The sequence below is a fragment of the Saccharopolyspora elongata genome, assembly GCF_004348985.1.
Classification (GTDB): Bacteria; Actinomycetota; Actinomycetes; order Mycobacteriales; family Pseudonocardiaceae; genus Saccharopolyspora; species Saccharopolyspora elongata.
Genome location: NZ_SMKW01000002.1, coordinates 56,403 through 170,033 on the forward strand (window position 1 = coordinate 56,403; position 113,631 = coordinate 170,033).

General features: G+C 70.4%; 104 protein-coding genes (2 of these 104 running past the window's edge). 51 read left to right on the plus strand and 53 right to left on the minus strand.

The window, feature by feature from the left end:
* Positions 1-479, plus strand: partial view of an SUKH-4 family immunity protein gene (locus E1288_RS01965; RefSeq protein WP_268951785.1) — the 3' end only. 868 nt of this gene lie to the left of the window's left edge; the window shows 479 of its 1,347 coding nt (coding positions 869-1,347); its start codon lies off the left edge, out of view; the stop codon is at positions 477-479.
* Between the two features lie 124 nt (positions 480-603).
* Here the strand turns inward: E1288_RS01965 and E1288_RS46700 are convergent, their stop codons facing one another.
* A complete protein-coding gene (locus E1288_RS46700) occupies positions 604-759 on the minus strand; it encodes a hypothetical protein (protein WP_165967941.1) in 156 nt (51 codons plus the stop codon).
* A gap of 67 nt (positions 760-826) precedes the next feature.
* Between E1288_RS46700 and E1288_RS01970 the strand changes: the two genes are divergently transcribed.
* On the plus strand, positions 827-3,082 hold the full coding sequence (locus tag E1288_RS01970; RefSeq protein ID WP_165967942.1) for an ATP-binding protein: 2,256 nt from the start codon (positions 827-829) through the stop codon (positions 3,080-3,082).
* Here the strand turns inward: E1288_RS01970 and E1288_RS01975 are convergent.
* The 4 genes from E1288_RS01975 to E1288_RS01990 all read right to left on the minus strand — a co-directional run bounded on the left by E1288_RS01975 (position 3,071) and on the right by E1288_RS01990 (position 7,191).
* On the minus strand, positions 3,071-3,976 hold the full coding sequence (locus tag E1288_RS01975) for a pentapeptide repeat-containing protein (protein WP_132479752.1): 906 nt from the start codon (positions 3,974-3,976) through the stop codon (positions 3,071-3,073). The genes E1288_RS01970 and E1288_RS01975 overlap by 12 nt on opposite strands.
* 65 nt (positions 3,977-4,041) lie before the next feature.
* The gene (locus tag E1288_RS01980; protein WP_132479755.1) at positions 4,042-5,634 is read right to left on the minus strand and encodes an ABC transporter permease; all 1,593 of its coding nucleotides are present in this window, start codon (positions 5,632-5,634) and stop codon (positions 4,042-4,044) included.
* Positions 5,631-6,536, minus strand: a complete 906-nt coding sequence (locus tag E1288_RS01985; RefSeq protein WP_132479758.1) for an ABC transporter ATP-binding protein — start codon at positions 6,534-6,536, stop codon at positions 5,631-5,633. The genes E1288_RS01980 and E1288_RS01985 overlap by 4 nt, the downstream gene beginning before the upstream one ends.
* The gene (locus E1288_RS01990; RefSeq protein WP_132479761.1) at positions 6,529-7,191 is read right to left on the minus strand and encodes a TetR/AcrR family transcriptional regulator; all 663 of its coding nucleotides are present in this window, start codon (positions 7,189-7,191) and stop codon (positions 6,529-6,531) included. Before E1288_RS01990 ends, E1288_RS01985 begins: the two co-directional genes overlap by 8 nt.
* A gap of 151 nt (positions 7,192-7,342) precedes the next feature.
* On the opposite strand from E1288_RS01990, the gene E1288_RS01995 reads away from it, so the two are divergent.
* Positions 7,343-7,879 (plus strand): TIGR03086 family metal-binding protein, encoded by a 537-nt coding sequence (locus E1288_RS01995; protein WP_132479764.1) that lies wholly within the window; start codon positions 7,343-7,345, stop codon positions 7,877-7,879.
* A gap of 27 nt (positions 7,880-7,906) precedes the next feature.
* Here E1288_RS01995 and E1288_RS02000 read toward each other — a convergent pair whose 3' ends face one another.
* Positions 7,907-10,009 carry a sensor domain-containing protein gene (locus E1288_RS02000; protein WP_235883276.1) on the minus strand — a complete coding sequence of 701 codons (2,103 nt, stop codon included), beginning with the start codon at positions 10,007-10,009 and terminating at the stop codon, positions 7,907-7,909.
* A 377-nt stretch (positions 10,010-10,386) separates the two neighbouring features.
* Between E1288_RS02000 and E1288_RS02005 the strand changes: the two genes are divergently transcribed.
* The gene (locus E1288_RS02005; RefSeq protein ID WP_132479770.1) at positions 10,387-10,788 is read left to right on the plus strand and encodes an FHA domain-containing protein; all 402 of its coding nucleotides are present in this window, start codon (positions 10,387-10,389) and stop codon (positions 10,786-10,788) included.
* Positions 10,789-10,846: 58 nt separating this feature from the next.
* Here the strand turns inward: E1288_RS02005 and E1288_RS02010 are convergent, their stop codons facing one another.
* The gene (locus E1288_RS02010) at positions 10,847-11,737 is read right to left on the minus strand and encodes a prolyl oligopeptidase family serine peptidase (protein WP_235883277.1); all 891 of its coding nucleotides are present in this window, start codon (positions 11,735-11,737) and stop codon (positions 10,847-10,849) included.
* A 212-nt stretch (positions 11,738-11,949) separates the two neighbouring features.
* Between E1288_RS02010 and E1288_RS02015 the strand changes: the two genes are divergently transcribed.
* A complete protein-coding gene (locus E1288_RS02015; RefSeq protein ID WP_132479773.1) occupies positions 11,950-12,717 on the plus strand; it encodes an SDR family NAD(P)-dependent oxidoreductase in 768 nt (255 codons plus the stop codon).
* Here E1288_RS02015 and E1288_RS02020 read toward each other — a convergent pair.
* Genes E1288_RS02020 through E1288_RS02030 form a run of 3 tightly spaced genes read right to left on the minus strand, consistent with a single transcriptional unit; the run spans position 12,699 to position 14,963 of the window.
* Positions 12,699-13,304, minus strand: coding sequence for a thiamine pyrophosphate-dependent enzyme (locus E1288_RS02020; protein ID WP_132479776.1), 606 nt, complete (start codon positions 13,302-13,304; stop codon positions 12,699-12,701). The genes E1288_RS02015 and E1288_RS02020 overlap by 19 nt on opposite strands.
* A complete protein-coding gene (locus E1288_RS02025) occupies positions 13,301-13,843 on the minus strand; it encodes a thiamine pyrophosphate-binding protein (RefSeq protein ID WP_132479779.1) in 543 nt (180 codons plus the stop codon). Before E1288_RS02025 ends, E1288_RS02020 begins: the two co-directional genes overlap by 4 nt.
* A gap of 19 nt (positions 13,844-13,862) precedes the next feature.
* A complete protein-coding gene (locus E1288_RS02030; protein WP_165967943.1) occupies positions 13,863-14,963 on the minus strand; it encodes an aminotransferase class V-fold PLP-dependent enzyme in 1,101 nt (366 codons plus the stop codon).
* Positions 14,964-15,055: 92 nt separating this feature from the next.
* Here E1288_RS02030 and E1288_RS02035 point away from each other — a divergent pair, with 92 nt between their 5' ends.
* Positions 15,056-15,943 (plus strand): LysR family transcriptional regulator, encoded by an 888-nt coding sequence (locus tag E1288_RS02035; RefSeq protein WP_132479784.1) that lies wholly within the window; start codon positions 15,056-15,058, stop codon positions 15,941-15,943.
* A 3-nt stretch (positions 15,944-15,946) separates the two neighbouring features.
* Here the strand turns inward: E1288_RS02035 and E1288_RS02040 are convergent, their stop codons facing one another.
* Entirely contained in the window at positions 15,947-17,269 is a 1,323-nt protein-coding gene (locus E1288_RS02040) for an MFS transporter (RefSeq protein WP_132479787.1), read from the minus strand.
* 122 nt (positions 17,270-17,391) lie between these two features.
* Entirely contained in the window at positions 17,392-20,142 is a 2,751-nt protein-coding gene (locus E1288_RS02045) for a sensor domain-containing protein (RefSeq protein ID WP_132479790.1), read from the minus strand.
* Positions 20,143-20,395: 253 nt separating this feature from the next.
* Here E1288_RS02045 and E1288_RS02050 point away from each other — a divergent pair, with 253 nt between their 5' ends.
* The gene (locus tag E1288_RS02050; RefSeq protein ID WP_132479793.1) at positions 20,396-20,800 is read left to right on the plus strand and encodes a DUF6292 family protein; all 405 of its coding nucleotides are present in this window, start codon (positions 20,396-20,398) and stop codon (positions 20,798-20,800) included.
* 16 nt (positions 20,801-20,816) lie between these two features.
* Here the strand turns inward: E1288_RS02050 and E1288_RS02055 are convergent, their stop codons facing one another.
* Entirely contained in the window at positions 20,817-21,080 is a 264-nt protein-coding gene (locus E1288_RS02055) for a GlsB/YeaQ/YmgE family stress response membrane protein (protein ID WP_132479796.1), read from the minus strand.
* Positions 21,081-21,303: 223 nt separating this feature from the next.
* Here E1288_RS02055 and E1288_RS02060 point away from each other — a divergent pair, with 223 nt between their 5' ends.
* The 3 genes from E1288_RS02060 (at position 21,304) to E1288_RS02075 (ending at position 25,629) form a co-directional block, all read left to right on the plus strand.
* A complete protein-coding gene (locus tag E1288_RS02060; protein ID WP_235883304.1) occupies positions 21,304-22,554 on the plus strand; it encodes an MFS transporter in 1,251 nt (416 codons plus the stop codon).
* Positions 22,555-23,122: 568 nt separating this feature from the next.
* Complete coding sequence (locus E1288_RS02070; protein WP_132479802.1) at positions 23,123-24,409, plus strand: GH1 family beta-glucosidase; 1,287 nt, start codon at positions 23,123-23,125, stop codon at positions 24,407-24,409.
* Positions 24,406-25,629, plus strand: coding sequence for an MFS transporter (locus E1288_RS02075; protein WP_132479805.1), 1,224 nt, complete (start codon positions 24,406-24,408; stop codon positions 25,627-25,629). The genes E1288_RS02070 and E1288_RS02075 overlap by 4 nt, the downstream gene beginning before the upstream one ends.
* A gap of 160 nt (positions 25,630-25,789) precedes the next feature.
* Here the strand turns inward: E1288_RS02075 and metH are convergent, their stop codons facing one another.
* A complete protein-coding gene (gene metH / locus E1288_RS02080) occupies positions 25,790-29,536 on the minus strand; it encodes a methionine synthase (RefSeq protein ID WP_207954147.1) in 3,747 nt (1,248 codons plus the stop codon).
* 617 nt (positions 29,537-30,153) lie between these two features.
* Here metH and E1288_RS02090 point away from each other — a divergent pair.
* Entirely contained in the window at positions 30,154-31,275 is a 1,122-nt protein-coding gene (locus tag E1288_RS02090; RefSeq protein WP_132479811.1) for an SDR family oxidoreductase, read from the plus strand.
* 280 nt (positions 31,276-31,555) lie between these two features.
* Here the strand turns inward: E1288_RS02090 and E1288_RS02095 are convergent, their stop codons facing one another.
* Both E1288_RS02095 and E1288_RS02100 read right to left on the minus strand, forming a co-directional pair.
* Entirely contained in the window at positions 31,556-32,458 is a 903-nt protein-coding gene (locus E1288_RS02095; protein ID WP_235883278.1) for an endonuclease/exonuclease/phosphatase family protein, read from the minus strand.
* A 12-nt stretch (positions 32,459-32,470) separates the two neighbouring features.
* Positions 32,471-34,432: a glycoside hydrolase gene (locus E1288_RS02100; RefSeq protein WP_235883279.1), complete on the minus strand. Its 1,962-nt coding sequence runs from the start codon at positions 34,430-34,432 to the stop codon at positions 32,471-32,473.
* Between the two features lie 72 nt (positions 34,433-34,504).
* Here E1288_RS02100 and E1288_RS02105 point away from each other — a divergent pair, with 72 nt between their 5' ends.
* Together E1288_RS02105 and E1288_RS02110 are read left to right on the plus strand one after the other, a co-directional pair.
* Positions 34,505-35,176 carry a response regulator transcription factor gene (locus E1288_RS02105; RefSeq protein WP_132479814.1) on the plus strand — a complete coding sequence of 224 codons (672 nt, stop codon included), beginning with the start codon at positions 34,505-34,507 and terminating at the stop codon, positions 35,174-35,176.
* Between the two features lie 32 nt (positions 35,177-35,208).
* Positions 35,209-36,516: a sensor histidine kinase gene (locus E1288_RS02110; protein ID WP_235883280.1), complete on the plus strand. Its 1,308-nt coding sequence runs from the start codon at positions 35,209-35,211 to the stop codon at positions 36,514-36,516.
* 168 nt (positions 36,517-36,684) lie between these two features.
* On the opposite strand, the gene E1288_RS02115 is transcribed toward E1288_RS02110, so the two are convergent.
* Positions 36,685-36,924: a hypothetical protein gene (locus tag E1288_RS02115; protein ID WP_132479817.1), complete on the minus strand. Its 240-nt coding sequence runs from the start codon at positions 36,922-36,924 to the stop codon at positions 36,685-36,687.
* Between the two features lie 220 nt (positions 36,925-37,144).
* On the opposite strand from E1288_RS02115, the gene E1288_RS02120 reads away from it, so the two are divergent.
* Positions 37,145-37,609: a VOC family protein gene (locus E1288_RS02120; RefSeq protein ID WP_132479820.1), complete on the plus strand. Its 465-nt coding sequence runs from the start codon at positions 37,145-37,147 to the stop codon at positions 37,607-37,609.
* Between the two features lie 114 nt (positions 37,610-37,723).
* Here the strand turns inward: E1288_RS02120 and E1288_RS02125 are convergent, their stop codons facing one another.
* The gene (locus tag E1288_RS02125; protein ID WP_132479823.1) at positions 37,724-38,101 is read right to left on the minus strand and encodes a hypothetical protein; all 378 of its coding nucleotides are present in this window, start codon (positions 38,099-38,101) and stop codon (positions 37,724-37,726) included.
* Between the two features lie 272 nt (positions 38,102-38,373).
* Here E1288_RS02125 and E1288_RS50260 point away from each other — a divergent pair, with 272 nt between their 5' ends.
* Entirely contained in the window at positions 38,374-38,808 is a 435-nt protein-coding gene (locus E1288_RS50260) for an HNH endonuclease signature motif containing protein (RefSeq protein WP_207954127.1), read from the plus strand.
* 153 nt (positions 38,809-38,961) lie between these two features.
* Here the strand turns inward: E1288_RS50260 and E1288_RS02135 are convergent, their stop codons facing one another.
* The 5 genes from E1288_RS02135 to E1288_RS02155 all read right to left on the minus strand — a co-directional run bounded on the left by E1288_RS02135 (position 38,962) and on the right by E1288_RS02155 (position 42,649).
* A complete protein-coding gene (locus tag E1288_RS02135; RefSeq protein WP_132479826.1) occupies positions 38,962-39,519 on the minus strand; it encodes a hypothetical protein in 558 nt (185 codons plus the stop codon).
* The gene (locus E1288_RS02140; protein WP_132479829.1) at positions 39,509-40,174 is read right to left on the minus strand and encodes a phosphoribosyltransferase; all 666 of its coding nucleotides are present in this window, start codon (positions 40,172-40,174) and stop codon (positions 39,509-39,511) included. The genes E1288_RS02135 and E1288_RS02140 overlap by 11 nt, the downstream gene beginning before the upstream one ends.
* Before the next feature lie 126 nt (positions 40,175-40,300).
* Positions 40,301-40,897, minus strand: coding sequence for a class F sortase (locus tag E1288_RS02145; RefSeq protein ID WP_235883281.1), 597 nt, complete (start codon positions 40,895-40,897; stop codon positions 40,301-40,303).
* A 102-nt stretch (positions 40,898-40,999) separates the two neighbouring features.
* On the minus strand, positions 41,000-41,191 hold the full coding sequence (locus E1288_RS46705) for a hypothetical protein (RefSeq protein WP_165967944.1): 192 nt from the start codon (positions 41,189-41,191) through the stop codon (positions 41,000-41,002).
* 873 nt (positions 41,192-42,064) lie between these two features.
* Positions 42,065-42,649 carry a GNAT family N-acetyltransferase gene (locus E1288_RS02155; RefSeq protein ID WP_207954128.1) on the minus strand — a complete coding sequence of 195 codons (585 nt, stop codon included), beginning with the start codon at positions 42,647-42,649 and terminating at the stop codon, positions 42,065-42,067.
* 112 nt (positions 42,650-42,761) lie between these two features.
* Between E1288_RS02155 and E1288_RS02160 the strand changes: the two genes are divergently transcribed.
* Both E1288_RS02160 and E1288_RS02165 read left to right on the plus strand, forming a co-directional pair.
* Entirely contained in the window at positions 42,762-43,439 is a 678-nt protein-coding gene (locus E1288_RS02160; RefSeq protein WP_132479832.1) for a TetR/AcrR family transcriptional regulator, read from the plus strand.
* Positions 43,436-44,311, plus strand: coding sequence for an alpha/beta fold hydrolase (locus tag E1288_RS02165; RefSeq protein WP_132479835.1), 876 nt, complete (start codon positions 43,436-43,438; stop codon positions 44,309-44,311). Before E1288_RS02160 ends, E1288_RS02165 begins: the two co-directional genes overlap by 4 nt.
* Positions 44,312-44,323: 12 nt before the next feature.
* Here the strand turns inward: E1288_RS02165 and E1288_RS02170 are convergent, their stop codons facing one another.
* Together E1288_RS02170 and E1288_RS02175 are read right to left on the minus strand one after the other, a co-directional pair.
* Positions 44,324-45,628, minus strand: a complete 1,305-nt coding sequence (locus E1288_RS02170) for an MFS transporter (protein ID WP_132479838.1) — start codon at positions 45,626-45,628, stop codon at positions 44,324-44,326.
* Positions 45,629-45,747: 119 nt separating this feature from the next.
* Positions 45,748-46,938, minus strand: coding sequence for an RtcB family protein (locus E1288_RS02175; RefSeq protein WP_132479841.1), 1,191 nt, complete (start codon positions 46,936-46,938; stop codon positions 45,748-45,750).
* A gap of 226 nt (positions 46,939-47,164) precedes the next feature.
* Here E1288_RS02175 and E1288_RS02180 point away from each other — a divergent pair, with 226 nt between their 5' ends.
* On the plus strand, positions 47,165-47,671 hold the full coding sequence (locus E1288_RS02180) for a DUF2505 domain-containing protein (RefSeq protein WP_132479844.1): 507 nt from the start codon (positions 47,165-47,167) through the stop codon (positions 47,669-47,671).
* Positions 47,672-47,907: 236 nt separating this feature from the next.
* Positions 47,908-49,551, plus strand: coding sequence for a ribosomal protection-like ABC-F family protein (abc-f, locus tag E1288_RS02185; protein WP_132479847.1), 1,644 nt, complete (start codon positions 47,908-47,910; stop codon positions 49,549-49,551).
* Between the two features lie 11 nt (positions 49,552-49,562).
* Here abc-f and E1288_RS02190 read toward each other — a convergent pair whose 3' ends face one another.
* From E1288_RS02190 to E1288_RS02205, 4 genes are all read right to left on the minus strand, one after another.
* The gene (locus E1288_RS02190; protein WP_132479850.1) at positions 49,563-50,087 is read right to left on the minus strand and encodes an AAA family ATPase; all 525 of its coding nucleotides are present in this window, start codon (positions 50,085-50,087) and stop codon (positions 49,563-49,565) included.
* Between the two features lie 21 nt (positions 50,088-50,108).
* Positions 50,109-50,771, minus strand: a complete 663-nt coding sequence (locus tag E1288_RS02195) for an enoyl-CoA hydratase/isomerase family protein (RefSeq protein WP_132479853.1) — start codon at positions 50,769-50,771, stop codon at positions 50,109-50,111.
* Positions 50,746-51,447 (minus strand): helix-turn-helix domain-containing protein, encoded by a 702-nt coding sequence (locus E1288_RS02200; RefSeq protein ID WP_132479856.1) that lies wholly within the window; start codon positions 51,445-51,447, stop codon positions 50,746-50,748. Before E1288_RS02200 ends, E1288_RS02195 begins: the two co-directional genes overlap by 26 nt.
* Positions 51,448-51,774: 327 nt before the next feature.
* Complete coding sequence (locus E1288_RS02205) at positions 51,775-52,623, minus strand: SAM-dependent methyltransferase (protein ID WP_235883283.1); 849 nt, start codon at positions 52,621-52,623, stop codon at positions 51,775-51,777.
* Positions 52,624-52,874: 251 nt separating this feature from the next.
* Here E1288_RS02205 and E1288_RS02210 point away from each other — a divergent pair, with 251 nt between their 5' ends.
* Positions 52,875-53,060, plus strand: a complete 186-nt coding sequence (locus E1288_RS02210) for a hypothetical protein (RefSeq protein ID WP_132479859.1) — start codon at positions 52,875-52,877, stop codon at positions 53,058-53,060.
* A 94-nt stretch (positions 53,061-53,154) separates the two neighbouring features.
* Here E1288_RS02210 and E1288_RS02215 read toward each other — a convergent pair whose 3' ends face one another.
* Positions 53,155-54,006: an NAD(P)H-binding protein gene (locus E1288_RS02215; protein ID WP_132479862.1), complete on the minus strand. Its 852-nt coding sequence runs from the start codon at positions 54,004-54,006 to the stop codon at positions 53,155-53,157.
* A gap of 82 nt (positions 54,007-54,088) precedes the next feature.
* Between E1288_RS02215 and E1288_RS02220 the strand changes: the two genes are divergently transcribed.
* A complete protein-coding gene (locus tag E1288_RS02220) occupies positions 54,089-55,051 on the plus strand; it encodes an AraC family transcriptional regulator (protein WP_132479865.1) in 963 nt (320 codons plus the stop codon).
* Here E1288_RS02220 and E1288_RS02225 read toward each other — a convergent pair.
* On the minus strand, positions 55,041-55,910 hold the full coding sequence (locus E1288_RS02225) for a LysR family transcriptional regulator (RefSeq protein WP_132479868.1): 870 nt from the start codon (positions 55,908-55,910) through the stop codon (positions 55,041-55,043). The genes E1288_RS02220 and E1288_RS02225 overlap by 11 nt on opposite strands.
* 99 nt (positions 55,911-56,009) lie before the next feature.
* On the opposite strand from E1288_RS02225, the gene surE reads away from it, so the two are divergent.
* Positions 56,010-56,912 carry a 5'/3'-nucleotidase SurE gene (gene surE / locus E1288_RS02230; RefSeq protein ID WP_165967945.1) on the plus strand — a complete coding sequence of 301 codons (903 nt, stop codon included), beginning with the start codon at positions 56,010-56,012 and terminating at the stop codon, positions 56,910-56,912.
* 4 nt (positions 56,913-56,916) lie between these two features.
* Here surE and E1288_RS02235 read toward each other — a convergent pair whose 3' ends face one another.
* Entirely contained in the window at positions 56,917-57,936 is a 1,020-nt protein-coding gene (locus tag E1288_RS02235; protein ID WP_132479874.1) for an Lrp/AsnC family transcriptional regulator, read from the minus strand.
* 101 nt (positions 57,937-58,037) lie between these two features.
* Between E1288_RS02235 and E1288_RS02240 the strand changes: the two genes are divergently transcribed.
* The 4 genes from E1288_RS02240 to E1288_RS50265 all read left to right on the plus strand — a co-directional run bounded on the left by E1288_RS02240 (position 58,038) and on the right by E1288_RS50265 (position 62,931).
* A complete protein-coding gene (locus E1288_RS02240) occupies positions 58,038-59,252 on the plus strand; it encodes an amidohydrolase (RefSeq protein ID WP_235883284.1) in 1,215 nt (404 codons plus the stop codon).
* Positions 59,253-59,298: 46 nt separating this feature from the next.
* Complete coding sequence (locus tag E1288_RS02245; RefSeq protein WP_207954129.1) at positions 59,299-60,600, plus strand: DUF3100 domain-containing protein; 1,302 nt, start codon at positions 59,299-59,301, stop codon at positions 60,598-60,600.
* A gap of 66 nt (positions 60,601-60,666) precedes the next feature.
* Positions 60,667-62,193 carry an amidase family protein gene (locus E1288_RS02250; protein ID WP_132479881.1) on the plus strand — a complete coding sequence of 509 codons (1,527 nt, stop codon included), beginning with the start codon at positions 60,667-60,669 and terminating at the stop codon, positions 62,191-62,193.
* Positions 62,194-62,520: 327 nt separating this feature from the next.
* A complete protein-coding gene (locus tag E1288_RS50265; protein ID WP_207954130.1) occupies positions 62,521-62,931 on the plus strand; it encodes a cupin domain-containing protein in 411 nt (136 codons plus the stop codon).
* Positions 62,932-62,940: 9 nt separating this feature from the next.
* Here the strand turns inward: E1288_RS50265 and E1288_RS02260 are convergent, their stop codons facing one another.
* The 3 genes from E1288_RS02260 to E1288_RS02270 are packed head-to-tail and all read right to left on the minus strand — an operon-like array spanning position 62,941 to position 65,701.
* Entirely contained in the window at positions 62,941-63,843 is a 903-nt protein-coding gene (locus E1288_RS02260) for a phosphotransferase enzyme family protein (RefSeq protein ID WP_132479887.1), read from the minus strand.
* A gap of 14 nt (positions 63,844-63,857) precedes the next feature.
* Positions 63,858-64,517, minus strand: a complete 660-nt coding sequence (locus E1288_RS02265) for a response regulator (RefSeq protein WP_132479890.1) — start codon at positions 64,515-64,517, stop codon at positions 63,858-63,860.
* Entirely contained in the window at positions 64,514-65,701 is a 1,188-nt protein-coding gene (locus E1288_RS02270; protein WP_235883285.1) for a sensor histidine kinase, read from the minus strand. The genes E1288_RS02265 and E1288_RS02270 overlap by 4 nt, the downstream gene beginning before the upstream one ends.
* Positions 65,702-65,911: 210 nt before the next feature.
* Here E1288_RS02270 and E1288_RS02275 point away from each other — a divergent pair, with 210 nt between their 5' ends.
* Positions 65,912-67,123, plus strand: a complete 1,212-nt coding sequence (locus tag E1288_RS02275) for a DUF418 domain-containing protein (RefSeq protein WP_165967946.1) — start codon at positions 65,912-65,914, stop codon at positions 67,121-67,123.
* Positions 67,124-67,136: 13 nt separating this feature from the next.
* On the opposite strand, the gene E1288_RS02280 is transcribed toward E1288_RS02275, so the two are convergent.
* Positions 67,137-68,321: a fumarylacetoacetate hydrolase family protein gene (locus tag E1288_RS02280; protein WP_132479899.1), complete on the minus strand. Its 1,185-nt coding sequence runs from the start codon at positions 68,319-68,321 to the stop codon at positions 67,137-67,139.
* Between the two features lie 304 nt (positions 68,322-68,625).
* Between E1288_RS02280 and E1288_RS02285 the strand changes: the two genes are divergently transcribed.
* On the plus strand, positions 68,626-69,378 hold the full coding sequence (locus E1288_RS02285) for an SDR family NAD(P)-dependent oxidoreductase (RefSeq protein WP_235883286.1): 753 nt from the start codon (positions 68,626-68,628) through the stop codon (positions 69,376-69,378).
* Between the two features lie 54 nt (positions 69,379-69,432).
* Here E1288_RS02285 and E1288_RS02290 read toward each other — a convergent pair whose 3' ends face one another.
* On the minus strand, positions 69,433-70,509 hold the full coding sequence (locus E1288_RS02290) for a MerR family transcriptional regulator (RefSeq protein WP_132479905.1): 1,077 nt from the start codon (positions 70,507-70,509) through the stop codon (positions 69,433-69,435).
* A gap of 91 nt (positions 70,510-70,600) precedes the next feature.
* On the minus strand, positions 70,601-70,945 hold the full coding sequence (locus E1288_RS02295; RefSeq protein ID WP_235883287.1) for an NUDIX domain-containing protein: 345 nt from the start codon (positions 70,943-70,945) through the stop codon (positions 70,601-70,603).
* Between the two features lie 495 nt (positions 70,946-71,440).
* Between E1288_RS02295 and E1288_RS02300 the strand changes: the two genes are divergently transcribed.
* Positions 71,441-72,439: a DUF418 domain-containing protein gene (locus E1288_RS02300; RefSeq protein ID WP_132479908.1), complete on the plus strand. Its 999-nt coding sequence runs from the start codon at positions 71,441-71,443 to the stop codon at positions 72,437-72,439.
* 62 nt (positions 72,440-72,501) lie between these two features.
* On the opposite strand, the gene E1288_RS02305 is transcribed toward E1288_RS02300, so the two are convergent.
* The gene (locus tag E1288_RS02305) at positions 72,502-73,728 is read right to left on the minus strand and encodes a phosphodiester glycosidase family protein (protein ID WP_132479911.1); all 1,227 of its coding nucleotides are present in this window, start codon (positions 73,726-73,728) and stop codon (positions 72,502-72,504) included.
* Between the two features lie 296 nt (positions 73,729-74,024).
* On the opposite strand from E1288_RS02305, the gene E1288_RS02310 reads away from it, so the two are divergent.
* The 8 genes from E1288_RS02310 to E1288_RS02345 all read left to right on the plus strand — a co-directional run bounded on the left by E1288_RS02310 (position 74,025) and on the right by E1288_RS02345 (position 80,450).
* Positions 74,025-74,252, plus strand: a complete 228-nt coding sequence (locus E1288_RS02310) for an NACHT N-terminal Helical domain 1-containing protein (RefSeq protein ID WP_132479914.1) — start codon at positions 74,025-74,027, stop codon at positions 74,250-74,252.
* On the plus strand, positions 74,236-74,535 hold the full coding sequence (locus E1288_RS02315) for a hypothetical protein (RefSeq protein ID WP_132479917.1): 300 nt from the start codon (positions 74,236-74,238) through the stop codon (positions 74,533-74,535). Before E1288_RS02310 ends, E1288_RS02315 begins: the two co-directional genes overlap by 17 nt.
* Before the next feature lie 109 nt (positions 74,536-74,644).
* Positions 74,645-75,367 carry a TIGR04222 domain-containing membrane protein gene (locus tag E1288_RS02320; RefSeq protein ID WP_165967947.1) on the plus strand — a complete coding sequence of 241 codons (723 nt, stop codon included), beginning with the start codon at positions 74,645-74,647 and terminating at the stop codon, positions 75,365-75,367.
* Positions 75,368-75,921: 554 nt separating this feature from the next.
* Positions 75,922-76,704, plus strand: coding sequence for an MHYT domain-containing protein (locus tag E1288_RS02325; RefSeq protein WP_132479923.1), 783 nt, complete (start codon positions 75,922-75,924; stop codon positions 76,702-76,704).
* A 94-nt stretch (positions 76,705-76,798) separates the two neighbouring features.
* Positions 76,799-79,051 (plus strand): sensor histidine kinase, encoded by a 2,253-nt coding sequence (locus E1288_RS02330; RefSeq protein ID WP_132479926.1) that lies wholly within the window; start codon positions 76,799-76,801, stop codon positions 79,049-79,051.
* Between the two features lie 14 nt (positions 79,052-79,065).
* Complete coding sequence (locus E1288_RS02335; protein ID WP_132479929.1) at positions 79,066-79,488, plus strand: roadblock/LC7 domain-containing protein; 423 nt, start codon at positions 79,066-79,068, stop codon at positions 79,486-79,488.
* A 19-nt stretch (positions 79,489-79,507) separates the two neighbouring features.
* Positions 79,508-79,882 carry a DUF742 domain-containing protein gene (locus E1288_RS02340; protein WP_235883288.1) on the plus strand — a complete coding sequence of 125 codons (375 nt, stop codon included), beginning with the start codon at positions 79,508-79,510 and terminating at the stop codon, positions 79,880-79,882.
* The gene (locus E1288_RS02345; RefSeq protein ID WP_132479932.1) at positions 79,863-80,450 is read left to right on the plus strand and encodes a GTP-binding protein; all 588 of its coding nucleotides are present in this window, start codon (positions 79,863-79,865) and stop codon (positions 80,448-80,450) included. Before E1288_RS02340 ends, E1288_RS02345 begins: the two co-directional genes overlap by 20 nt.
* A 72-nt stretch (positions 80,451-80,522) precedes the next feature.
* Here the strand turns inward: E1288_RS02345 and E1288_RS02350 are convergent, their stop codons facing one another.
* From E1288_RS02350 to E1288_RS02370, 5 genes are all read right to left on the minus strand, one after another.
* Positions 80,523-81,473 carry an asparaginase gene (locus tag E1288_RS02350; RefSeq protein ID WP_132479935.1) on the minus strand — a complete coding sequence of 317 codons (951 nt, stop codon included), beginning with the start codon at positions 81,471-81,473 and terminating at the stop codon, positions 80,523-80,525.
* Positions 81,470-82,906: an amino acid permease gene (locus E1288_RS02355; protein WP_132479938.1), complete on the minus strand. Its 1,437-nt coding sequence runs from the start codon at positions 82,904-82,906 to the stop codon at positions 81,470-81,472. Before E1288_RS02355 ends, E1288_RS02350 begins: the two co-directional genes overlap by 4 nt.
* Positions 82,907-82,911: 5 nt before the next feature.
* On the minus strand, positions 82,912-83,595 hold the full coding sequence (locus E1288_RS02360; protein ID WP_165967958.1) for a FadR/GntR family transcriptional regulator: 684 nt from the start codon (positions 83,593-83,595) through the stop codon (positions 82,912-82,914).
* A gap of 324 nt (positions 83,596-83,919) precedes the next feature.
* Complete coding sequence (locus tag E1288_RS02365; protein ID WP_132479944.1) at positions 83,920-84,765, minus strand: polysaccharide lyase family protein; 846 nt, start codon at positions 84,763-84,765, stop codon at positions 83,920-83,922.
* 5 nt (positions 84,766-84,770) lie between these two features.
* On the minus strand, positions 84,771-86,309 hold the full coding sequence (locus E1288_RS02370; protein ID WP_132479947.1) for an alkaline phosphatase D family protein: 1,539 nt from the start codon (positions 86,307-86,309) through the stop codon (positions 84,771-84,773).
* 401 nt (positions 86,310-86,710) lie between these two features.
* Between E1288_RS02370 and E1288_RS02375 the strand changes: the two genes are divergently transcribed.
* Positions 86,711-87,172, plus strand: a complete 462-nt coding sequence (locus E1288_RS02375) for a YcxB family protein (RefSeq protein ID WP_235883307.1) — start codon at positions 86,711-86,713, stop codon at positions 87,170-87,172.
* A gap of 102 nt (positions 87,173-87,274) precedes the next feature.
* Positions 87,275-88,990: an NB-ARC domain-containing protein gene (locus tag E1288_RS02380; protein ID WP_165967948.1), complete on the plus strand. Its 1,716-nt coding sequence runs from the start codon at positions 87,275-87,277 to the stop codon at positions 88,988-88,990.
* Between the two features lie 322 nt (positions 88,991-89,312).
* On the opposite strand, the gene E1288_RS02385 is transcribed toward E1288_RS02380, so the two are convergent.
* Positions 89,313-90,152: a helix-turn-helix domain-containing protein gene (locus E1288_RS02385; RefSeq protein ID WP_132479956.1), complete on the minus strand. Its 840-nt coding sequence runs from the start codon at positions 90,150-90,152 to the stop codon at positions 89,313-89,315.
* A 188-nt stretch (positions 90,153-90,340) separates the two neighbouring features.
* On the opposite strand from E1288_RS02385, the gene E1288_RS02390 reads away from it, so the two are divergent.
* From E1288_RS02390 to E1288_RS02400, 3 genes are all read left to right on the plus strand, one after another.
* Positions 90,341-91,315 carry an aldo/keto reductase gene (locus tag E1288_RS02390; protein WP_132479959.1) on the plus strand — a complete coding sequence of 325 codons (975 nt, stop codon included), beginning with the start codon at positions 90,341-90,343 and terminating at the stop codon, positions 91,313-91,315.
* A 101-nt stretch (positions 91,316-91,416) separates the two neighbouring features.
* Positions 91,417-94,077 carry a sugar-binding protein gene (locus tag E1288_RS02395; protein ID WP_132479962.1) on the plus strand — a complete coding sequence of 887 codons (2,661 nt, stop codon included), beginning with the start codon at positions 91,417-91,419 and terminating at the stop codon, positions 94,075-94,077.
* A gap of 229 nt (positions 94,078-94,306) precedes the next feature.
* A complete protein-coding gene (locus E1288_RS02400; protein ID WP_132479965.1) occupies positions 94,307-94,897 on the plus strand; it encodes a hypothetical protein in 591 nt (196 codons plus the stop codon).
* Positions 94,898-94,934: 37 nt separating this feature from the next.
* Here the strand turns inward: E1288_RS02400 and E1288_RS02405 are convergent, their stop codons facing one another.
* Entirely contained in the window at positions 94,935-95,249 is a 315-nt protein-coding gene (locus E1288_RS02405) for a hypothetical protein (RefSeq protein WP_132479968.1), read from the minus strand.
* 16 nt (positions 95,250-95,265) lie between these two features.
* On the opposite strand from E1288_RS02405, the gene E1288_RS02410 reads away from it, so the two are divergent.
* Positions 95,266-96,468, plus strand: coding sequence for a damage-control phosphatase ARMT1 family protein (locus tag E1288_RS02410; RefSeq protein WP_207954131.1), 1,203 nt, complete (start codon positions 95,266-95,268; stop codon positions 96,466-96,468).
* Positions 96,469-96,499: 31 nt separating this feature from the next.
* Here E1288_RS02410 and lhgO read toward each other — a convergent pair whose 3' ends face one another.
* Complete coding sequence (gene lhgO, locus E1288_RS02415; RefSeq protein ID WP_132479974.1) at positions 96,500-97,747, minus strand: L-2-hydroxyglutarate oxidase; 1,248 nt, start codon at positions 97,745-97,747, stop codon at positions 96,500-96,502.
* 78 nt (positions 97,748-97,825) lie between these two features.
* Between lhgO and E1288_RS02420 the strand changes: the two genes are divergently transcribed.
* From E1288_RS02420 to E1288_RS02430, 3 genes are all read left to right on the plus strand, one after another.
* A complete protein-coding gene (locus tag E1288_RS02420) occupies positions 97,826-98,470 on the plus strand; it encodes a GntR family transcriptional regulator (protein ID WP_132479977.1) in 645 nt (214 codons plus the stop codon).
* A 150-nt stretch (positions 98,471-98,620) separates the two neighbouring features.
* Positions 98,621-99,775: a PucR family transcriptional regulator gene (locus E1288_RS02425; RefSeq protein ID WP_132479980.1), complete on the plus strand. Its 1,155-nt coding sequence runs from the start codon at positions 98,621-98,623 to the stop codon at positions 99,773-99,775.
* 113 nt (positions 99,776-99,888) lie between these two features.
* Positions 99,889-100,500: a hypothetical protein gene (locus E1288_RS02430; RefSeq protein WP_132479983.1), complete on the plus strand. Its 612-nt coding sequence runs from the start codon at positions 99,889-99,891 to the stop codon at positions 100,498-100,500.
* A gap of 11 nt (positions 100,501-100,511) precedes the next feature.
* On the opposite strand, the gene E1288_RS02435 is transcribed toward E1288_RS02430, so the two are convergent.
* Complete coding sequence (locus E1288_RS02435; protein ID WP_132479986.1) at positions 100,512-101,714, minus strand: metal-dependent hydrolase family protein; 1,203 nt, start codon at positions 101,712-101,714, stop codon at positions 100,512-100,514.
* Complete coding sequence (locus E1288_RS02440) at positions 101,711-102,673, minus strand: adenosine deaminase (protein ID WP_132479989.1); 963 nt, start codon at positions 102,671-102,673, stop codon at positions 101,711-101,713. Before E1288_RS02440 ends, E1288_RS02435 begins: the two co-directional genes overlap by 4 nt.
* Positions 102,674-102,901: 228 nt before the next feature.
* On the opposite strand from E1288_RS02440, the gene E1288_RS02445 reads away from it, so the two are divergent.
* From E1288_RS02445 to E1288_RS02460, 4 genes are read left to right on the plus strand one after another with little or no spacing between them, the layout of a single operon-like run.
* Positions 102,902-103,957, plus strand: a complete 1,056-nt coding sequence (locus E1288_RS02445; protein WP_132479992.1) for an ABC transporter substrate-binding protein — start codon at positions 102,902-102,904, stop codon at positions 103,955-103,957.
* Complete coding sequence (locus tag E1288_RS02450) at positions 103,954-104,724, plus strand: ABC transporter ATP-binding protein (protein ID WP_132479995.1); 771 nt, start codon at positions 103,954-103,956, stop codon at positions 104,722-104,724. The genes E1288_RS02445 and E1288_RS02450 overlap by 4 nt, the downstream gene beginning before the upstream one ends.
* Positions 104,721-105,473, plus strand: a complete 753-nt coding sequence (locus E1288_RS02455; protein WP_132479998.1) for an ABC transporter permease — start codon at positions 104,721-104,723, stop codon at positions 105,471-105,473. The genes E1288_RS02450 and E1288_RS02455 overlap by 4 nt, the downstream gene beginning before the upstream one ends.
* The gene (locus tag E1288_RS02460; RefSeq protein WP_132480001.1) at positions 105,470-106,267 is read left to right on the plus strand and encodes an ABC transporter permease; all 798 of its coding nucleotides are present in this window, start codon (positions 105,470-105,472) and stop codon (positions 106,265-106,267) included. The genes E1288_RS02455 and E1288_RS02460 overlap by 4 nt, the downstream gene beginning before the upstream one ends.
* Positions 106,268-106,336: 69 nt before the next feature.
* Here E1288_RS02460 and E1288_RS02465 read toward each other — a convergent pair whose 3' ends face one another.
* Both E1288_RS02465 and E1288_RS02470 read right to left on the minus strand, forming a co-directional pair.
* Positions 106,337-106,702 carry an RNA-binding S4 domain-containing protein gene (locus E1288_RS02465; protein ID WP_165967949.1) on the minus strand — a complete coding sequence of 122 codons (366 nt, stop codon included), beginning with the start codon at positions 106,700-106,702 and terminating at the stop codon, positions 106,337-106,339.
* Between the two features lie 53 nt (positions 106,703-106,755).
* Positions 106,756-107,220: a hypothetical protein gene (locus E1288_RS02470; RefSeq protein WP_132480004.1), complete on the minus strand. Its 465-nt coding sequence runs from the start codon at positions 107,218-107,220 to the stop codon at positions 106,756-106,758.
* 194 nt (positions 107,221-107,414) lie between these two features.
* Between E1288_RS02470 and E1288_RS02475 the strand changes: the two genes are divergently transcribed.
* Positions 107,415-108,299 (plus strand): DUF5996 family protein, encoded by an 885-nt coding sequence (locus E1288_RS02475; RefSeq protein ID WP_408012820.1) that lies wholly within the window; start codon positions 107,415-107,417, stop codon positions 108,297-108,299.
* A 3-nt stretch (positions 108,300-108,302) separates the two neighbouring features.
* Here E1288_RS02475 and E1288_RS48540 read toward each other — a convergent pair whose 3' ends face one another.
* Together E1288_RS48540 and E1288_RS02485 are read right to left on the minus strand one after the other, a co-directional pair.
* Positions 108,303-111,719, minus strand: coding sequence for an EAL domain-containing protein (locus tag E1288_RS48540; RefSeq protein ID WP_328592435.1), 3,417 nt, complete (start codon positions 111,717-111,719; stop codon positions 108,303-108,305).
* Positions 111,720-111,834: 115 nt separating this feature from the next.
* On the minus strand, positions 111,835-113,631 hold the 3' portion of the coding sequence (locus E1288_RS02485) for a glycoside hydrolase family 15 protein (RefSeq protein WP_132480010.1). 21 nt of this gene lie beyond the right edge of the window; only the last 1,797 of its 1,818 coding nucleotides appear in the window; its start codon lies off the right edge, out of view; it ends in the stop codon at positions 111,835-111,837.

The following is a 113,631-nucleotide window of genomic DNA, read 5'->3' on the forward strand; positions in this document are numbered from 1 at the left end:
AACAAGACGAAGACGAGGACGAAGACCTCCTGGACCTGGACGCCGACGAACTGCGCAAGCGATCCGATGCCGCCATGAAGGCGCTCTTCGATTCGGTCCACGGCCTGAACGAGCCGAAGGACGGGGTCGTGACCTGCCTGGCCACCGACCGGCCGTCCGACCTCTGCCGGATCGCGCGGGCCTTCGGTCGCCTCGCCGAGCACGGCTACATCGCCGAGCCCGACCTCTGGCCGACGCCGTCCGGAGGCTGGCGGCAGGTCCAGGAGCGGACCCGGCCGGGGCAAGAGCCGAAGGCGGTCTTCTGGGTCACCCAGCGGCACACCGAATGCTTCGACGCCCGCGGCAACCTCACCGACGAGCTCCCGCTGCAGTGGGCCGGCGACCGGGAGCTCATCGCGGAGGCGCTGGCCGAAACCGGGCTCGCGGTAGCGGTTCCCGAAGACGACGGGAGCACCTTCATCCTCGCCCCGGCATCCTGACCGACCAGGCGATGTGCAGCGGGGTGGCGATCACCGAGCGCAGCGATGACTTAGGACCGCGTCGAGGGGCTCAAGGCCTTCGCGGGGAAGCGCAAACCGGTCTGGAAAGGCCGCTGAACACCCCTTATCCGAAGTCCCGGCGGCGGAGGGCCAGCAGTCCGCCGCCGAGCAGGGCGGCGGACTGCGTGATCATCACCAGCGCCGGGCCCGGGTCGAACGGGTTTCCGGCGATGGTGTTCGGGATGTAGTGGAACGGCTCGAACGGCGTCCCGCCCCACACCCCGTACGAAATTGTGGAGTTCCGTCATTCTCGGCCTATCCCGGTTGCCTGTTGCTTATTGTGGGCGTTGGCCTTGCACGATGTCGAATCCGCAGGGACACGGCTGGAGGCATTGTTGGAAATCTCCGCATTGCGCAACCCCTTCGACTACGCCAATCCAGTGCGCAGCGGCGACCTCTTCGCGGGTCGGCACGTGGAGCTATCGCGGATCAGCTACGTCCTGGACCAGGCTGGACCCGATCATCCGGCCGGGTACATCGCCCTGCACGGCCAACGTGCGGCAGGCAAGACGAGCCTGCTCAACATGACGCAGACTCTTGCCCGCCAACGCGGATATGTCACGGCACGGTTGGACCTGGTCCCCGCGGACGCGGATCCCGTCGCGTTCTTCGCCAAGGCGTACGAGGCAATCATCGGCGCGGTCGGTGAAGCCGTAGGTCTGACTGCGTCGGATGGCCGGAAGATCACGTCCAGACTCGTGCGCCGGGTCATGCACGGTGGGACGCAGGACGACTTTCCCCTGGAATTTCCGGAGAACGTCGCGCAAGCCTGGGCCGGTGGTCGCCTGTCGGAGATGGCGCTACGTGCAGATCTCGAGTACTTGGCCGAGCAAGCGGGGCAGCCGATCGTGCTCCTCGTGGACGAGGCGCAGCTGGTGGCTGACCGCAAGGACGTGTTGTCCATGCTGCGAACGCTGGGAACGCAGTTGTGCGGCTACGTCTTCGTCCTGGCCGGTACCACGGATCTACTGGTGCGGATCAGCGAAGTCTTCGATGCGCTGCTGCGGCAGTTCGAACCGATCAAGGTCGAGCAGTTCAATGAAGTTGCCGACGTGCACAACTGCGTGATGCGCCCGCTGCGCTCATTGGGACTGGATTCGCACGATTGCTTCGAGGACTTCCACGGCGTCGTCCAGGACTTGATGTCGCTCACCGACGGGAACCCCTACGAGATCCAGTTCTTCTGCCACGTGATGTTCCACCGATGGCAGTCCGGAGAGACATCGAAGATGGTGCTGTCCCCGGGAACTCTCGACAGCGTCCGCGAGGTCATGGAGGTCGGCGGGCAGGTGCAGGACCGGCCCTTGATCTCGGCCGTGCGGAAGATGTCCGTCGACGAGCTCGTGGCGCTCAACCTGCTGTGTTCGTCCCTTGAAAGCAGCACCGTTGATGAGCTCTGGTTCTCCCACTGCATCACGGGTGCACCGTCGATCAGTCGGGAGGCGTTCGATGGCTTCCGGGACGGCTTCGTCGCGAAGCGGATCGTCGAGATCGACGACGGAGCCGTCCGACTGCCAGGCGATCTGTTCGACCACATCTACGTCCGGCTCTGGACGCTCAACAAGATCGGCCAGCCGCGACATCCGCAACTCGTCAGCCGGTACAGGTTCCGGGCGCTGCTGACCCGTCGACTGGAATACGCGCTCGAGGACGTGGTCACCGGCCGGCCGGTTCGGTTGCTTTCGACGTGCTGCTACGGGATGACCCAAGGCAACCTGGAGTCCTGCCTGGAACTCCTGGACTCGTTGCCGGATAGCCCGGCGACGAGTGCCAGGATTCAGTATCTGCACGAAGCGATCGTGCGGTGCAGGTTCCCGGCGGCACTGGACGTCACCGTGGTGCAATGCACCTACGCCGGAACGACCGCCGTTCGCTGGCTGTATGCGCGGGATGTCGACGACATCGAACTGACTGAACTCCCGGCGTTCCGCGCAGCTCGTGAGCGAGCGAGCGCACTGGGCGGGGAGTTGCGTGCCGAACGTATGCGGTTGCCGCTGAAGCCATGGCCCGACGTGCGGGATTGGCTCGTGGAGCATGCAGGGCCGGCCGAAAGGAGCGCGATGGCCGGGTGCCATATCACCGAGTCCTTCGATGCTTACGCCGATGGCGACGTCTCGGGAACGGTCGAGCACCTCAGCACCGCGTTCAGGTTCGAGCCGTCGTGGATGGCCGCCAACAACCTCGCCTATCTCGCGCTCGTGCGAGGCGAGCCGATGAGTGCATTGGACTGGGCGGAAAAGGCCATTCCGCTGACGGATGAGCCAAAAGCCCGGGCCCTCAGCCGCTACAACGCCGCTATGGCTTTGGTGAAGCTCGGGGAGCTCGCGAAGGCGCGGCAGGGCTTGGACGAGGCGGCAGGCGACCTGGCTCCGCTGCCGGTTCCCGATTACATCTGCCGGTTTCTGCTGGTCCCACAGTGGGCGGATGGTGGCATCGGGTTCGAGGAGAAGCCTCGTGTCAATCTTCCCAGAGCGATCGACACGGCATTGGACATGGTCGGATTGACCGAGAGGCACGCGGGCCTGCGGCAATCAACGGAGTAGGACACCATGCTTTTCCGGGACGAAGTCAACGGGCCACCGCGTGGCCCGGTCGGTGACCGCACCGGAAAGCTTCGCACCGGCCAACCGCGCGGCTTGGAGATCAGCGCCGGACAGATCGGCATTGCGGAGATCCGCATCGCCCAGGTCGGCTGACCGAAGCACCGCCCCGGTCAGATCTGTTCCGCTGAGATCAGCTCCTTTGAGCCGAGCCCGTTCCAGCCGGGCGCCGGGCAGGTGCGCTCCGGCGATGCAGGTTCCCACCAGGTCGACTTCGCACGGCCAATCCCGCCGCGAAAGCACTGTCAGGGCGGCCGCTACGTCCTGATGCGGTGGCTGCTGGCGGGCATGGTCGCGCACGAATGCCGACAGGATTTCGGCCACTCGCGGCTGCTCGGCCGGATCGTCGTCGGCGACCCGGTCCAGCGAGTAGATTCCGCCCAGCCGCAGAGCCACGGACTCGCGGTTGCTGAGCTGTTCCACCGCCTTGCTGAATGCGTCGGTGACGGCGATCCGGCGGGCCACCAGTTGCTGGCCGCGCGCGACGAGCATTTGCCGCCACGCGGTAACAGCGCCGATCACGAGCAGCACACCGCCAACGGCCTGGAGAAGGGCCGTGCGGACGTCGGTTTCCGCCTTCACCCGGTCGTTCCCGTTCAACGCGGTTGCGGCCGGGGAAGACTCGAGCACGTAGCCGGGAAGCGGCCCGAATGCCGCGACAACCACGACCATCAGCATCGAGGAGACTACTGCGATGCACGTCCAACCGACAAGCTTGATCACCTTTTCCGTCACGATCTCCATGCTGCCTTCGAAACCGGTTGGACGGGCGGGGTTGGCGCCGAAACCGGTGGTGGCTTCTCCTGTTCCTTCCCGGCAGGTCGGTGTGAGGTCCACGCATGTTCCGCTTCGGAGCTGACTGTGACTTCACGACCGGCTGGCCCCATCCCCGGAATGTGCCCTTATCCGAAGTCCCGGTGGCGGAGGGCCAGCAGTCCGCCGCTGAGCAGGGCGGCCGACAGCGTGATCATCGCCAGCGCCGGGCCCGGGTCGAACGGGTTTCCGGCGATGGTGTTCGGGATGTAGTGGAACGGCTCGAACGGCGTCCCGCCCCACACGCCGTACAGCGGGCCGGCGATCTGCCCCAGCGCCGCCGTTGCCACCCACACCGCCCAGCAGATCGCCCCGCTCGCCTTCGGCAGGAGCCCGTAGGCGAACGCGCAGACCGCGCCCACCAGCCACGCGGCCGGGACGGTTCCCATCGCCTGGAGGAGGATGCGCGGCACGTCCGTCGCGAAATCGCCCACGAGCCAAGCGAAGAACACCCCGAAGACGAGCCCGGTGACGGCCAGCAGCGCCGCCGTGCCGAGGCCGGTCACCAGCAGGTGCCCGGCCGCCCAGCGCAGCCGCGTCATCGGCGTGGCCTGCGCTGCTTCGGCCCGGCCGCTGCTCTCCTCGGCGCGCAGCCGCTGGACCATCAGCACCGGGTACAGGGCGATGACGTGCGCGAAGATCAGGATGATCGGCCACAGGAAGTAGTGGAGCTCCGGACCCACCCGGCCGCCGAAGTTCTCCAGCAGCCGGGCCGCGCCGGGCGCGTTGAGCAGCTGGTGCGCCAGGGTGCTCAGCGCGCCGGCGGCGGCCGCGAACACCGCGAGCCCGACGGCCCACTTCACCAGCAGGCCGCGGTTCAGGCGCCAGGACAGGCTGATCGGGCCGCGCAGGCGCGGCGCGCACGCGGGCCCGGTGCGCTCGGGGATCAGCCCGGCTCCGAGGTCGCGGCGATCCACCAGGCGGTAGGCGATGGCCGACAGCGCCGCGGCCGTGGCGATCGACACCGCGAGCATCCACAACCGCTCGTCGCGGTACGGCGCCACCAGGTGGCTCCAGCCGATCGGCGACACGTACGTCATCCAATACTGCCCGCTCGCGTCGCCGGCGTAGCGCAGGACGTAGGCGGCGCCGAGGGCGGAAAGCGCGAAAGCCCTTGCGGTGCGGGCGTTCTGCGCGAGCTGGGCGGCGACCGCGGCGACTCCGCCGAACACCCAACCGGCGGCGGTGATGCCCGCCGCGTAGGCGATCGACCCCACCGGGTCCAGCCCGGTCGCGATCAGCACGACGGCGGTCAGCGCGCCACCGGCCAGGCTCACCCCGCCCGCCACCGCCAGGGCGGCGGTCAGCGCGGCGTAGCGGCTGACCGCACCCGCGCGCAGCAGCTCGGTCCGGCCGGCGTCCTCGTCGGCGCGGGTGTACCGGACGACGGCCATCAGGGCGGCGAGACCGTTCATCACGTACAGGAATCCGCCGCTGCGCCAAGAGGAGAGGACGCCGAGGTCCGGTTCGACGGTTCCGCCGCCGAGTGCCCGGAAGAAGGCGTTCTGGTTGATCATCGCGGTGTAGGTCGCCTTCAGCTCCGGCGTGCCCATGTTCCGGTTGATGTAGGCGACCATGATCAACGACATGGTGACGAGCAGGAGTACCCACCACGGCGCGATGTTCCGCTCGCGGCGCAGCGCCAGCCGCACCAGGCGGGAGGTTCCGGCGAGGCTGCTCATCGGGTGGCCTCCGCAGGGGTTTTGCCGTAGTGCCGCATGAAGAGCTCTTCGAGCGTGGGCGGCCGGCTGACGAGGCTGCGAACGCCGATCGAGCCGAGCCGGCTCAGCGCCGGACCGAGGGCGTCGGCGTCGGCTTCGAAGCACACCTGGCCGTCCTCCGTCCAGAGGTCGTGCACTCCCGGGAGCTCGGCGAGCCCGTCCGCGGGGCCGGCGAGTTCGGCGCGCACGGAGGTGCGGGCCAGGTGGCGGAGTTCGGCGAGGGAACCGGAATCGACGGCCCGGCCGTCGCGGATGATGGTGACGCGATCGCACAACTCCTCGACCTCGCCGAGGATGTGGCTGGACAGCAGCACGGTCCGGCCGCCGCGCCGTACCTCCTCCCGGACGACGTCGCGGAACACCACCTCCATCAGCGGGTCCAGGCCCGAGGTGGGTTCGTCGAGGATGAGGAGCTCGGCATCGGAGGCGAGCGCGGCGATCAGCGCCACCTTCTGCCGGTTCCCCTTGGAGTAGACGCGGGACTTGGTGCGGGGATCCAGGTCGAAGCGGTCGATCAGCTCCGCGCGCCTGGCGTGGTCGGCGCCGCCGCGCAGCTGCGTGAGGAGGTCGATGACCTCGCCGCCGGAAAGTCCGGGCCAGAGCGTGACGTCGCCCGGCACGTAGGCGAGCCTGCGGTGCAGGCTCGTCGCGTCCCGCCACGGATCGCCGCCGAGCAGCCGAGTGGTGCCCGCGTCGGCGCGCAACAGCCCGAGCAGGATCCTGATCGTCGCGCTCTTCCCGGCGCCGTTCGGGCCGAGGAAGCCGTGCACCTCACCGGTGCGCACCGCGAGGTCGAGGCCGTCCAGCGCCGTGGTCCGGCCGAACTCCTTGACCAGACCGGTGATCGATATCGCGTCAGTCATCGAGGCCTTCTTCGGGAACGGGGTTTCCACCGGCGGGCAGCCGCGACCGGATGGCGGCGGCTTCCTCCGGGCTGAGGAGCGGATGGGAGTAGAGGTCGAGCAGGACGCGGGCCAGCACGTCCTCGCCCTGCGGGGTGAACACGTCGACGCCGAGGCCGCGGGACACGTGCTCGTGCATGACGGAGATGGACAGCGCCATCGCCGCGCTGACGGTCGCGCGCTGCTCCGGGGACACCTCCGGCGGATCGGAACGCTTCCGGTCGGCTTCCGCCAGCCACTGCGCGCCCAGCTCGGCGAGCTTGTCGAACAGCGGCGCGGCCCGCCCCTCGACCAGCGCTCGTGCGACGTACCGCTGGTACGGGCCGAAGGCGGCGCCCGCGACGCCGACGTAGTTCACGCCGCCCGGCGCGCTGTCGGCCCTGACGTCGTCGTTGATCCCGTTCAGGACCTTGGCGAGGTAGGCGTCGCAGGCGTCGCGCAGCGCTTCCTTGGAGCCGAAGTGGTGGCGCACCAGCCCCGACGACACGCCCGCCGTCTCGGCGATCCCGCGGATCGTCGCCCGGTCGAAGCCGTGCTCGCCGAAGTGCCGCAGCGCCGCGTCCCGGATCCGCGCTCGAGCGGTCAGGTCCTCCGGATCCAGTCCCGGCAGGCTCATGTCCCGTCACCTACCCACACGTGCATCTGACTATTCACACGAGAAGGATACTACACACGCGTGTAGCGCGGGAGTGATGGTTTCGGCGCGCGGCGACGATTCCCGGCTCCGCGAGCCGTCTACATCGGGGAACGGAACCCGAGGAGGATCAGTGATCGACCTGAAGCCGGCCTGCCGCCGGATGAACGACCTGCTGGCAGGCATCGCGGACGACCAGCTCGCCGCCCCCACACCCTGCGCCGAGTACACCGTCGGCGACCTGATCGACCACGTCGACGAGGCCGCTCACGGCTTCGCCGCGCTCGCCGGCCGCGACGTCGGCGAGCGAGCCGCCGACCTCGGCGACGACTGGCGGCACGAGGTCGCCGAGCACGTCCGGGCGCTCGGCGAGGCGTGGGACGACCCGGCGGCCTGGCGGGGCAACTCCGGCGGCGCGGGAGTGGAGCTGCCGAACGAGGTGTGGGGCAAGATCGCGCTCACCGAGGTGGTCGTGCACGGCTGGGACCTCGCGAAGGCGACCGCTCAGCCCTTCGAGCTGCCCGAGGAGACTCTGCGGGCCTGCCTCGACCACGTGGCGGAGTTCGTCCCGAACGCCCCCATCAAGAGCCTGTGGGGGAGTCCCGTCGAGACCCCGGCCGACGCCCCGCTGCTCGATCGCATCGTCGCCATCACCGGCCGCACTCCGTGAATTCCGTTGCCCGGCAACGGGATCGGGTCACGGCAGCGGCAGGCCCTGCTCCAGGAGGGCGGTGAACCGGTCCTCCTGGACCGGGCGGGCGAACAGGAAGCCCTGGTACACGTCGATCCCGACGCTGGCGAGCAGGTTGAACTGCTCCACCGTCTCGACGCCTTCGGCCACGGTCTGGCAGTTCAGCGCGCGGGCGAACTCCGCGACCGCGCGGGCGACCGCCAGATCGCGGGAGCCGACGCCGAGGTCGGAGACGAAGCTGCGGTCCGCCTTGATGATCTGCGCCGGCAGGTCCTTGATCCGGGCCAGCGAGGAGTAGCCGGTGCCGAAGTCGTCGACGGCGAACCGCACGCCGCGGGCGACGAGTTCGAGCATCGCGCGGCGCGGCCCGCTCGGCAGGTCGACCAGCACCGTCTCGACCAGCTCGAGGACGACGCGGTTCGGCTCGATGCCGGATTCGGCGATGGCCCCGGTCACCTCGGCGGTGAACTCCGGGCCGTCGGGCAGCAACCCGGCGAGGTTCACCGCGATGCCGACCGGGCGCCCGCCGACGGTCGGCCACCGGGCGGCTCGGCGCAGGGCGGTGCGCAGCACCCACCGGTCCAGGTCGCGCAGCAGGTCGCCCTGCTCGGCGACGGGCAGGAAGACGTCCGGGTAGAGCAGGCCGTGCTCGGGGTGCTGCCACCGGACCAGCGCCTCGGCCGAGACCACGTTGCCCGCGACGTCCACCACGGGCTGGTAGTGGAGCACGAGGTCGTCGTCGTCGATGGCCTCGCGCAGCTCCGCCTCCAGCCGCAGCTGCTGGCTGATGGCCTGGGCCTGCCCCGGATCGGCCAGCGCCACCCGCCCCGGGCCGCGCCGCTTCGCCCGGTACATGGCGGCGTCGGCGAAGCGGAGCAGGTCGTCGCCGCAGGTCGCGGTGCCGTCGGGCATCGCGCAGCCGACCGCGGCCGACACCTGCACCGGCTGGCCCTGCAGGCGCACCACGGTGCGGAGCAGGCCGGACACCGTCGCGCCCAGCGCCTCCAGGCCGCCCACGGCGTCGACGTCGCGGCAGACCACCACGAACTCGTCACCGGAGAGCCGGGCCGGGACGCATCCCGGCGGCATGCCGCTGCGCAGCCTGCGGGCCAGGGTCGCGACCAGCTCGTCCCCGGCGTCGTGGCCCAGGGAGTCGTTCACCCGCTTGAAGTTGTCGATGTCGCAGAACAGCACGCCGACCCGCTCGGCGTCGGGCCCGCTCACCAGTTCGTCGAGGAGTTCCTTGACCGCGCGGCGGTTGAACAGCCCGGTCAGCGAGTCGTGGGTGGCCTGGTAGCGGAGCTCCTCGGCCCGCTGGTGCCGTTCGGTGATGTCCTGGAACGCCACCAGCCAGAACAGCCGCCCGTCGTCCTGCACCGCGGCGGCGCAGCGGAGGTCGCAGTGCACCGGCCTGCCGTCGGCCCGCTTGAGCACCCGGTGGGTCGGCGCATCCGAGATCATGACGAGCGGGCCCGACCGGTCCTGGGGGTGCCGCAGGTCGTCGGCACGCGTGCCGTGCAGCTCGGAAATCTCCGAATCCAGCAGGTCGCACAACGCGTCGTTGGCCCGGGCCAGCCGGTGCGACTCGTCGAACAGGGCGATGCCCACCGGGGCCAGGCCCATCAGGTTGGTGAATCGCTCGCTGGAGCGCTCCAGCCGGGTGTGGGACTCGGTGTCGTCCCTGGTGACCTTGGCGAAGCCGCGCAGGCTGCCGTCGGAGGACCGCAGCGCGGCGGTGACGACGTGGGCCCAGAAGCGGGTGCCGTCCTTGCGGACGCGCCACCCCTCGGCCTGGTGGTAGCCGGTGCGCGCGGCGTGTTCGAGCTCCCGCTCCGGCCGGCGTTCGGCCGCGGCCTCGGGCGGGTAGAACACGGAGAAGTGCCGCCCGACGATTTCGTCGCTGCGGTAGCCCTTCATGCGTTCGGCGCCCGGGTTCCAGCTCGTCACTGTCCCGTTCGCGTCGAGCATGAAGATCGCGTACTCGTTGATGGCGGTGGCCAGCAGGTCGAGTCCGACCTCTTGCGCCTGCGGGAACCCGAGTTGTTCCGAATGGGTCAGCCCGTTCTTCGTTTGCAGAATTATCGCCCCCGAATGCACCCGGACTTGCACGGTTGCCGCCGTAGAGCGTAGCGACGGCGCGGACCGAACAACAGTTCCCGGTCGGCTCCCGCTCGGGAGAACGTGTGCAAGGCCACTGCGCTGGGACTTCGGCATCGGCGCACCGGGCGAAACATTGAACTGATTTCGTATTCGTGTTCCACCGTGATCCACTGTGGACCAGTTCGATGGGTGGATCCCGCATTGCTCGGCACGGGTGAATTCCTGGTGTCCTCTCAGCCAATTCTCAAGGATTGCCATGGTTTCGTCGGTAACTTGGATTGCACGGGCCCGGCCGCAACGGTGCCGGGCCTGGCGGGTTCCCCCGACGACCTGCACCGGCAGCCGCCGCGTGCGCGACGGCGACTCGAATCCGTCAGGAGGACGCCATGAACCAGAGTCGATGCGGTGCGGCCGCCATGCCCGTCGGAACCTTCGGCGACGAGCCGCCCGCGATCCCGGCGCAGGCCGGGCCCGCCACGCCCGCACCACGCGTCGCAGGCGGGGGCGCGGCGTTGGTGGTCCGTCGTGGTCCCCACGAGGGCACCGTCATCCCGGTCGCCGACGCGGTGACCGTGGGACGCGGCCGGGATTGCGACATCACGCTCGACGCGCCCACGGTCTCGCTCCGGCACGCCCGGATCCACCGCGTCGGCGACCGGTACGCGATCACCGATTCGGGCTCGCTGAACGGCACCTACCTCAACCGCAGCCCGGTCGACCGGGCGGAGCTGTCCGACGGCGACGAGCTCTGGATCGGCACCTACCGGTTCACCTTCCGCGCGGCCTGACGCCCGCGGTCCCGCGGCGATCGTCCACACCGGATGATCGCCGCAGGCGTGGTGGCCGTTATGCCGGGGCCGAGGTGTCGCGGCGGCCGCCGAGGTGCTCGGCGAAGTGCCGCTCGATGGCGCGGTACAGCCGGAACTGGTTCTCGGGGTTCTCGAAGCCGTGGCCTTCGTCCTCGGCGACGATGTACTCGACGGGGACGCCGCGGTCGCGCAGGGACGCGACGATGTTGTCGGATTCGGCCTGGACGACGCGGACGCGTTGGCGCCCTGGGCGACCAGCAGCGGGGTGCGGATCCGGTCGGTCATGGTGATGGGCGAGCGGGCCAGCATGTCGGCCTCCTGGGCGGGGTCGTCGGGATCGCCGACGTAGCGGTACCAGCTTCTCCTCGCCGGTCTCCCGGTCGATGCGGACCAGTCGCAGGTCGTCGGAGTCCTGGTAGGTGCCGACCAGCAGTCCCTTCCCGTCGGGCGTCACCAGCTGCGGCTGCACCCCCACCGGGTGCTCCGCGCCGCCGATGCGGCGCAGGAGCCGCTTCTGCCCGGTCCCGGGGTCGATCGCGGAGAACTCGTGGGCGCCGTCCTCGGCCAGCAGCGAGTGGAACGCCGGCTCGCCGTTGCGGTCGAGCAGGACGTGGCCCCTCGGGTCGGCCTGCTCCAGGTGCAGTGTCGTCTCGCCGGTGGCGACGTCGATCCGGAACAGGTCGATGGACATCGGCCGCCGGTTCATCGCGACCAGCACGCTCCCGGGGACCGAGGGCAACGGCTCGGCGCCGAACACGCGCGATCCCTGCTCCATCGGTGTCAGGACGACCGCGGGCACGTCCGGCGAGTCCAGGTCCACCCGGTAGAGGTGCCAGTCCTCGTTGCCGTCGGTGTCCTGCAGGTACAGCAGCCAGCGCGGGTCGTCGGTCCACAGGTAGGTCGTTGATACCGCGGCGGGCGTCGTCAAGTGCGGCGGCACCTCTCCGAAGGCGGAAGTAGAAAGTGGACACTCCGGCACTGGAGCGGTTGAGCGGCAACCAGATCAGCGTCCATTCGCTGGTCTGCAAGACCGCTTCCGCGCCCTCCGGCCCCGGGGTCCCCTGGTTTTCCGCCCGCGGGCCCTGGTGGATCGGCCGAGCCGGGGGCAGCATGGACCGGAATCCCGAGGGACGGAGGAACATGGCTGCTGTGGCATCGGACCGGTTGTCGGGCCGGACGGCCGTCGTGACCGGCGCGGCATCGGGCATCGGAGCGGCCACCGCGCGCAGGCTCGCGGCCGAGGGCGCCGGTGTGCTGGTTGCCGACGTGGACGCCGAAGGCGGCAGCGCGGTGGCCGCCGAAATCAACTCGGCCGGCGGGCGGGCGCTTTTCCAGCGCTGCGACGTTGCCGACCAGGCCGACTGGATTGCGGCGGTGCACGCCGCGCGCGAAGCGTTCGGGCCGGTCTCGGCGCTGGTCGGCAACGCCTACGCGGTCCAGGTGGCGCCCGCCGACGCGACCACCCGCGAGTCGTGGGACCACCAGCTGGCGGTCAGCCTCACGGGAGCGTTCCTCGGGTTCAAGGCGTGCCTGGAAGACCTGGCCGAGACGGCGGGAGCCGCGGTGCTGACCTCGTCGGTGCACGCCCTGGTCGGCTTGCCCGGCCGCCCCGCCTACGCGGCGGCGAAAGCGGGGCTGACGGGCCTGACCCGGCAACTGGCGGTCGAGTACGGCCCGCGCATCAGGGTCAACAGCGTCCTCCCGGGACCGATCCTGACCCGAGCCTGGGACGAGGTCCCGGAAGCGGACCGCAAGCGGACGGCGGAGCAGACCGCGGCGGGAAGGATCGGAGATCCCGAAGAGATCGCGGCGCCGATTGGCTTCCTCCTCAGCGAAGAGGCGTCCTTCATAACGGGAGCAAGCCTCGTCGTCGACGGGGGCTGGAGCGTCTACAAAACCTCCGCATGACCATCGCGGCCGGTGGCCGAATCATGTTGCTGGAGAAGGAGGTTCTGGCGGAAGCGGGTGGCGATCGTTGCCGGGTCGTCGAGGAGCCAGGGGGTGTTCGGCGCGTTTCCGCCCGCTATTCGCGCCACCACCGCTGTCGGGCCGGCGGAGGCCCGGGCGTTCAGCAGCGCTTCGCGGAGTCCGTCGGGGTCCATCGCCGCCGCGGTCTTCAGCCCCGCCGCGGCCGTGAGATGCGCGAGCCGGACGTGTTCGGCTTGCGTCGGCATCTTGTCCGCCGATGCGTGCTGGTGGTTGTCGAGCACGATCAGCGTGTACGTGGCGGGTGCGTTGGCCCCGAGCGTCGGGAGCGCGTTCAGGCCCATGAGCAGCGATCCGTCGCCTTCGATCGCCCATACCCGGTGATCGCCTGCCAGGGCGATGCCCAGGCCGACCGCCGCGGACAGGCCCATCGAATCGAGCAGGTACAGGTGGCTGTCGCGGCCGTGGTGGTGGGCGAGTTCCCGCGCCGTGGCACCGCAGGTGACGACCAGCGGGTCGGTTCCGACGACGTCGTCGACGACCGCGAGGGCGGTGAGGCGGTCCATCATCGGGCGGCCTCCTCGGGGCGCAGTTCGACGGCGGGGTGCAGCAGGTCCAGCAGCGCGACCATGGGGCGGCGGGTCATCACCGCGGTGCGGCACAGGTCCCGCGTGGTGACCCGCCAGGCCTCCGGCGAGACGTGCGGGCCCAGCGGCGTGTGGTGGATGCCCGCCGTGGTCAGCAGCGCCGGGACCGCGGCGGAGAACTCGTGGATCATCGCGTTGTACTCGCCGAGCCCGCCGCGGGTGTTCGCCAGGATCGGCAGGCCGACGTGGTAGGCCTTGGCGAAGGTGGTGAGCGCGGTCAGGGCGTTGCCGAAACCGTTGTCCTGCATGACGATGAGCGCTCGCTTGCCCGCCAGGGCTGCGCCGCCCGCGATGCCGACGGCCTCCTCTTCGCGGTTCGCCAGCACCGACGGCGTGCCGGCCTGCTCGAAGGCGCGGATCAGCGGGGCCGCGTGCGAGGACGGGACGTGGACGAGGAGTTCGGGTTCCCAGTCGAGGACGCCGGCGACCGCGGCGTCGGTGTACGCATTGGATCCGGCCATGGATCAGCTCCGTTGGGCGTCAGGCGGTGGATTCGAGGGCGGACAAGGTGCGCGAGACGTCGTCGGCCGTGTTGAAGCCGTGCAGGCCGAACCTTAGGGCACCGGCCCGCGCCGTCGCACGCACATCGCGGGCCGCCAGCCGGTGCACCGCGACGTCGGCGTCTGGGACCGCGATGGTGACGATGTGGCTCGGCCGTTCGGTGGGGGAGCAGCGGAATCCCCGCTCCTGGGCGCCTTCCCGGAGCAGCCCGGCCAGTTCCAGGCAGTGCCGTTCGAGCTCAGCTGAGTCGAGCGCCATCAGCAGGTCGAGCGCGGCGGCAGCGCCGGCCCAGGAAGGCCAGCACGGCGACATGTCGAGCCTGCGTGCGCCGGGCGCGTAGGACAGCGGACCGCCGTAGTAGTCCTGTGGTTCGGGCGAGGTCTTGACGTTGGGCGCCAGCGGCGTGAGCGCGGCAAGCCGGTCGGGGCGCACGTAGAACCATGCGGCGCCGCGCGGGCACAACAACCACTTGTAGCCGTGGATCGCGATGAAGTCGGGTTCCACGTCTTCGGGCAGCGCCAGCACGCCGGCGCTTTGCGTCGCGTCGACGAACAACTGCGCACCCACTTCCCGGCACCGCGCCGAAACGGCCGCCAGATCGGTGCGCCAACCGGTCGCGGACTGCACGTCGCTCAGCGCCACCAGAGTCGTGTCCTCGGCTATCGCCGCCACCAGCGATTCGCTGCGCAGGCAACCGCCCGGCATCGGCACCTGCTCCACGTGCACGCCGCGTTGTTCCGCAGCGAGCAGCGGAAAGATGTTGCTGCGGAACTCCTCGGCGCCGACGACGACCCTGCTGCCGGCAGGCAGCGCCGCGGCCACCGTCGCGACCGCCTCCGCCACCGACTGGACGAGCGCGACGTGCTCGGGATCGACGCCGAGCAGCCCGGCGACCTGGCGCCGGCTGTGCTGGGCCGCCTGATCGCGCTGCGGCCAGGAGAAGTCGCCGAGATCCCAGTTCGCGAGCTCCGCGTGGAGCGCACGCAGCACCGGCTCGGCGGCGGGCGCGCAGCTCGGGGTGGACAGCCACGCGATGCGGTCCAGGACGGCGAACTGCTCTCGGAACCTCGCCAGATCCACGGTGCCTCCTCGATCAGGGGTTGTACCGAGGATCGGGAAGCTGGGACCATGAGTCAACGGAATGGTTCTCATGCCTTCCATGAAGGCGGTTGATGGTGGAGCTGCAACAGCTGAGATGCCTCGTCGCGGTGCTCGACACCGGTTCGTTCACGAAGGCCGCCACCACCCTGCACGTCACGCAGGGCGCGGTCAGCCACGCGGTGAACGGGCTGGAGCGCGAACTCGGCGTGGGGCTCGTGCGCCGTGGCCGTGGCGGGGCGAGCGCAACCGACGCGGGGGCGCGGGTCGCGGAGCACGCGCGGGCGGTCCTCGCGCGCCTGCGGGTGGCCGAGGAGGAAGTCCTCGCGATGCGCGGACTGCGAGCGGGACGCCTGCGCGTCGGGAGCTTCACCAGCGCGTCGACGCGCCTGCTGCCCGGGCTCCTCGCCGCCTACCGGCGGGAGCACCCCGACGTCGAGGTCACCCTGCGGGAAGGCAACGACCTGCAGACCAGGGACCTGCTCGCCGACGGCGAAGTCGACGTCGCGTTCGTCGTGCTGCCGGCGGACGGCCACGACGTCATCGCCTTGTCCGAGGACGAGCTGGTCCTGGTCGTCCCCGAGACCCACCGCCTCGCGCGGCACCGCGTCGTCCCGCTGGCCGAGCTCGTGCCGGAGCCGTTGATCCTGTCGTCGGGGGGCTGCGCGACGCTGGTCCGGAGCACGTTCCGCGAACACGGGCTGGAACCGCTGGAATCCGGTGCCGTGCAGGAAGGTTCCACGGCGCTGGCCATGGTCGAGGGCGGACTCGGCGCGACGCTCATGCCGGAACTGGCGGTGCCGGCGCTTCCCGGAACGCTCGTGACCCGCCCGGTGCGGCCGACCGGCCACCGGCGCCTCGGACTCGCCGCGCGGAGCCAGGAAGCGCACAGCCCGGCGCTGCAAGCCTTCCTCGCGCTCGCGAAGCGGCAGGCGCCCGCGTTGGCCCGCCGGACGGCCTGACGGTCACGGGGCGTCGGTGGTCGCCAGGTCGTCGGAGTTGCCGGAGCGGTCGGGGGCCGCCACAGGCAGCATCGCCAGCAGCCCGATCAGCAGGATCACGACGATGCCGCCCATGCCCGCGCGCTGAGTGCCGAAGAAGGCGATGAAGCCGCTGAACGCCAGCGGTCCGAGGAAGCTCACGGCCCGGCCGGTGGTGGCGTAGAGGCCGAACACCTCGCCCTCCCGGCCGGGGGTGGCGATGCGCGCGAGGAAGGTCCGGCTGGCCGACTGGGTCGGCCCCAGGAAGATCGCCAGCAGCAGCCCGCCCACCCAGAAGGCCGGTTTGCCGGGCACCGCGACCAGCGCTCCGCCCACCACGACCAGCCCGATCAGCGACGCCATGATGACGGTCTTCGGGCCGAACCGGTCGTCCGCGCGACCGCCCAGGAACGCGCCGAGCCCGGCGACGAGGTTCGCCGTGATCGCGAAGACCACCACCTCGGTGGCGGTGAAGCCGAAGGTGCCCGCGGCGATCACGCCGCCGAAGGTGAAGATCGCGGCCAGGCCGTCCCGGTAGAGCGCGCTGGCCACCAGGAAACCCAGCGTCCGCCGCTCGGTGCGCCACATCCGGGCCAGTCGCTTCCCGAGCACGACGTAGCTGCTGAAGATCGCGCGGCGCAGCGGCTCGCCGGAGGACTCCGCCTCGGGCACGAAGAAGAACAGCGGCAGCGCGAACACCGCGAACCACGCGGCCGCGAACAGCGCCACGACGCGGATGTTCAGCCCGTCCTGCGAGGTCACGCCGAACAGGCCGACCTCGGGCTGCACGAAGCCGATCAGCACGATCACCAGCGCGATCAGCCCGCCGAAATAGCCCAGGCCCCAGCCGAAACCGGAGATGCGGCCGATCGTCGCCGGAGTCGAGACCTGGAGCAGCATCGCGTTGTAGTTCACCGTGGCGAACTCGGAGAACACGCTGCCCACCGAGATCAGCACGAGGCCCAGCAGCAGGTAGGCCGGATCGTCCCGGACGAAGAACAGCCCGGCCGTGCTGGCCACCACGAGCGCGGTGTGCACCGCCAGCCACAGCTTGCGGCGTCCGCCCGCGTCGCTGCGCTGACCGGTCACCGGCGCGACCAGCGCGATGCACACGCCCGAGATCGTGAGCGCGAGGCCCAGGGACTCCGAGCCGCTCTTCGGGTCGGCGGCCACGCTCTCGGTCAAGTACACCGTGAACACGAACGTCAAGATCACGGTGTTGAACGCTGCGGAACCCCAGTCCCACAGCGCCCAGCTGATCACCCCGCGCACGTCCCGTTGAGGTGCGGGCGGGGTATTCGCGGTCATGCCCACGGCACGATTCGACCAGCAGGCCCCGGCCGCAGCCAGTCGAAACCCACTGGTCGCCCGGTCCGCGCGACAACCGCGCCGAAAAGCATCCGGATGGTCGACCCCGGACCGGCCGGTGCTCACCGCCGACCGGCCGTCGGCGGGAACAGCCAGTCCATCGGGGCGGGTTTGCCCAGGTAGTAGCCCTGCCCCTGGTCGCAGCCGAGGTCGCGGATGATGGCGAGCTGGGCGGCCGTCTCGATGCCCTCCGCCACCACGCCGAGGCCGATCGCGTGGGCCATGGCGACGATGCCGGCGACGATGACCTCCAGCTCGTCGGAGGAACCGAGGTCGGTGATGAACGTCCGGTCGATCTTGACGATGTCCAGCGGCAGCCGGCGCAGCTGCGCCAGCGAGGAGTAGCCGGTGCCGAAGTCGTCGATCGCCAGGCCGATGCCCAGTTCGCGCAGCGCCGTCAGGACGCGCGTCGCGGCTTCGGGGTCCTGCATGATCGCGTTCTCGGTGATCTCCAGGCACAGCGCGTGGGACGGCAGCCCGGATTCCGCGAGCGCCTGCTGCACGTGGTCCTGCAGCCGGGGATCTTCCAGCTGGCGCGGCGAAAGGTTCGCGTTGAGGTGCAGATCGAGGTCGTGGCGCTCGCGCGCCGCGGCGACCCGGCTGGTCGCCTCGCGCAGCATGTGCGCGCCGATGGGGTTGATCAGGTCGCTCTCCTCGGCCAGCGGGATGAACTCGCCCGGCGACACCGCCCCGTGCAGAGGATGCCACCACCGGAGCAGGCCTTCCACCGCGACCGTGCTTTCGGTGCGCAGGTCCACGACCGGTTGGAAGGCCACCCAGAGCTGCTCGCGCCGCACGGCGTGGCGCAGGTCCTGCTCCAGGACCATGTGCCGCTGCACGCGTTTTCGAAGGTCGACGTCGAAGAACGCGCAGCGCCCGCCGCCGTGCGCCTTGGCCTTGTACATCGCGACGTCGGCGTCGCGCAGGAGGTCCTGGGCGGACCGGGTGTCGTCCGGCCCGGCCAGCACCACGCCGATGCTGCCGTTGACGTGCAGCTGCCGGCCCTGCACGTGGATGGGCTCGGTGAGGGCGGCGAGCAGCCGCTCGCTGAGCCTGCGGAGCATGGCGTGGCTGCCGTCGCAGTGCACCAGGATCACGAACTCGTCGCCGCCGAGCCGGCCGACCAGCGCCTCCCCGGGCGTCGCGCGCACCAACCGGTTCCCGGCGATGCGCAGCACCTCGTCGCCGACGCCGTGGCCGAGGGAATCGTTGATCCGTTTGAAGTTGTCCAGGTCGATGAACAGCACGGCCATCGGGAGCGTTCGCCGCCGCGCGGCCCCGAGGTGGCGCAGCACCAGCGTCCGGTTGGCCAGACCGGTCAGCGGATCGTGGGTGGCCTCGTACTCCAGGCGCTCCCTGGCGGCCCGGCTCTCGGTGATGTCGCTGAAGGAGATGACGACCTTGTGCGGCGGGCTGTCCTGCGGGTTCAGCGACCGCGCGGTGACCGCCAACCACGTGGTGCGCCCGTCGGCGCGGGTGAAGCCGATCACCCGCGAGTTCTGCTGCTTGCCGGTCCGCCGGGTCACCACCGCCGGGTGCTCATCGGGCCGCATCGAGGTCCCGGCGTCGTTGAAGAACGGCCAGGACGTGGGCGTGGTGCCGATGATCTCGGCCGCGGTCGAGCCGGCGATGCGCTCGGCGGCCGGGTTCACCGCCTCGATGATGCCCGTCGAGCCCACCACGATGACGCCCTCGTCCAGCGCCGCGACGACGGTTGCGAAGTCCTGCTCGGCCTGCCGGTGCGCGGTCTCGTCGGCGCACACCAGCACGTAGCCGGAGTCCATTTCAGAGGCCGAGATCCGGACGACGAGGGAGGTGCCGTCCCGGTGCCGGTGCACGGCCTCGGTGACCCCGCCCTCGGCGACCAGGGCCTCGGGCCGCAGCGGCGCGCCGACGAGCGCCTCGACGTGCCGTCCCAACGCCTGTTCGGCGGGCACGCCGTACACGGTTTCGGCGGCCGGGTTCCAGCTGGTGACCACGCCCTCGCGGCTGGTCGCGATGATGGCGTTGTTGACGTGCTGCACCAGGGCCGCCTGGTAGCGCAGCGCGGCTTCGGCGGTCTTCTGCGTGGTGATGTCCCGCCCGATGACCTGCACCGCCGGACGCCCCTCCCAGGTGGTGTGCACCGCCATTATCTCCACCGGGACCGCGGTGCCGTCCACGCGCTGCAGGTGGGCGTGCGACCGCGGCGTCGCCGTGCCCGCCGCCGTCAGCAGCTTCAGCCGCTTGCGCATCTCGACGACCGACTGCGGGGTCACGAAGTCCGTGACCCGCCGCCCGAGGAGCCACTCGCAGGATTCGGCGCCGAGGATGGAGCTCATCGCCGGGTTGGCGTACTTGATGATGCCGTCCTGGTGCACGCAGATCGCATCGGGGCTGAGCTCGGCGAGCAGCCGGTAGCGGTCGGCGAGGTCCTCCATGGCCTGCCGGTCCCGGTGCAGGCCGGTCACCTCGCGGATCAGGCCGATGAGGCCGCCGGTGCGCCGGTCGCCGAACGCGCGGGCCCGCAGGTGCAGCAGTCGGGTCTCGCCCTGCGCGGTGATGATCGGCTGTTCCAGATCGACGTCCCGCAGCCAGGCCGGCGGGTCGGCCGTCGCCGCCCACGGCTCGATGAGCTCGGTCAGCCGGTCGCGGACGGCCTCGTCGGTCGCGCCCGGCATGTCCAGGAGCACGTCCATGCCGGGCATCCAGGTGATCTTGCGATCGGCGAAGTCGAACCGCCAGCCGATCGCGCCGTGCGCGGACAGCGCGAGGTCCAGCAACTCGCCGCCAAGGCCCGCACTGCTCGGCCCGCCCCCAGGATCGATCGTCATGATCCGTCCAAAGAAGAGACCCGCCCACCCGCGCACGCGGCGTGGGCTGCGCCCGTCGTGGCCGCACCCGACCTAGCAGTTCCCGGAACCGCAGACCACCAACCATCGGCGCGGCGGGCGTAATGGACCGCTGCGCCGAGCGTCGGGAGATCGACGCGGGTGGAATTCATGCCATCGGGCGGTCTGCGGCGTCGGCGGCCCGGTTACCCCAGGACAACAGCAGCGGAGCGCTGTTCTGGTTCAGGGGGAAACCATGGACATGACGAGTCCGGCGGCAGGTGGACTGATCAACTACGTCCGCACGGTGGCGGGCGACCTCGGCGACGACGTCTACGAGGTCGACGTGGACCTCGAGAGCGGGTTGGCCACGGCGATCATCCTCGTGCACTCCAAGGTGCCCACCCTCGTGGACTGCCCACTCCTGCTGACCTGGGACGAGGTCAGCGGCTGGGCCCTGCGGGTGGAGACCGACGGCTGGGGGGACACCACGGCCATCGAGTTCATGGGCGAGGACATCCTGCCCGAACCGGGGCTGGTGCGGGACTTCCTGCAGGAGGCGGTCGACGGCCGCAACCCCGGCATGCTCCAGCCCCCGTCGTTCCGCCTGCCCAATGCGGGCGATGACCTCGAAGACCGCCTGGCCCGGTTCGCCGCCTGACCTCGGCCGGGCGCGGTCATGCTCGCGTGCGGTGGAAGATCAGCCGGTAGATCAGCAGCAGGATCACCGAGCCGACGACGGCCCAGACGAAGCTCATCAGGTTGAAACCGGTGACTCCCGCACCACCGGCAACACTGGTCGCGATCCAGCCGCCGAGCAACCCGCCGACGATGCCGATCACGATGGTCACGATGATCCCGCCGGGATCGCGGCCGGGGAGGATGAACTTGGCGATCGCCCCGGCGATCAGCCCGAACAGGATCCAGCTGAGAATACCCATGACGGCGTCCTCCTGAGCTCGATCGACCATCCGGCACAGGGGTTCCCCGAACGAGGGCATCGCATGCACCGGTCGTGCCCGGGCACGCCACCGAGCTCCGCCAGATCGTCCTATGAGGACGCCGGACCACGCGTCGTGGCACTCCGGGGTACCGGTTGCACCGCGGCCGCTGCCGAGCGGTTTGATCTCTGCGGTCGGCACGCGGTTTTCGGAGGCGGCGGTGTTGCAGCGCGGTGCATCTTTGGGGCGGGATTTCGGCTGGTTGTGGGCGGCGTACGCGGTCAGCACGGCGGGCACGTGGCTCGCGCTCGACGCGTTCCCGCTCATCGCCGTCCTGGTGCTGCACAGCAGCACGACGCAGGTTTCCGCGCTCGCCGCCGCGGGCCTGGCGGTCGGTGCGGTCCTCGCGGTGCCGCTCGGCCCGTGGGTGGAGTTCCACCCGAAGCGGCCGGTCATGATCGCGATGGATCTGGTCCGGTTCGCGGTGCTGATGTCCGTGCCGGCGGCCTACGCGTTCGGCGTGCTGACCTTCGCCCAGCTGGTCGTCGTGTCCGTGCTCGTGGCGGCCGCCAACATCCTGTTCACCGCGGCGAGCGGTGCGTGCCTCAAGGCGCTGGTGCGGCCCGACGACCTGCTGGCGGCCAACGGCAGGTTCGAATCCACGACGTGGACGGCGACCGCGATCGGTCCGCCGCTGGGCGGGTTCGCCGTCGGTGCGTTGGGCCCCGTGACGACCGTCGTGCTCAACGCCGCCAGCTACCTGCTCTCCGCGCTCGGGATCCGCGCGATCAGCGGCCGGGAGCGACCGCCGGAGCGGCGCGGATCGCGGTTCCGCGCCGGCGACGTCGGCGAGGGCTGGCGCTGCATCTTCCGGCATCCCCTGCTGCGGCGGCTGTTCCTCAACAACAGCCTGGTGAAGGGGCTGATCATGGCGCCAGTCCCGCTGCTCACGGTCCTGCTCCTCCGCGACCTGGGCTACGCGCCGTGGCAGTACGGCCTGGCCTTCGGCGTGCCGTGCATCGGCGGCCTGGTCGGGTCGCGGCTGGCGAGGCCCCTGGTCGCGAGGTTCGGGCAGCACCGGGTCATGCTCGCCGCGGGCACGGTGGCCGTGTGCTGGCCGGTGGGCCTGGCGTTCGTGCCGCCCGGCCCGCCGGGCCTGCTGCTCATCATCGGGATCGAGTTCGGCTTGATCACGAGCATGGGCGTCTTCAACCCGGTGTTCGCCACCTACCGCCTCGAGAACATCGATTCCGGCAGCGTCGCCCGGACCTTGGCGGCGTGGTCGATCGGCAGCGGCGCCACCGTTTCGGCGCTGACGTTCCTCTGGGGACTGCTCGCCGCCGTCACCGGCCCCCGCGTCGCCATCGCGATCGCCGGGGTGCTCATCCTCGGCACGCCGCTCCTGCTGCCGCGCCGGAACAGCGATTCGTCCGATGAGCACAGGATTCCGCGTCCGGCGGAGACTGCCCCGTAGCAAGCGAACACGCCTCCCGGCGCGCCCCCTCCGAGGACTGCCTCGTAGGCGTCGGAATCCCACGGCGTTCCAGAACCAGGTTCCATTGTCAACCTGAGCGTTCAAGGCATCCAGCAGGTCCAAGCGAGCCGCTTGCACGGTCACGCCTGCGGGCATCTCCTTGGGGACCACGTCGCTGCGGCGTACCCGCGCATCGACTTCCGCGGTCGCGGTGGCCTTCTCGACGGGCCCGATCCGATTCACCATGGCGACCACGTTCTTGGGCAGTTTGACCGGATTGCCGTCCAAGTCCTTGTCCGCTTCGGCGGTGAGCAGGTTGGTGCCCAGCCGATCCAGTTGCGACATGAGATCTGCCCGGCTGCCCCAGTTCCTCACCCGTTGAACCCACATGCCTCCCGCCTGGGAGACACCCATCGGCAGGATGCGCACGCAGCCCAGTGAACCCCACAGCAACCTTGCCGCTTCGCGGCGCCTGAACAAGGGACTCCGGATCACCCCCTTCCGCGAGTGCTGGATCAGCGCTATGTTCCCGAATAGTTTTCATGTTTTCTTTAGGGGAGTGATCGAGATGAAGGTCCCGCACTTGCCCTCCGATTTCGTCTGGGGCGTGGCTACCGCGGCGTTCCAGATCGAAGGCGCCACCGCGGAAGGCGGCCGGGGACGTTCCATCTGGGACACCTTCACCGCTACTCCCGGCAAGATCGCGCGCGGCGAGCACGCCGACGTCAGTACCGACCACTACCACCGCTACCTCGAGGACGTCGCGCTGATGTCCGATCTGGGTGTGGACGCCTACCGGTTCTCGCTGGCCTGGCCCCGCATCCAGCCCGACGGTCGCGGTCCGGTGAACCCCGAGGGAATCGCGTTCTACGACCGCCTGCTCGACTCGCTCTGCGAAGCAGGTATCGACCCGGTCGCCACGGTCTACCACTGGGACACCCCGCAGGCGCTGGAGGACCGGGGCGGATGGCTCAGCCGCGAGACCGCCGAACGGTTCGCCGAGTACGCCGCGATCGTCGGCGAGCGCTTCGCGGACCGGGTGAAGATGTGGATCCCGCTCAACGAGCCGATGGTCATGTCGATCTTCGGCTACGGCATCGGCGAGTACGCGCCGGGCAAGGCGCTGCTGCTCGACGCGATTCCGACCGCGCACCACCAGCTCCTGGCGCACGGCCTGGCCGTGACGGCCTTGCGCGCGGCGGGCGCGCGCGCAGTGGGAACTGCGAACAACCACAGCCCGATCTGGGGTGAAGACCCGGAACCGGTGTCCTTCCTGGACGCGTTGATCAACCGCTTGTTCGCCGATCCGATTCTGCTCGGCAGCTACCCCGAGGTGCTGCATGACCGGCTTCCCGATGGCTTCGCCGACGACCTGCCGGCAATCGCCGCGCCGCTGGACTTCTACGGCGTCAACTACTACGAGCCGATGGCCGTCCGCGCGCCTCGGACCGCCGGCCCGCTACCGTTCGAACTCGTTCCGGTCGAGGGCTATCCGATGACCACCAACGGGTCGCCGGTAGTGCCGGACGGACTGCGCGAGCTGCTCGTCCTGCTCCACGAGCGCTACCCGGAGATGCCGCCAGTGCACATCACCGAAAACGGTTGCAGCTTCGACGAAATCCACGACTCCGACCGCATCGACTTCCTCGCCGGCCACCTCACCGCTGTGCGGGAGGCCATGGACGCCGGTGCGGACGTTCGCGGCTACTTCGTCTGGTCGCTCCTGGACAACTTCGAGTGGTCCAAGGGGTACGCGCCGCGGTTCGGCCTGGTGCACGTCGACTACGACACACTCGTGCGCACCCCGAAGGACTCGTTCGCCTGGTACCGCGACGTGATCAAGCGGTCGAGATGACCGCACTCGCCGAGCCCCGGACCCCGGTCCGCGCCGGGTGGACGACGTTGCTCTTCCTGGCCAATCTCGGGCTGTGGCTGGCGTTCTACGCGCCGATCCAGGTACTGCTGCCCCGGCAGGCGGAACTGCTCGCCGGCGTGGACAAGGAGGTCGTCTTCGGCGCGGTCACCGGGGTCGGCGCGGCGGTGTCGGTGGTGGTCAACCCGCTGGCGGGCATGCTTTCCGACCGCACCACCTCAAGGTTCGGCCGCCGACACCCGTGGACGCTCGGCGGCGCGCTCCTAGGGGCGGCGGGACTGACGGTCCTCGTCGCGGCGGGCGACGTGGTGACCATGACGGTCGGGTGGTGCCTGGTGCAGGCCGGTCTCAACACGATGCTTGCGAGCCTGGCGTCGGCGCTGCCGGACCGGGTTCCGGTGACGCAGCGGGCACGGATCGGCGGACTCGTTGGAATCAGCCAGATGCTGGGCACCGTCGTCGGCGCGCTGGTGGTGACGGTGCTGATCACTGGGCTCGCCGGTGGTTACCTGGCGTGCGCAGCACTAGTCGTGCTCGCGGCAGCGGCGTTCGTGCTGCGCACCCCGGACGCCATGCTGCCGGCGAAACCCGCAGGCGGGCTGGCCGCCGCTGCGCGGCGGCTTTGGGTGTCGCCGCGCAGGTACCCCGACTTCGCGTGGGGCTGGGGCTGCCACTTCCTGATCAACCTGGGCAACGCCTTCGGCACGCTCTACCTGCTGTTCTTCCTAGGCGACGCCGTGCACCACCCCGATCCGGAGACGGGTCTGCTGATCCTGATGGGCCTCTACGGTGCCACGCTCACCGTCGGCGGGATCCTCGCGGGAGCGCTGTCGGACCGCACGGGGCGGCGCAAGCCCTACATCCTGACCTCGTGCGCGCTGATGGCGCTGGCCGCGCTGCTGCTGGCCGCGTGGCCGACGTGGACCTCGGCACTGTGCGCCGCTCCGCTGCTCGGACTGGGTTTCGGGATCTATTGGGCGGTGGCCCTGGCCCTGCTGACGCAGGTGCTGCCGGCCGCCCCCGACCGCGCCAAGGACCTCGGCGTGGTGAACATCGCGAACTCGCTGCCCCAAGTCGTCGCCCCGGCGCTCGCCACGCCGGTCCTAGCCCACCTCGGCGGCTATGCCGGGCTGTTCACCGCATCGGCGGTGGCCACCCTGCTCGCGGGCGTGCTCGTCACCCGCGTGCGCGGCGTCGCCTGACTCATCCTGATCGTGCAGTTGGGTTGGTTGATGATCTTCCATAGTGTGCTGATGCTCTGTTGGCCCGGATGCCTGCCCACTGTGCGGCCCGGCTGAGGCCTCGCGAGCGGCGACGCAGCTTTCGAGATCCAGTAGCTCGGAGCCCAGCCCTGGCCCCGAGCTACGTGTTGTCCGGTTGGTAGCCGAGGTTGGGAGCCAACCACCGTTCGGCTTCAGCGAGTGTCCATCCCTTGCGGTCGGCGTAATCCAGTACCTGGTCCTTGCCGATCCGCCCGACGACGAAGTAGCGCGACTCCGGGTGCGCGAAGTACCAGCCGCTCACCGACGCCGCCGGCCACATGGCCATTGATTCGGTCAGGGTGATGCCGGTGGTTTCCTCCACGTCCAGCAGGTCCCACAACGTCTGCTTCTCGGTGTGGTCCGGGCACGCCGGGTATCCAGGTGCCGGTCTGATGCCCGTGTACTTTTCGGCGATCAGCTCGTCGTTGCCGAGCTGCTCGTCCTCGGCGTATCCCCACAGATCGCGCCGGACGACTTCGTGCAGCCGCTCTGCGAAGGCCTCGGCCAGCCGGTCCGCGATCGACTCCAACAGGATCGCGCTGTAATCGTCGTGGTCTGCCTTGAACTGCGCGACCCGCTCGGCCACGCCATGGCTCGCGGTGACCGCGAAGCCACCGATGTAGTCCTGTAGACCGCTGCCCTTGGGCGCCACGAAGTCCGACAACGCCCGATGCGGAACGCCCGCCCGGTGCTCGCCCTGCTGGCGCAGGTGGTGCAGGACCGCGAGCACCACCTCGCGGTCCTCGTCGGCGTAGACCTCGATGTCGTCCCCGACGCCGTTGGCGGGGAAGAATGCGACGATGCCGTTGGCCTGGATCCACTCTTCGGCGATCACCCTGTCCAGCATCGCCTGGGCGTCGTCCCAGAGCTTGCGGGCCGCCTCCCCGGTCGTCGGGTTGTTGAGAATGTCGGGATACTTGCCCTTCATCTCCCAAGCGTTGAAGAACGGTTGCCAGTCGATGTACTCGCGCAGCGTAGCCAGCGAATACGACTCGAATCTTTCGGCGTGCACCGCACCGGTCGCGCCCTCAGGCGGCAACACGCGCGGTCGCGGTGGGCGGTAGTGCGACCAGTCGACCGGTAACCGGTCCGCGCGCGCCTGCTCGATCGTGACCAGTGGGCGTTGAGAGCGTTTCGCCGCATGCCGCTCGCGCAGCGAGTCGTAGTCCTTGGCGAGCTCGTCGAGGAACGCGTCGCGCCGCTTCTCGGACAGCAAGGCTGCGACCGTGGGCACCGACCGGGATGCGTCCTTGACCCACACGACCGGCTCGTCGTACCGGTGGTCGACCTTGATCGCCGTGTGGGCCCGCGAGGTCGTCGCCCCACCCAGCAGGAGCGGCTGCTTGAAGCCCTGCCGCTGCAGCTCGCCTGCGATCGACACCATTTCCTCCAGCGACGGTGTGATCAAGCCCGACAGCCCGATGACGTCGGCGTTGTGCTCCTTGGCCGCGTCGAGGATGGTCTGGCCGGGAACCATCACCCCGAGGTCGATGACGTCGTAGTTGTTGCACTGCAACACCACTCCCACGATGTTCTTGCCGATGTCGTGGACATCGCCCTTCACCGTGGCCAGTACGACGACGCCCTTGGACCGCTGCGCCTCGCTCGGAGTCTTCTCCTGCTCGATGAACGGGATGAGGTGCGCGACGGCCTTCTTCATGACGCGCGCGGACTTCACCACCTGTGGCAGGAACATCTTGCCCGCGCCGAACAGGTCTCCCACGGTGCCCATGCCGTCCATCAGCGGGCCCTCGATGACCTCCAGCGGGCGTGAGCCGGCCTCGGCGAGCTCGACGCGTAGTTCCTCGACGTCGTCGACGATGTACTCGTCGATGCCCTTGACCATCGCGTGGGTGATGCGCTCGCGGACCGGGTTCGAACGCCATTCCTCGCTGGTGGTCTCGGCCTGTTCGCCGGTGCCGCGGAAGCGCTCGGCGATCTCCAGCAGCCGCTCGGTGGCGTCGGGCCGGCGGTTGAGGATGACGTCTTCGATGCGGTCCCGCAGCTCCGGGTCGATCTCCGAGTACGGGACGAGCGCCCCGGCGTTGACGATGCCCATGTCCATACCGGCCTTGATGGCGTGGTAGAGGAAAACGGCGTGGATCGCCTCGCGCACGGGGTTGTTGCCGCGGAACGAGAAGGACACATTGGACACCCCGCCGGAGACCCGGGCGCCGGGGAGGTTCTGCTTGATCCAGCTGGTGGCTTCGATGAAATCGGTGCCGTAGGCGGCGTGCTCTTCGATCCCGGTGGCCACCGCGAAGATGTTGGGGTCGAAGATGATGTCCTCGACCGGGAAGCCGACCTCGTCGACGAGGATCCGGTAGGCGCGTTCGCAGATCTCGACGCGACGCTCCAGCGAGTCGGCCTGCCCGCGCTCGTCGAACGCCATGACGACCGCGGCCGCCCCGTACGCGCGGCACAGCCGGGCTTGTTCGACGAACGGCTCGACGCCTTCCTTCAGCGAGATCGAGTTGACGATCACCTTGCCCTGGAAGCAGCGCAGACCCGCCTCGATGACCTCCCACTTGCTGGAGTCGATCATCAGCGGCACCCGGCAGATGTCCGGCTCCGAACTGATGAGGTTCACGAACTTCCGCATCGCGGCGACGCCGTCCAGCATGCCCTCGTCCATGTTGATGTCGATGACCTGGGCGCCGGATTCGACCTGCTGGCGCGCCACCGACAGCGCCGCGGTGTAGTCGTCGGCCTGGATGAGCTTGCGGAACCGTGCAGATCCGGTGACGTTGGTGCGCTCACCGATGTTGATGAACAGGCTCTCGTCGCCGTCGACGTTGAACGGTTCCAGACCGGACAACCGCAGGCTCGTCGAGTGTGGCGCCGGGCGGCGTGGTGCGGCGTCTGCGACCTTTCGGGCGATCACCGCGATGTGTTCGGGTGTCGTCCCGCAGCATCCGCCCACGATGTTGGCGATCCCGGCGTGCGCGAACTCGCCGACGACCTCGCCCATGTCGTCCGGGGTTTCGTCGTACTCGCCGAAGGCGTTGGGCAGGCCGGCGTTCGGGTGCGTCGAGACGAACGTGTCCGCGAGTCGCGCGAGTTCTGCGATGTGCGGCCTGATCTCCTTCGGCCCCAGCGCGCAGTTGAAGCCCACGGCCACCGGGCGCACGTGCCGGATGCTGTTCCAGAAGGCCTCCACGGTCTGCCCGGAAAGCGTCCGGCCCGAGCCGTCGGTGATGGTGCCGGAGATGATGACCGGCCAGCGGCGGCCGTGCTCGGCGAACAACTTCTCCACGGCGAAGATGCCGGCTCGGCTGTTGAGGGTGTCGAAGATGGTTTCCAGCGCCAGCAGGTCGGCGCCGCCGTCGACGAGCCCGCGCGCAGCTTCCAGGTAGGCGTCGACGAGTTCCTCGAAGGTGACGTTGCGCATGCCCGGGTCGTTCACGTCGGGGGAGATCGACGCCGTGCGGTTCGTTGGCCCGAGTGCGCCGATGACGAACCGGGGCTTGGCCGGGTCGTCCTGCGTGACCGCGTCCGCGGCGGACCGTGCGACGCTGGCGGCCGCACGGTTGATTTCGTAGGCCATGTCCTGCAGGCCGTAATCGCGTTGCGAGATGCGTTGCGCGTTGAAGGTGTTCGTCGAGATCAGATCGGCGCCCGCGCGTAGATAGTCCAGATGCAGCCGTTCGATCAAGGCGGGTTGGGTGATTGACAAAACGTCGTTGTTTCCCTTTAGGTCCGAGTCCCAATCGGCGAAACGGTCTCCGCGATAATCTCTTTCGGACAACCCGAGGCATTGGATGAGCGTTCCCATTGCGCCGTCCATCACAAGCACGCGTTCCTGGAGCAAATCGCTGAGTTGCTTGGTCGCGTCCGGGACGTGCAGAGTGTTCACTTATCCACCCCATTGTGTAGCCGAGCATGTGGTGTCTGCTGGGTCGACTGATCACCCTACCGACGTGCACGGCTAGAACGAAGTGAGCTCACACCTTGGGAAAGTCGGCGCTGTCGAGCAGGAAATCTCCCAACACCAGGCAGTCGATGCCGCCGATAAGTCGCGGCGGTACGAATCCGTTGTCTGCCGCACGGTCGGCGCGAACTCCGTCGATGTGCGCCCGGGTCGCTCGCCGAGTTAGCCGGGACGCGCTTCTGGGTAGGCCAGGCAAGCCGTCGGCAACACGGTCTTAGCGGCGCGGCGGCTGCGAGGAGGTGCGGTGATGTCGGAACTGGTGGCGGATTTCGTCCTTCGCCGACTGCGGGAATGGGGCGTCGACCACGTCTTTTCCCATGCCGGTGACGGGATCAACGGTTTGCTGGCGGCGTGGGAGCGGAGATCTCCGGGCACTGCGCCCCGAACGCCGGCGCCCACGTCGCGCTGGCCATGCCGAACATCCGACACCTGGAATGGTTCCACGCCACGAGCGCATCGAAACACTGCTGTTCGCGGCGGAGGCGAGGTCCGAGCGGATCTGTCCTGTGCGGGACACGGCATGACCTTCAAGGATGCCGACGCAGAATGTCACCGTCATCGCAGGCAGGGAGGTGATGGGCGTGTCGCAGGTCGTGGTGGTCACCGGCGCCAGCGGTGGGGTCGGTCGTGCACTCGCGCGTGCCTACGGGCGGCGTGGGGCCAAGGTGGCGCTCCTCGCCCGAGGGCGCGCAGGCCTGGACGCCGCCGCACGCGAGCTGCGCGACGGTGGAGGCACACCGTTGGTCTTGCCCTGCGACGTCGCCGATCACGAGCAGGTCGACGCGGCCGCCGAGCGCACCGAGACCGAGCTGGGGCCGATCGACACGTGGATCAACACCGCGTTCAGCACCGTGTTCGCCCGGTTCGACGACATCGGCCCCGAGGAGTTCCGCAGGGTCACCGAGGTCACCTACCTCGGCTTCGTCCACGGGACCATGGCGGCGTTGCGCCGGATGAGACCACGCGACCGAGGCGTCATCGTCCACGTCGGTTCCGCCCTGGCCTACCGGGGTGTGCCGCTGCAGTCGGCCTACTGCGGCGCCAAGCACGCCATCCAGGGTTTCCACGAGTCGCTGCGCAGCGAGCTGCTGCACGACCGCAGCAGCGTCCGGGTCACGATGGTGCAGCTGCCCGCGGTCAACACCCCGCAGTTCTCGTGGGTGCGGTCCCGGCTACCGCAGCACCCCCAACCGATGCCGCCGATCTACCAGCCGGAAATAGCGGCCCGGGCCGTGCTCCACGCGGCCGACCACCCACGACGCCGCGAGTACTGGGTAGGCGGCAGCACCGTCGGCACGCTGATCGCCAACGCCATCGCCCCCGGCGTCCTGGACCGCTACCTCGCCCGCAGCGGCTACGCCGCCCAGCAGAACGATCGCGTGCACGACCCCCACCGGGCGGACAACCTGTGGGAGCCCGCCGACGACGCAGGCCAACGGGACTTCGGTGCCCACGGCGTTTTCGAACAGCAAGCGCACCCGCGCAGCGCTCAACTCTGGGCATCGCAACACCACGGCGTGCTCGCCGCCGTGACCACCGCGCTGGCGGCGACCGCCGCAGGTGTGCTGGCTCGCCGCTGCAGAAAGCAGGTAACCGGTGGCGGGCAAGGCGTCCTTCCAGCCCCACGTGCTCCGCGAGTACGCCGTTCTCGCTGACGGCTACGCGAATTACTCCACAATGGACAAGCTTTGTGAAGTGGCGAGGCCGAGGTTCGGCAGCAGGTCTTCCGCTGGATCGCCTTCTACAACCACCGGCGCCGGCACTTCCAGGGGAACCTCGCATCGGCCGCCTGGGCCTGCTTCCTGTCTGGCCGGGAAGACGGGGCATGGGGTATCGACGCGAGGTCGTGATCGTGCGGATGGTACAGCCGTTGGGCACGGCCAGTTCTGTGCGGCGGATGGCCTTATCGGTTTCGATCAACTCGGACGGGCCTGGTTAGGCTGTGAAGTCGGCCAGGACTGCTCGGTGGTCGGTGCCGCGGGTGTGAATGGTGTTGGTGTCGGTGGGGTGTAGTCCCCACTGGAGGATGTGGTCCAGTCGGACCAGCGGAAACCGCGCGGGCCAGGTGAAGCCGAATCCCGAGCCGGTGTCCTGTCGGACGGCGCGGGCCTTGGACGGCAGTCGCTGCATCGCTCGGTCGCTGCTTGCGGTGTTGAAGTCGCCCAGCACGATCGCGCGGGATGAGTTGTCGGTCCGCAGCGCGTCGGCCAGTTCGTCGAGGGCTTGGTTGCGTTGGTCGATGGACTCCGGGCGCAACGATGGCAGGTGCACGACGTAGACCTCGATGGGCCCGTGCGGGGTGTGCAGCCGTGCGCGCAGTGCGCGCGTCCAGCCGAGGCCGAGGTCGACGCGGTCGACCTCGGTGATCGGATAGCGGCTCCACACACCGACGGTGCCGATGGTCGCGTGGTGCGGGTGGTCGTCGCCGAGCACCGTCGCGATGGCCCGGCGCCCTGGGTCGGTCAGTTCCTGCACGCCGACGACGTCCGCGTTGGTTGCCGCTAGGTCGGCGGCGGTGGCTGCGGGGTTGTCGTTGCTTGCGTACAGGTTCTGGCTGACAACCCGCATGTTGCCAGTGGCCGCCGAGGCGTGCGGGAGCAGGTTCGCCCCGAAGACCAGGCACCACACCAGTGCCGGGATCAGCATCGCGAGTGTGGTCCGGGCCTGCAGTACCAGTCCCGCGACGAGCAGCAGCGGGATCATCAGCCCGAGCCACGGTGCGGCGCTGTCGAGCAGGGTGCCTGCTCCGGCGATGTCCGGGATCATGGTGTGTCCGGCGATGGACAGCGCCAGTCCTCCGGCGGCGGCGACGATCACCACGTCACGCACGCGACGCATCAGCGTCTCCTCTCACAGTCCGGCTGGGCAGATCCGCTGCGGCGCGCCACCGTCCAGTACCGCGTCCACGCATCCGGCGGGAAGTCCGTCGTGGGGTTGCGTGGAGAAGTTCGCGGTGACGGTCAGCGCGCCGTTGCCGATGTTGGTCCGCTGCACCCGATGATCGGGGGTGAGCCAGCGGAAGTCCGTCATCGGCTGGGTGGCGGCGGCCTTGTGTAGTGGTTCGAAGTACTGCTGCAGGTCGGCGATCTGTTTTCCGTGGCTGTCCAGTTCGGCCTTGTTGAGGACGAGGTTCAGCGGCGTGTTGTACAGCATCGCCAGCATGGCGCGGTCGCGGGCCTGGTCCGGAAGCTTGGACCAGGACAGCTCCCAGCGGTCGGTGCTGATGACCGAGTCGTGCAGCACCGTTTGGTACAGCGGCACTCGGAATTGCGGGTCGAACATGGCCTTGGCCAGATTCGCGGGCAGGTGCACCGGTTTGAAGAAGAACTCCGGGGCGCCTTGCGGGGCGTATCCACCCCAGGTCTGGCGGTCCTTCTGCAGGGCCCACAGCCCGTCGGCGACCGGGGTTTGCGAGCCGTGGTTGTAGGACAGCACGCGGTTGGCCCACGCCCCGGCTTTTTCCGAGCCCAGGACGAGCTTCTGATCGCCGGAAAGCCATTCCATCCGGTCTAGGCGGTTAGTGCGGTCGGTGGCTTTGTCCATGGGGTGCTGCGGGCTGTGATCGGTGTGTAGTTCGCCTGCGGCGTCGACGTCAAGGAAGTAGCTCGTGGCGCCGTTGGCGGTCATCTGCCGGGTGCGGTCGGCCATGTAGTGCTCGCGTGGCTCGGTGCGCTGGAACGCCTCGGAACTCAGGTAGCACCCGCGTCCGCCGAAGCCTGTCACGATCTTGCCCTGCGCGTCGCGGACGCAGGCGTCCTGCCATACCGGGGCGGGCCAGCGTGACGAAGGGTTGTCGGCGGTGTTCGGGTCTTGGGCGTTGGCCCACGAGTCGTAGGGGCCGACCAGGTATCCGGCCTGCTTGGCGGCGTCGACCGCCTGCTTGCTCATCGGCTGGTCGTCGGCGTCGTAGCCCAGCCACATGCGCCCCAGGCCGAGTCCGCGCATCCGGTTGATGCCTTCCGGGGTACGCGCCTGCCCCCAGGCGTAGGCGTGGAAGGCGCCGACGAGCTTGCCGACCTCGGGATTCCGGTCGATCTTGGTGCGCAGAGGTTCGATCCCACCGTGGTGGCTCAGCCAGTCCCGGTAGTCGCGGGCGGAGGCCACCGGGGACCCATCGGTCAGGGCGAACGACACCGTGTAGTCCATCGTGGACTCCTTCGGTGCGAACTCGTGCACCGCTTCGGTGCGCAGACGCCCCTTGGCGGAGGCGAACCGCAGTGAGGTGCCGATGTCGGACTGGGCGATGTAGCTGGACCCGTGCCCCTCCTGGCTGGTGCCCCAGAACGGCATCGTCAGCCCATCGACCATGCCCAGCTCCGTCCCGGTGAGCCCGCCGCTCTCGGAGTTCCAGAACGGGTCGGCCACCGGCACCGACAAGCCCTCCCCGTGCGGGATCTGCACCTCGTGCACGGTCGGGTCGGTGCCGGTCACCGGCCAGGTCATCGAGCCCTGCTCGTCGGCGTGCACGGTCATCTCCAGCCGCCCGTCCCGTGGGGTGGCGGTCACGGTCAGGCCCTTGGCCGGGTAGCGCCACGTCGCCTTGCCGTCGCTGGTTGTGACCTCGGTCGCCGTGCCCGGCGCTTCGGCGGCCGGAGCCGACAGCTGCCACCTCGTCCCGTCGGCGGCCTCGGCGCGCACGCCCAGCGACGTGGTGTCGACCACGGCCTTGCCGCCGGCGACCGGGACGGCGACCTGCTGTCCGTTCACTTCGATCTCGGGCCGGTCGGCCGCTGAGGCGTTGGAGCACGCGGTCGTCGCCGCGCACAGCACGCCCAGCAGCCCGGCCAGTCGGATTGCGTTGTTGCGTATCACGCCCGTCAGAGTCAGCGCCGCAGATGAGAGTTCGATGAGAGCCGCAATGGGCGCGGTAGCATCGCCAGCATTGTGCGTGTGCTTGTGGTCGAAGACGATTCCATCGTGCGGGACGCCGTGCTGCGCGGCCTGGAGACCGAAGGTTATGAGGTTCGCTCCGCCGCCGACGGTGCGAAGGCGTTGGCCGAGATCTCCCGGTGGCGACCGGAGGCGATCCTGCTCGACCTGCTGATGCCGTTCATGGACGGCCTGACGATGTGCGAGCGGCTGCGTGCGCACGGTGACCGGACCCCGATCCTGGTGCTGACCGCTCGGGACGCGGTAGGCGACCGGATCGCCGGACTGGACGCGGGCGCCGACGACTACCTCGTCAAACCATTCGACCTCGACGAACTGCTCGCACGCCTGCGGGCACTGCTGCGCCGCAGCTACCCCGCCGACGACGTGGTGCTGCGCTTCGCCGACCTCAGCATGGACACCGCCGCACACCGGGTGCGGCGCGGCGACCGGGTGGTAGATCTGAGCCGCACCGAGTTCGCGCTGCTGGAGGTGCTGTTGCGCAACGCCGAGCAGGTGTTGCCGCGCGAGACGATCACCGAACGGGTGTGGGGCCGGGACTTCGGACCGGCGTCGAACTCCCTGCAGGTTTACGTCCGCTACCTGCGTCACAAGCTAGAGGCCGCAGGCGAGCCGCGACTGGTCCACACCGTGCGCGGCATCGGCTACCGGCTCGGTGCGCCGTGAGGCGCAGACGTCCACTACGGCTGCGGATCGCCGTGGCCACCGCAGCGTCGGTGGCAGTGGCGGTAGTCGGCATGGCGCTGGCCGGTTACGCGATCATGGCCCACGAACTCGACCGGTCGCTCAACCTCGGCCTGACACGCGAGGTCACCCGACTGGCACGACAGGAGCAGGCGTCACCGGGTGCATGGTCGCCATCCGGCCCGTGCGTATTCCTCGCCGCTCCGGCGTGCGTACAAAAAGTCACCGCGGACGGCCACATCGACGGCGAGGGCGAACTCCCGGTGGACCGGCGCACCCTCGACGTCGCAACCGGCCGCGCGGAGGCATACTTCAGCGACATCACCCTGCAAGGGCACCCGGTGCGGATGCTGACCGCACCCCTGGCACCGGGCAGAGCCGTCGAAGTCGCGGTGCGATCCGACCGGGTCGACGAAAGCCTGCACCGGATCAGCCTGGCGCTGCTCGCCGCCGGGTCGGTCGGCGTCGTGCTCGCCGCCGCGGCGGGTTTCACCGTGGCACGCACCGGACTCGCACCCGTGGCCGCGCTCACCAGAACCGCCGAGCACATCGCCCGCACCCGCGACCCCGAACACCGCATCGAGCCCCGCGGGGACGACGAAATCGGCCGCCTGGCAACGAGCTTCAACACGATGCTCGACGAACTTCAGCAGGCACTGAGCGCGTTGCGGGATTCCCTGGACACGCAACGGCGCCTCGTCGCCGACGCCTCGCACGAACTGCGGACCCCGGTGACCGGATTGCGCACCAACATCGACCTGCTCGCCCGCGCCGACCGGCTGACCCTCCACCAGCGAGAGCAGACGATCGAGGCACTGCGCACCCAGACGGACGAGCTGACGGGACTGGTCACCGACCTGATCGACCTGGCACGCGGTGACGAGCCCGCCGCCCCGGAGGACACCGAAGACGTGCGGCTGGACAAGCTGGTCGAGCAATGCGCGGACAACGCGCGGAAACGCCACCCGGACCTGTCGTTCGACACCGACCTGCAGCCCACCGTGGTCGACGGAGTTCCCCGAACCCTCGCCCGCGCGGTCACGAACCTGCTGGCCAACGCGGCGAAATTCAGCCCACCCGGCGGCTCGGTCCAGGTCCGGTTGCGAGACCGCGAACTGGTCGTCCGCGACCACGGCCCCGGCATCGCCGAAGACGACCTCCCCCGCGTCTTCGACCGCTTCTACCGTGCACCAGACGCACGCGACCTACCCGGATCCGGTCTCGGCTTGGCGATCGTACGGCAAGTCGCCAACGCCCACGGCGCAACAGTCACCGCCGAAACCCCACCGGGAGGCGGAGCACTGCTCCGACTCCGCTTTTGAACCAGCCAGTAAGCGTCGCACCGGAACCCGACAGTTTCGGCTTCTCCTCCAAGACAGGGGCTGAGTAGTAGCGGTACAGGAGCCTTTCAGAGATCGGCAACCGGACGCGCTGATGCGTCGCTCCCGAGCCAACCCGCACGAGGAACGGGGTGAGTCCGACCAAGGCAGTTAGCCATCGACCGGTAGGTAATGACTTGCTTCCATGTCCAGGAGACGTCGCTCGGTCGGCCGCAGCCCGTGCACCCGATCCCATCGAGTCAACCGCATCTCGCCCTCGCTCCACTCGATGCAGCTTGCGGCGTTGACAACCACGGTGAAGAAGCGCCAGGTGTCGCGCGGCCGCCACCCGCTCGTTGCCTCGACCGAGGCCGTGGTCGCCTCGCGTTGCGATTCGTCGACGTCCACCACGTGGCCCGGCCTCGATCAAGCACTCGCGGCGGTGCGAAGCGGCGGCACCCTGGTGGTCCCTGAGGGGACGGGTGCTTTTGGAATGAGATGGGGGAGCGGATCGAGCCGTTGCCGCCGGCTACGCAGGACATCTGCTGCTCATCGAACTGTGGGCGTGCGAGCCGCCGCTCCTGTGGAGACACTGGGTCGCCGAGGCGGAGCAATACGAAAGGGCCTGATCATGTCTGATGTCGAGCCGATTCCGTCGGGCTTTCCGCGGGTGACTCCGTATCTGCACGTTGACGGCGCGGCTGCTGCGATCGACTTCTACTGCAACGTGCTCGGCGCGCGCGAGCGGATGCGCATGCCCGCCCCCGGCGGCAAGGTCGGCCATGCCGAGTTGGAGCTTGGAAACTCGATCATCATGTTGGCTGACGAGTTCCCGGACCAGGGTGTTCTCGGCCCGAAAACCGTCGGTGGTGCTTCGATGACGCTCTACGTCTACGTCGAGGATGTGGACAGCGTCTTCGACCGGGCCCTGAAGTCAGGCGCCAACTCCGTGAAGCCAGTGGTGAACGAGTTCTACGGGGATCGTACGGGACAGTTCGAGGACCCGTTCGGGCACCGATGGAATGTCGCCACGCACGTTGAGGACGTCTCGGAGGAGGAGATGGCTAAGCGGATGGCCCAGGCGACAGAGTCCTGAGCGTGCTTCACCTGGCGCGCGTCGTAGTCGGCCGGCAGTTTTCCGATTCGAGCGACTGGCTTGAGGGGCGAAGCCGGGCGGAGGTAGCCGCCGACGAACTCACACCGCGCCTGTCTAACGCGGCACGGGAGGCGAACCTCGGTGGCGCACCTGGCCGTCGCACCCGTCGCGCCTCACACCGTGGCGTAGGTCGTCGATGGTCGGCTGGTTTCGCTCGGCGAGTGCGATGAGCTGGTCGAATACGGCGATGGCCTCGCGCAGCTCGCCGTGGGCGACGCGCACCGTCGGGTGGTTCGCGTCGTGGACCTGCTCGGCCAGAACGTGGAGCAGTGACCGGAACTCGTACAGGATCGAGTGGTTCACGGCGCCGTAGCAGCCTAGGTCGTCGCTGATCTGATGAGGCGTCTGCCGCTGAACTGCACTGACTGCGGCCTGGAGCGCATCGCGGGCCTGGTACAGCATCTCAAGCGGGTGCTCCATGGGGGTGCTCATGACGCTCTCCCGTTCTGCGCGCGTCGGGGCTTACATGATGCAGACCCGCACAGGAGAGCGAGCTAGGGAACAAATGCCCCACTTGTGTGAGTGTGGGGGTGGGCTGGTGGCGATTGGTAACGCTCCAACGCAGGTCGAGCAGCAGTGGCTGACCCGGCTGATCCTTCAGCACAACGCGGAGCTCGGGAGCCGGTCACCCGGCGCTCGGTCGTCGCGGGTACTGGCCTGTCGACCATGGCCGTCTACACCTACTTCGGCGGGATGGACGGTCTGTGGCAGGCGATGCGCCAGGGGGGTCACCCCGCCTGGCCGCCAGGCTCGACGCCGTCACGCTGACAGCGGACCCGGTCCAGGACCTCGCAGGGCGCGGGCGAGCGCCGACGCCTCATCAACGACTTCATCGCCTCGACCTCTCCCAGGACTTGAACTCCTATCCTCAGTCAAGCCTTTCCGGAGAGTCAGCATCGCCGAGGACGTTCACGACGCGCGTCTCCCTTTGGCTTGTCAGGAATTCCTCACGCGGATGGCCAAAGTTCTCGACGAACAGCGGTGGATGTGGCCGGCCAGCCGAACAGGTCGACCACATCCTGCCCCTGAGCCGGGGTGGCGCGATGCTCGACTACGCCAACGCGCAATCACTGTGTACTGGCTGCCACGACCGCAAGACCCGCGCCGAGAACGTGCGGAGGCAGCGAAAACTGCGATGACGCAGAGCACCGGATTGTTAGGATCCTCGTACTGGCGGAGTGCGTGGCAGACGATTCCCCTGACCCCGCAACAATGTTGAGTCTGTCCGAATAGGACACTTCGCGGCGCCGGAACCAGGCGGCACGAGCCGGCGAGGGCAGCAGAGGGCGTCGCTAGTCCGAGTAGCCGGGTGGCAGGGGAGTGGGGCGCAGGGCGCGATCCATTCCCGCGGCGACGAATTCCGACACCGCTGCCACCGCGTGCTGCCGGAGGAGCATCACCACCCGCGGATCGGACGACGTCTCCAGGACCCGCACGCCGTCGGGAAGGGGCTCGACCTGCAGGTCGATCTGCGCGTGGTGCTCGAAGAGCTCCGCGAACAGCGGGTCGAGCTGGCGGATCGCGTCGCCGCGCGCCAGCCGCCACCGCATCCGCTCGACGTGGGTGCGGAGGTTCGCGGCGACGTCCCGGTTGGCGCTGGTGGTGGTGGCCCGGACCCCGTAGGAGTAGTGGTCCACCGTCCGTGCGATCTCCTGGTGGTGGACCAGGAGCTCGTGGATGATCCGCACGTCGCGCTCCAGATCCGGGTCCGTCTTCGGGTCCGGGGTCAGCATCCAAGGCGGTACCCCTCCCTGCTCCTCCTGCTGCGCGCACCCGGGCAGCGGCACCGCGATGGCGGCGGCCAGGGCCAGGAATACGCGTCGCGAGCATGCGCGGTGCTCACCCGCCATCGGCGGTCCCCTCGTCGCGCGGTCGGGCGGTGTCGTGGAGCAGCTCGATGACCTCGGCGTCGGAGGTCTGGGCGAAGTCCCGGTACCACTGGCCGATCGCCATGAACCAGCCCGGTGTCTCCAGGCAGACCTGCTCGTCGGTCACCTCTTCCAGCCGTTCCAGGGCGTGCGGCGGCGCCACCGGCACGGCCAGCACCACGCGGGCCGCGCCCTGCTCGCGCGCGACGCGGCAGGCGGCGTGCGCGGTGGAACCGGTGGCGATCCCGTCGTCGACCACGATGGCCGTCCGCCCGGCCACATCCACGCGCCTGCGGTCGACGCGGAACAGCCTCGCGCGGCGGTCGAGCTCGACCCGCTCGCGCCGCTCCACCTCGTCGAGTTCCTTCGCGCTGACGCCGGTCTTCCACAGCACCTCGTCGTTGATGATGCGCACTTCGCCTTCCCCGATGGCGCCCATGCCGAGCTCGGGGTGGGTCGGGACGCCGAGCTTGCGGACCACGATCACGTCCAGCGGTGCCCGCAGCGCCCGGGCCACCTCGTAGGCCACCGGCACGCCGCCGCGCGGCAACCCCAGCACGACGGCGTCCGTCTCGCGGAGGTGCAGCAACTGCTGAGCCAGCCGGCGGCCGGCGTCCCTGCGGTTCTCGAACGGCACGGTGGTACCCCCTCCGCCCGAGCATGGCCCGGCGAGAGCCGGGGGCACAGGGGCATCGGTACTCAGCCGCGGCTTCCATCCCGTCGAACAGGTTCGCGACCGTCCTGGGTGCGCATCGGTCAGCGGTCAGACGAGGTGGCCGAACACGACCAGGTTGTCCTCATAGCTGCGGCGCGTCTCGTCGAAGTCCCCGCCGCAGGTGATCAACCGGATCTCGGGGCGCGCCACGTCGCCGTACACGGCCTCGGTCGGGAACCGGTCTTTGGCGAACCGTTCGACGCGGTCGACGACGTAGGTGACCCGTGACCCGTCCCGGCGGTCGACCTGGATCTGGTCACCGGGACGGAGGTCGCGCAGCCGGTAGAACACGCCGGCTTCGGTGTAGGAGTCGACGTGGCCGAGCACGACGAAGGGGCCGATCTCGCCCGCGCCGGGCCCGCCGTCGTACCAGCCCGCCTGCCCGGGTTTCTCGATCGGGGGAACCTGCACCGTGCCGTCCGCGTTCAGGCCGAGCGGGACGAGCGTCGACGCCACCCGGATGGCCGGGATCGCGATCCCGGTCGGGTGGGGATCGCCCGGGGCGGCCGTCGCCGGTCCGGGCGGGACCGGTCCGGCGGCCGCGATCGGCGGCGGCGTGGAATCAGCGTCCGCCGGGCCGAAGAACGCCGAGCCGGCCGCGGTGATCAGCAAGATGCACCACATGGCCAGAACTGCGGGCCGCATGCTCCCCACCCCCGCCGTTTCCGGTGCCCGCGCCGATCGCGGGCCTTCGCGGGGAATGGTGGTGCGCGCTTCTCGAAGCGCGCACCACCATTCCGATTCGGGTCAGCGCCGGGACTCGGCGCTCCGGCGACGGAGCGCGTAAGCGCCTCCGGCCGCCAGGGCGACGGCCGCCGCACCGCTGGCTGCCAGCAGCGGGGCGGTGGCACCGGACTCGTCGTGTGCCGTGGCTCCGCCGCCCGCCGGCACGGCGCCCACCGGCTTCTGCTCGACCTGCGGCCGCTGCTGCGGCTTCATCGGAACGGTGGGCTTGGCCGTCGGCTGCGGCCTGACCGAGGTCGGCCTCGCCGTCGGCGACTCTTGCGCCGGTTGCTGGGCCGGCTGCTGGGCCGGCGGCGCCGGAGGTGCCGGAGGTGCCGGAGGCGGTGCAGGCGGCAGGGCAGGTTGCTCGACCGGCGGCTTGACCGGCGGCTTGACCTCCTCCGGCGGGCAGTCCTCGAAGCAAGGCGGCGGCTTCGGGCAGTCCTCGGGTTTGCACTCCGGTGGCTGCAGGCAGTCTTCCGAGTTTTCGCACTGGTCATCGGTCGTTGACACCAGCGGTGGCTTCGCCATATTCCCTTCGGCGTTCCCCACAGGAGTCAGGCCGATCGACGTACCCAACACAAAGGCGGCGATCCCGCCAAGGCGAACAAGCGTTGAGGACACTCGAGCCTCCCTTTGATCATTCGAGCGAGAATCCCGCATCCGAGATCTTTTCCCCGATCGCCTCGCTAGATCTGAAGGCGACTATTCGTAACGGTAAGCACCGTCATTCGGGTTGGCAGCGGCAGCAATGCATGATCATACGATCGGGGTGCTGTTGATATGTCCAATTGGGAATACTCTTCACGCAAGGTGAGATCGACACCGATGCAGTGCTCCGATCACTCCGTTGGTCGTCGATCGACGCCGCGAAACCAGGGGGAATCGTCACAGATCGTCACCATTGGATTGCGTCGTGAGGCGACGATCGTCCATTTAGCCAGATCGTCCGCAAATGTGATCTGGCCACTTTGGAGATCAATTCTTCCGGGGCTGCCGAGAAATGATTTTGAGAAATGATCGAGACTGTTGATCTGTGGTGATCGTGCGGCGCGGGATATTCGCGATCAATTTTCGATCAATTTTCGATCAATTCGCGCGAGGATGTTCCCCAAAGTGCCCTGAAAAGCCGGAAAGGTGCTGTGCGGACGCCGTGCGGCGCCGCCAGTCATCGGCGGTGATCAGGTATCGGTGGTGTGGCCTGTCGTATTCGACGCATTCGCCGTGGAACCGGAATCCGAGCTTGTCGAGCACGCGCGCCGATGCCGGGTTCCGCGGGTCGACGACCGCGGTCAGCCCCGGCAGGTGGAGCCGGCCGAACGCCGCGGCGAGGCAGACGTGTCCGACCTCGGTGGCGAGGCCGTGCCCCCATCGTCGGCGCGCCAGGGTGTAGCCGAACTCCGCGCCGCCCTCGTGCGCCTCGAATCCGGCGTCGCCGATGAGGTCGCCCGTCGAGCGCTCGATCACGGCCCAGAACGAGTAGCCGTGCGAGCGTTGGTGCTGGATGTAGTCGTTCACCATCGTCGCGCTCTCCGTCGCCGAGGCCGCGTTCCCGTACGCGACGTAGCGCATCACCTCGGGATCGCCGTAGACCGCGTGGATCGCGGCGTGATCTTCGGTCCGGAACGGGCGGACCTGCAGGCGGGCGCTCATCAGCGGGAACCGGATAGCCACGCGGCAACCCTTTCGCGTTCGCGAGGCGGAAGGCAAGCCATTAACCGCGCCGCGAGGCGCGCTATGGTGACCGCATAGTCGATTTCGGTCACTACGAGCCGGAGGTGGTTCCGTGCCGCGACCGCTGATTCCCGACCGAGTGGGCGCAATCCTCGACGCGGCCGAGGATCTGGTGCTGCGCGACGGTTTCGACGGCGTGAGCGTCGAGCGGATCGCTCGCCGAGCGGGGATCAGCAAGGGCGCGATCTACCGCGAGTTCGACGGCAAGCACGAGCTGATGGACGCCCTGCTCACCCGGTGCATGCGCCGCCTCGCCGAGCGGGTGCGCCAACGCGTCGTCGCGGCGCCGGCGCCGGTCGGCCTGAGCGCCGTCTACCGGTTCGGGCTGGAGGCGTTGCTCGACGACGCGCTGATGACCGCCGCGTTCCTCGACGACGAGGCGGTTCTCGGCTCCCACGCCCGCGCGGTCGGCGGCGATCGGTACCGGCAGCGCTTCGCCTGGATCACCGACTACGTCGAAGCCCTCCACGAGGCCGGATCGTTGGCGACCGACGCCCGGCCCGAGGCGGTTTCCCTCGCGCTCTCGTCGTTCACCATCGGCCTGCTGTCGGTGAACTCCATGCTCGGGCCGCTGACCCGGGATCAGCTCGCGGCGGCGGTGGACGTGGTGATCACCTTCGTCGAGCGGGGGCTGGAACGCCCGCCCGAACCCGCCGCGACCGACGCCCACTTGCTGCTCCTCGGCCGCCTGACCGAGCAGCTCGGCACCGACCAGGAGGGACGGCCATGACCGGCTTCGCCACCGTCACCGATCTCGAACTCGCCGGCGGCCCGGTGCGGCTGTTCGCCGCGGGCGCCGAGGAACGCGAACCGGTCCTGCTGCTGCACGGGGCGATGCTCGACACCGTCGAGCTGCTCTGGCATCGCGTCCTCCCGGCGCTGGCCCGCACGCACCGCGTCTACGCGATCGACCTGCCGAAGCACGGCGGCAGCCGGCCGTGGCAGCGGACGGTCGACCAGGAGTTGTGCGAGCTCGTCGTGGAGCAGCTCCTCGACCACCTGGGCATCGAACGGATCTCCCTGGTCGGCCATTCCATGGGCGGCGGCATCTCGCTCGGGTTCAGCCTGCACCACCCGGAACGCGTTGCCCGCGCGGTCTTCTCGGCACCCGGTGGGATCGGCGCCCGGCGCCCGGCGCAACTCGCCACCTGGCTGGCGCTGCGGACGCCCGGCCTGCTGAGCGCGTCGAGCCGCTACCTGGCCAACTCCGCCACCATGATCCGCCGGTCGATGGTGCGCGGTCTCGCCGCCGGTGCGGCCACCGAAGGTTTCGACCGGATCGTCGAACTCGCCCGCGCCGAGGTGCAGGCCAAGGCCCGCCATCGCGAAAAGGCGCTCGACGACTGGCAGATCCTCGCCTACGGGCCCTTCGGCATGCGGCTGGACTTCTTGCCGGAGCTGGGGCGGCTGGCCGTGCCGAGCTTGTGGTTGCGCGGATCGGACGATGCGCTCGTCGGTGACCGGGAGGTCCGGCAGGCGGCCGCGGCGGCGCCGGGCGGGAGGTTGGCGGTCGTAGCCGGTGCCGGGCACCTGCTCCCGCTGGACCGGCCCGGCGAATTCCACCGGCTCATCGCCGAATTCCTGGCCGAGGACCAATCGTGAGCGGCCCTGGCGTCAGGACCGGTCGCCGGTGGCTTCGGGTGCCCGGACCCGCAGCATGGCCAGGAGCCCGAGCACCAGGATGAGGACGATCCCGGCCATGCCCGCGCGTTGCGTGCCGAAGATCGCGATGAAGCCGCTGAACGCCAGCGGCCCGAGGAAGCTCACGGCCCGACCGGTCGTGGCGTAGAGCCCGAACGTTTCGCCTTCGCGGCCGGGGGCGGCGATGCGCGCGAGGAAGGTCCGGCTGGCCGATTCGGTCGGCCCCAGGAAGGCCGCCAGCAGCAGCCCGCACACCCAGAACGCGGGCTTGCCGGGCAGCACCACCAGCGCCGATCCCACCACGACCAGTCCGGACAGCGCCGTGACGATGACGGGTTTCGGCCCGAACCGGTCGTCCGCGCGTCCGCCCAGGAACGCACTGGACCCGGCGACGAGGTTCGCCGCGATGGCGAAGACCACCACCTCGCCGGGGCCGAAGCCGAAGGTGCCCGCGGCGATCACGCCGCCGAAGGTGAAGATCGCGGCCAGGCCGTCCCGGTAGAGCGCGCTGGCGACCAGGAATCCGAGCGTCTGCCGGTCGCTGCGCCACATCCGCGCGATCCGCTGGCCGAGCACCCGGTAACTGTCCAGGAACGACCGATGCATCCGGTTCGCGGGAGCGGGTGCTTCCGGGACGACGAGGAGCACCGGCAGCGCGAACAGCGCGAACCACGCGGCCGCGAACAGCGCCACGGCACGGATGTTCAGCCCGCCCTGCGAGGTCACGCCGAACAGGCCGACCTCGGGCTGCACGAAGCCGAACAGCACCACCGCCAGCGCGATCAGCCCGCCGAAATAGCCCATCGCCCAGCCGAAACCGGAGACGCGGCCGATCGTCGCGGGCGTCGAGACCTGGAGCAGCAGCGCGTTGTAGTTCACGCCCGCGAACTCCACGAACACGCTGCCCGCGGCGACCAGGGCCAGGCCGAGCAGCAGGTACGCCGAGTCGTCCTGGACGAAGAACAACGCCGCGGTGCAGGCCACCACGAGCGCGGTGTGCACCGCCAGCCACCTCTTGCGGCGCCCGCCGGCGTCGCTTCGCAGGCCGGTCACCGGCGCGACCAGCGCGATGCACGCCCCAGCGATCGTGAGCGTGACGCCGAGCGCCGCCGAGCCGCCTTGCGGATCGTTGGCCACCGAGCCCGTCAGGTACACGGTGAACACGAACGTGAGGATCACGGTGTTGAACGCCGCCGAGCCCCAGCCCCACAACGACCAGCAGAGCACCGAACGCCAGTCCCACCGGGCCGCAACGCCCGGATTCGCAGCCACGTCCATCACGCGATCAGACCAGCCCGCCGCCACCCGGGCCACTCGGCGGAATCCGCGTCACCGCCGGGTTCACCAGCGGATTCGGGGAAGCCGGGCGCCTCGGCGGCGCCGAGGAACCCGGTCGTTCACCCCTTGACGCACACGACCTGCTTCAGGTGGGTGACCACCTCCACCAGGTCGGTCTGCGCGGCGACCACCGACTCGATGTCCTTGTATGCGGCCGGGATCTCGTCCACCACGCCCTCGTCCTTGCGGCATTCCACCCCCGCGGTCTGCGCCTCCAGGTCCGCGGCGGTGAAGGTCTTCCGGGCCTTGGTCCGCGACATGCGCCGGCCCGCGCCGTGCGAGGCCGACTCGAACGACCGCTCGTTGCCGAGGCCGCGCACGATGTAGGACCCGGTGCCCATGCTGCCCGGGATGATGCCGAGATCACCCGCGCCCGCCCGGATCGCGCCCTTGCGCGTGACCAGCAGCTCGACGCCGTCGTAGCGCTCCTCCGCCACGTAGTTGTGGTGGCAGGAGATCGGCGTGTCGAACCTGGTGCCCGGCACCGTGTCCGCCACCGCGAGCTGCACCAGCGCCAGCATCGTGGCCCGGTTGCGCGCCGCGTAGTCCTGCGCCCAGAACAGGTCCCGGCGGTACGCCTGCATCTCCGGGGTGCCCGCGACGAACACCGCGAGGTCCGGGTCCGGCAGGTCCGCGTTGTGCGGGAGGCGCCGGGCGATGTCGATGTGCCGCTTCGCCAGCTCGTTGCCGATGCCGCGGGAACCGGAGTGCAGCATCAGCCACACCCGGTCGGCGTCCGGGCCGCCCTGTTCGAGGCAGACCTCGATGAAGTGGTTGCCGCCGCCGAGGCTGCCGACCTGCGCCCGCGCCCGGTCCTGGAGGCTCTGCACGCCCGGGTGCAGGTCGCCGAAGGCGGACCAGAACTCCCGCCACCCGCCGACGCCCGGCACGCGCGCCGGGTTCACCGGCGTGCGGTGCATGGCGAAACCGACCGGCACGGCCGATTCGATCCGCCGCCGCAGGACGCCGAGGTCGTCCGGCAGGTCGGCGGCCGTCAGGGACGTTCGCACCGCGCTCATCCCGCAGCCGATGTCGACGCCGACCGCAGCAGGGGACACGGCGTTGCGCATGGCGATCACGCTGCCGACGGTGGCGCCCTTGCCGTAGTGCACGTCCGGCATCACGGCGAGGCCGTGCACCCACGGCAGGTTGGCGACGTTGTGCAACTGGCGCATCGCGGCGTCTTCCACGGACTGCGGGTCTGCCCACATCCGGATCGGTACCCTTGCGCCTTCGACTGCCGCGTACATCTTTCTTCCTGACTCCCGGTCGACTTGACCCGGCAATGATCGCGGGTTTTCCCCAGCAGTGCCACCGAATTAACCGAACTCCCGCGAACTGCTCACGTTGGACAGTCGAACGCCGGCCGGGAACGTCCTCTGAGGACACGCTGTCCCGGGGTCGACGCGCGCTGGTCGCTCGCGCGACACCGGATCATCACCGCGGCGACGCGAAATCGGCAGTAACCTCCCCTGCATGACCCGCCGCATCGAGTACCGGAGCACCTACGAGTGGCCCGCCGCCCGGGTGTTCGCCGTGCTGATCGACCCCGACTACCTCCGCGAGCGGCTGCGCGTGCTCGGCGGCGACAACGAACTGCTGGAGCACGAGGCGACCGAGACCGGTGCGCGGTTCCGGATCCGGCAGGGCGTGCGTGCCGAAGCGGTTCCGGCGATCGCCCGCACCGTCGTCGGCGGCGATCTCGCGATCGACCGCGCCGAGGAGTGGCGGCGCGAAGCCGACGGGAGCTTCGCGGGCGAGGTGACGGCAGGAGCCCTGGTGATGCCGCGCGCGATCACGGCGGTGCAGCGCTTGCGCGCCTCGCCCGGGGGTGCGGCCTGCGAGTTCGCCGTCGAGGGCGAGGTGAAGGTGGCCATCCCGCTGCTCGGCGGCAAGTTGGAGGGCCTCTTCGCCGGCGAGGTGCGCGGTCTGCTCGAGTCCGAGCACGAGTTCACGGTCGGGTGGCTGGCCGAGCAGGGCTGAGGTGGCGGCTCGCCGGAAAACCGTTCGAGCGGGCCGGAAGCCGTTTGCTACGGTGACTCCGATCGGAGCAAGGGAGACCAGACGTGGTTGGTGACGACGACATCTCCGGGTGATGCCCGGACGTGAACGGCCGCCGGTGGGCGCGCGGGAGCGCAGCCGCCGTGTGGCGATCTTGTCGTCCCGTTCTTAGCCGCCGGGCGCCCCAGGCGTGCCCGCATCACCACGAGGGTTCTCGCATGTCCGATGCATTCATCATCTGCTCCAACCTGTCCTTCTCCTGGCCCGACGACACCCCGGTGTTCCAGGACCTGTCGTTCACCGTCGGCGGCGGGCGCACCGGGCTGGTCGCGCCCAACGGCGCGGGGAAGAGCACGCTGCTCAAGCTGATCGCCGGCGAGTACCGGCCCGGCGCCGGGATCGTTGCCGCCGAGGGCGTGCTCGGCTACCTGCCGCAGACCCTGCCCCTGCTCGGCGATCCGACCGTGGCCGAGGTCCTCGGGATCGCTCCGGTGCTCCGGGCGCTGGCCGCGATCGAGTCCGGGGACGCCGACGAGGAGCACTTCACCACGATCGGCAACGACTGGGACATCGAGGAGCGCACCCGCGCCCAGCTGGACCGGCTGGGCCTCGGGGACGTCTCCCTCACCCGCCGCCTGCACACGCTCAGCGGCGGGCAGGTCATCTCCCTCGGCCTCGCCGCGCAGCTGCTGAAGCGGCCCGACGTGCTGTTGCTCGACGAACCGACCAACAACCTCGACCGCGACGCGCGCCGCAAGCTCTACGACGTGCTCGACGACTGGAACGGCTGCCTGCTGCTGGTCAGCCACGACCGGGCGCTGCTCGACCGGATGGACCGCATCGCCGAGCTCGAGCGGGGAGAGGTCCGCTTCCACGGCGGGAACTTCACGTCGTACGAGGAGGCGGTGCGCGCCGAGCGGGAGGTCGCGGAGAAGAACATCCGCAGCGCCGAGCAGGAGGTCAAGCGCGAGAAGCGGGAGATGCAGCAGGCCCGCGAACGAGCGCAGCGCCGGGCCAGCAACGCGGCCCGGAACATCGACAGCGCCGGGCTGCCGAAGATCGTCGCCGGCGGGTTGAAGCGGCGCGCTCAGGAATCGGCGGGCAAGGCGAACGACACGCACGCCGCGCGGCTCAGCGATGCCAAGACGCGCCTCGACGAGGCCGAGCGGTCACTGCGCGACGAGCAGCGGATCACGCTGGAACTGCCCGGGACCAACCTGCCGGCCGGGCGCACGGTCTTCCTCGGCGAGCGGCTGCAGGTGCACCGCGGCGAGCGGGCCCTGTTCGCCGGCGACGGCGTCGACCTCGCGATCCGCGGGCCCGAGCGGATCGCGCTGACCGGGCCGAACGGCACCGGGAAGTCCAGCCTGCTGCGCGTGATCAACGGCGATCTGGCGCCGTCCGGGGGGAGCGCGAAGCGGGCCGACGGGCGCGTCGCCTACCTGTCCCAGCGGCTGGACCTGCTGGACCTCGACCGCACGGTGCTGGAGAACCTGGCGGCGTTCGCGCCGGGAATGCCCGAGGCGCAGCGGATGCACCTGCTCGCCCGGTTCCTGTTCCGGGGCTCCCGCATCCACCTACCGGTCGGTGTCCTCTCCGGCGGCGAACGCCTGCGCGCCACCCTGGCCTGCGTCCTGTTCGCCGAGCCGGCGCCCCAGCTGCTGCTGCTCGACGAGCCGACCAACAACCTCGACCTGCTGAGCATCGGGCAGCTGGAAAGCGCGCTCACCGCGTACGAGGGCGCGTTCGTGGTGGTGAGCCACGACGAGCGGTTCCTCGCGAAGATCGGCGTGGACCGCTGGCTCCGGCTCGCCGACGGCCGGCTGCTGGAGACTGCGGCCCCCGACGGCGAATCCCTTTAGCCGCTGGGGAATCACCAGCCGGCGGCGGTCCGGACCTTCTCGGCGAGGACCGCCGGCGGCTCGTGCGAGGAATCGAGGACGAGGTCGTCGAGCCCGGCCGCGTCGATGATGCCGGCGAGCTCGGTCGTGCGATCCAGGTGCCAGCGCAGGCCGGGCTCGTCGTCGGAGTGTCGCCGCTGGAGGCGGTCGCGCGCGACGGCCGGTTCGACGACGAGCCGGACCAGCAGGATCGGCGTCGAACCGAGCGCCGCCTGATAGCGGGCGACGGCCGAGCGCTGCTCGATCACGCCCGCGACGATCAGGTGCCGCGCGCCGGCCCGCCGGTAGTTGGCGGCCAGATCGCGCAGGTTCCGCAGTTCGAGCGCGTGGTTGAACGGGTCGTCGGCGGGGCTCGGCCAGCACTGGCGGATGTGGTCGAGGTCGATCAGCGCGTGGGGCAGGCCCGCCCGCACCTCGATCTCGCCGATCGCCTCGGCGAGGGTGGACTTGCCCGCGCCGACGGTTCCGTTGATGAAGACGACGTCGAATCCGGTCATGGCTTCCTCGGGGACCTCCCGCTACTGCGCGGGCGTGCGCAGGGCGGCGACCGCATTGGCGAACATCGTGGACTTGATGGCGCTCAGGGTGGCTCGATCCTTGCCCGCCAGCGGGCGGACGATCTCCGCTGCGTTGCGGACGACGTCGGCCTCGGTCGCGGTCTCGTCGACCAGACCGAGGTCGCGGGCCTGAGCACCGCCGAAGCGGCGGCCGGTCGTCATCGACGCGACCGCCGCGGCCGGGGTGATCTTGCCCTGGATGAGCGCGGCCATCCCGGGCGTGAACGGGATGTTGATGTCGGCCTCGGGGAAGCAGAAGTAACCGCGGTTGGCGCGCATGACCCGGAAGTCGTGCGCCAGGGCCAGCATCGCCCCGGCGCCGAAGGCGTGGCCGTTGATCGCGGCGACGGTGGGGACCGGCAGGGTCAGCACGCGGGCCAGCAGCTCGTGGATCTCCGTGCGGTAGGCGTCGAGCTGGTCGTAGTTGTTCAGCAGCCAGTCCAGGTCGAGCCCGTTCGAGTAGAACTTGCCCTGCCCGGTGGTCACGAGAGCGCCGGGGGACGGGGCGTCGACGACGGTGTCCAGCAGCGAGTGCACCGTCTTCAGCCACTCCGGGGAGAAGCGGTTCTCGTCGTCGCCGAGGTCGAGGACGTAGACGTCATTCTCTTCGCGGAGCTCGGGCATGGTCAGTCCTTTCCGGGGATGTGCATGGTCTTTCGCGCCGGTCGGGCGGCGGGAAGGCGAGGACCGCTCGGACGGCCGCATCGAGGCGGCGGCGCGCGTCGGCACTGATCTGGGTGGTGCCGTCCGCGGTGGGGGCGGTCAGTTCCCGGCGGAACAGCGCGGTCGGCAGGTCGACCACGCAGGTGGTGATCACGTCGACGCCGGGGCCGTCGCGCCGGTCCCAGAGCGCTTGCGCGAGGCGGCGCATCAGCGACACCAGCCGCCGGTCGAGGCCGAGGAGCTCGTCGGCGAGTTCCGTCGGCAGTTCCGGGCCGAGCAGCTGGTCCCGGCGCACGGTCATCAGCATCCTGGCGGCGGCCGGCCGCCGGTTCGCGAACGCCGCCGGGGTGTCGGCGGCGGCGACGACCGCGTTCACCGCCGCGTCGAGGCCGGGCAGTTCCCCGAGCGCATCGTCGACGAGTTCCTTCTGCAGTTCGAGGAATTCGGTCGCGGCGCGCAGCCAAAGCCTGCCCCGCAGCGTCGCGAGCGAGCCGAAGGCGTGGTAGATCGCGCCGTTGGACATCCCGGATTCGGTGGCGAGCCGCCGGATCGTGAGCCGCTCGGGGCCGCCTTCGGCGATGAGCCGTTCGGCGGTGTCGAGCAGCCGGTCCAGGTCATGCGTGCGTGGTCGAGGCACGCCGCCAACATAACAGAGCACGTGCTCTGGAACTGCGATGGTGACGCGCACCACTCGCCCAGTGGTGGCGGGGAGGGGCTTGAGCGCGGTTCGAGGAGGAGATGTCCGATCGTCGCCGAACGCACCCGATTCCCTTGCCGCGTAGGTGGTTCAGGCCGGGCGCGACGTGGCCGCCTTGGGGGCAGGGCGCCGATTTCGCGCGAAATCGGCGCTCCGCATGAGGGCGGGTTGGCGATTTCGCGCGAAATCACCACCGGTCCCATGCGCCCGGGACCGGGGCACCTGAGGACGGTTCAATGTCGGGGAAATCGCGCCGGGACCGGGTGATCAGGGTTTGCGGGCGAGGCCGCCGATGTGCATCGCGTGCGCCGGGTTCTGCGGGTCGGGGACGTCGCCGCCGGGGCGCCACTGGTTGTTCGGCACGAGTCCGGGTTCGATCAGTTCCAGCCCGTCGAAGTAGCGGATCTGCTCGTCCCAGGTGCGGAAGCAGCGGGTTCCCATGCCGCTCTCGGCGAACACGCGGGCCAGCTCCTGGGCGCGCGGCTCGCCGGTGCCGCAGGTGTTCGACACCAGCAGGTAGCCGCCGCTGGGCAGCCGGTCGCGGATGCTGGCCGCGACGCCCTCCGGGTCTTCCTCGTCCTCGAGGTGCATGAGGATTCCGCCCAGCAGCACCGCGAACGGCTCGGTGGCGTCGATCAGCCGCTCCGCCTCGGGGTGCTCGAAGATCGTGTCCGGGCGGCGCAGGTCCGCGTTGATCACCGTGGTGGTGGTTTCGTTCGCCAGCAGCGCTCGGCCGTGGGCTAGCACGATCGGGTCGTTGTCGACGTAGAGCACGCGGGTCTCGGGCGCGATCTCCTGCGCGACCTCGTGCACGTTGCCCGCGGTGGGCAGGCCCGACCCGATGTCCACGATCTGCCGGATGCCCGCCTCGCCCACCAGGTACTTGACGGCCTGGCGGAGGAAGCAGCGGTTGGCCTGCGCCAGCAGCGGCGTCTCCGGGACCACTTCCATCATGGCCTCGCACGCCGCGCGGTCCACCGCGAAGTTGTCCTTGCCGCCGAGGCAGTAGTCGTAGACCCGTGCGATCGAGACTTCCTCGGTGTTGACGTCGACGAGTTCCGGTGGCTCCTGCCCGGTGTCGAGCAGTCGTTCCAGCGGCCCCCTGGGTTCAGTCACTCGCCCCGTCCATCCTCGTCGCGGTAAAAGTGTCACCGACGTTACAACATCGACTCGGCCCGCCTGGCACTTCCGTGGAGATCGTGGACCGCGTTTCGCTCGATCCGCCACGAATTGCGTCGAACGGAGCAGAAGCGGTTCGCCCCGTGGTTCGCGCCGATTGCCGCCGATGGGCAGGTTCGTGCTGTTGAGGAGCGGCCCGGCCGTACTACGACAACGCCGCCGAACCGCCGCCCCGGGGTGGGGCGGCGGTGGAACGCGCCTGCGTGGAGCGGGTCTGCTGCCTTGCCCGGCCGAGGTTCACCGACGCGGACTGGGTGAAGCCCGGCCGGATCTACCAGGTCCTCCCCGGCTGGCAGGCCGACTCGCCCGACGTGGCCAGGTGGTTCTCGACGACCGAGGACGGTGCGCACCCGTGGGCCTCGGTAGAACCCTAGGGGTTGCAGGTCTGCGGCGTGCTGCCCGCCGGCATCTGGCGGGAGTGGGAAGTCCGGTTCAGCCAGGCCGTCGCAGACGCGCGCCTGCCCAGGTTCAGCTGACGTCCCGCCAGGAGCCCGCGGCCGCCGCGGCCTTCACGTACTCGCTGAAGTCGCGGGGTTCCCGGCCGAGGGCGCGCCGCACGCCGTCGGAGACGTGGCTGTCCATGTCCCGCCGGAGCGGTGCCACCGCCTCGGCGAAGTCGGCAGCGTCTCCCCGCGACCAGCCCGAGGCCGTCAGCTCGGCGACGAAGTCCTCCGGCGACAGCGGGACGTAGCGGATCTCGCGGCCGGTGGCGGCGGAGATCTCGGCGGCGGCCTCGGCGATGGTCACCGCCCGGGGGCCCGACAGCTCGTAGATCTGCCGGTCGTGGCCGTCCTCGGTGAGGGCCGCCACCGCCACCGCCGCGATGTCCTCGGCGTCGACGAAGGTCGCCGCGCCGTTGCCGGCCGGTAGCCGCAGCTCACCGGCCAGGATCGCGTCCCGGAAGAAGCCCTCGTCGAAGTTCTGCGCGAACCACCCGGGCCGCACGATCGTCCACTCGATGTCGAGGTCCCGGACCGCGGCTTCGCCGTCGATGTGCGTCTGGGCCGCCGGGTTGCGCGTGTCGGCGTATCCGGGCACGTCCACGCCCCGCCCGGAGAGCAGGACGAGCCGTCGGACGCCGAGTTCCACGGCGCGTTCGACGAACGGGCGGGTGAGCAGCTCGCCGTCGAAGGGCACGAGGTAGACCGCGCGCACGCCTTCGAGCGCGGTGTCCCAGGTGCCGCGGTCGGTCCAGTCGAAGCGCCGGTCGCCGGAGCGCGACGCGGTGAGGGCGGGCAACCCCGCCGCGCGGAGCCGGGAAACGATGCGGTGGCCGGACTTGCCGGTGCCGCCGATTACCAGGATCTGTTGTCCAGTCACGAAATCGAGTCAACCGCCGGATGAGGCGGCCGACCATGTTCGAGCGGCTCGCCCGCATGTTCCCGCGTCTATCGTGGCGTCCATGGACGGGGTTGCCGAGCTGCTGGCCGGGGCCCGGGCGCGGGGCGCGCTGTTCCGCCGGGCGATCATGAATCCGCCGTGGTCGCTGCGGTTCGACAGCGGCGCGCGGCTGACGCTCGCCGCGATGCTGCGCGGCCGGGCGTGGATCGTCCCGGCCGAGGGCGAGCCGGTGCAGATCGGTCCCGGCGACATCGCGATCATCCGCGGACCGGCGCCGCACCTGGTCGCCGACGACCCGGGCACCCGGCCGCAGGCCGTGATCACCAGCGACTACTACTGCGCCCCGATCGGCGGCGAGCCCGTCGCGGACACCGAGCTGGGCGTGCGCTCCTGCGGCGTCGGGCCCGACGGTTCGGCCCTGCTGCTCAGCGGCGCCTACGACGATCAGAGCGGGATGAGCGCGCGACTGCTCCAGGCGCTGCCCGACGTATTGGTGATCGCCGACGCGGACTGCCCCAGCCCGATGCTGGACCTCGTTGCCGCGGAGGTCGCGGTCGACCGCCCAGGGCAGCAGCTGGTCCTCGACCGGTTGCTGGACCTGCTGCTGGCCTCCGCGCTGCGCGGCTGGTCCGACCAGGGGCGTGCGCCCGCGTGGTTCCGGGCGATGGCGGATCCGGTCACCGGGCGGGCCCTGGCGCTGCTGCACGACGATCCGGCCCATCCGTGGACCCTGGCGGACCTGGCGGCCAAGACCGGCGTCTCCCGCGCCGCGCTCGGTCGCCGCTTCTCCGCAGAGGTGGGGGAGCCGCCGATGGCCTACCTCGCAGGGTGGCGCACCGCCCTCGCGGCCGACCTGCTGCGCGACACGGACGCGACGCTGGGCGCGATCGCGCGGAAAGTCGGCTACGGCAACGCCTTCGCGCTCAGCGTCGCCTTCAAGCGCATCCGCGGCACCACCCCGACCGAGCACCGCACCGCATCGCGCGACGGCCGAACAGTCGCGGCCGGCAGTGCTACGACATGATCGGCTGCGCGAGCCCGGCGAGCAGGGCGTGGAGCGTCCGGCTGGGATTGTCCTTGCGGTACAACAGCTCGACGTTCGTGTGCAGCTGAGGGGTGAACTGCACGATGCGCGTGCCGGGCACCGGCGCGCGCTCGGCGTGCCACCGGTCGGTGAACGCGCACCCGAGGCCGGCTCCGGCCATCTGCTCCCAGACGAGGCGCTCGTCGGTCTGGCACACCACGCGCGGGCGCAGGCCGAGCGAGCTGAACCAGGCGTCGAGCTGACTGCGCCGGTAGCCGCTCGCGGGCACGATCAGCGGCAGCCGGGCCAGGTCCTGGTGCGGCAGGGGAGTGGCCGCCGGAATCCCGTCCGGGCACAGCAGCACGATCTCGCGACGCCCCAGCGACAGGGTGGCGAGGCCATCGGCGGTGGAGAACTGGTGCGGTGACGGGATTTCGACGATCCCGGCCGTCGCCTGGCCGTTGCGCACGACGGCCGCCACCTCGGCCGGCCCGTCGAGCCGTTCCAGCAGCACCGTCGCAGTCGGGCACCGCTCGGCCAGCACCCGGAGCAGTCGCGGTGCCGCACCGGCACCGAGCGTGGGCGTCGCGGCCAGCACGAGTTCGCGCTCGTCGCCCAACGACAGGATGTCCGCGACGTGGCCGAAGATCGCTCTTGCGTGGGCGGTGACCGCGAGCCCGGCCGGTGTCGGGTACAGGCGCCGTCCTTCGGACGCCAGCAGCGGGGTGCCCACCTCCCGCTCCAGCGCCCGCACCGCGCGGCCGAGCGCCGGCTGCGAGACGTGCAGCGCGCGGGCGGCAGCCGTCATCGTGCCGTGCTCGACGACGGCGGCGAGGTAGTGGAGCTGCTGCAGGTTCATGCCGATAGAGCATGTAAGCAAGCCCAACCGGACTTGGACAAGTGCTTGGTTGGGTCGATCCAATGGATGAGCCGGTTTTCCCAGCGAAGGGGCGAATCCATGAGAAGGATCTTCAGATCGGCGGCCGCCTCGGCGGTCGCCGTCGCGTTCGTGACCACGACGGCGTCCGCCGCACCCGAACAAGAACCGCTCGACGTGCTGCTGACCGACGACGACGGGCACGCGGCGCCCACCTTGGCGGCGTTGAAGCAGGCGTTGACCGCGGCCGGGCACCGGGTCACGGTGGTGGCCCCGTGCGACGACCAGTCCGGCAGCGGCACCCAGCTGTCCTCGAACTACGCGTCCGGGGAGCCGGGGCCGGAGAACACCATCACCGCCGAGCAGCTGGCGCCCGATGTCTGGTCGGTGTGCGGATCTCCCGGCGACGCGGTGCTTTTCGGGCTGCAGCACGTCTTCACCTCGGGACCGCCGGACGTCGTGGTCTCCGGCGCCAACCCGGGCCAGAACTCCGGTGCCGTGGCGAACCACTCCGGCACGGTCGGCGCCACGATCACCGCCGGTGAGATGTCGATCCCGGCCATCGCGATCAGCGTCGAGATCGACCTCACCGCGAACCCGCCGCAGCTCGGGAACGTGGCCGCCGCGGCCGACTACACCGCCCGCGTGCTCGATCGGTTGCAGGGCACGTCCGGCGGCGCGGCGCTGCTGCCCGAGCACGTGAGCCTCAACATCAACTACCCGGTGGCGCCCGAGGTCAAGGGCACACGGGTCACGAAGACCGGTCGCAACGCGTTCGTCCGGCCGAAGTACGAGCGCACCGACCTGTGCGAGAACTGCTACGTGATCCGGCCCGAGGTGGACCTGTCCCGGGACCCGGTGGCCGACTCGGACAACAACGCGCTGGCGGCCGACTACGTCTCGATCACCCCGCTGGACGGCGACTGGACGGCCTCCGACGGAGTCCGCTCCTCGATCCGCCAACGGCTCGGTACTTTGCGCTGAGCCGTCACGGGCAGCTCCGGGTGTCCAGCGACACGGTTCCCGTCGCGTAGCCGTGCTTGTCGAGGAGCCTGCCGACGAGCTTCACCGGCCGGACGACGATGCTGCGGTCGACGATGTCCAGGTGCGGCAAGCGGCGCGCCATGTGCGTCTCGAGCTCCTGCACGTCGATCAGGGAACGCAGCCACACCGCGATGATCAGGTTGTACGGGCCGGCGGTGGACGTGACGGCGCGGACCTCCGGGATCCGGGCCAGCGCGCGGGCGGTCTCCTCCAGGTGCGCCGGCGACACCCTGGCGAAGAACCAGGCGTAGACCGGCCAGCCGGACAGCTTCCGCGCGAGCTCGCAGCGCAGCCGGAGCTGCTGGTTGGCGATCAGCCGGGCGAGCCGCCGGCGCACCGTGCTGGTGCTCGTCGCCGCCGCTTCGGCGAGGGTGCCGACCGGCGTCCGCCCGTCGGCGGCCAGGGCCACGGCGATCGTCCAGTCCGCGTCGCTCAGCGGCCCCGGGGCCCGGTCGCCGGCCTCGTCGGCCTCCCGGATCATCCGTGCGACCTGGTCGTGGTCGAGGGCGCGCAGCCGCCACCGGCTGGCCTCCGTGTACGCCCGGACCACCAGGTGGCTGCGCACCTGCCGCAGGTGCTCGACGCGGGTCATCCGGTCCAGCAGGTAGCCGGACAGGACCTCCGGGCTGGGGGTGTTGACCGTGACCAGGACATCGCGGCCGCCGGCGGTGACGTCGACCGTCATCGCCTGCGGATCGGTCGCCAGCTCCCGCGCCACGGTCAGCCCGCGGCCCGGCTCGCACTCGATCTCGACGAACGCGTTGGCCTGGGTGGGGGAGATCGGCGGGTAACCGGAGATCCAGGCCAGGCCGGACCGCTCCAGCCGCGCCCACCGGCGCGCGGCGGTGACCGGGTCGATCCCGAGCACGGCGCCCACCTGCGACCAGGCGGCGCGGGGGGCGATCTGCAAGGCGTTGACGAGCTGGAGGTCCAGTTCGTCGAGGGAGGTGGCTTGATCCTGCATCTGGGCCGTGATTCTGCTGCGTTCCTGCGTTTGGGCTAATGAAAGAGTCTCATCGCTCACCCTTCGTGTCCAGGTTGGCGGCCGACATCGAGGAGCGTGCAGTGGGCCATCAGGGCATCGAGGGCGACATCACGGCCTACCGGGGGCTGGTGCGGGCCGAGCAGGAGGCGTGGCGGGAGCGGCTGCTCCGGCTCAGCCACGACCTGCACGCCGAGCCGGAGCTGTCGTTCGCCGAGCACCGTTCGGTGACCAAGGTGACCGACGTGCTCCGCGAGGCCGGCTTCACCGTCGAGCCCGGCCCGGCGGACGTGCCCACCGCGTTCACGGCCGAATACGGCGCGGGCGAGTTCACCGTCGGCATCTGCGCCGAGTACGACGCCCTGCCCGACATCGGGCACGCGTGCGGGCACAACATCATCGCCTCCGCCGCGGTCGGCGCGGCGATCGGGCTCGCCGCCGTGGCCGACGAGCTCGGCGTCCGGGTGAAGGTGGTCGGCACCCCGGCCGAGGAGCACGGCGGCGGCAAGGTGCTGCTGCTGGAACGGGGCGTCTTCGACGACGTCACGGTCGCGATGATGGTGCACCCGGCCCAGTACGACACCCACCCCGGCCACTTCTCCAGCCAGGCGGTGAGCCGGTTCGCGGTGACCTACGGCGGCCGGGCCTCGCACGCCGCGGCGGCCCCGCACCTGGGCGTCAACGCCGCCGACGCCGCCGTCGTGGCCCAGGTGGCGATCGGCTTGCTGCGCCAGCAGATCACCGCGGAGTGCCGGATCGGCCTGTTCGTGCGCGAAGGCGGCACGGTCACCAACATCATCCCCGAACGGTCCGTCGTTGACTGCGAGGTGCGCGCGTTCGACTTCGACGAGATGGCGGCGCTGAAGCAGCGGGTGCTGGCGTGCTTCGAGGCCGGGGCGCTGGCGACCGGGACGACGATGGCCGTCGAACCGACCGAACCGGACTACGCCGAGCTGGTGCAGGAGCCGGAGATGTCGGAGCTCTTCGCCGCGCACATCGAATCGCTGGGCCGGGAGCTCCGCGACACCCGTGGCACCCGGGGCGGCTCGACGGACATGGGCAACGTCTCCAAGGTGTTGCCCAGCATCCACCCGAGCATCGCGATCATCGGCTGCGAGCACCCGCCGCACACGCACGGCTTCGCCGCCGCGGCGGCCACCCCCGCCGCCGACGACGCTGTCTTCGACGGAGCCGTCGCGATGGCGCTGACCGCGGTCGACGTGGCGATCGATCCGGTGCTGCGGCAGAAGTTCCTGGCCGAACAGGCCACGCGCGGCACGGCCGCGACGCGGGTCTGACCGCCCCGCCTAGTTCCCAACACTCCTGGCGACCACGGAGGAAGCCATGTCCGGCATGACGGTTGCGCGGAAGCTGCCGCGTCCGACCCGCGGTTCGCGCGGGCGACTGGCCTTGTTCGCGCTGCTCGCGCTCGTCCTGGCCGCGGCCGCCGAAGCCATCGGTAGCCACAAGGTCGCCATCGGTCCCGGCGCGATCACCCTGTTCCCGATCATCTGGGGCCTGCTGCTCGGGGCCGTGGTGAGCATCCAGCGGTTCCGCCCGGTGCCCGTCGGCATGCAGCGCGCCGCCACCTACGTGGTGGAGATGGGCGTGCTGCTGCTCGGGGTGCGGCTGGCGTTCGTGGTCGGCCACGAGCTGCCGGTGCTGAAGCAGGCGAGCTTCGCGCTGCTGTTCCAGGAGATCGGTCACCTGTTCGGCACCGTCGCGTTGTCGCTGCCGCTCGCCGTAATCCTGCGGATGGGGCGGTCCGCGGTGGGCGCGTGCTTCTCCATCGACCGCGAGGGCTCGTTCGCGATGGTGTCCGAGCGGTTCGGGCCCGACTCCGAGGAATACCGCGGCGTGCTCGGCATGTACATCTTCGGCAGCGTCGTCGGCGCGTTGTACGTGACGCTGCTCGCGAGCCTGCTGGCGGGCAGCGGGATCCTCAGCCCGCTGGCGCTGGCGATGGGCACCGGCGTGGGGTCCGGCTCGGTGATGGCCGCCTCGTCGGCCGCGATCGCCGCGCAGTACCCGGAGCTGGCGAACCAGATCGTCGCCCTGGCCACCGTGAGCAACCTCGTGACCAGCCTCGCCGGCGTCTACATCGGCATGTTCGTCGCGCTCCCGCTGGCCGACCGCTTCTACGAGCTGCTCACCCGCGGCCGCAAGATCGAGCCCGCGGCCGCCCCGGACCTCTCGGCGGCGGAGTTCGAAAGCGGCAGCCCGAGCCGGGTCCGGCCGTTGCCGGCGATCCTCATCGCGCTGGTGACCATGTTCGTCTCCAACGCCGTCCACGCGGGCGGTGTCGAGCCCCGCGCGCTGCTCGGCTTCGCGCTGGTGGCGGCCGTCGTCTTCGCCGGGCTGGGGATCAAGCGGCTGACCAAGCTGCCCGCCGTCGCCGGGACCTCCGCGCTGGCCATCCTGCTCACCTCGCCGATCTCCCCGGTCGCCGACGCGGTGATGTCGCTGGTGAAGCCGGTCGAGTTCCTCGCGATGGCGACGCCGATCCTGGTCTTCGCGGGCCTCAGCATCGGCAAGGACCTGCCCGCGCTCAAGCGGATCGGGTGGCGGATCGTCCCGGTGGGGCTGATGTCCTTCGCCGCGTCGTTCCTCGTCTCCGCCCTGATCGCGCAGGTGTTCCTCGGCTGACCGGGCGAGCGGCGGCTGCGGCGAAGAGATCTTGCGGTGATCCGCTCCGGGTTGTCTGATGACGTCATGCGCAGGACTGGCGCTAACGCGCTGATCGCGGCACTGACGGCAGGCTCGCTGATGCTGGGCAATCCCGGGGCGACCGGGCACGGAGCGTTGGGCGTCGACCTCGACACGGTGACGATTCCCGAGCTCCAGGCCAGGATGTCGCGCGGATCGCTCACCTCGTCGGAGCTGACCGCCGCCTACCTGGAGCGGATCCGCACCATCGATCCGAAGATCAAGGCGGTGCTGCGCACCGATCCGGCGGCGATGGCCCAGGCGGCCGCGAGCGATGCCCGGCACCGCCGCGGCACCGTCCTCGGTCCGCTCGATGGAATTCCCGTGCTGCTCAAGGACAACGTGAACACCCGCGATCTGCCGACGACGGCGGGCTCGCTGGCGCTGGCCGGGAGCCCGCCCGGCTCGGACGCGGTCCTGGTGACCCGGTTGCGGGACGCGGGCGCGGTCATCCTCGGGAAGACGAACCTGTCCGAGTGGGCGAACTTCCGTGCCGGGAAACCCACCTCCGGGTGGTCGGCGGTGGGTGGGCAGACCCGCAACCCGTTCGTGCTGGACCGCAACCCGTGCGGTTCGTCGTCGGGTTCCGCCGCCGCGCTCGCCGCGTCGCTGGCGCAGGTGGCCATCGGCACGGAGACCGACGGCTCCATCGTGTGCCCGGCGGGGATGAACGGGGTGGTCGGACACAAGCCGAGCCTCGGCCTCGTCAGCCAGTCCGGCGTCGTGCCGATCTCGGCGGAGCAGGACACCGCGGGGCCCATGGCGCGCAACGTCATCGACACGGCGCTGACCTTCGCGGTGCTGCAGGGCGAGGAGAGCGCATTCTCGCCGCCGGGCGACCTGCGCGGCAAGCGGATCGGCCTGTGGCGGCTGCCGTCGCTCGGGCCGGACGTCGATGCCGTGATGACCGCCGCTGCGCAGCGGCTCACCGCGGCGGGCGCCGCGGTGGTGGAGGTGACCCCGCCCTATCAGGCCCGGCTTGGCGAGCTGGAGTTCCCGGCGCTGCTGAGCGAGTTCCACCGCGACATCGACGCGTACCTCGCGACCCGGCAAGGCCCCCGCGACCTCGCCGAGCTGATCGAGTTCAACCGCCGCACCCCGGCTGAGCAGACCTGCTTCGCCGGCCAGGAGCTCTTCGAACAGGCGCTCGCCGCGCCGCCGACGACCGATCCGCAGTACCAGGCGATGCGCGCCGAGCTGGCGGACCTCTCCCGGCGCTCGATCGACGAGACCTTGGCCGAGCACGCCCTGGACGCCATCGCCGCGCCGACGAACCCGCCGGCGTGGACCACCGACTGCGAGCGCGGCGACAACGACGTGATCCCGTCCTCGACGCCGGCCGCGGTGGCGGGCTACCCGTCGGTCTCGGTGCCCGCGGGTTCCGTCGGCGAGCTCCCGGTCGGCTTGCTCCTCATGGCAGGTGACCGGCAGGATGCCGAGCTGCTGTCGATGGCGGCCGCCGCCGAGCGCGAGCTGAAGGCCTGGCGGGCCCCGCGCTACTTGCCGACGGTGGGGCCCGACCCCATCGGCTGACGCGGCTTCCACGTGCCGGATGAATCGTTCCGCCGGCATCGTGCCGGTGGGCGGACTTCCGCGCCTTTCATGGGAATCGCGCGCCGCCTGTCGTCCGATCCGGTAGCGGGGCGCTGCGCGCCCTGGGCGGCCGTGTGGCCCCGGCGTTATGGTGCGCAGGTCCGCGGTGTTCGGCTCGAACACCGCGTGCTTGGGGGAACTGATGCGGGATTGTGCGCCACACCTCGGAAGGACCGCGGACGTGCTTTCACCGGCCGTCCGCAGGCGCTGCGCCGTTGCCCGGTGCGCGCGCCGAGGAGGCACTCCGCAAGGGAAGGATGGATCGTCGTGACCGATGTCGCAGAGTTCGCGCTGTCCAGCCTCGCAACGGTGGTCCGGATCGAAAAGCCCTGGGGCTACGAGGAGATCTTCGCCGTGGTGGCGGGCCGCTACGTCGGCAAGGTGCTGCACATCCGGGCGGGCGAGTCGATTTCGTTGCAGTACCACGAGAAGAAGGAGGAGACGATCGCCGTGCAGTCCGGCATCGTGCTCCTCGACCTGGGACCGAACCGCGATTCGCTGGTCCGGATGGAGCTCGACCCCGGCCAGACGGCGAGCATCCCGTCCGGCGTCGTGCACCGGGTCACCGCGGTGTCCGACGCCGTCCTGCTGGAGGCGTCCACGGCGGAGCCGGGCTGGCAGGCGGACGTCGTCCGCCTGGAGGACGAGTACGGCCGCGCCACGACCGCGGCCTGGTGACATGCGGCGTCACGGGCGGAGTTCGGCGAAGATCTCGAGACGGCGTGCGTGGTAGGCGAGGTCTTCCGCGTCGTGCGCGACGCCGAGCCGCCGCTGCTCGTGGAAGGACACCACCTCGCGGCGCAGCCGGTGCCGGATGAGCTGCGCCAGGGTTTCCTCGTCGAGGAGCCCGGCGGGCCCGTCGGCTGCGGCATAAGCCTGCACGAACGAGCGCACCGCCGCGGTGTCGATCGCGGGCTCCTGCTCGGCCCATTCCAGGGCGGCGTAGGCGACCTCGACCGCGGGCGGGACCACGCACGCCTCGTCCCAGTCCACCACGGCCGTGAGGGCGCCTCCGTCGGTCAGCGTGTTGCCCGGGTAGAAGTCGCCGTGCACGGCCTGGCGTTCCCGGTGGGTGCGGTGGAATTCCGCCAGCCACGAATCGAGTTCCGGGTCCGCGAGAGCCGGTTCCGCCGGCGGTTCGGACCCGTCCAGGCCCGGTTCCAGGCCGGACGGGACGGGCCGCGGCGGCGGCTGCATCCCGGCCAAGGAGCGGTGCAGCCGCGCGAGCAGCGAGGCGGCCTGAGCCGGGGCGCCGGGCGTTTCGCGGGTCGGCCACCTGCCCGGGACCAGCGGCCAGACCGACATCGGGCGGCCGTCGACCCGGACCACCGCGCGCCCGTCGGCCGTGGCGACCGGAGCGACCACCTCCGGCACCTCGGTCGAGGCGTGCGCGGCGATGGCGTAGCACCACTCGGCTTCTTCCGTGCCGCGCCATTCCGGCCCCACCCGGACGACGTGGTCGCCGACGGCGAACGCGGCGGACTCCTCGCCGCCGTGCAGCCGGACGGGATCGCCCGGGAACCGCAGCCCCCAGTGGGCATCGAGCGCCCGCCGAGTGCTTTCGGTGAACGGGATGTCTGTGAACGGCACGGAATCCGGCTCCTTCAGCGGACGTCGGGTGGGGCGAACCCGGCCTCTTGGGCGACGATGGCCGCCTGCACGCGGGAACGGATCTGCAGCTTGGCCAGGATCCTCGAGACGTGCGTCTTGACCGTGGTCTCCATGATGAACAGCCGGGCCGCGATCTGGGCGTTCGACAGCCCCCGGCCCAGGCACGCCAGCACGTCGCGTTCCCGTTCGGTCAGCTCGTCCAGGCCGGTGGGCGGTTCGGGCCCGGGCTGCTCGGTTTCGGCGAAGGCCCTGATCAGCTTGCGGGTGATCTGCGGCGCGAGCACGCCCTCCCCGGCGGCGACCAGCAGCACCGCCTCCACCAGCCGGGGCGCCTCGACCGACTTGAGCAGGAACCCGGCCGCCCCGGCGCGGAGCGCGGCGTAGACGTACTCGTCCAGGTCGAAAGTGGTCAGGACGAGCACCTCGCACAGCTCCTCGGCCAGCAGGGCGCGGGTCGCCGCGATGCCGTCCACCCCGGGCATCCGGACATCCATCAGCGTCACGTCCGGCCGTAGCACCCGGGCCAGCCGGATGGCCTCCGCGCCGTCCGCCGCTTCGCCGACGACCTCGACGCCGTCGGCGTTGTCCAGGATCAGCGCGAGTCCCGAGCGCACCGCCGCGTGGTCGTCGGCGACCAGCACCTCGATCGTCAAGAGTTCACCCCCGAGATGGGCAGGACCGCCCGGACCAGCCAACCCGGCTCCGCCGGGCCGGCGGACAGCGAACCGCCCACCGTCGTCGCGCGCTCCCGCATGTTCAGCAATCCCGCACCCGTTCCGCTCGCCTCCGTGGTCGAGGGGGCCAGTTCGTTGGCGACCTCCACCGTCAAGGCGCGTTGATCTTGGCGGATCGTCAGCCTCGCTGCGGCATCGGGTGCGTGTTTGGCCGCGTTGGTCAACGCCTCCTGGATGATGCGGTACGCGGTGAGGCCCACTGCCGCCGGGATCGGCGTCGGATCGTCCACTTCGGATCGGAGTTCCAGGCGCATGCCGCCCGCCCGCGCCGATTCGACGAGCGCGGAGAGCTCGGTGAGCCGCGCCGGCGCGGTCACCTCGTCCTCGCCGCCTGCCCGCAGGACGCCGATCATCGCGCGCATCTCCTCCAGCGCTCGCACGCTGTTCTCCCGCACAGACCGCAGCACGGTCCGTACGGTGGCCGGGTCGGCGTCGCTGCGGGACAGCACGGCCTCGGACTGGATCGCGATCGCCGACAGGTGGCCGGACACGACGTCGTGCAGGTCCCGGGCCATCCGGGTGCGTTCGGCGGTGACCGCCGCCGTGCGGTCCAGCTCCGCGATCTTCGCCAGCTGCGCGGCCTTGACGCGCTCCGCCTCGGCCATTTCCTGGTGCTGCCGGACGTTGCTCGCCCAAACCACCGGGAGGACGACGGCCGACAGCGCCGTGAGCCCGGCGATGACGGTGGCCCGCCAATCCGTCGCGAAGGCCGGCGCCGCGAGCACCGCCAGCGGCGTGCTCAGTGCCGCGATCGGGACCATCTTCCGGCTCAACCACCGAGGACCGTAGAGCGTGGCCGCGTACACCAGGTCCACGAACACGATCCACATCGGCATGCTGAAGCCGAGTACTCCGTCGCCGACGAGCAGCAGGAATCCGGCTATCAGCGCCAGCGCGGGCGCCCGCCGCCGGAACAGCTCCGCGACGCAGATGGCTGCGAACAGCGCCAGGTGCAGCCACCGCCGAAGGGGATCGTCCGGCACGCCGAACAGCGGGTGCAGGCCCGTTCCGTACAGCAGCGCACCGAGCGCGACGGACACCGCCACGATCAGCACGTCCTGCTGCCACGCGGGCAGGCACAGCTTCACGACCCCAGTACGCACGAAACCCACGATGCACATCGAACGATGTGGCCGCATCCTCCGGAATGATGACCCGGGTGATGATTTCCGCGCCCTCGGCACAGGTTGCTCAAAGGCGTTTCAACGTCCGGAAATCCACCCGTGATCCGACTTTCGGAGGAGATGCGCCGTCATTCTAGCCAGCACTTTCCGACGACGCGCCGGGCAAGACGATGCGCCCACCATCGAGGCATGCCCGGTTCTCGACCCGCTCCAGGCCTGACAGCACGCGCTCCCGGCACGGCGCCCCGACGTCTCGTCGGCATCGACGTCGCCCGCGGCATCGCGGTGCTCGGCATGTTCGTCGCCCATTTCAACCCCGCTCAGCTGGACCGGGGGGACTGGCTCCAGCAGTTGGTGTCCGGACGCCCGGCCGCGCTGTTCGCGGTGCTCGCCGGGATTTCCGTAGCCCTGCTCAGCGGCGGCAGCCGGCCACGGCGCGGTGCCGCCCTGCGCGCGGACCGCGCTCGCCTCGCGACGCGAGCCGTCCTGCTGTTCGCGCTCGGCCTCGCGCTCACGTCGCTCGGCACGCCTGTCAAGGAGATCCTGACCGCCTATGGCGTGCTGTTCCTGCTGGCCATCCCGCTGCTCGCGGTGCCACCGCTGATCCTCGGCTGCGCCGGGGCCGCCCTCGCGGTCCTGGGGCCGATTGCGTCGTTCTTCCTCCGCAGCACGGTGATCACCGGCTCCGAGCCCGGTGCCACGCCTGCGTTCGAGGACTTCCTCACCGGCGACGGATCGGTCCGCGTCATGGAGATGCTCCTGGTGACGGGGGTGTATCCGGTGCTGACCTGGCTGCCGTTCGTGCTCGTCGGGCTGTCGATCGGGCGGCTGGATCTGCGCAGCACCGCGATCCGGCTGCGACTGCTGGTCGTCGGCTCCGCGCTGGCCGTGCTCGCACACGGCGTGTCCTGGCTGCTCCTGAACCCGCTCGGCGGCTACGCGCGGATCGCGGCGACGCTCGGCACGAACCCGGAACACGCTCGCGACGTCGCGACGACCACCGTGGGAACCGTGCCGACCGGCGACGCCGCCTTCTTACTCACGACGGCGCCGCACAGCGGCGCGCCGCTGGAGATCTTCGCGGCGACCGGCGCGGCGATGGCGCTGATCGGGGCGGCGCTGTTGCTCGCCGAACGGTTCCCGAGGACGTTGCGCCCGCCGGCCGCGGTCGGGGCGCTTGCCCTGACCTGCTACGCCGGGCACGTCCTGGTCATCCACCTCATCGGGTACGAGGGAATGGTGTTCCTGCTGACCGAGTGGGCCTACTTGCCGCTGCTGGTGCTGATCGTCGGCACCACGGCGGCCGCGATGGCCTGGCGGACCTGGCTCGGCCGCGGCCCGCTGGAGCGGCTGGTGCACGAGCTCGCCACCGGCGCCGGGAAACTCGTTCGACGTGCTTGAGGGGCGGCACCGATCACGTCGCGGCGCCCGGGATGAGGCCGCGCGCGGCGAGGTTGGTCATCAGCGCGCGGATGCCGAAGGTCCAGTCGGGCGCGTCCTCCGCGGTGTTCACGACGTTGATCAGGCTACCGAGCGCGGGGGAGGAGATGCGCACGACGTCGCCGGGCTTGTGGGTGAAGCCCTGGCCGGGGACGTCGCGGTCCTCGGTGGGGGCGAACATCGTGCCGGTGAACAGCACGAACCCGTCCGGGTACTGGTGGTGGCGGCCGTGGGCGTGCCCGATCAGCTCCCGCACGTCGCGGCTGATCTCGCGGACCGGGTTGACGCCGTCCAGCCGGTAGCCGTCGGTTCCGGCGATGGCCAGGCCGATCTCCAGGTCTTGCGCGTCGTCGAGGGTGAACTCGTCGTCGAAAAGGCGGAGGAACGGGCCGATCGCGCAGGACGCGTTGTTGTCCTTGGCCTCGGTGAGCAGCAGGGCGCTGCGCCCCTCGAAGTCGCGGAGGTTGACGTCGTTGCCCAGCGTTGCCGCCACCGGGACGCCGCGGGAGGTGACCGCGAGGACCAGTTCGGGCTCCGGGTTGTTCCACGTCGAGCGTTCGAGCACCCCGATCTCCGCGCCCGTGCCGACCGCGGACAGCACCGGAGCCTTGGTGAAGATCTCCGGGTCCGGGCCGATGCCGACCTCCAGGTACTGCGACCAGAGTCCCTCCCGGACGAGCACCTCCTTGATCCGCTGCGCCTCGACGGAGCCCGGCCGCACCTGGGAGATCCGGCCTTCGATGACGTCGCCGAGCTTCGCGCGGATCTCCTCGGCCCGGCGGAGGTCGCCCTCGGCGCGCTCCTCGATCACCCGCTCCAGCATGCTCCGCACGAAGGTCACGCCCGCCGCCTTGATGACCTGCAGGTCGACCGGCGCCAGGAAGTGCGGCCGGGCGCGGTCGCCGGACAGCGTGGCCTGCAGGAGGTCGGCGAGCCGCCAGCTCCGGCCGCCCTCGTGCGTCCGCACGACCTCCCCGGCGTCGGCCCGTTCGAGCAGCCCGGCGACCGTCGGTTCGACACCCGTCAGGTCGACGACCGACGCGCCGCGCACCGCGGCGACGCACGGGCCGCCGCAGTCCGGGTCGAAGACGCGGGCGACCAGCGTCGCCCGGGCCGCGTCATCGGGCAGGACGTGATCGGCGTGGGCGGAGAGGTTCAAGGTGCCTGCCTTCCTCGGGGCTTCCTGGAGCGATCCGAAGGGGATTGCGATCAGCGCTTCCCGCCGGGATCCGAACGTGGCCCGGGTGATCGCGCGAACTCCGGCGCGCCGCGGCTGCGGATGGTTGCGGCGGCTGCATGGCCGAACTATGGTCCGAACATCATGCGAAGTCAACCGGATTCCGGGCCCGGCGAAGGCCGGCGTACGCGCCCGCGCGCACCGGTGTCCGATGTGGACGCGACGGTTTCCCGTCGGGCGGGATGATCACCGGCTTCGTGCCTCGGCCACGTCCCGGGAGGGGAACTTGAGCGAGCTCTTCGCACTCAACGGCAAGAACGCGGTCGTCACCGGCGGCGCGCAGGGCATCGGCGAGGCGATCGTGCTGGCCCTGCGCGACGCCGGGGCGCGGGTGTTCATCTGCGACATCAACCCGGAGGTCGGCAACGCGACCGCCGAGCGGCACGGCGTCGAGTTCGTGGCCGCGGACGTCACCGACTCGGCCAGCGTGGAGACTGCGTTCGAGCACGTGGCGACGACGGCCGGATCGCTCGACGTCGCGGTCAACAACGCCGGGATCGTGCACAACCACCCCAGCGAGGGCCTCGCGGACGAGGACTGGCGGCGGGTGATGTCGGTGAACCTCGACGGCGTCTTCTACTGCTGCCGGGCGGCGGGCAGGCGGATGCTCCAGCAGGGTTCGGGGAGCATCGTCAACACCGGCAGCATGAGCGGCCACATCTCCAACCACCCGCAGCCGCAATCTGCTTACAACACGGCGAAAGCGGGCGTCATCCACCTGACGAAGTCGTTGGCGGGAGAGTGGGCCGACCGCGGCGTGCGGGTCAACTCCGTCTCGCCCGGCTACGTCGGCACCGAGATGACCAAGCGCGGGATGAGCAACGAGGAGTGGCGCCGGGTCTGGGTCGGCGACACCCCGATGAAGCGGGTCGCCGAACCCCGCGAGATCGCCCCCGCCGTGGTCTTCCTGGCCTCCGACGCCGGCAGCTACTGCACCGGCACGGACCTCGTCGTCGACGGCGGCTACACCGTCTGGTGACCTCGCCTGCGGACGGCCCGTCCTCGACCGGTGTGAGGACGGGCCGTCTTTCGGCTACGCGCGTGCGAGCGCGTCGATGACCACGAAGGCGAAGTTGTCCGGTGCGCCTGCGTCGCGGACGAGTTCGGTGAAGCGATCCACCGCTTCCCCGGGATCGCCTGCAGCCTCCAGGGCGTCGCGTAGCTGCTGTTCGGGCACTACGGCGTGAAGCCCGTCGGAGCAGAGCAGATAACGGTCGCCGCTGTGCGCTTCGCGCAGGTGGAGGTCCGGTTCCACGGTCCCGCCGCGTTGCAGGGCGCGGAGCAGCGTTGCCCGGTTCGGGTGCGTCGCCGCCTCGTCCGGGGTCAACTTCCCCTCGTCGACCAGCGACTGCACGAAGGTGTGGTCGTGGGTGATCTGGATGAGCTCCCCGTCGCGCAGGAGGTACGCCCTGGTGTCCCCGACGTGCGCCAAGGCGAACTGGGCGCCTGACCACAGCATCGCGGTCAGCGTTGTACCGACGTTCTCGTGTGCCGGGTCGGCTGCGAAGTCGTGGACGGCCTGCCGCGCGCCGTTCGCGGCCGCGCCGAGGGTCTTCAGCAGGTTCCCGGCGGCCACCTCGGCGTCGAGAGCCCGAAGCGCGTCGATCGCCGCGACGCTCGCCGCGCAGTCCATGCCCTGTGCGCCGAATCCGTCGGCGACGGCGAACAGGTTCCTGCCCTCGTACACCGCGTCTTGATTCTCCTCCCGCGCGAACCCGCGATCGTCTTGAGCAGCAGAGCGAAGTTCCCATTCCGCTGGTACATCGGCCATTTCGGTTCCCCTCCTCGACAGGTGGTCGACGAGGAAGGCCGCCAACTCCCCGCGGGCCGCGGTGTCGGCCTCGACCTGGCGCCAGTACGAGCCGACCTCGGCTGCCGCGGCGAGCGGGGGGAGGTCGCAGACCACCCTGATCCGGGCCAACGGCATGCCGAGCCCGCGCAGCCACGCGACCAGCCGGGCGTGCTCGAACTGGGACCGGTCGTAGGAGCGGTAACCCGAACGCGGATCGACGTCCGCCGGTGGCAGCAGCCCCAGCTCGTCGTAGAGCCGCAACGCCTTCGGGGTCAGCCCCGTCGCCTGCGCGAACTCGCCGATGCTCAGCCTGGACATGGCTCCCTCCTCGTCCCGGGCGCCTCGCCCGGTGACCCGACCCTGCGGGTTGTCCCTGGGTGAAGGTCAAACTCCCGTCGACGGCGGGCGGTCAGAAGCCGAAGGTCGTGACTTGGGGGAGGGTGCCGGCGCGCAGGTGCCGGAGGATGTACTGCTCGTGGGGCACGGTCGGCCTCGGCGGCGTGTCCAGCGGAAACCATTGCAGATCGGCGGTCTTCTCGGGCTCGGCCCGCCTGGGCCGACCGGTCCAGCGGCGGCATTCGAAGAAGAAGTCCACCCGTTCGTTGATCGCCCGGTGGTCGCCCTGCGTTCGGTGCATGACCGACAGCGGCACGAGGTCTTCGGCGGCGATGTCGATGCCGAGTTCTTCGGCGGCTTCCCGGCGCGCGGCGTCGATGACGGACTCACCGGATTCGACGTGGCCCGCCGCGGCCATCGCCCATGCCCGTCCATGTACCCGGTGTTGCGGCGCAGCTGCAGCAGCACCTCCTCCTGGGCGTCCGACCTGCGGAGCGCGATGTAGACGGAAGGAACGACCTGAAACCGATCAACCATGGAACCGACCCTAGCCCCAAGATTTCGGGGCTGGTGGGCGATATCGGACTCCCGGGTAGCAGACGGGGGCGGAGCGCGGCGGGGCTTTCCGGCCTTCCCGGCCGAATGGCTTGTTCTTGGTGGCCGATCGGCTGACCGGTGCGGGCCGGACTCGGCCTTGCGGATGATCCGCTATGGGCGCGGTCGCGGCGATCCTGATCGTGATCGGACTCGGCGATGGGCCGGGTGGGCTTCGATGTCAGGAGGAACTCGTGTCAAGCTCAGCGGCCGGCGCTGGGGCGATGAAGCCTTGGCCGGTGACCGTGTTTCTGATGCGCCGGCAAGCGGTTCGGTGCGCGGACGGGCCCGCGTCGTGCGGATCGCGGCGGTGGGGTCGATGACGACTGCCGTGGCGGCACAACCGGTGCGGCGGCGCATCGGTGATCTCGACTCGCTGCGCGGGTTCGCGCTGTGCGGGATCCTGTTCGTCAACATCCCGGACATCGTGCACATGGGCTGGGGGCCTGCGATCGGGGTGGCCGATCCGGTCCGCTCGGCGCTGAACATGTTCGTGCAGCAGCGGTTCCACCCGATTTTCGCGTTCTTGTTCGGCGTGGGTTTCGCGCTGTTCCTGGACCGCGCGAGCGGGCGAGCGGCCCGGCCGCGGGTGTTGTTGCTGCGGAGGCTGCTGGCGCTGCTGGTCGTCGGGATCGGGCACCAGTTCCTGCTGCCGGGCGAGCCGCTGCTGATCTACGCGATCGTCGGTCTGATCGTGCTGTTGCCGGCGTCGGTGCTGCCGCGGTGGGTCGCGCTCTGGGGCGGCGCCGGGCTGCTCGCGGTGGGGTTGTTCGGGCTGAACGGCGGAGTCGGCCTGGTACCCGGCCTGTTCCTGCTCGGCGCGGCCACCGTCCGGTACGGCGTGATCGACACGCTCGACCGCCGCGCGGGGCAGCTCGCGATCGCATTCGGGCTCTCCGTGGTGCTGGCCGGTTTCGGTCTCTGGTTGCAGGTCAACAGCAAGGGGTCGGCGTCGTTCTTCGTGATCTGGGCGGCGGCGGGACTGCTCGGCGGGCTCGCCTATGCGTCGGGGTTCCTGCTGTTGTGCAGGACTCGTGCCGGTGGCGCGCTTTCCGCGGCGTTCGCGCCGCTGGGGCGGATGGCGCTGACGAACTTCATCACCGCGACCTTGCTGACCTTGGCGGGGGCGCCGGTGATCGGCCTGGGGCAGGACTCCACCCGGTACGACCTGATGCTCCTGCTGGCCGCCGGGATCCTGGTGGTGCAGTGGGTGTTCTCGCGCTGGTGGCTGAGCAGATTCGCATACGGGCCGCTGGAGTGGGCCTGGCGCTGCGTGACGTGGTGGAACCGGGTTCCGCTGCGCGGGCAGGTCGCCTGAAGCCGGCGTCACTCGGGGAAGGCGCTGGTGCGAGGCCGAAGTGTTCCCAGAACGCGGGTTCGTCAGCGGGCGGCGGAGAAGACACCGATCCCGTTCGCCACGGGGCGGGGAACGCCGTCGGAGGGAACGTTCTTGATCATCGCTCTGGGCTGACCGGGATCGCGCGCCGCCATGGTCGACGAGCCGCCGCCGTCGAGGTTGACGGCATCGGCGGCCCCGAAGGACCGGATCAGGTCGGCCAGCTCGCGGATGCTCAACCCGGTGCTGGCGGCGGAGCGCCCGTCCACGGTCAGCAGGTACGCGGTTCGCCCGTCCGAGCTGGCGCCCGCAGCGGTGCGCGGCGCCAACGTCCCGGTCTCCAGGCCGGGCAGCGGCTTTCCGGCGCGGAGGATCGGGAATCCGCCGACGGCGAACTCCAGCGGCGGCGCGTCGGCCGCCTCCAGCCGGGACTCGACCATGACCCGGTCACCGGGGTTGAGCTTCTCCAGCTCGGCGGCGCCTTCCTCGCGCCCGACGAGGACGACGGTGTCACCGGGAATGGCGCCGGCGCCCGGCTCGTCGTGCTCGGCGCTGACAACGCCGTTGCGGACGACCACTTCTTCGGTGTCGGTGGTGCACGGCGCGGAGCGATCCGTGTCGGTGCCGCACACCGCGCGCGCCCTGGAGACCTCGCCCCACGCCGAGGTGTAGAGCCCGATTCCGCCGACCGGCACCGCGTACTGGTTCAGGCCCGCGAGGTCGGCCGTCGCCCCGCCGCTGCGCACCACGCCGGTCAACGACACGCTGGAGACTCGCGCGCGCCGGTCGACGCCCAGGCCGAACACGTCCTTGGTCGAGGTGCCCGCGGGCAATCCCGGGCCGAAGCGCTGCCCGTTGGGAACGGCGGCTTTCAGGTCCACGCCGTCGGCGATCGCGGGCCCGACCGAGGAGCCCGTCGCCGCGACGCCCTCATGCGTCTCGCTCAGGTGGAAGAAGTCACCGTTGACGCCTGCGACCGCCCGCTGCGCATTGGTCATGTCGTCGATCTCGTCCCGGGCGGCCACCGCGGGCGGGTGCAGCAGGTCGAGTTCGACGTCGGGATTGCGCAGGTCCGCGGTCAGCAGGTATCCGACGACCGGACCGTGCTCGGTGGAGAGCTCGAAGGACCGGTAGGTCACGCCCGGCGCGATCTGCTCCTCGGTCAGGCGCGGCTGATCGGCCGACGCGGGCGCGGCCGGTGGTAGCAGTGCACCGAGGAGGACGGCGGCACCGAGTGCAGCCAACCGACGTGGGAATGCCGCAGAAGTCATCGCCGTCCGCCTCTCCGCAAGATCGAACCGGCGGCAGCGTAGCGCCGTGGCAGCGGCCAGGAGATTCTCCGGCGATGAATTGCCAGTGAGGCGCGGGCGAATTCCTCGTTCCGGCGAGGGCGGAGGAACAACACGGAGAACGGCCGGGTTCCCGGGAATCCGGGCTCTTCCGGACGCCCGTCGAGTAGGCTCGGCGGTCCTGTTCCAGCCGGTTGACATTCGGTTCAGAGGGGGACGTCATCACCGGGATGGAGACCGTCGCGGGCAAGGTCGGCTAAGCGGTTGCCCAGCGGGCCGTGAAGTCGTGGCTGGAGGAGCGCCGCAAGTCGAAGGAGCGGACCGCGTCGCTGGCGGAACTCGCCGCGGCCGAGCTGTCGACGGTGCGGCAGCGCAAGCGGTTGGAGCACCTCGCCGAAGGCATCGGGCACCAGGTCGGCGACCAGCTGGAACCGTTGCTGGAGACGAAATTCTCGGTATTGCCGGACAACGAGATCCGCGCGGCGCTCGATGCGGTGGTGGAATAAGCTGAGACTGGGGCACCACACGGCCCCGGATGCGCTGGAGGGAATCGCGGCCCGCCCGGCCGGTGTCGCCGAGCTGACCCTCGTTGGCGACGTCGTGACGAACCTGGCACCCGTTTCCGGGATGCCGAGCCTGGAACGGCTGATCGTGCTGGGCACGAGCAGGCAAACCGTCGGCCTGCGCCCGCTCGCCGGGATATCGCTGCAGGTCGAGTTGTCCAGACGAGATCGGCACGTTGGCCTCGGCGAGCTCGGTCATGGTGTTCGCGTGCGCTGGGTCAATTGAGGGACGCTTGCCGAAGATTCGACCGGGACAGCGCGCGGATAGCAGCCCCGGAGTGAACCTCGAAGGGCGTCGGACGTCTACCGGGCAGCGGATCGATCGAGGAGGGTACGTGGACGTCGCCTGGGGGATGACCAACTCCGAGTTCGCCTTCCTGCTTTTCGTCCTGGCGGTCCTGTTGCGCGATGGCATCACCCTGTTCAACCTGCTAGCCAGGGTCGGGCCCAAGACCGGCTACTTCGAGCCCGACCAGTACCAGCTCGCCTACCTCAGCGGCGGCGTCGACAGGGTGGCCGACAGCGTCGTCGCCGAGCTCGTCGCGGCCGGGGCGCTGCGCGTCGATGCCGACGGAAAGCTGCGCGCCACCGGCATTCGCGTGCAGTACGAGTACCAGCAGCGGGTGCTGGACTGGGCGGGCGACGGCATCGCGATGGCGGAGCTGCGGCGCGCCTTCCGCCGGTCCGGGACGACGCGTGCGCTGGTGGCGTGGCTGAGCGTCCACGGCCTGATCAGCGGGTCCGGCCGGTTGCAGATGCTGCGCGTGCTGATCGGGCTGCTCGGCGCCGTCACCGCGGCCGGATTGATCCGCGTCGCCGATTCGCTGATCCGCGGCTACTTCTCACCGGAGTGCCTCGTCGTGCCGCTCGTCGTGATCCTGTGGGTGGGAACGCTGCACCTCGGGTGGGAGCCGAAGCGCACGTTCAAGGGTGACCGGGTGGTACGCCAGGCCCAGGCAGCGTTGGAGGTGCCGAACGGGGCATCGCACGCTCCCCGGGCGTTCGGCCATCCGGCCCGGGTGGCCACGGCGGTGGCGATCCACGGGATGGAGCAGTAGCCGGACGAGAGGGTGTCCGCGCACCTGAACGTCCCGCTGCCGTGGTGGAAGCGGTTTCTCCTCGGGGGCCGCGGCGGCGGAGATGGCGGCGACGGTGGCGGCGGGGAGTGAGGGGTCGTTTCAGAACGGCTCGGCCTGGCTGGTTCCGGAGGGCGCCCGGTGCCCCATGCGGAACGCCGGTTTCGCGCGAAACCGGCGCCCGGCATCCCAGACGACCACGTGCCCGCGCACCATTTTGAAACGACCCCTGACACGGCGGCCCGCCGTTCCGGCAGTGGCAGAAGATGATCGTCCTTTCCGGACGTTCCCGGCCCGCGCGCGGTCGCTGCGGTGCGAGGGACGTTACTTAAGGGAGAATTAACTGCGTCGTATGCGGCCGGGAATCACGCACCGCGCATAGTCCGTCACTCGGAAATCTACTGTAGAGAGTGGTTGTGATCGGCGCGTGATCTGAGTATGGTCATTCGACGTGACCGGCCAGTCGGGGCAATGAGGGTCGCTTCTTGACAGGTGCCGCCTACACGCTTTAGGGAATAATGGGTCAGATAGGCTCGATGACGGAGTTCGGTTTCGGCTGGCTGACACCGGTCCTGTCGTACGTGATGGCTTGCGTCGGTGCGGCGCTCGGCTTGCGCTGCATGGTTCGCGCGCTCGCGACGACTGGCCGCGCGCGGCGCAATTGGTTGATCAACGGTGCCGTCGCGATCGGCACCGGCATCTGGACGATGCACTTCATCGCGATGCTCGGCTTCCACGTCACGGGCACCGACGTCCGCTACGACGTCCCGCTCACGGTGCTGAGCCTGGTGGTCGCCATCGTGGTGGTCGGCATCGGCGTCTTCGCGGTCGGCTACAGCCGTTCCAAGGTGCTGGCGGTGCTCGTCGGAGGCCTGATCGCCGGTGTCGGGGTGGCCGCCATGCACTACGTCGGGATGGCGGCGATGCGGCTTTCCGGCATGGTCAGCTACGCCCCCGAGATCGTCGCGTTGTCCGTGGTCATCGCCGTGGCCGCCGCGACCGCCGCGCTGTGGGCGACGCTGAACATCCGCGGCCCGCTGGCCGCGTTCGGCGCCTCGCTGGTGATGGGCGTGGCGGTCAGCGCGATGCACTACACGGGCATGGCCGCCGTGAGCGTCCACCTGCACGACGTGGCCGCGCCCGTGGCCGGCGCCTCGCCGATGCAGTTCATCTTCCCGCTCACCGTTCTGCTGGGGTCGTACCTGTTCCTCACCTCGGCGTTCGTCGCGATTTCGCCGAACGCGTCGCGGAAGCCCGATTCGGACGACGCCGGGGGAGCGTCGGAGAATCCCGCGGAGCCGACCGCCGGAAGAATTTGATCAACGGAATTCCCGCCGCGCATATCGCGTGAATTGATCGGTCGCCCGCCGCGTCCGCAACAGCCGTTTCTCGAAAATCCGGGATGGATGGTTCATGCCCGAAAAACGCCGGTATTCCGGCATTGGATTCCCGCGCCTGCAACCGAAATCGGTGCGCGCGAAGACCGTTGCGCTGCTCGCGGTTCCGGTCGTTTCGCTCATGGCGCTGTGGTCGATGGCCACGGTTTCGGCGGTGCAGAGCGCATGGACGCTGCACCAGGTCGAGCAGCTCAACGAGAAGCTGGCCGGCCCGGTCCGGAACCTGGTCGGCAGCCTGCAGGGCGAGCGCGCCGCGGCCGTGCGGTACCTGGCCGCGCCGCAACCGGCGGCGGAGCAGGCCTTCGCCGCCGAGCGCGCGCGCACCGCGCAGGCCACCACCGCGCTGCTCGACGGCGTGACCGTCGCCAGGGCCGACATCGCGAGCCTCGCCACCGACGTGAACCAGCGCATCGACGTGCTCGTCCAGGACCTCGACCGGTTCCAGAGCGCCCGGCCGGCGGACTGGACCAGTGCTTACGTCGAGTACTCCGCCGCGATCGAGCACGCGTTCGCGGTGGAGGAAGTGCTGACCACTGTGCAGGACGGGCAGGCGGCCGCGGCCGCACGGGTCGTCCTCCAGCACAGCCGCGTGGCGGAGACGATCGACCGGCAGGACGCGATCGTGACCTCGGTGCCGGTGGGCGCGAGGATGACGCCCGAGCAGCACCGGGCCTTCGCCGTCGCACTCGGCGGTCAGGACGTGCTGACCGATGGCCTGCTGCCCGAACTCCCCGCTGCCGACCAGGAGGCGTACCGGCGGCTGGTCGATGGCGACGCTTACCGTTCCCTCTGGGCGATGCAGAGGGACATGCTCGAAGCGGGCACCGTCACGTTCGCGCCGGATCAGTGGCGCGGCGCGGTGCAGGCCCTGACGCAGGCGGTGGACACAAGCCAGGCCAACGCGCGTGCCGCGGGCGTCGTGGAGGCGGAAGCGGCGAGCCGATCGGTGACGACGCAGGCGGTGTGGACGGTGCTCCTCGGCCTGGTCGCCGTGCTGCTCGCGCTGGCGGTCTCCGTCCGGATCGGTCGCGGCATGGTGATCGAGCTGGTCGGTCTGCGCGACTCGGCGCTGGAACTGGCGAACCGGCGGCTCCCGCAGGCGATGCGCAGGCTGCGGGCCGGGGAGAAGATCGACATCGATGCCGACGTCCCGGTGGTCGCGCCCGGCGAGGGCGAGATCGGCCAGGTCGGCGACGCGCTCAACGCGGTGCAGCGCTCGGCGCTGCAAGCCGCGGCCGAACGGGCCGAACTGCTCACCGGGGTTTCCGGGGTGTTCGTCAACCTCGCCCGGCGCAGCCAGTCCCTGGTGCACCGCCAACTCGGAATCTTGGACGGCATGGAACGCCGGACTGAAGACCCGGCCGCGCTGGAAGATCTGTTCCGGGTCGACCACCTGGCGACGCGGATGCGCCGACACGCCGAGGGGCTGATCATCATGTCCGGTGCCGCTCCCGGTCGGGCCTGGCGCCAGCCGGTGCCGTTGATGGACCTGGTCCGCTCGGCGGTCTCCGAGGTCGAGGACTACGCGCGCGTCGAGATCCGCCGGATGCCCGGGCTGTCCGTGCTCGGCTCGTCGGTCTCCGACGTCACGCACCTGTTCGCCGAACTCGTGGAGAACGCCACGACGTTCTCGCCGCCCGACAGCACCGTGCTGGTGCACGGCGAGCCGGTGGGCACCGGGTTCGTGGTGGAGATCGAGGACCGCGGCCTGGGCATGAGTCCGGAGCGGATGGCGGAGGCCAACCGGCTGATCGCCGAGGCCCACCGGCTGGAGCTGTTCGAAAGCGACCGGCTGGGCCTGTTCCTGGTGAGCCGCCTGGCGAACCGGCAGGGCATCACCGTGTCGCTGCGCCGCTCTCCCTACGGTGGTACCACGGCCGTGGTGCTGCTGCCGATGTCGATCCTCACGTCGGAACCGGCCGGGGACTCCCGCGATCAGCCGTCCGAACCGGACGAACCCGCGCGGCCGCCGAAGAAGGCGATCGCGACGAGGCTGCCGGTCCGGACCGCGGTGCCGGCGCGGCAGCAGGTCTGGGTGGAGCCGGCGGTGGCCGACGAGCCCGCGCCGGAACCGGACACCGGGGGTCTGCCGCGCCGGACCCGCCAGGCGAGCCTCGCCACCGGGCTGCAAGCGGACAACCGCAAGCGAACCGACCCGGCCGCCGCGTCCCCCGTGTCGCCCGACCAGGCGCGAAGCATGATGTCCGCGCTCCAGCAGGGATTCGCCCGCGGACGCGGCGCGGCGACCGACGACTCCGCTGACGCCTGAGACGAGGAGCATCCATGTTTGGCACGACCGAACGATCCGGGGAGCTGAGCTGGCTCCTGGACGAGCTGGTCCACAACGTGCCGCGAGTCAGACTCGCGCTGCTGCTGTCCAACGACGGCCTGGCCATGGCCGTGTCGTCGGGGGTCCGCGACGAGGACGGCGAGCACCTCGCCGCGGTCGCCTCGGCGCTGCACAGCCTCGCGAAGGGCACCAGCAGGCACTTCGACGCCGGCTCCGTCCGGCAGACGATGATCGAGCTGGACGGCGGCTTCCTGTTCGTCGTGGCCGCCGGCGGCGGCACCTGTCTCACGGTGTTCGCCGACGCGGGCGCCGACATCGGTTTCGTCGCCTACGAGATGGCGCGGCTGATCAACCAGGTCGGCGAGCACATGCACGCCGCGGACCGCTCGCCCGGCCAAGCCGGGGGTGACCGATGACGGCATCGGGGTGCGGGTCGTGAACGGGCCCCACCAGAACTGGTACGACGACGACGCGGGGCCGATGGTGCGGCTGTACGCGATGACCGGCGGCCGCGCCCGGCCGGGTCGCGGCGAGCTGGACATCATCACGCTCGTGGTGGCCGCCACCGCACCCGAGCGCGACCTGACGCTCACCCCGGAACAGGCCGGAATCCTCGGCCTCTGCCGGGGCAGGCGGGTGTCGGTCGCGGAGATCGCGGCCCGCTCGAACCTGCCGCTGAGCGTCGTCCGGGTGCTGCTGGCCGACCTGCTCGACGCCGGGCACGTCCGCATCGAACGCCCCACGCCGCCGCGCGAACTGCCGAGCGAAGACGTACTGAGGGAAGTGATCAATGGCCTCCGCGCGCTCTGACCACCGGATCGGCGGGCCCGTCACCGCGCTGAAGATCCTGATCGCCGGCGGGTTCGGCGTCGGCAAGACGACGATGGTGGGCGCGGTCAGCGAGATCCGGCCGCTGCACACCGAGGAGCGTCTCACCGAGGCCGGCGTCGGCGTGGACTCCACGGCCGGGGTGGAGCAGAAGACCACCACGACTGTGGCGATGGACTTCGGCCGCATCACGTTGCGCGACGAGTTCGCGCTGTACCTGTTCGGCACGCCGGGGCAGGACCGCTTCTGGTTCTTCTGGGACGACATCGCGCAGGGCGCGCTCGGCGCCGTCGTGCTCGCGGACACCCGCCGCCTGCCGGACTGCTTCGCGTCGGTGGACTACTTCGAGCGCCGCGAGATCCCGTTCATCGTGGCGGTCAACCAGTTCACGGGCTCGCGGCGCTTCGGGGTGGAGGAGGTCGCCGCGGCGCTCGACCTCGACCCGGGCACGCCGGTCGTCCTCTGCGACGCCCGGGAACGCGAATCGGCCAAGGAAGTCCTGATCGCCCTGGTGGAACACGCCAGCCGCGTCTACGCCGAACGCCGCTGAGCTTCGACCACTGCGGACCGCAAAAGGGGTGTGCCCGCCGGGATCTCCGGCGGGCACACCCCTTTTGCGGTGTCAGTTCTTCAGGGCGTCGGTGACGGTCAGGCCGTCGCTGGTGAACCGGGCGAGCACGCCCGGGTCGACGCCCGCGATCTCCAGTGCCGCGATGGTCGCCGGGAGGCGAGCGCGGTCGGAGCCGTCGGCGATCTTGAGGGCGATCGCGGTGCCGTCGGGCAGCGCGGCGATCTGCACCGCTTCGAAGCCGTCCTTGGCGATCAGGCCGGGCACCGCCGCCATCAGCGCCGTGGTGTCCCGGCGGGAACCGGCCACCATCTCCGGGTGCGCCCGGAATGCGTGCGCGACGGCGCCTTCCGGGCTGTCGGCCGGCGCGCTGGCGATGCGCCCGGCCGCGGTGGCCAGGCCGCGCAGCGAGACGGCGAACAGCGGTGCGCCGCAGCCGTCGACGGCCACGTTGGCGATCCGCTGCCCGGTCAGCTCCTCCACGGTGGACGCGATCTCGCGCTGCAGCGGGCGCGCGGGATCCAGGTAGTCCGATGTGGACCAGCCCTGCCGGCGGCTGACGTGCAGCATCGACGCGTGCTTGCCCGAGCAGTTGTGCGCCAGCCTGCTCGCCGGGCGGCCCGCGACGAGCCAGGCGTCCCGCTCGGCCGGGTCGAAGGGCAGGTCGGCCGGGTTGCCCAGGTCGGCCTCGGTCGACCCGCCCGACTCCAGCACCCGCAGCGCGCCGGCGAGGTGGATCTGCTCGCCGGAGTGGCTGGCGGCCGTGAGCGCCAGCAGGTCCGGCGGCAGCGAGAGGCCGAGCCGGACCATGGCGACCGCCTGCATCGGCTTGGCCGCCGAACGCGGGTAGCAGGCCGTTTCGGCGTCGCCGGCCTGGAACAGGATCGAGCCGTCGGGAGCGACCACCACGACCGAGCCGTGGTGGACGCTCTCGACGAGGCCGTCCCGCAGCACGTGCACCAGCGGCACGTGCGCGGGAACGCCGACCGGCGGGGTGCGGGTCATCCGTCGGCCTTTTCGAGCACCGAGGTGTCGATCTTGCCGCGGACCCGGAACCAGCCGATGACCAGCGCGATGATGATCACCGGCAGGGCCATCAGCGTGATCCGGCCGATCTCGTCGAAGGCCATCAGGACCACCACCGACGCGAGGAACACGAGCGTGACGATCTCGGTGTACGGCGAGAACGGCAGCCGGTAGCTCGGCCGGGTCGCCTCGCCGCGCTGCGCCTTGCGGACGAACAGCAGGTGGCAGACCACGATGATGGCCCAGGTGGCGAGGATGCCGATGGAGGCGAAGTTCAGCACGATCTCGAACGCCTCGGCGGGCACCACGTAGTTCAGCCCGACGCCGACCACGCAGACAGCGGCGGTCAGCAGGATGCCGCCGTAGGGCACCTGGTTCTTGTTCATCGCGGCGGTGAACTTCGGCGCGGAACCGGCCATCGACATCGACCGCAGGATGCGGCCGGTGGAGTACAGGCCCGAGTTCAGGCTGGACATCGCGGCGGTGAGCACCACCAGGTTCATCACGTCGCCGGCGTAGGGCACGCCGATGTGCGAGAGCACGGTGACGAACGGGCTTTCGCTCTTGCTGTAGGCGTCCCACGGCATGAGCATCGCCAGCAGCACGACGGAGCCGACGTAGAACACGCCGATCCGCCACATGATCGAGTTGATCGCCTTCGGCATGATCTTCGCCGGGTTCTCGGTCTCACCGGCGGCGACACCGACGAGCTCGACGGAGGCGTAGGCGAAGACCACGCCCTGCATGACCAGGACCAGCGGGATCACGCCGGCCGGGAAGATCCCGCCGTGGTCGGTGATCAGCTGCGGGCCGGGCAGGGTGCCGTCGATCGGGTGCTGGGTGACCAGCAGGAAGATCCCGATGAACATGAACAGCACCAGCGCGGCGACCTTGATGATGGCGAACCAGAACTCCAGCTCGCCGAACAGCTTGACCGAGACCATGTTCAGGGTCAGCACGATCGCCAGCGCGATGAGCGCCAGCACCCACTGCGGGATCGGGGTGAACGCCGACCAGTAGTGCACGTACAGCGCGATCGCCGTGATGTCGGCGATGCCCGTGGTGGACCAGTTCAGGAAGTGCATCCAGCCCGCCGTGTAGGCACCCTTCTCGCCCATGAACTCGCGGGCGTAGGAGACGAAGGAGCCGGAGGAGGGCCGGTGCAGGATCAGCTCGCCGAGCGAGCGCACGACGAAGAACGCGAACAACCCGCACACCGCGTAGGCGATCGCCAGCGACGGGCCGGCCTGCGCGAGCCGGCCACCGGCGCCGAGGAACAGCCCGGTGCCGATCGCGCCGCCGATGGCGATCATGTTGATGTGCCGCGCTTTCAGCGACTTGCTGTAACCGGCGTCGCCAGCGTCGGCCACGCCGTCGCCACGCTGCGACGGCTGCAGGGTTTGGTCGGTCATTGGATTCAGCTATCCCCGTTCTCATCAGCTGCGGGCACCGCGGTAGCGGCGGCCCCGACGATGTTGCTGAGCGTGCTTTCGACGTGGGTCAGGTGATGGGTCATCGCCTCGGCCGCGGCGATCTCGTCGCGGCCGCCGATCGCCTCCAGGAGCAACCGGTGCTCGACGTTGGATGCCGGGCGCCGGTCACCGAGCTGGTTCAGCAGGGTCGACTGCCTGGCCAGCGCGTCCCGGATCTCCTCGATGACCTTCGCGAAGACCGGGTTGCCCGATGCCTGGGCGATGGTGATGTGGAACAGCGAGTCCAGCGCCACCCAGGCGGTGTTGTCGGTCTCCTGCTCCATCCGCTCCACCAGCTCGGTGAGCGTGTCCAGGTGGTCCGAGGCGTGCCGGCGCGCGGCGTAGCCCGCGGCCGGGACCTCGACGTGCCGGCGCGCTTCGAGGAGGTCGCGCGCCGAGTAGTGGCCGAACACGGGGTTCTCGACCGGCCGGTTCGACACCACGAACGTGCCCTTGCCGGTCTTCGACGCCGTGAGCCCGAGGGCCTGCAGGGCGCGCAGGGCCTCCCGCACGACCGACCGGCTGACCTCGAACTCCTTGCTGAGGCCGGCCTCGGCGGGCAGCTTGTCGCCCACCGAGTACTCGCCTCGTTCGATGGCGTCGCGGAGGGTCTCGAGGACTGCCTCCATCGCGCCGACTCGCCGGATGCCATGTCCGGCTGCCCGGCTGTCGGACAGGTTCATGGCACGAAAGGGTGAACGCGAACACGTTCTGTTGTCAAGCCTTCGTGTCATTACGCCCGAAAAGGTGAAGTATGACCGTTTGATGCCGATGTGACGCTTGTGCCCGATGCCGTCACTGCCCGGCCGAAATCCGGGGGACGCCACGTGAACCGAGCTCATCTCGACCGATACCATCCCGCCGCTGAGGTGCAGGTCTCCTGCGCGAACCGCAACGTACGGTAACCGGTCGTCGGCGCCCCGCGGCTATGGCCCCGGGCGCCGCCTGCGACATCAGCCGCGCCGGGCGAACACCCCGATCGCGTCGTAGGCGATCCAAGAGCCCTCGTCCTTGTGCAGTTCGAGGACGTTCTCCCCGACGCGGAAGAGCTCGGCCGGCAGCGGCCGCTCCAGGTAGGAGGGCTTCAGCGGTGATCCGGCGGCGGTGCTGTCGCCCAGCGTTGAGCCCTTCGTCGCGCCGCCCGCGAAGACCAGCCGGTCGACGGTGGTCCCGTTGATGCCGAGCACCGCGGAACCGGGGATCGTCGCGTGGCTGTCGATGAGCCACAGTGCCAGGTCGACGCCGGTGGTGGGCGTGGCGGCGAGGTCGAAGCGGAGCCGGAACCGGTGGTCGCGCCGGCCGGCCCAGGAGTCGGCGGGGCCGGGCTGCAGGTAGCTCCAGGCCTTGCGCGGGTCGTCGGTTCCGAGGCGGAAGTCGACGCCGTCCGGGAACGTGGTGGGATACCGCGAGTACCCGTCCGGGGACAGCGCGAACTCGAGCCCCTTGCCGTCGAAGTCGCCGACGGCGGCCAGCGGGATCCCCGACGCGCTCACCGACTCGCGGCTGGTGACCGGGATCGGCGCGGACGGCCGGGAACGCGCGCCGGAGGCGCCGATCGTCACCACCCGGTACGTCCAGCGCTGCGCGGCGCCGCCGAGCCCTTTGTGCTCGAAGTGCGGGTACACGGTCTTGGCCAGCAGGGTCTCCGCTGAGATCCGCACGCCGGAGCCGGGTGCGCCGTGCACCGCGTAGTGGTCGACCACGGTGTGCCACGGAACCGGCGTCCAGTCGACGACGATCCGGGCGAGCTCGCCCCGGCCGCGCAGGCCGGTGACGGCGGGTGGGAAGGGTGCGCCCATCGGAGTCAGGCCTTCCTGTGCAGGCCGGGGCTGCCGGCGGGAGTGCTGAAGCGGGCGACGGTCTCGATCGGGGCGGTCGCGTCCGCCTGCACCCACGGGACGATCTTGAACTCGGACACGAGCTCCTCCGGCGTCATCCGGCAGTGCACGTACCCGCGGCGGCCGTCGTAGAGCTTCACGTACGGGTGCTGCAACCAGTCCGCGGCGTACTTGTCGGTCGGCGCGCCGTCCCCGTCGGAGGCGATCGAGGTGCAGATCAGCTCCACGCCGACGGTGCGCGAGGCCGGGTCGGCGAAGTCGGCCTTGAGCTCGGCGGCGACGTGCTTGTGGATGTCGCCGGTGAGCACCACCGGGTTGCTGGTGCGCTGCATCGCCTCGATCAGCCGGCCCCGCGCGGCGGGGAAGCCGTCCCACTGGTCGGTGCGGTCCTCGGTGATCGCCGCGACGGTGACGCCGTTGGCGATCACGTTCCACGTCGCGGGCGATCCGACCATGCCGTCGTAGAGCCACCGCTCCTGCTCGCCGCCCAGCATCGACCGCTGCTGGGCGGGCAGGTCGAGGGAGTCGCGGAACTGGCGGGTGTCCAGCATGTTGATCCGGGCCAGCGACCCGACGTCGAACCGCCGGTGGACCCGGCCGTCGGGGCCGTTGGGCAGGGCCGCCAGCGACAGCGGCAGGTTCTCGTAGAACGCCCGGTAGGCCACCGCGCGGCGGTGCTCGAAGTGCTCCGGGGAGATGCCGTACTTCGATCGGTCGGCGGTGTAGTCGTTCTGCACCTCGTGGTCGTCCCAGGTCACCAGCCACGGGGCGGCGGCGTGCGCGGCCTGCAGGTGCGGGTCGCTCTTGTGTAGCGCGTAGCGCAGCCGGTACTGCTCCAGCGTCTCGATCTCGACGCGGTGCTCCGGGCCCAGGGCGGGAGCGCCACGCCGCCACAGGTTGCTCTCGGTGATTCCGTATTCGTAGATGTAGTCGCCGAGGAAGAACACCGCGTCCAGGTCCTCGTCGGCGAGATGCCGGTGGGCGGCGAAGTGGCCGTGGTACCAGGCCTGGCAGGAGCCGGTCGCGAAGCTGAACGAGCCGGTGCGCTGGCCGGGCGCCGGCAGCGTCCGGGTTCGGCCCGCCGGGCTGAGCTGCGCGCCGACCCGGAACCGGTAGAAGTACTCCCGGCCGGGTTGCAGGCCGCGGACCTCGGGATGCACGGAGTGCGCGAGTTCGGGGGAGGCGATGACCGTGCCGCGGCGGGCGATCCGGCGAAACCGCTCGTCCTCGGCGACCTCGTACTGCACCGGGACCTGGCGCAATGGCATCCCGCCGTGCCCGTCGGCCGCGAGCGGCTCGGGCGCCAACCGGGTCCACAGCACCACCCCGTCCGGGCGGGGATCGCCGGAGGCGACGCCGAGGGAGAAGGCGCCGTCGCGCAGCGGGCGGCCCGGGGCGGCCCCGGCGGCGTCGGGCGCCGCGATCCCCAGCGCCACCGTCGCGGAGGTGACGCCGGCGAGTTGCAGGAAGGTGCGCCGGTCGAACCCGGGGCGTGTCGAGGTCATCGTGCTCCGATCGGAGGTGCGTGATCGACAGCCTGATCGACGAAAGGGGACGAAAGGTGAAGACCGGATGACGCCTCGGCGGCCGAGACCCGTCCGGCGGGAGCGGTCGCGGCCCGGTTCCGTTCGAGGACAGGACATTGTGGACGGTGCAGGCAGGTCGCACGCTAAGGGTTCGTTTCGGAATGCGGCGTCAGCCGCATTCGGTGTGGGACTCAGCTCGCACCGCCGCGGGTTCTCAGACAGTGCCCACCCCACCGGGGTTCTTGGCGAGGACAGCCCCAGCACCGCGTATTGGTCATACACAAGTCGGGGATCCCGGAGTGAGAAGGCGTGTGAGGTTCCGCTACCCGCACCGCCACGCAAGCCGATCCTGAAATCGTCTCTAAACTGCGTCGGTGCAGATGTCCCTTGAGATTCCCCACGACGTGCACCGCCTGCGGCGCACGATCCGGTTCCTGTCCCGTCCTTACGTGCTCCTCACCCGCATCCTGGGCGGGGTGCTCGCCTTCCTCGGTGTGGTTCTGATCGTGCTGGACACCTCCTCGGCGGTCGGGTATGCGGCCGCCGCCGGCGGGCTGGCGGTCGTGTTCGCGATCGGGCCGATCATGGTCGCGGTGGGGATGCGTACCCAGGCCGCCGCCATCCAGCACGGGTACCGCCTGACGCTGGACGACGAGTGGATGCACGTCGCCTACCCGCTGGTCGAGTCGCGGTGCCGGTGGGAGGGGCTCGATCGTGCGGTGGAGACCCCCGAGGCCTGGTACGTGATGTTCGGCAAGGCGCAGGCCATGGTCGTCCCCAAGGACGTGATGACCCCGCAGCAGCGGGCCGAGTTCGAGGCTTTCGTCGCCAAACGACGCTGATCCGCCCGCATGGTGCGGGTTTCCACTCTCGGGTCGTCGCGGCGGCGCTAAGATCGTCGGCGGAACGTCGCATTGGGCCTGGTGGGATGGGGTGGGTGGCTCGTGGGCGATGAGGGCGAGACCAAGAACGAGCAGAGCGGCACCGTGAACGGGCCGGTCGCTCAGGTCGGCAACGTCTACGGCGGCGTGCACTTCGGTGGGCGGCAACGGGATCCGGTGGTGCCCCGGCAGCTGCCGCCGGCCGTCGCGTCGTTCTCCGGGCAGGCGGACGAGACTGCAGCGTTGAACGCGGTGCTGGCGGAATCCGCCCGCGTGGTGGTGATCTCTGCGGTCGAGGCGACGGCGGGCATCGGCAAGACCGCGTTGGCCGTGCACTGGGCGAACCAGGTGGCCGAGCGGTTCCCGGACGGCCAGTTGTACGCGAACATGCGGGGCTCCGACGCTTCCGGCTGGCCGGTGCGGCCGGGTGACGTGTTGCGGAGCTTCCTGGAGGCGCTCGGGGACGACAAGATCCCGTCGGACCCGGCGGCGCAGGCCGCCCGGTACCGCACGCTGCTGGCGGACCGGCGGGTGCTGGTGGTGCTCGACGACGTCCGCGACGCCGAGCAGGTGCGCCCGCTGCTGCCCGGCGGTTCCGCCGCGTTCGTCGTGGTGACCAGCCGGAACCAGCTGACCGGCCTGATCGCCGAGGGTGCCCGCTCGATCACCCTGGACCCGCTCGGCGCGGACGAGGCGCGCGAGCTGCTGGCCCGCCGGCTGGGCGACGACCGGTTGGCGGCCGAGCGGCAGGCTGCCGATGAGCTGATCGAGCTGTGCGGGCGGCTGCCGCACGCGCTGAGCGTCGTCGCCGCCAGCGCGGCGAGCGCGCCGTTGTCCGCGCTGGCGGCGGAATTGCGGAGTTCGGTCGGCCCGCCGGGTGTCGGCGACCTGCCGGCCAGGATGGCGGCGGTGCTCGAATGGTCCCGGGCGCGCAGTGCGCCACCGCCGGTCGAGGGCGACTGGCGGAGCCGGGTCCGGGCTCCCGGCTGGGTGCGCAGCTCGAAGGTCCTCTTCGCGGCCGCCGCGGCCGTCACGGCGACCACGTTGTTCGTGTCCACCAGCCTGATCGCCGCGTCCAGCTTCCTCGGGCTCGGGTACTTCCTGATCCGGTTCGCCCTGCTCTTCGCCGGGCTCGTGCTCATGGAGCGTCCCGGCGGGCGGAGCGTGATCGGCGCGGGGCTGGTCGTCGCGAACGTGGTCTACTGCCTCGTGGACGCGCTCGTCTCGATCCACGACGATGCCGACGTGTGGGTGTGGCTGGAGTTCTTCTCGGTGATCGCCTTCACCGTCCTGCTGGTCATGCGGTGGGCCCCGTTCGACGCGGTGCCGCGGCGGGCGCGCTTCGTGCCGCCCAGCCGTCGCCCGCTCGCCTACGTCGTGGTCGGGGCGGTCGCCGCGCAGTTCGTCATGCTCTTCGCTGGGATCCCGTACGAATACGGCAGCACGACTGTGATGGCCGATGTCGGCGCGTTGGCGGCGCTGCTACCGGTGGTGGCCATCGGAGGGCTGTGCGCGATCACCGCCCTGACGGAGCCCGGGGACGAATCGCAGCGGGCGTTCGTCGCTGCGACGGTCGCCGCGTACCTCGGCCCGGAACTGCTGCTCCTGCTCGGTTCGCTGCTCCTCGGGCCGCAGTTCACCTACCTCGGCGGCGCTTTCTATTCCGATGGACAGTTCGTCGGTTCCTGGGGCGTTTTCGCTTTCGCGCAAGCGGTCGTGGCGGCGGCTCTGCTGGCGTCGACGCTGGTACTGCTGCGGCGAACCGCCGCGCGGGACTGACGTCAGCGATCCAGGCGCGGGACGTGTCCTGCTGTCCCGACCGACCGTCGTAGTTCTGCGCGGCTGGTGAGTTCCTCGACCACGTCGCTGGCGACAAGGTGGCCGGCGTCGGATGCGACCTGGTCGCAGGGGTGAGCTGATTACGGGGCGACGCTTGCCCGGATCGGTTCTCGCTGCTCCCGAGCATGCGGGACAATGATCTCTACGGTTTGTGCGGCGGCGGGATGTCGGAGACTTGTGGGGCTTTCGTGCGTCAACAGGGACGTGAACTCCGCCCGATTTTTCTTGAGCGCTATCTGCACTCCTGGAATGCCGCTGTCTGTTAGCCGGTTGCCGGAGCCAGGTGATCAGCGTGCAGGGCTTCGAGGGCCTCGGCGGTTGCCGCGTCGGCTGGGAGGTGGACGACCAGGCGGTGGTCGTCGGGGCCTGGGACGGCGAGATTTTCGTAGGCCAGGCGAATCTCGCCGGCGATGGGGTGCGTCCACCGCTCGACGCCGGTCGAGGGCGGGAGGGTCGCCGCGCTCGCGAATCGGCGGCTGAATTCCGCGCCAGCCGTCACCGACAGCTCGTCGGCCAGCGCTGCCGACATCAGATCGCCGAGATCGGTCGCCGCGCGCAATGTCGCGGCCTGCTCGTCCGCGACACGATCCCACTCCGGGAACGTCGTGCGCGCCCTGGCATCGGTGAACACGAACCGCGCGAGGTTCGGCGGGTCGGTGTCGAGGACGCCGATCGGCATCGCGAGCAGCCGGAATCCCTCGGTGTGGGCGAGGATGTCGGATTGCGAGTCGATGATGAACGCGGGACCGGGCTCCAACCGGTCGAGCAGGGCGCGCAGGGTGGGGCGCAACGAGCGCACGGGCGCGGTCGCCTGCGGGCACACCGCTCCGTCGCTGAGCTTGACCAGACGGTGCAGGTGCACGCGTTCCTCGGGCGAGAGGTGCAGGGCGTCGGCGAGGGAGCCGAGCACCTGCCCGGATGGCCGGCGGTCGCTGCCGCGTTCCAGGCGCGTCAGGTACTCGACGCTGATGCCCGCGAGCGCGGCCAGCTCGGACCGGCGCAAGCCCGGGGTGCGGCGCGTTCCGAGCGACGGCCCGGCCTCGGACGGTGCGGTTGCCTCCCGTCGGGCTCGCAGGAATTTGCCCAGCGCTTTGTCGGTCACGCGCCAGAGTCTAGGTGGCCGGGCGCCCGGTGGAAGCGGATCGGCCCGCAGACGGGCCCCGACAGGGCCTCCCTCCGGCAGCCGGCATGTAACAGCCTGGTGGGCATGAGTGCTTCCACCCGCATCGAGTACCTCCGAAGCCGAACCCGCGCCCGTCGTGCGGCGGTCGGCACGGAGGTGGTGTGACGATGCGATACCGGCTGTTCGGCCGAACCGGCCTGCGCGTTTCCGAACTCGTCCTCGGCACCATGGTCATCGATGATGCACGCGAGTGCCGGCGCATCATCGACGCCTACGCCGATGCGGGCGGCAACGTTCTCGACACCGCCTCGGCTTATGGCGAGAGCGAGAGCATCCTCGGCACGGTCGTCGACCGGCGCGACCGCTTCGTCATCGGCACGAAGTACACGTTGTCGCGGGATGCCGCCGATCCCAACGCCGCCGGCAACCACCGCAAGAACCTCGTGCTGTCGCTGGAGCAGAGCCTCCGCCGCCTGCGCACCGACTACATCGACATCTACTGGGTGCACATCTGGGACCGCCACACGCCGGTGGAGGAGACCATGCGCGCGCTGGACGACGCCGTGCGAGCGGGGAAGATCCTCCACATCGGGGTGTCCGACGCGCCGGCGTGGGTCGTCAGCCGCGCGAACACGCTCGCGCAATGGCGGGACTGGACGCCGTTCGCGGGCCTGCAGGTGCCCTACAACCTGCTGAACCGGGACATCGAGCGGGAGCTCCTGCCGATGGCGGAGGCGTTCGGGATGAGCGTGACGACGTGGGCGCCGCTCGCGGCCGGCGTCCTCTCCGGCGCGGTGGGCCGGCGAGTCGATCCCGCCGCGCTCACCGAACGGGACCGCGCGGCGGCCGACGCCGTCCGCAAGGTCGCCGGCGAACTGGGCGTCCGGCCGGCCCAGGTGGCGATCGCCTGGACCCGCAGCAAATCCCCGGCGGTGCTGCCGATCGTCGGAGCCAGCAGCGCCGAGCAGATCGTCGAGAACGTCGGCGCGGCCGACGTCGTCCTGCCCACCGAGGCGGTCGAAGAGCTCGATGCCGCGGTGGAGTTCCGGCTCGGTTTCCCCGGCGACTTCATCGCCGAGTGCGAGCCGAGCCCGTTCGTCTTCGGCGACAACGCGACGAAGGTGGACGCCTGGCCGTCCTGAAGCGTGAGACGCGGTGCGCTGCGGCGTGTTTTCGGGTGCACGGCAAGGGCGTCCGTGCCATCCTCGGCGTCGCGTGATCATCTCGGCTGAGGAGTGGTTCGGTGCCATCGGTTCGTACTGGTTCGGTTGTCGTGCTGGCGGCTGCGCTGGGTGCCGGGGTGCTGGCGTCGCCCGGCTCCGCGCAGCCGGGCCCCGCCCAGGACCTGGACGTCCTCTTCGTCGGCGCGCACCCGGACGACGAGGCATCGCTGCTGTCGACGTTCGGCCGGTGGCGCCACGACCACCAGGTGCGCACCGGCGTCGTGACCATCACCCGAGGTGAAGGCGGCGGCAACGCGGTCGGCCCGGAGGAAGGACCGGCGCTGGGCCTGCTGCGCGAAGGGGAGGAGCGGCACGCGGTCGGTGGCCTCGGCGTCACGGACGTGTACAACCTCGACGAGCCCGATCTCTACTACACGGTGAGCGCCCCGCTGACCGAACAGGCCTGGCGCCACGACGACGTGCTCGCGAAGCTCGTCCGCGTCGTGCGCCAGACCAGGCCCGAGGTCGTCGTCACCATGGATCCCGCGCCCACGCCGGGAAACCACGGCAACCACCAGTACGCCGCACGGCTCGCGCTCGAGGCGTACCGCCAGGCCGCCGATCCCGCGGCGTTCCCCGAGCAGGTCGACGACGAGGGCTTGGCGCCCTGGTCGGTGCGCCGGGTGCTGTCGAACGCGGCCGGAGCGGAGGAGGAGGTCCAGGGACCGGACTGCGAGAAGCGCACCACCCCGGCGGATTCGCCCGGCCCCGAGTACTACGTGCACGGGATAGCCGGCGACATCAACTGGGAGCAGCAGGAACGCGCCGCCGAACGCGAGTACAGGAGCCAGGGTTGGGCCGGGCGGCCGGACATCCCGGCCGATCCCGCACAGGTCGGCTGCGATCACCTCACCGAGATCGCCAACCGCGCGCCGCACGCGCCGGGTGCGCAAGGCGCGGGCGCGCCGCTGCTCGGCGCGTTGCTGCCGATTCCCGGCGGCCTCCCGATCGGCACCGGACTGGCCGCGACCGCGGAGCGCCAGCGGATCACTCCGGGCGAGAGCACTCAGGTCCGCGTCGAGGTGACGGCACCGGCGGAAACGGCGCTGCAAGCGGGCCGGGTCGCGCTGGATCTGCCGCCGGGTTGGGAAGCCCGGGGCGACGGCGCGCACGGGACGATCGAACCGGGGGCGACCGCGCGAGTCGATTTCGTCGTGACCGCGCCGCCGCGGCAGGCCGCTGCGCGGGTGCCGGTCCCGGTGCGGGTCGAAACCCCGCAGGGACGCGCGGAGAGCGAGCTGCGGTTCGACGTCGTGCCACCGGTGGTGGCAGAGCAGGCGCCGCTGCCGGGTGTCGCGGAGTTCCAGCGGTGGACGGCGGAAGCGCGATTCCCCCTGCTGGAGAACAAGGTCCCGCCGGTCCAGACCGTTCCGGCGCTCGGCGAGCGCGACGTTCAGGTGATCGTCCGCAACTACAGCGCGCAGCCCCGCTCGGGTGCGGTTCGGTTCGCGGCGCCGCGGGGATTCGACGTGCCGAACGCGCAGCAGCGGTTCGAGGAAGTCGGTCCCGGTGAAACCGCGTCGCTCACGTACGAGGTGCGCAGCACCGACTCCGGAATCCCCACCGGAATGCAGGGCGGCGACCACGCCTACACCTTGACCGCCCGCACCGACGACGCGACGACGAGCGAGACCACCGCGGCCCTCGAACTGGTGCCTGCCGCGACGATCCCGCAGGCGGGCTCGGATCCGGTGGTGGACGGCGAAGCCGGACCGCAGGAGTACCCGGGCGCCCCGCTCGACGTGTCCGCGTTGTGGGAGGGCGAGCAGTGCTCGGCTCCGGATTGCGCCGCCACGGCAAGGCTGTCCTGGCGCGGCGACAAGCTGTATGCACTGGTCGACGTCGTGGACGACGAGCAGGGTGCGATGCTGGCTCCGGAGGACTGCAAGCGGCACTGGCGCACCGACGCGGTCGAGATCACCATCGACCCGAAGGCGGATTCGGAGAACACGTCGAGCACCTTCAAGGTGGCGGTCCTGCCGTCTACCAGCGGGGCCGGAAATCCTTGCTACGCAAGGGATGCGGACAACCACCAGGGCCCGGGCGAGGAGACCGCGCCGGGCGTGGAGCTCGCGTCGAAGCCCCGCGAGGGCGGTTACGCGGTCGAGGTTGCGATTCCGCTGCAGGACCTGCCGGGATCGGTCGATCCCCGGCGCCTGGGCCTGAACGTCCTGGTGTACGACTCGGACACCCAGGACCTCACCGGCCAGTCCCGGATCGGCTGGTCCACCTGGGGCGGCGTGCAGGGCGACCCGTACCGCTGGGGCCACGCGCTCCTCCAAGACCGGCCCGCGGGAGACCCGGCCCCGCCACCGGCCCCGGTGCTCCCGTTGGACGCGCTGTCCTCAGTGGACTCACCGGGGTCCGTCGAGCAAGCCCTCCGCCTGAGCACCTCGCTGGGCGGTGCCCCGCCGGCGGGTGATTCGGCCACCCGGCTCACGAGCGCACGAGCCGACGGAGGCGAGGTCCACGCGAGCCTGGAGGCGAACGGCCCGGGAAGGATCCACCTGTTCGCGGTGGACGCCGACGGAGCGGTCCTTGCGGACCAGGAGATCGAAGTGGACGGCCAAGGCGAGCGAACCACGACGATCGCGGTCCCCAACGGCAAGCCGACACGACTGCTAGCGGGATTCACCACCCCGACCGGAGCCACGGCGGCATCAGCCGCTGAGATCCGGTAGGCAGCACGCGGAATCGCCAGCACGGCCGTCTACCGCGCCCAGAGCGCCGATGTGTCCGCAATTTCAATGGAAATCGAAGGTCCGATTTCCATTGAAATTGCGGGAGCTGTCCACAGGCGAGACGGGTTGTCCACAGCCGTCGGCGTGTCGTTGTGCCGACGGCGAAGGTCCGGGTCTGTTGGGGGAAAGCCCCGATGACCACGAGACCGGCCCGGGCCAGGGTCGGTGCATGACGTTCTCACGTGCATGTCTGATCGCGGCGCCGCTGTGCTTCGCCGGGTACGGTGTCGTTCGCCTCGTCGGGAGGATGGACGGGCAGTACGGCCCGGGTCTCGACTGGCAGGTCGCCCACCTCGTGAACCTCGTCGGCCTAGCGTTGTTCGTCCCAGCTGTCCTGGGGCTGCGACGCGAGTTGGCGACCCGCGGCCGGACCTTCTGGACCGTCGTCACGTCCGTCGGCGTGGGCACTTCGGTCGTTCAGTTCGCGATCGACGTCGCGGCCGGGCTGCTGGCGACGGACAAGGCCGGGATGCGTGCGATCAGCGCTGAGGTCAGCGCCATCCCGGGTGCGCGCGTCGTCTTCTACGTGGTCGGGCCGCCGTTGCTGTACGTCGGGCTGCTGGCCTTGGCGATCATGCTGGCCAGGGCGAAGGTGGTCGCGTGGTGGTGCCCCACGCTCATCCTTGCCGGATCGATGCTGCCGGTCGTGTCGCTCGACCTGATCCCGGTCGGCGCACTGTGCGTCCTCGCAGCACTGGCCCCGCTCGCGGTTGGTCGCCCCACCAGTCGGCGCCGCGAGGCGGCCGCCGCTGGGACGTGACAGGGTCGCGTCCTGTGCGGGCGCGGCCCCGTTGTCGTTACGGTCGGTCAGAAGTCAGCTTCGAGGTCTTGGCCCGGTGGTGCTTTTTGACCGGGTTGGTCGTCTTGTGCTCGTAGACCTGCGCGCCGGATCCGAAGAGCAGGTAGGCGTTGTCGCCGTAGGTCGTCATGCCTTCGCTCATGCTCGGCGCCCGGAAGCACCCGGCCCGGTCAGAGATGTAGAGGTTGCTGCGGTTCTTGGTGGTGGCCGAGGTGCTGAAGACGAACTTGTCCTCGGTGACCAGCAGTCCCTGGGCCTTCAGGTTGCCCCGAACGTGCGATGCGGACGTCTGATGTGGACGCTTGCGGCGCATGCGTAGGCTTCGGCGGGTGGATGGGCACGAGACGGGAGCAGTGGTGGGACCGGAAGCGCCGTTGATCACGATCGGGGTGCCGGGTTCGTTCGCCTGGAAGGTGTTCCACGAACGCCATCCGGCGATGATCGAGCAGCTGTGCGCCGCGTTCCCCTACGGGGCGGACGTGCGCGGCAGGCTGGCGGAGCTGCTGCGCGAGACGACCGGGGGAGTGGTCGAGCCGCTCGGTGATGACGCACCCGACCACGGCGTTTGGGCGGCCTGGGCGGCGGACCGGCTGGGCAGGCCGTGGTCGGACTGCTCGTTCCTGTGGGCTGAGAGCTACTTCTTCCGCAGGCTGCTCGCAGCCGTCGGATACTTCGAGCCCGGGTCGTGGCGCGGGATCGATCCGTTCGCTCCGATGAAGGAAGCGGAGCTCCGCAGCGCCGGCACCGCCGAGGCGCTGGCGGCGCTGGACGCGTTGCCGCGGCTAAGCGAGGCGGATCGCGATGACACCGTGGTGCGGGCGGCGGTGTGGGGAAACCAGGCCGATCTCGCGTTCCGGATGTCGGCGGGCGCCGAGGGCACTGCGGCCGGGTTGGTGACCGGCGACAGCCAGGTGTTCTGGTCGCTGTTCGGCGAGCCCGGCCCGGTCCACCTCGTCGCCGACAACTCCGCCGGCGAGCTGGCCGCCGACCTGGTGCTGACCGATCACCTGCTGGCGACCGGCCGCGCGGACCACGTCGTCCTGCACGTCAAGCCGGCGCCGTACTACGTCTCCGACGCCACGCCCGCCGACGTCGTCGGCGTCCTGCGCCACCTGGTGGGCCTCGCCGGGGAGGCGGGCGCGGTCGGGCGGCGGATCTGGGACGGCCTGCGGGACGGGCGGATCGAGGTGCGCGCCCATCCGTTCTTCTGCGCGCCGCTGGACTACCGCGCCATGCCCGCTGATCTGCGCGCCGAGCTCGCGTCCGCGTCGGTCACCATCATGAAGGGCGACCTGAACTACCGGCGCCTCGTCGGCGACCGGTACTGGCCAGCCACCACGCCGTTCGCCGACGTCGTCGGCCACTTCCCGTCCCCGGTGGTCGCGCTGCGCGTCCTGAAGTCGGAGGTCGTCGTGGGCCTCGACGACGCGACCGCCGCCGCGCTGGACGGCACCGGCGATGCCTGGCGGACCAGCGGCTCCCACGCGCTCGTCCAGGCGGCGGTCCCCGGCGGTGCAGCGGTCGCACGTTGACCGACGTGGTTGCGCCGCAAGGGGTTCGGGGTCAGATGCCGGTCGGGGACTCGCGCACGTCCCGGGCGAGGTCGGCCAGCCCGAGCCGGTCGAAGGCTTCGGCGGCGATGTGGCTGCCGATGAGCAGGCTCGACGTCGCCGCCGGGGATGGGGCGTTGAGCACGTGGATCGCGCGCGGGGTGTGGCTGATGACGAAGTCGTCGACCAGTTCGCCGGTGGGCTTGACGGCCTGCGCCCGCACGCCGCTGCCGTGCCTGCGCAGGTCCTCGCCGTTGATCTCCGGGATCATCCGGCGGACTTCGCGGACGAACAGCGGCCAGACCAGCGAGCGCCCGATTTCCGCGAGGCCGTACCGCCAGTAGCGCCGGGCGAGCCCGCGCAGCGCGGGGTCGAGCAGCAGTTCGCGCAGCATGCGCGGGTCGACGTCGCGCCACCGGTAGCCCTGCCGCGCCAGGGCGGGCACGGCGTTGGGTCCGACGTGCACGGTGCCGTCGAGCATCGGCGTCACGTGCACGCCGAGGAACGGCAGATCCGGGTCGGGCACCGGGTAGACCGGGTTGTTGATCAGGCCGCGCCGGGCCGGGCGGATCTCGGCGTACTCGCCGCGGAAGGGCATGATCCGCACCGGCGGCCGGTGCCCGGCGGCCTCGGCGATCTTGTCGCTGTGCAGGCCGGCGCAGTTGACGATGATCCGCGCCCGCACCTCGCCGGTTGAGGTGTGGACGACGGTCCGGTCGCCCGCGGCGGTGAACGACCGCGCCGGCGAGTTCGTGCGCAGGTCGGCGCCGAGCCCGGTGAGCTCGGCCGCGAAGGCGCGGCACACCTGGCCGAAGTCGGTCATGGCGGTGTCGGCGACCGCCAGCGCGCCGACACCGGCGACGTGCGGTTCCCGCTCGGCGATCTCGCCGCGGCTCAACCGCTGCACCGTGACGCCGTTCTCCCGGCCCCGGGCTTCGAGCGCGTCCATCCGCGGCAGCTGCTCCTCGGCCGTGGCGACCACGATCTTGCCGGTGCGCTTGACCGGCACACCGTGCTCGTCGCAGTAGCGGATCATCGCTTCGCCGCCCGCGCGGGCCAGTCGCGCCTTGAGGCTGCCCGGTGCGTAGTACAGGCCGCTGTGGATCACGTTGCTGTTGTGCCCGGACTGGTGGGCGCCCCACCGCGATTCCTTCTCCAGAACGGTCACGGAGGCATCCGGATGCGCGCGCAGCACCGCCCTCGCCGTTGCCAGCCCGAGCAATCCGCCGCCGATGATTGCGACGTCGACGTCACCGGACATCCGGGAACCTTCCCTTCGAGTTGATCCGCAGCGAATGTATACAGTCGCTGCGGAGAGGGCAATGAGTATCCTGGCGCGGTGACTCGTGCAGCCCGGACCAGCAACAGCGCCGAGGTGATCGCCGCGCGGCTGCGGAAATCCATCCGGGGCGGCGAGCTCCTCCCGGGCACCCGCCTGGTCCAGGAACAACTGGCCGGCGAACTGGCGGTCAGCCGCATTCCGCTGCGCGAGGCGCTGCACGCCCTGGCCGCCGAAGGCCTCATCGAGGTGCAGCCGCAGCGCGGCATGATCGTCGCCGAGCTCAGCCGCGACGACATCACCGAGCTTTTCGAGCTGCGCCTCCGGCTCGAACCGCACCTCGCCGAGGAGATCGTGCGCGGCTGCCGCGAACGCGACGTCGACGAGCTGCAGGCGATGGCCGATCGGATGCGCGAGAAGGGTGCCGACGCGGCGGGCCGCGCGTCCCTCAACTACCAGTTCCACCGCCGGATCTACGACCTGTCCGAGCGACGGCTCGCGCTGCGCTTCATCGACCAGCTGCTGCACCTCGTCGAGCCCTACAGCCGCCGCTGGGTCCGCTCCGGGCGCGACCTGAAGCGCATCGACGACGAACACCAGGCGATGGTCGACGCCCTCCGGGCTCGCGATGCGCAAGCGCTGCGACGCGTGATCACGGCCCACGTCGAGGGCGCCCGGGACCACGTCCTCGCCGCCCAGACCTGAGCATCGCGCGGCGTACCGGGCCCGTCACCGGCTGTTCAACACCGTCCACAACGGACTCGCGACGGCCCGCCGGAGCCGACCCGGCCTTGGCGCGGACCAGGGGCTCCATGATGTGCTACCTCGGCGACCGACCGGAGTTGAGGAGAGACGATGAGGCTGCGCGAGCTGGTGCACGAGTTCGACCTCGGGTTGTCCGTCGTGGAAGCGGGCGCGGCCGGGCTCACCGGCGAGGTGCGCCGCGCCTACGTGACGGACCTGCCGGATCCGAGCCGGTTCCTGCTCCCCGGTGACCTCGTGCTCACCAGCTGCCTCTGGTACCGCGAGCCCGCCGACAGCCGGCCGTTCGCTGCGGCGCTGGCGCGCAGCCGGGCGGCCGGGCTGGTCGTCGGGCTGCTCGTCACCAGGGCGATGCCCGCGGGCCTGGTGGCCGCGTGCGCCGAGCTCGGCCTGCCGCTGCTGGTGATCGCCGAGGACCGGTCGTTCACCCCGGTCTGCGAGACCGTGCTGGCGGAGAAGCAGCGGCTTTCCCTGCAGCAGCGGCAGATCGCCGACCTCGTCGGCGTGCTCGGCTCGGACACCGCGGCGCCCGGCGAGGTGTCGGCGCACCTGCGGATGCTCGGCGCTGACCCGCACCTCCCGACGGTCGTGGTCGCTGCCTCGGCCGGCCCCGGCGACGGCCTGGCGGAGAACCTCGCCGACCTGCTGGCGGCCCCCGGCCGCCGCCTCCTCGTGCACGCCGACGACGACAAGGCCGTGCTACTGGTCAACGGCGCGGCCGAGCACCTCGACGGCGTGGCCGCCGAGTTGTCGGCGGCCGAACTGCCTGGCCGGCCCCGGCTGCTGGCGGGCGTGAGCGAGCGGACCGCCAGCGTCAGCGACCTGGGTTCGGCGCTGGAGATCGCCCGCCGGCGGCTGCGTTCCGCGCGGGGCCACGGGCCGGGCCGGGCGCCGTTGGTGGTGTCCGGGTCGAAGGTCGATTCGCACGCCGTCCTGCTGTCGGCGTTACCGGCCCGGCTGCGCCGCTCGTTCCGGCACCACATGCTCACGCCGCTGGCCGACTACGACGCCGTGCACGGCTCGGACCTGATCGGCACCCTCACGTCGTTCCTCGAATCCTGCGGTTCGTGGCAGCGCTCCGCGGAGGAGCTCCACGTGCACGTGAACACGCTCCGGTACCGGATCCAGCGCATCGAGCAGCTGACGGGCCGAAGCCTGTCCTCGATGCGCGACCGCGTCGACCTCTACCTCGCGCTCACCTGCCTGGACGTCGCCGAGAACAACCAGCCCGCAACGGGCACGGCCTGACGGCGTGATCCGGGCAAGTGGCTCGATCCGACCCGAGATCGGTAAGCCCCGGTAAGATCCTTACCTTGAGTGACAAGGAGCCCCGCCCACACTCTTCGAGTCAGGACGTGTCCATGCCCAAGCGCGCCAACGATCAAGGCGAGTCGACGAAGAAGCGCTCGCTCGTGGCCATCTGCACCATCGTCGCCGTGCCTATCGGACTTGGCGCCTGGCTCTTCCCGGACGTCGGGAAGCAGCTGTTCGGAGGTTTCACCAGTGCCCCGCCGGGTTCCTCGTCGCCTTCGCTGGCCCTGAAGTTCACCGGCAAGGGCGGATCGTGCCAAGGCCAGATGATCGATTTCGACGAGGTGCAGGGCGACCGGGTCAGCACCGCGCTCGAACCCTACGACGACGTTCCCGCCGGCACCGACCTCGTCTGGGACACCTGTGACGGGGCCTGGAACATCACCGGGTACCGGACCGAGGCGAAGGTGGCCCGGATGGGCAAGGACAAGCAACCGAGCAGGGACGACTGCCGGCACGCGGTGGAGCGCGCCCCGAACGGGGTCGACTGGGTGTACGAACCCGGATCGGGCAGCGTCGAATCGAGCTCGGACGGCGATCTGGGGGCAGGTTCGTCCTTCTGCATCCAGACCTCCGGCGGCTCGCTGGTCCTCTTGCAGGTCACGCACGGACCGGCGACCAACAGCGTGCCGGTCGTCGAAACCACGGTCTGGAATCACTGACCGGCACCGCGTCAGGACGGGAGTTCGCCGGCGACGAGGACGCCGCGGCAGACGACCGCGACGATGTTCTCCGGCGCCAGGTCGGCCGCCCGCTCCCAGGGCCTGCCGCGCAGGACGATGAAGTCCGCGCCCAGGCCCGGCGCGATCCGCCCCGTGACGTTCCCGAGGCCCATCGAGGCGGCGGCGTCGGAGGTGGCCGCGCGCAGCGCGGTCTCCGCGTCGATGCCGAGGACCTCGGTCATCCGGACCACCTCGGTCAGCTGGTCGCCGAACTCGACGAAGTAGCCGCTGGCGTCGGTGGCGAGCACGAACCGCACCCCGGCGCGCGCCGCGGCCCGGAAAAGCTCGTCGCGGCGGGCGACCAGCTCGGCGGCCTTGTCGCGGGCCTCCGCGCTCGCGGCGGCCTTGCCCCGCGCGATGATCTCGTTGATCAGCAGCGTCGGCCCGACCGGAGTCCCGCGCGCGGCCAGCACCTCCGCCTGTTCCGCGGTGAGCTCGGTGCCGTGCTCGATGGAGTCCGCGCCTTCCTCCAGGGCGATCTGGATGCCGATCTCCGAGTGCGCGTGCGCGGACACGAGCATGCCCAGCGCGTGCGCCTCGTCGATGGTCGCCCGGAGCTCCTCGCGGGTGTGGTTGCGCCAGCCGACCTTGTCGCCGATCGACAGCACCCCGCCGCTGGTGAAGATCTTGATCCCGGTGAGCCCGGCCCGCGCCCAGGTGCGCACCAGCTTGCGGCACTCGTCGGGGCTGTCGGCCAGCGGCGCCCGCTCCTTCACCGCGGGCGGGACGAACAGGTCGCCGTGACCCGCGGTCATCCCGACCGGGCCGCTGACCAGCAGCCGCGGCCCAGGCATGATGCCGAGTTCGAACGCCCGCCGCGCCGCGGCCTGCGCCTGGTCGCCCGCGAGGTCCCGCAGCGTCGTGACGCCCCGGCGCATCGCCTTCTGCGCGTTCGCGGCCGCGTGCAGCGTCTGCTCCTCGCGCGTGGTGACCAGCGGGAAGGTGAACGTGTCGGTGCCGCCGTCGCCCTCGCCGGCGAAGCCGAGCAGGTGGACGTGCGTGTCCACCAGGCCCGGCAGCACGCACAACTCCGGCCAGCGCTCCTCGGCGGCGGGCGTGACCTCCTCGATGCGGTCCGGCGCCCACGCCAGGCCGCTGACCCCGACGTCCCGGGTGCCGTCCCAGACCCTGATGCCGTCCAGCCGATGCGTCATGCGGTCACCTCCGCCTTCCAGCGGGCCTTCTGCTCCGCCGGGGCGAAGCAGGCGTCGAACGAGTTGCGGGCCAGCGTCGCGAGCTGCTGGTCGTCCAGGCCGAGTTCGCTGCGCAGCGCCGCGAAGTTGTCGTCGACGTAACCGCCGAAGTAGGCGGGGTCGTCGCTGTTGACGCAGACGAGCAGGCCCTCGTCGAGCATCGCGGGCAGGACGTGATCGGCCAGCTCGCCCACCACCCGCAGGGCCACATTGGACAGCGGGCAGACGGTGAGCGGCACCTGCTCCTCGCGCAGCCGCCGCACCAGCTTCGCGTCCTCCATCGCGCGGATGCCGTGGTCGATCCGCTCGACGCCGAGCACGTCCAGCGCCTCCCACACGTAGTCGGGCCCGCCCTCCTCGCCGGCGTGCGCGACGCGGTGCAGCCCCTCGGCCGCCGCCATCCGGTACACCTCGCGGAACAGCGACGGCGGGTGCCCGACCTCGGCGGAGTCCAGGCCCACGCCGATGAACCGGTCGCGGAACGGCAACGCGGCCCGGAACGTCTCCTCCGCGGCGTCCGCGCCGAGGTCCCGCAGGAAGCACAGGATCAGATCGGTCGAGATGTCGCGGGCGTCGTCCAGCGCGCCGGAGAGACCCGCGAACACCGCCTCCAGCGGCACGCCGTTGCGCAGGTGGGTCTGCGGGTCGAAGAAGATCTCGGCGCGCCGCACGCCTGCCTGCGCGGCCCGCGCCAGGTATGCGCTGGTGAGGTCGTAGAAGTCCTGTTCGGTGCGCAGCACCGGCAGGTTCGCGTAGTACAGATCGAGGAACGACTGCAGGTCGGTGAACCGGTACCGGGCGCGCAGCTCGTCGATGTCCGTGGTCGGCAGCTTCACCCCGTTGCGCGCCGCCAGGCGGACCAGCATCTCGGGCTCCAAGGTGCCCTCGATGTGAATGTGCAACTCCGCCGTCGGCAGCATGAACGTGTCTCCTCCCACCGTCATCGCCCCACAGCCAACCGGAACCGCCCGCGCGCCGCTTCGGCGGATCGCCCAAGGTTTTCCCCACGTGCCCCGATCGGGCCTGCAACTTCGACACAGCACCGTAACGTCCTTGTAGGACCCTCCAACGATCGCGTCCGGACCGGGCCGGATCTTTCGTCTGCGCGCACATGGATCGCGCCTGCGCCGTTTGTTTGACTGCCACGCATGATTAACCTCCGGTCTGCCGGCCGGCCCCTCGACCGGCGTCGATTCCTCCGTCTGTCCGGGCTGGCGCTGGGCGGCTCGGCGCTGCTGTCGGCCTGCGGCGGCAACGCGTCGAGCGGTTCCTCCGGCGGCTCGGTGTCCATGCAGCTGTCCTGGGTGAAGAACGTCGAGTTCGCCGGCCAGTACTTCGCCGACAGCCGCGGCTACTTCACGCAGGCGGGCTTCGAGCGGGTGGAGCTGCTCGCCGGGGGCGCCGCGGGCACCTCGGCGGAGGCGGCGATCGCCACCGGCCGGGCGTGGATCGGCGTGTCCGCGCCGCTGATCACCGCCCCGGCGATCAAGCAGGGCGCGCCGCTGAAGATCGTCGCCGCGACCTACCAGAAGAACCCGTTCGCGGTCGTGTCGCTGGAGAAGAACCCGATCCCCGACGCCAAGTCGATGATCGGCAAGCGGATCGGCGTGCAGGACGGCAACGACCTCGCCTTCACCGCGCTGCTGAAGGCCAACGGCATCGACCCGGGCCAGCTCACCCGCGTGCCGTTCCAGTTCGACCCGACGCCGATCACCACCGGCCAGATCGACGGCTACCTCGGGTTCTCCACCAGCGGCGCCGCCACGCTCGCCCGCCGCGGCGTCCCGGCGACGCAGTTCCTGTTCGCCGACAACGGGTTGCCGCTGGTCGGCGAGACGCTGATCGTTTCGCAGCAGACCATCGACGAGGAACGCGACAAGCTGAAGGCGTTCCTGAAGGCCATGGTGCGCGGCTGGAAGGACGCCATCGCCGACCCGGCCGCCGCCGCGCGCCTCGCGGTCGACCAGTACGGCAAGGACCAGAACCTCAAGGCCGACGAGCAGGAGGGGATGATGCAGCGCCAGGCCGAGCTGATCGTCTCCGACGACACCCAGGCGAACGGGCTGCTGACCGTCTCCGACGAGCTCATCGGGGCCAACATCGACTCGCTGAAGTTCGCCGGGATCGACATCGCCGCCGACGACCTGTTCGACCTCGCCCCGTTGCGCGAGGTCTACCAGGAGAACCCGGACCTGCTGCGGTGACCGAGGGAATTTCGCTGTCGGGCCTGGGAAAGCGCTTCGCGCTGCGCAAGAACCCGGTCACCGCGCTGGAGAACGTCGACCTGCACACCGAGCAGGGGGCGTTCCTGTCGCTGCTCGGGCCGTCCGGCTGCGGCAAGTCCACGGTGCTGCGCATCCTCGCCGGCCTCGAAGAGCCCACGACCGGCACCGCGCTCGTGCACGGCGAGACGCCGCTGGAACTGCGCAAGCACCACCACCTCGGGATCGCGTTCCAGGACTCGGCGCTGCTGCCGTGGCGCAGCGTCGCGACCAACATCCGGCTGCCGCTGGAGGTCGCGGGCCTCAAGCCGGAGCCGGGGCTGATCGACGAGCTGATCGAGCTGGTCGGACTCGGCGGCTTCGAGAAGGCGAAGCCCGCGCAGCTCTCCGGCGGGATGCGCCAACGCGTTTCGATCGCCCGCGCCCTCGTGGTCCAGCCCCGCGTGCTGCTGCTCGACGAGCCGTTCGGCGCGCTGGACGACATGACCAGGCAGCGGCTCAACCTGGAACTGCTGCGGATCTGGACCGAACGCCCGGCCACCACGCTCATGGTGACCCACGGCATCTCCGAGGCGATCTTCCTGTCCGACGTCGTCGCGGTGCTCAGCCCGCGGCCCGGCCGCGTCCTCGAGGTCGTCGAGATCGACCTGCCCCGCGCGCGCACTCCGGAGATGATGCGCACGCCCGAGTTCCACGCGCTGCACGACCACATCTCCGAGCTGCTGTTCACCGCCCGGACAGCCTCATGACCCGCTGGCTGGGTGGCGCCGCCGGGATCGCGGCGCTGGTGGCGTTGTGGTGGGTGCTCGCGGCGACGGTGTTCGCCGACGGGGGCGCGGTGCCGACGCCGCTGGCCGTCGTGCAGCAGTTCGCCGAGGACGGCTGGCAGTTCTACTGGGACAACGCGAGCGTTACCCTCGGCGGGGCCGGAATGGGCTACCTGTGGGGGAATCTCATCGCGCTGGCGATCGCGATGGTCGTGCTGCTGTTCCCGGTCACCGAGGGCGTGGCGACCCAGCTCGCAGTGGTCAGTTACTGCATGCCGCTGACCGCGATCGGCCCGATCATCCTGGTGGTGTTCGGCGGCCGGACGCCCACGATCTTCCTCGCCGCGTTGTCGGTCTTCTTCACCACGCTGGTCGGTTCGCTGCTCGGCCTGCGCGCGGCCGACAAGGCGAGCCTGGACGTCGTGACCGCCTACGGCGGCAACCGCTGGCACCGCCTGGTCAAGGTGCAGCTCGTCGCCGCGCTGCCGGCTGTGCTCAACGCGCTGAAGATCGCGGTGCCCGCGGCGCTGCTCGGCGCGATCATCGGGGAGTACCTCGGCGGTGTCGACAGTGGACTCGGCGTGGTGCTGACGGTGGCCCAGCAGCAGTACGTGGTGCCGCGCACCTGGGCGCTGGCCGTGGTGTGCGGGCTGCTCGCCGGCGTCGGCTACGCGCTGCTCGCCGTGCTCGGACGGCTGATCACGCCGTGGGCCAAGGGGGAGCAGGGATGAGCACGTTCGCCCGATCCGCGATCCGCCTGCTGATCCCGATGGTGGCCTCGGCCGTCGTCGTGGTGCTGCTGTGGATCGCGTTCCTGGAGCTGTTCGACATCAACTCGATGGTCGGCAAGCCGCCATCGGCGGTGTGGGAGTACCTGGTCACCGACGACGACGCGGCCGCCAACCGCGCCACGGTTTTCGGCAACCTGGCGGTCACGTTGCGCGACGCGAGCCTCGGCTTCGTCGCCGGCCTGGTCACGGCGATCGTGCTCGCGGTGGCGTTCTTCCTGGCGCGCGGCGTCGAGCAGGCCGTCATGCCGGTGGCGATGCTGCTGCGCTCGGTGCCGCTGGTGGCGATGACGCCGCTGATCATGCTGGTCTTCGGCCGGGACGCCGTCGGCATCGCGGTGATCGGCGGGATTGTGGTGTTCTTCCCGGCGCTGGTGAACCTGGTGTTCGGCCTGCGCTCCGCGCCGCGCCCGACGATCGACCTGGTCACGGCCTACGGCGGCGGCAAGGTGACGGTGCTGCGGAAGGTGGCGGTCCCGGCGGCGCTGCCCGCGCTGTTCGCCTCGGCCCGCATCGCGGTGCCGGGCGCGCTGATCGGCGCGCTGATCGCGGAGTGGCTGGCCACCGGGCAGGGCACCGGGGGAGCGATCCTGCGCGCGGTCGGCGGCTTCCGCTACGACGAGCTGTGGGCGTCGGTCGTGGTCCTCACGGCGACGTCGATCGTCCTGTACACGCTGGTGGGCCTGGTCGAAACGGCAGTGGTGACGCGTTTCTTCCCGGACCGGGCCAAGAACTAGGGCCTGTAAGGCACCGTGCGTGTTTTGTGCTGCTATGGCAACACAAAACACGCACGGGCCAGAGCCTGCTCAGGCGCCCCGCTCGCGGAACTTGTCGATCATCCGGCGGTCGCGCTTGGTCGGCCGCCCGGCACCGCGCTCGCGGCGGGCCACCGGCACCGAGGTCTCCGGAGGCGGAGCCGGCGTTCGGTCGATGTAGCAGGTGGAGGCATCGGCCGCGCCGACGCGCCGCTGGATCACCCGCACCACCTCGACGACGCGGGTCCGGTCGCCGACGCGGGCTCGAACCTCGTCACCGGGACACACGGTGGTCGCGGGCTTGGCGGGGCGGTCGTTGACGCGCACGTGCCCGCCGCGGCAAGCGGCGGCGGCGTCCGGGCGGGTCTTGGTCAGCCGGACGGCCCAGAGCCAGCGGTCGATACGGGTGGACTCCACAACACCACATGATGTCACGGCGACCCGGCGCGATCCGCCGACCGGCCCTCGGGTCAAGGCTGGCAGGTGTACTCGGCGCTCACGTCGACCGTCTCGGCGCCCGGGTCGTACCGGGCGATGATCAGGTAGTCGTTGCTGCGGTCCACCGAGACGTAGACCATCTCGGCGATCTCGGGAGTGCTCCTGTCGTGGTCGAGCCAGTTCGAGCGACCGCGCCAGAAGGTCTCGACGGCGTCGAGGTACTGGCGGGCCTGCTCGGGACGGACGTTCGTGGCCTCGGTCATGGCTCTGGCCCGGGTAGTCCCGTAGAAGGTCTTGCCGTCGTCGTCCGTCCCCTCGCAATGGAGGTCGGCACCTGCCGACGTGCTTGCGAATTGCAAGGTGGTGGAACCGGCGGACTGGGTCGCCTGGAGGTCGGCCTTCACCCGGTCCAGTGGCGCGGGCCCTTCGGGCGCACAGCCTGCGATGAAGCAACCAACGGCGGCAGCTATCGCCGCGAACCCTCGTCGACCTGGCACGTTATCTCCTCGGTAACCGGTGAAAGCGGTGTTCCCGGTACTGAGACGTCCGGCAGGCCAGAAGGTTGATCGGCGCGAACGAAATGCCGCGCGGCGGGGCTGCGGGAAATGCACACTGGGGCCGTCGGGACTGCTTGCTGGGGGCGGCTATGGCGGGTTTTGGGGATTCTGCGGGCGATTGGCCTTCACTGCGCGTGTCCGAGTGGGTCGATACGCGCGACACGTTGCACATGTGGATGCAGGTCGTCGGGAAGGTCCGGTTGGCCTTGGCGCCCATGGTCAACCACTGGTGGCAGGTTCCGCTCTACCTCTCCGCTCGCGGGCTCACCACCTCGCTGATGCCGCACGGCCGGCGTTCGCTCGACATCGAGTTCGACTTCTGCGAGCACGTGCTGCACATCCGGTCCAGCAGCGGGGACGCGCGGCGGATCCGCTTGGTGCCGAAGCCGGTCGCCGAGTTCTACCGGGAGACCATGGCCGCGCTCCGCGAGCTCGGCCTGCCGGTCTCCATCTGGACCATGCCGCGGGAGATCGAGCACGCCGTTCCGTTCGAAGAGGACACCGAACACTCCTCGTACAACCCGGAGCACGCGCGGCTGTTCTGGCAGCAGCTGCTCGCCGCCCACCGGGTGCTGACCGAGTTCCGGTCGCGGTTCGTGGGGAAGGTCAGCCCGGTGCACTTCTTCTGGGGCGCAATGGACCTGGCGGTCACCCGGTTCTCCGGCCGCACCGCGCCGGAACACCCGGGCGGCGCCCCCAACTGCGCGGACTGGGTGATGGTCGAGGGCTACTCCCACGAGCTCAGCAGCTGCGGCTTCTGGCCGGGCGGGCCCGGTGAGGGCACCTTCTACTCGTACGCATACCCCGAGCCCGCCGGGTACGTCCAGCACCCGGTCCGCCCGGCCGACGCCTCCTACAGTCCCGAGGTCGGAGAGTTCCTGCTGCCCTACGAAGCCGTGCGCACCGCGGCCGACCCGGACGCGACGCTGCTGGAGTTCCTGCAGACCACCTACGAGGCCGCCGCCGAAACCGGTGGCTGGGACCGCAACCAGCTGGAGGGTGTTGCGGAGCGCGGCTGATCGCTACTGCGCTTCGGGAACGCGCAGTTTGGTCGTTCCGAGCATGGCGCGGAGTTCACGCGGTCCGACGGGGTGGGAGAACAGCCAGCCCTGGTAACCGTCGATGCCCAGTCCTTTCAGGATGTGGAACTGGGTGGCGGTTTCCACGCCCTCCGCGATGCAGTGGCGGCCCATGGCGCGGGACATGTCCACCACGGCTCGGGCGACGGCGAAGTCGGCGGGATCGCCGCCGATGCCCGCGATGAACCGGCGGTCGACCTTGATGATCTGAGCGGGCAGCTCCTTGAGGCGGGCCAGCGACGAATAGCCGGTGCCGAAGTCGTCGACGGCGAAGCTGACTCCCCGGCCGGCGAGCGTGTGCATCGCCGACCGGGCCTGCGCGGGCAGGTCCACCAGCGCGGTTTCGACGAGCTCCAGGACGACCCGGTCGGGGTCGATGCCGGATTCGTCCAGCGCATCGGAGACTGCGGTGACGAAACGTGGATCGCCGGGTACGAGCCCGGCCAGGTTCACGGCCACCCGAGCGTGCCCGCCGCCGGCGTTCGGCCACCCGGCCGCTTCGCGCAAGGCGGTGCGCAACACCCAGCGGTCCAGCTTGCGCAGCAGGTCGCCTTGCTCGGCGATGGGCAGGAACGCGCCCGGCGCGAGCAGCCCGTGGTCCGGGTGGGGCCAGCGCACCAGCGCTTCGGCCCCCACGATCGAGCCGTCGGCGGCGACCACCGGCTGGTAGTGCAGCTCGAGTTCGTCGTGCGACAAGGCGTCCCGCAGCTGGCCCTCCATGTGCAGCTGCTCGTCGGCGGATGCGATCAAGGTGGGACTGGCCAGCGAGACCTTGCCCGGACCGCGCCGCTTGGCCTCGAACATGGCCGCGTCGGCGAATCTCAGCAGGTCGTCCGCCGTGCTGTCGGGCTGATCGGCCCGCGCGGCACCGACCGACGCCGAAACGCGGATGAGCTGGCCCCGCACCGGGACCGTGGTGCGCAGGAGCGCGGAGACCCGGGTGCTCAGCGCGTCCAGCCCGTCGACCGCGGTTATGTCCGAACAGACGATCACGAACTCGTCGCCGGAGAGGCGCACAACGGTGCACTCCGGCGGCACACCGCTCTCCAAGATCCGGGCCAATGCGACCAGCAGCTCGTCGCCCGCGTCGTGGCCGAGCGAATCGTTCACGCGTTTGAACTTGTCGATGTCGCAGAACAGCACCGCGGTGCGCTCGCGGTCCGGGCCCGCGAGGTAATCGGCGAGCAGGTCCTTGACCGCAGTCCGATTGGGCAGGCCGGTGAGGTCGTCGTGGGTGGCCTGGTGGTGCAGCGCCTCGGCCTGCCGGCGCCGTTCGGTGATGTCCTGGAATACGACCAGCCAGAACTGCGAGCCGTCGTCCTGAACGGAAAGGCCGGTGTGCAGCTCGCAGGACACCGGCAGGCCGTCCGAGCGCAACAGCGTCCGCTGCAGGACCTTCGGGTTCGCGTTCGGCCCGAGCACGCCCTTGCCGGAACGCGGCGACCGGGTTTGGTCCTGCGGATGGCCCAGCTCGTCGGCGGTGCACCCGCGCAGCTGGTCCAGGCGGTAGCCGAGCAGTCGGCAGAGCGCCTCGTTGGCGTCGACGAGCCGCTCGGACTGGTCGAACAGTCCGATGCCGACCGGGGCGACGGCCAGCAGGTCGGTGAAGCGCTGGCTCGACCGGCGCAGCCACGTCAGGGCGTCGTCCGGTGCGGCGGTCGGAGTTTCTGGCCGGGTCGGGTCGGCGGGGTTCTCGGTGCGGCCGCGCAGGATTTCGATGTGCTCGGTCCCCGGTCGCGACATCACCCAGCTCGGGCCGCGCAGCTCCTTCGCGAACCGTTTCAACGGTGCCAGGCGTTGCGCGATCTCCTCGTAGCTCGCCGCGCCACGGCCGTCGATCGCCAGTGTGGCGAGGGACAGGGTGACCGGAGTGTCGTCGACGGTGCGTGGTGGGTCCAGCAGTGCCGAGGCGAGCGCGTCCAGGTGCACGGGTGCGCAAGCCACCAGGAAGTCGTCGCCGCCGACATGCGCGACCTGCACCGAATCCAGCGAGGTGGCCGCATCGGTGAGGCTGCGGCCGATCGCGCGGATCAGCTCGTCGCCGGCGGCGACTCCGGCGCGGTCGTTGATGGCCTTGAACGAGTCGACGTCAAGCCATCCCACGACGAACTCGTCGCCCTTGTCGAGGAGCCGACGGATCTCGTCGGCGACGCGATCGCTGCCGGGGAGCCTGGTCAGCGGGTGGAGTGCGGCGGCTTCCTCGACCTTCTGGTCGGTGACGCCGCGAACCAGATCGCTGGCCCGGACCACGCCCAGGCACCGGCCCGCCTCGTCGACCACCACGGCGTCGTCGTACACCCGGTTCGGATCGGACGAGGTGACCAGTCGCAGGGTTTCCGCGGCGGTGGTGGAGGTGGTGACGATCCGGGGCTTGTCGGCCAGCCGGGACGCCGGCTTGCGGGCGTGCAGCGCGTGCCCGTACGGACCCGTCACAGCCAGCAGGAACCGGTTGCGGTCGAGGGTCTGCTGCGGCCTCTGGTCCTCGTCGACCAGCACGATGCCGCTGATCTCGGGGCGTTCGGCGAAGGTTCGCCGCGCCTCGTCCGCCAGCGCGTCGGCCGGGAGCGCGGTGGCGGGCGAGAGGAATTCGGTGGCCAGCGGTCCGGCGGCGACCGTCGTGGTCTCCCTGTTCGGCACCCCTGGGATCTCCCGCACCGGTACTGAAATCTGGGTTGTCTCGGGTGGCTTCTCGGATGCGGGAGCGAGCAGCGTGCCTTGCATGAGCCGGATGCCGAGGCGGTGCACCGCCGCGAACTGCTGCTGGTGATCGACGCCGTCCACCACCAGCGTCGAGCCCGCGGCCTCGGCCAAGTGCCGGATGGATTCGAGGAGGGCGAGCCGGCCGCGCCTCTCCGGGAATCCGCGCAGCACGCCCGGCGCGATCTTGAGCAGGTCTGGCCGCAGGTCGGTTACCATCGTCGGGGGAAGGGAGTCCACGCCAACACCGCCCAGCGCGATCCGGAACCCGCAGTCGCGCAGTTCGTCCACCTGGGCGAGGAGCCGGTCCGGGTCGAGCCCGCTCAGCGGTGGGCGGATCTCGAGGGTGACCTCGTGTTCTTGGCGGTCGGCCGACCACAGTGCGCGACGCACATCCATGAGCGCGCTGGGATCGCTCACGACGGTCTGGGCCTGGATGGTGAGGTGCAGCGGGAGCCAGACCCGGCGGTCGGCAGCCGCCCGGATCCCGCTCACGATCAGCCGTAAGTCCTGGTCGACCGGGGCGAACTGCGCGTCGGGGTTGTTCGGCCGCGGGGGGCAGTCGGCCGAACGGGGCAGGACCTCGATGGCCACGATCCCGCCCAGCCGAATGTTCACCAGTGGTTGATACGCAACGTGCACGGTTTGCAGTGGATGACCCACCCAATGGATGCTGCCCGCAACCTTGTGATCACATCGAGTGACTTAACTGTTTATTCACCTATTTCTTAACCGCTCGTTTCGTTCGGCTTCTGCGCTGCACGTTCCCGAGTGGTCGTCAGCCGAGCGCCCGGTCGAGGTTGAACGCCGCGCTGATCAGCGCGAGGTGTGTGAAGGCCTGCGGGAAGTTGCCCAGCTGCTCGCCGGTGTGGCCGATCTCCTCGGCGTAGAGGCCCAGGTGGTTGGCGTAGGTGAGCATCTTCTCGAACGCCAGCCGGGCCTCTTCGAGGCGGCCCGCGCGGGTCAGCGCCTCGACGTACCAGAACGAGCAGATCGAGAACGTGCCCTCGGTGCCCGGCAGGCCGTCCGGGCTGGTCAGCGGGTCGTAGCGGTAGACCAGCGAGTCCGACACCAGGTGCTCGCCCAGCGCGTCGAGCGTGGCCAGCCACTTCGGGTCCGTCGGCGAGACGAACTTGGCCAGCGGCATCATCAGCACCGCCGCGTCGAGCACGTCGTCGTCCTCGTGCTGGACGAACGCGCGCCGCTTCCCCGACCAGCCGCGCTTCATGATCTGCCGGTAGATCTCGTCGCGGGACCGCCGCCACCGCGGGATGTCGGCGGGCAGGCCCCGGTGGTTGGCCAGCCGCATGGCGCGTTCGATCGCCACCCAGCACATCAGCCGCGAGTAGAGGAAGTTCTTGGGGCCGCCGCGGGTCTCCCAGATGCCCTCGTCGGGGCGGTCCCAGTTGTCGCAGAGCCAGTCCACCACGTCGACCACCTCGTCCCAGCGGTCGCTGGAGATCGGCTCGCCCCACTTGTCGTAGAGGTAGATCGAGTCGATCAGCGCCCCGTAGATGTCCAGCTGGAACTGGTCCACGGCGGCATTGCCGACGCGCACCGGGGCGGAGCCCTGGTAGCCGCTGAGGTGGTGGAGTTCGCGTTCGGGCAGTTCGCTGCGCCCGTCGATGCCGTACATGATCTGCAGCGGGCCCGACGAATCGCAACGGCGCAGGTCGACGTGCTGGGACAGGAAACCCATGAACGCCTCGGCCTCCGCGGTGAACCCCAGCCGCAGCAGGGCGTACATGCAGAACGCGGCGTCCCGGATCCACACGTAGCGGTAGTCCCAGTTCCGCGCGCCCCCGATGCTCTCGGGCAGGCTCGTCGTCGGCGCGGCCACGATCGCACCGGTCGGCGCGTAGGTGAGCAGCTTCAGCGTCAGCGCGGAGCGGTGCACCATCTCCCGCCACCGGCCGCGGTAGCGGGACGCCGACAGCCAGTTCCGCCAGAACCGCACCGTGGCGGCGAACTCGTGCTCGGCCTCGGTCAGCGGGCACTCCCGCGGGGCCACGTCATCGCCGACCCGGTCGAGGGCGAACACCGCGACCTCGCCCTCGTGCAGCTTGAACGCCGACCACACGTCCGGTCCGTCGGGCTCGACCGGCACGCTGGCCGTCAGCGCCAGGGACAGCTCTTCCGACTCGAAGATCGCCTGGCAGCCTTCGATGCGCAGGGTGTGCGGCCGCGTCGCGTAGTCGAACCGCGGCGCCACCCGGGCGCGGAACGGCAGCGAGCCCCGCACGCACACCACCCGGCGGATCAGCCGGTGCCGGCCCGCCTCGCGCGAGTCGTCCACGATCGGCATGAAATCCTGGACCTCGCCGACGCCACCCTCGGCGAAGAACCGGGTGATCAGCACGTTGGTGTCCGGGAAGTAGAACTGCTTGGTCCGCGCGGGCACGTCGGCGGCGAGTTCGAAGGAACCGCCCCGCTCGGCGTCGAGGACCGCGGCGAACACGCTCGGCAAGTCGAAGCGCCCGCAGCAGTACCAGTCGATCGTGCCGTTGGTGCCCACCAGGGCGACGCTGCGCAGGTCGCCGATCAACCCGTGATCGGCGATCGGCAGGTATCCCGG

Excerpts from the sequence above, each read along its gene's own strand:
- E1288_RS02315 (WP_132479917.1), top strand. The coding sequence starts at position 74,236 with ATGCGGTGGTGGAATAAGCTGAGACTGGGGCACCACACGGCCCCGGAT.
- E1288_RS02365 (WP_132479944.1), bottom strand. The coding sequence starts at position 84,765 with ATGGGCGCACCCTTCCCACCCGCCGTCACCGGCCTGCGCGGCCGGGGC.
- E1288_RS02245 (WP_207954129.1), top strand. The coding sequence starts at position 59,299 with ATGTCCGGCATGACGGTTGCGCGGAAGCTGCCGCGTCCGACCCGCGGT.
- E1288_RS02170 (WP_132479838.1), bottom strand. The coding sequence starts at position 45,628 with ATGGACGTGGCTGCGAATCCGGGCGTTGCGGCCCGGTGGGACTGGCGT.
- E1288_RS02225 (WP_132479868.1), bottom strand. The coding sequence starts at position 55,910 with ATGAACCTGCAGCAGCTCCACTACCTCGCCGCCGTCGTCGAGCACGGC.
- E1288_RS02290 (WP_132479905.1), bottom strand. The coding sequence starts at position 70,509 with ATGTCCAGGCTGAGCATCGGCGAGTTCGCGCAGGCGACGGGGCTGACC.
- E1288_RS02180 (WP_132479844.1), top strand. The coding sequence starts at position 47,165 with ATGACCCGCCGCATCGAGTACCGGAGCACCTACGAGTGGCCCGCCGCC.
- E1288_RS02095 (WP_235883278.1), bottom strand. The coding sequence starts at position 32,458 with ATGCGTCGCGTGCGTGACGTGGTGATCGTCGCCGCCGCCGGAGGACTG.
- E1288_RS02250 (WP_132479881.1), top strand. The coding sequence starts at position 60,667 with ATGCGCAGGACTGGCGCTAACGCGCTGATCGCGGCACTGACGGCAGGC.
- E1288_RS02335 (WP_132479929.1), top strand. The coding sequence starts at position 79,066 with ATGTTTGGCACGACCGAACGATCCGGGGAGCTGAGCTGGCTCCTGGAC.
- E1288_RS02235 (WP_132479874.1), bottom strand. The coding sequence starts at position 57,936 with ATGCAGGATCAAGCCACCTCCCTCGACGAACTGGACCTCCAGCTCGTC.
- E1288_RS02090 (WP_132479811.1), top strand. The coding sequence starts at position 30,154 with ATGCCGACGCAGAATGTCACCGTCATCGCAGGCAGGGAGGTGATGGGC.
- E1288_RS02355 (WP_132479938.1), bottom strand. The coding sequence starts at position 82,906 with ATGACCGACCAAACCCTGCAGCCGTCGCAGCGTGGCGACGGCGTGGCC.
- E1288_RS02020 (WP_132479776.1), bottom strand. The coding sequence starts at position 13,304 with ATGATGGACCGCCTCACCGCCCTCGCGGTCGTCGACGACGTCGTCGGA.
- surE (WP_165967945.1), top strand. The coding sequence starts at position 56,010 with ATGAGAAGGATCTTCAGATCGGCGGCCGCCTCGGCGGTCGCCGTCGCG.
- E1288_RS02070 (WP_132479802.1), top strand. The coding sequence starts at position 23,123 with ATGAAGGTCCCGCACTTGCCCTCCGATTTCGTCTGGGGCGTGGCTACC.
- E1288_RS02305 (WP_132479911.1), bottom strand. The coding sequence starts at position 73,728 with ATGACTTCTGCGGCATTCCCACGTCGGTTGGCTGCACTCGGTGCCGCC.
- E1288_RS01990 (WP_132479761.1), bottom strand. The coding sequence starts at position 7,191 with ATGAGCCTGCCGGGACTGGATCCGGAGGACCTGACCGCTCGAGCGCGG.
- E1288_RS02430 (WP_132479983.1), top strand. The coding sequence starts at position 99,889 with ATGCCCAAGCGCGCCAACGATCAAGGCGAGTCGACGAAGAAGCGCTCG.
- E1288_RS02175 (WP_132479841.1), bottom strand. The coding sequence starts at position 46,938 with ATGTACGCGGCAGTCGAAGGCGCAAGGGTACCGATCCGGATGTGGGCA.
- E1288_RS02040 (WP_132479787.1), bottom strand. The coding sequence starts at position 17,269 with ATGACCGCGAATACCCCGCCCGCACCTCAACGGGACGTGCGCGGGGTG.
- E1288_RS02360 (WP_165967958.1), bottom strand. The coding sequence starts at position 83,595 with ATGGAGGCAGTCCTCGAGACCCTCCGCGACGCCATCGAACGAGGCGAG.
- E1288_RS02390 (WP_132479959.1), top strand. The coding sequence starts at position 90,341 with ATGCGATACCGGCTGTTCGGCCGAACCGGCCTGCGCGTTTCCGAACTC.
- E1288_RS02440 (WP_132479989.1), bottom strand. The coding sequence starts at position 102,673 with ATGCTGCCGACGGCGGAGTTGCACATTCACATCGAGGGCACCTTGGAG.
- E1288_RS02300 (WP_132479908.1), top strand. The coding sequence starts at position 71,441 with ATGACGACTGCCGTGGCGGCACAACCGGTGCGGCGGCGCATCGGTGAT.
- E1288_RS02325 (WP_132479923.1), top strand. The coding sequence starts at position 75,922 with ATGACGGAGTTCGGTTTCGGCTGGCTGACACCGGTCCTGTCGTACGTG.
- E1288_RS02220 (WP_132479865.1), top strand. The coding sequence starts at position 54,089 with ATGGACGGGGTTGCCGAGCTGCTGGCCGGGGCCCGGGCGCGGGGCGCG.
- E1288_RS02005 (WP_132479770.1), top strand. The coding sequence starts at position 10,387 with ATGAACCAGAGTCGATGCGGTGCGGCCGCCATGCCCGTCGGAACCTTC.
- E1288_RS01985 (WP_132479758.1), bottom strand. The coding sequence starts at position 6,536 with ATGACTGACGCGATATCGATCACCGGTCTGGTCAAGGAGTTCGGCCGG.
- E1288_RS02075 (WP_132479805.1), top strand. The coding sequence starts at position 24,406 with ATGACCGCACTCGCCGAGCCCCGGACCCCGGTCCGCGCCGGGTGGACG.
- E1288_RS02435 (WP_132479986.1), bottom strand. The coding sequence starts at position 101,714 with ATGACGCATCGGCTGGACGGCATCAGGGTCTGGGACGGCACCCGGGAC.
- E1288_RS02015 (WP_132479773.1), top strand. The coding sequence starts at position 11,950 with ATGGCTGCTGTGGCATCGGACCGGTTGTCGGGCCGGACGGCCGTCGTG.
- E1288_RS02055 (WP_132479796.1), bottom strand. The coding sequence starts at position 21,080 with ATGGGTATTCTCAGCTGGATCCTGTTCGGGCTGATCGCCGGGGCGATC.
- E1288_RS02455 (WP_132479998.1), top strand. The coding sequence starts at position 104,721 with ATGACCCGCTGGCTGGGTGGCGCCGCCGGGATCGCGGCGCTGGTGGCG.
- lhgO (WP_132479974.1), bottom strand. The coding sequence starts at position 97,747 with ATGTCCGGTGACGTCGACGTCGCAATCATCGGCGGCGGATTGCTCGGG.
- E1288_RS02445 (WP_132479992.1), top strand. The coding sequence starts at position 102,902 with ATGATTAACCTCCGGTCTGCCGGCCGGCCCCTCGACCGGCGTCGATTC.
- E1288_RS02145 (WP_235883281.1), bottom strand. The coding sequence starts at position 40,897 with ATGCGGCCCGCAGTTCTGGCCATGTGGTGCATCTTGCTGATCACCGCG.
- E1288_RS02330 (WP_132479926.1), top strand. The coding sequence starts at position 76,799 with ATGCCCGAAAAACGCCGGTATTCCGGCATTGGATTCCCGCGCCTGCAA.
- E1288_RS02125 (WP_132479823.1), bottom strand. The coding sequence starts at position 38,101 with ATGAGCACCCCCATGGAGCACCCGCTTGAGATGCTGTACCAGGCCCGC.
- E1288_RS02035 (WP_132479784.1), top strand. The coding sequence starts at position 15,056 with ATGGTGGAGCTGCAACAGCTGAGATGCCTCGTCGCGGTGCTCGACACC.
- E1288_RS02050 (WP_132479793.1), top strand. The coding sequence starts at position 20,396 with ATGGACATGACGAGTCCGGCGGCAGGTGGACTGATCAACTACGTCCGC.
- abc-f (WP_132479847.1), top strand. The coding sequence starts at position 47,908 with ATGTCCGATGCATTCATCATCTGCTCCAACCTGTCCTTCTCCTGGCCC.
- E1288_RS02370 (WP_132479947.1), bottom strand. The coding sequence starts at position 86,309 with ATGACCTCGACACGCCCCGGGTTCGACCGGCGCACCTTCCTGCAACTC.
- E1288_RS02135 (WP_132479826.1), bottom strand. The coding sequence starts at position 39,519 with ATGGCGGGTGAGCACCGCGCATGCTCGCGACGCGTATTCCTGGCCCTG.
- E1288_RS02295 (WP_235883287.1), bottom strand. The coding sequence starts at position 70,945 with ATGGCCGCGGCGGGCCACGTCGAATCCGGTGAGTCCGTCATCGACGCC.
- E1288_RS02425 (WP_132479980.1), top strand. The coding sequence starts at position 98,621 with ATGAGGCTGCGCGAGCTGGTGCACGAGTTCGACCTCGGGTTGTCCGTC.
- E1288_RS02045 (WP_132479790.1), bottom strand. The coding sequence starts at position 20,142 with ATGACGATCGATCCTGGGGGCGGGCCGAGCAGTGCGGGCCTTGGCGGC.
- E1288_RS02275 (WP_165967946.1), top strand. The coding sequence starts at position 65,912 with ATGCCCGGTTCTCGACCCGCTCCAGGCCTGACAGCACGCGCTCCCGGC.
- E1288_RS02025 (WP_132479779.1), bottom strand. The coding sequence starts at position 13,843 with ATGGCCGGATCCAATGCGTACACCGACGCCGCGGTCGCCGGCGTCCTC.
- E1288_RS02350 (WP_132479935.1), bottom strand. The coding sequence starts at position 81,473 with ATGACCCGCACCCCGCCGGTCGGCGTTCCCGCGCACGTGCCGCTGGTG.
- E1288_RS02165 (WP_132479835.1), top strand. The coding sequence starts at position 43,436 with ATGACCGGCTTCGCCACCGTCACCGATCTCGAACTCGCCGGCGGCCCG.
- E1288_RS02460 (WP_132480001.1), top strand. The coding sequence starts at position 105,470 with ATGAGCACGTTCGCCCGATCCGCGATCCGCCTGCTGATCCCGATGGTG.
- E1288_RS02345 (WP_132479932.1), top strand. The coding sequence starts at position 79,863 with ATGGCCTCCGCGCGCTCTGACCACCGGATCGGCGGGCCCGTCACCGCG.
- E1288_RS02375 (WP_235883307.1), top strand. The coding sequence starts at position 86,711 with ATGTCCCTTGAGATTCCCCACGACGTGCACCGCCTGCGGCGCACGATC.
- E1288_RS02195 (WP_132479853.1), bottom strand. The coding sequence starts at position 50,771 with ATGCCCGAGCTCCGCGAAGAGAATGACGTCTACGTCCTCGACCTCGGC.
- E1288_RS02405 (WP_132479968.1), bottom strand. The coding sequence starts at position 95,249 with ATGCGCCGCAAGCGTCCACATCAGACGTCCGCATCGCACGTTCGGGGC.
- E1288_RS02400 (WP_132479965.1), top strand. The coding sequence starts at position 94,307 with ATGACGTTCTCACGTGCATGTCTGATCGCGGCGCCGCTGTGCTTCGCC.
- E1288_RS01980 (WP_132479755.1), bottom strand. The coding sequence starts at position 5,634 with ATGAGCAGCCTCGCCGGAACCTCCCGCCTGGTGCGGCTGGCGCTGCGC.
- E1288_RS46705 (WP_165967944.1), bottom strand. The coding sequence starts at position 41,191 with ATGAAGCCGCAGCAGCGGCCGCAGGTCGAGCAGAAGCCGGTGGGCGCC.
- E1288_RS02120 (WP_132479820.1), top strand. The coding sequence starts at position 37,145 with ATGTCTGATGTCGAGCCGATTCCGTCGGGCTTTCCGCGGGTGACTCCG.
- E1288_RS02190 (WP_132479850.1), bottom strand. The coding sequence starts at position 50,087 with ATGACCGGATTCGACGTCGTCTTCATCAACGGAACCGTCGGCGCGGGC.